We start from the raw sequence: 114920 nt of genomic DNA on the forward strand, positions 1-114920 counted from the left end.
CCCCGCCGCACAGGTTGATGGCCTGTTCGAACCCCTCGACCGGGCGGTCATGACGCAGGGCTTTGGTCAAGGCGGCGACTGCGTCGGCCCAGACCTCGGGACTGACGCAGGAATGGATGCCTTCGTCGGCCACCACCTCGACCTGATGATCAGCCAGGGCGGCGAAGATCAGGACGCCGGTGCGCGCCTCGGTGACGTGCAGGCCGTGGGCCAGGAATTGCTGCATGGCGGCGCGGCGGACGCGCGTGCGGCGCAGGGCGGCGGGCGTCAGCAGCCGCCGCACGGCTGGGATCAGCGACAGCAGGAAGACGGCGAGGAAGACGCCCGCCTGCACCAGCCCATAAGCCGCCAGCGCGCGCCCGATCTCGGCCGAAGCGGCAGGCGCATGGGCGATCTCCCAGCCGTGGCCGAAAGCCAGCCAGTCGCCGTTGAAGCCGAACGGGATCAACCCCAGCGGCAGCAGCAGGGCCGCAGCGGCCGCCCACCCAAGGCTGACGTCGCGATAGGAGGATACCTGCCGAGCCACGACGCAGAAGATTTCGCCCGACGTGTGCGCTTCGGCCTGAGCGATGGCCCTGGCGACGCGCGCGTGGTCGTCTGTCGTGAACTGCATCACCATCCCCCCGAGGCGCCGCCGCCGCCGAAGCCGCCGCCTCCACCGCCAAATCCGCCGCCGCCGCCGCCGAAACCGCCGCCGCCCCAGCCGCCGCCGCGCCCGCCGCGATTGCGGTCTTTCAAGGCTTCGCTGGCGGCCCAGATCAGGATCGGGGACAGGCCGTCGCCGCGTCCGCCGCGCCGTTTGCGACCGCCCGCAGCTGCGCCGACCATGCTGAAGAAGATGAAGGCGAACACCAGCAGGATGATGATCGCCGGCAGCACCGGCTTGGTCGCCTCTGTCGCCGCGCTCTTGGCTGCTTCCGCCCGCGCCTGGGCCTCGGCCGGATCGGCGGTCAGTTGCGCGATGATGGAGTCGGTCCCGGCGATGATGCCTGCCGCATAGTCGCCCTGACGAAAGGCCGGCAGGATGTCGTTGCGGATGATGAGCGAGGAATAGGCGTCGGTCAGCACGCCCTCCAGCCCATAGCCGACTTCGATCCGCACCTTGCGCTCGTTCGGCGCGACGATCAGCAGGGCGCCGCCGTCATTCTCCTTCTGGCCGATGCCCCAGTGACGGCCGAGCTGGTAGCCGAAGTCCTCGATCTCCTGATCCTGGAGCGAGGGCAGGGTGACGACGACCAACTGGTCGCCGGTCTGCTGGTCCAGCGTCGCCAGCTTGCCGATCAGGGTCTGTTCCTGAGCGGGGGTCAGCAACTGGGCGTCATCGACCACGCGGCCGGTCAGGGCTGGGAAACGGATTTCGGCGGCCAGGCTGGCGCCGGGCAGGGCGGCCAGCCACAGGATGAGGGCCAGAATCAGCGCGGGGAGGAAGCCCCGCGCCGCGCCTTCCCTCAGGGCGAGGGCGGAAGGGTTCATTTCAGGCTTACTGCGCCGCCGGGGCGGGCGGCGTCGAACCGGGCGCGGCGCCGGGCGTCGTCGCAGGTGCGCCGCCGCCGGGCTGGACGCCCAGGTCGAAGTTCACGCTGGGCGCCGACTGGGCCTCGGCCGTGGCGGTGAACAGCTGCATCGGCTTGGAGCCGCCGTGCAGGGTCTTGGCCCAGATCACGCTCGGGAAGGTGCGCAGGGTGGTGTTGTAGTCGCGCACGGCCTCATTGTAGTCGCGGCGCGCCACGGAGATGCGGTTCTCGGTGCCTTCCAGCTGCGATTGCAGGGTCAGAAAGTTCTGGTTGGCCTGAAGCTGGGGATAAGCCTCGACCGTCACCAGCAGCCGCGACAGGGCGCTGGAAAGCTCGCCCTGCGCCTGTTGATACTGCTGGAAGGCGGCGGCGTTATCGAGGTTGGAGGCGTCGATGTTGACGCTGGTGGCCTTGGCCCGGGCCTCGATCACCTGGGTCAGGGTGGTGCGTTCCTGAATGGCCGCGCCCTGAACGGTGGCGACCAGATTGGGCACCAGATCGGCGCGGCGCTGATACTGGCTCTGAACGTCGGCCCAGGCGGCTTCGGCGCGCTCCTGCTTGGTCGGAATGGTGTTGTAGCCGCAGGCGCCTACGGCCGGGGCCAGGACGACGACGGCGGCGACGGCCGCGATGCGAGGCGAAAATCCAGCCATGAAGAAGCTCCTGCGGGGCGGTCCTCATGACCGCTGATCGCTAAAGACTATCGGGGCCGAAAGGCTCCGCTTCAAGGCTGGATTATTGACGCAGGCCTCAGTCGTTCAGGTCTTCCGGCTCGACGCCAGCCGCGCGGCAGGCGGCGGTGTAGGTGTTGGCCAGCAGGCAGGCGATGGTCATGGGGCCGACGCCGCCGGGAACGGGGGTGATGCGTCCGGCGACCTCGACCGCCTCGTTGAAGTCCACGTCGCCGACCACGCGGGTCTTGCCCTCGGCGGCCTTGACCGGATCGCGCGAGGGGACGCGGTTGATGCCGACGTCGATGACGGCGGCGCCCGGCTTGATCCAGTCGCCCTTGATCATTTCGGGGCGGCCGACGGCGGCCACCAGAATGTCGGCGGTGCGGCACAGGGCGGGCAGGTCGCGGGTGCGCGAGTGGGCGATGGTGACAGTGCAGCTTTCGCCCAGCAGCAGTTGCGCCATCGGCTTGCCGACGATGTTGGAGCGGCCGACGATGACAGCGTTCAGGCCCGACAGGTCGCCCAACTGGTCCTTCAGCAGCATCAGGCTGCCCAGCGGGGTGCAGGGGATCATGCCGGGCAGGCCGACGGCCAGACGTCCGGCGTTGACGACGTGGAAGCCGTCCACGTCCTTGTCCGGCGAGATGGCGTCCAGAACGGCGGACGAATCGATATGTTTGGGCAGGGGCAACTGCACGAGGATGCCGTGGATGCCCGCATCGGCGTTCAGCGACGCGATCAGGGCCAACAGTTCGTCCTGGGTCGTTTCGACCGGCAGGCGGTGGGTGTCGGACCGCATCCCGGCCTTCAGCGTCGTCTCGCCCTTATTGCGGACATAAAGCTGGCTGGCGGGGTCTTCGCCGACGATGACGACGGCCAGACCGGGCTTGACGCCGTGGGCGGATTCCAGCCGGGCGGCGGCCGCTGCGACGCGCTCCACCAGGGTCTGTGAGAAGGCCTTGCCGTCGATCAGAGAGGCGCGGGCGGGTTCGACAGCCATATTTGGCTCCATCTGCCGGGAACTGGAAAGCGTGGCCGCGATTTACAGGCGCTGCGGTTCGGCGTCTATGATGACGCCAGCAAAGAGGTTTTTATGCGTTATTCCCTGTTCGCTGCGGCCAGCGCTGTCGCCCTCCTGTCCACCGGCGCGGCCTGGGCCCAGACGGCGGCTGACGCCCGACTGGGAGACGACATCCGGGGGCGGCTGGAAGAGGGCGACGCCCGCACGCGGGGCGGGGACGCCTATCGCTATGACGACTATCGGCTGAACCTGCGCGCTGGCCAGCGGCTGGAAGCCGAGATGACGGCGGATGATTTCGACGCCTATCTGGAAGTCTACGCCGAAGGCTCGATGCGACAGTCGCTGGCCAGCGACGACGACAGCGCGGGCAGCTTGAATGCGCGCCTGCGTTTCACTGCGCCGGAATCCGGGGTCTATATCGTGCGTGCGCGTACCTTCTCGGGGATGGAGACCGGCGATTATCGGCTGTCGCTGAAGGAGCGCGCCGCGCCGCGCTTGCCGCGTCCCGGCCGCGTCGCCATCGGTCGTGACGCCTCTGGCCGCCTGGGGGCCAACAGCGCCGAGGATGATGACGGCAATCGCTATGACGCCTACGCCTTCCGGGCTTCGGCGGGCGAGCGGGTGAGGATCGATCTGGAATCGGACGACTTCGACGCCTTTCTGCGCGTTGGCCGCATCGTCAACGGCGCCTTCGTGCAGATGGCCGAGAATGACGACGGCGGGGCCAGCCTGAACGCGCGACTGGTGTTCACGGCGCCTCAGGACGGAGAGTATCTGGTCCGCGCCACCTCCTATGACGGCTCGGCGCAGGGGACGTATCGACTGGCGCTGGAGCAGGGACCGCCCGCGCCGATCGCCACGCCGGTCTCGGTCGGCGATGAAGCGCGTGGGCGCCTGACGCCGGATAGCGCCAGCAGCGATTCCGGCGCTCCGGCGGATCTGTACCGCTTCAGCGGCCGGGCCGGACAGCGTTTGGCCATCACCATGAAGGCCGATGGGTTCGACACCTTCCTTGAACTGTTCGACGCCAATCACAACAGTCTGGCCAGCGACGACGACAGCGCCGGGGACCTGAACTCGCGGCTGACGCACATCCTGACTGAGGACGGCGACTATCTGATCGAGGCGCGCGCCTTCTCCAGCGGCGAGGGGCCCTATACGCTCAAGATCGAAGAGATCGCGCCGCCCCCGCCGCCGTCCGCCATCGCCTTCGGCCAGACCGTCGAGGGCGAGTTGGCGACCAGCGACGCCACCGATGATGACGGACGCCTGTATGACGCCTTCGTCTTCAGCGGGACCGAGGGCCAGCGCATTCAGGCCGTCATGCGGTCGGGCGACTTCGACGCCTATCTGCAACTGGGTCAGGACGAAGACGATTTCAGCGAGATCGCCAGCGACGACGACGGTCTGGGTCAGGGGACCGATGCGCGCCTGATCTTCACCCTGCCTGAGACCGGCGACTATGTGCTGCGGGCGCGTTCCTGGTCGCGCGACGCCAAGGGGCTCTATTCGCTGGAGCTCACGGATCTGGGCGGAGAGCCTTCGCCGGGCAGTCTGTTGATCGGCTCGACCGTGCGCGGCCGCCTGACCGAACGCGCGAGCATCACCGACGACGGCGTCTTCTATGATGCCTATCACTTCAAGGCCAAGGCCGACGAAAAGCTGCGATTCACCCTGATCGCCAGCAGTTTCGACGCAGTCGTCGAGGTCGGCGAGGAGAAGGACGGCGACTATTTCGAACTGGACACGGATGACGACAGCCTGTCCGACACCCACGCTCGCCTGAGCTGGACCGCCCCGCGCGACGGGACCTATGTGCTGCGCGCTCGCAGCTTCAGCGCCAACTCGACCGGCGACTATGTGCTGATCACGGAGCGGCAGCCCTGAACGACGCCAGCGACACCGCCGCCTCGGCCCTGATCCTGGGTCGTAAGGATCAGCATCTGGACGTGGTGCTGGCGGGCGGAGGGCGTCACGCTGTCTCGGCAGGGTTCGACGACTGGCGCTTCGTGCACGAAGCCCTGCCGGACGTGGACCATGCCCGGATCGACCTGGGCGTCGACTTTCTGGGACGGCGGCTGAAGGCGCCCCTGCTGATCAGCGCCATGACCGGCGGGCCTGCCAGGGCCGAGGCGATCAACGCTCGTCTGGCCGAAGCGGCCCAGCATCTGGGCATCGCCCTGGCCGTCGGTTCGCAACGGGCGGCGCTGGAAGGCGGGGCGGCGGGCGGGCTGGACTTCGCGCTCAGGCTCAAGGCGCCGGACACGCCGATCCTGGCCAATATCGGCGCGGCCCAGCTGACGCGCGGCTTTGGTCGGGACGAGGCGCGCCGGGCGCTGGACATGATCGGCGCCGACGCCCTGGTCGTTCACCTGAACCCCCTTCAGGAGGCTTGCCAGCCTGAGGGAGATCGCGACTGGTGGGGCGTGGGCGCGGCGCTTCAGGCCCTGATCCGCGATCTGGACGCGCCGGTCATCGTCAAGGAGACGGGGGCGGGGATTTCCGCCGTCACGGCCCAGCGTCTGATGGCGATGGGGGCGGCGGGCGTGGATGTGGCCGGCGCCGGGGGCGCCAACTGGGGCCTGATCGAAGGCGAACGGGCGACCGACCCCGCAGACAAGGCCCATGCCCTGGCCTTCGCCGGATGGGGCATACCGACGGCCCGCGCCCTGGCCGAGGCGCGCAACGCCCTGCCGGACGCCCTTCTGATCGGGTCGGGCGGCGTCCGGGATGGGGTGGATGCGGCCAAGGCGATCCGGCTGGGCGCCGACATGGTGGGCATGGCCTCGGGCGTGATTCAGGCCGCTACCGTCTCGACCGAGGCCGTCATTGAACAGTTTCAACTGGTCATAAGGCAGCTGCGTACCGTGTGTTTCTGCGTAAACGCTTCAAATTTAGCGGCGTTGAAACGAGTTCCGTTGCTTCCTGTCACATAAGCGGGGCATTTCCGCCCCTAGATTTTTGCGTCGCACCCAAGGAGATTCCCATGCGCGCTGTGTTGATGACGTCGGTTCTGGCGTCCTCGCTCCTTCTGGCCGGCGCTGCGGCTGCCCAGAGCTCCATCCGACCGGGGCAGACCGTCAACGGCAGCTTCAGCGCCAAGGACGCGCGCATGGACGACGGCTCGCACTATCGTTGCTACGTCGTCCAGACCGAGGCCGGTCAGGCCTATACGGTGACCATGCGGTCGTCGGATTTCGACACCTATCTGATGGCCGGCGCCGGGACGGACTGCGACGAGACCTCGGTGACGAACGACGACGGGCCGGACATGGGCACCGACTCGCAGCTACGCTTCATCTCGAACGGCGGCAACTGGATCATCCGCGCCAATACGCTGAGCGAAGGCGAGACCGGGTCGTTCCGCCTGACCGTTTCGGAAGGCCAGCGCCTGCGGCCGACCACCCAGATCGTGCCGATCTCGGTCGGTGAAAGCCGTCAGGGCCGTCTGGAGTTCAGCGACCGCCAGGCCGACGACGGCTCCTTCTACGACTGCTATGCCCTGAACATCGGCAACCGAGGCAATGTGTCGATCCGGATGGATTCGGCGCAGTTCGACGCCTACCTCTCGCTGCACGAAGGGCCGCAGTGCGATGGCGAGAGCCTGGCCGCCGACGACGACAGCGGCGGCGGGACCAGCGCCATGATCACCGAGACCTTGCGTCCCGGCTCCTATTCTTTCCGCGCCAACAGCCTCAGTTCGGCGCAGGAAGGCGACTACACCGTTTCGGTCACCACCATGCGGTGATGCAGAAAGGCCCCGGCGAAACCGGGGCCTTTTTCAATAGAACGTCTCTTCGGCCGCCGGCCTGTTTTGATGTTGGGGCCGTTCCTGCAGCGCCGACTGACGCGCGGCGCGCTCGGCGGCGTAGTCCGGCTGAGGCGCATCGAAGCCGAAGCCGTAGTCGTCGCGTTCCAGCTCCAGCGCCGGTCGGGACGAGCGAGGCGGGCCGGGATCGGACGGCGTGTCGTAATAGGGCGGCTGTGACGGTTCCGGCGTCAGTTCCAGCCACGCGCTTTCGACATAGGGTTCGTCGTCGCGGGGAGGGGCGGCGACGCGCTCCGCATCGTGTTCATAACCGTCGCGCAGCTCGCCCACGGTCATGATGGAGCCGGGCGGCAGATCCGGCTCGACCGGTGGTACGACCTCGACGGTCACGCCGTACCCAGGGGGCCGCCCGCCGTGCGCGGCCGAGGTGGAGTTCCAGACGGCCCAGCCCGCCGCCCCCAGTCCGGTCAGAACCAGGGCGGCGGAGGCCAGAATGACGGCGCTTCTGCTCATGATCGGCGGCATCCTGCGTTCGTTTTGATTACGAAAGCGCTCAACCGCCGTCCAGTTCAAGCCGAAGGCAGCAGATCGCCGGCGAAGGCGCGATAGCGGCCAGCACGGACGCCCTCGGTCGCACGGGCGATATCCGGCGCGAAATAGCGATCTTCCGTATAGGCGCCGCAGGCTTCGCGCACGATGGCGTAGGTCTGCTCCAGCTCCGGCGAGGAGGTCAGTGGACGGCGGAACTCGATGCCTTGCGCCGCGGCCAGCAGTTCGATGCCCACGACGGTCGCCGTATTGGCGGCCATGTCCAGCAGTCGGCGCGCGCCGTGCGTGGCCATCGACACGTGGTCTTCCTGATTGGCGCTGGTCGGCACCGTGTCGATGACGCAGGGGTGAGCCACCATGCGGTTCTCGGCCACCAGGGCCGCCGCCGTCACCTGGGCGATCATGAAGCCCGAGTTCACGCCGCTGTCCTTGACCAGGAAGGCGGGCAGGTCGGTCATCTTGGGATCGACGAGGATGGAGGTGCGGCGTTCGGAGATATTGCCGATCTCGCACAGGACCATGGCGATCTGATCGGCTGCATAAGCAACGGGTTCAGCGTGGAAGTTGCCGCCCGAGATGACATCGCCGTCCTCGATGAAGACCAGCGGATTGTCGGTCACGGCGTTGGCTTCGCGCTCAAGCATGGCGGCGGCGTTGCGCAGCACGTCCAGCGTCGCGCCCATCACCTGCGGCTGACAGCGCAGGGAGTAGGGGTCCTGCACCTTGGCGCAGTCGTGACGATGGCTGTCGCGGATGGCGCTGCCGCTCAGCAGTTCGCGCAGACGACGGGCCACGTCGATCTGACCCGGCTGGCCGCGCAGGGCGTGGATGCGGTGGTCGAACGGCGCATCCGAACCCAGAAGCGCATCGACCGACAGGCCGCCGGCGGCGATGGCGGCGGCGAACACGTCTTCGGCCGCGAAAAGGCCATTCAGGGCCAGGGCCGTCGAACACTGGGTGCCGTTCAGCAGGGCCAGACCTTCCTTGGGGCCCAGTACGACCGGCTTCAGTCCAGCCTTGGCCAGAGCAGAAACAGCGTCCAGCACCTGACCCCGATAGCGGGCCTCGCTGACGCCGATCAGGACGCACGACATATGGGCCAGCGGCGCCAGATCGCCCGAGGCGCCGACCGAGCCCTTGGACGGGATCAGCGGCAGGACCTCGGCGTTGACCATGCCGATCAGGGTCTCCAGCGTGTGACGACGTACGCCCGAGGCGCCCTTCGACAGGCTGGCGATCTTCAGCACCATCAGCAGGCGGGTGGTGTCTTCGCTCAGCGGCTCGCCGACGCCGCAGGCGTGGCTGAGCACCAGGTTCTTCTGAAGGGTTTCAAGGTCTTCCGCCGCGATGCTGGTGTTGGCCAGCAGGCCGAAACCGGTGTTGATGCCGTAGACGGTGCGGCCCTCAGCCAGAATGGCGGCGACGACCGCCGCGCCCTTTTCGACATTGGCCCAGGCGGCGTCGGTCAGGCTGACCGTGACCGGACCGTTCAGGACGGCGCGAAGCTGGGCGAGGGTGAGCGGCGCGGCGCCGATTTCAATGGTGGCGGTCATAAGCTTACAGGTCCAGCGAGGGCAGGTTCAGGCCATGTTCGCGCGCGGCGTCCTTGGCGATGTCGTATCCGGCGTCGGCGTGGCGCATGACGCCGGTGGCCGGGTCGTTCCACAGCACGCGCTCCAGGCGCCTGGCGGCTTCCTCGGTGCCGTCGGCGACGATGACGACGCCCGAGTGCTGGCTGTAACCCATGCCGACCCCGCCGCCGTGGTGCAGCGACACCCACGAAGCGCCCGAGGCCGTGTTCAGCAGGGCGTTCAGCAGAGGCCAGTCGGACACGGCGTCCGAGCCGTCCATCATGGCCTCGGTCTCGCGGTTCGGGCTGGCGACGGAGCCGCTGTCCAGGTGATCGCGGCCGATGACGATGGGGGCGCTCAGTTCGCCCGAAGCGACCATCTCGTTGAACATCAGGCCCGCGCGGTGACGGTCGCCCAGACCGATCCAGCAGATGCGCGCCGGCAGACCCTGGAAGGCGATGCGCTCCCCCGCCATGTCCAGCCAGCGGTGCAGGCCCGCGTTGTCGGGGAACAGCTTCTTCATCGCCTCATCCGTCTTGCGGATGTCCTCGGGATCACCCGACAAAGCGGCCCAGCGGAACGGCCCGATGCCGCGGCAGAACAGCGGGCGGATATAGGCGGGCACGAAGCCGGGGAAGTCGAAGGCGTTCTCGACGCCTTCGTCAAAGGCGACCTGACGGATGTTGTTGCCGTAGTCGGTCGTGGGGACGCCCATCTTCTGGAAGTCCAGCATGGCCTTGACGTGCGTCGCCATCGACGCGCGGGCGGCGGTCTCGACGGCGGCGGGGTCGCTGACGCGCTTTTCCTCCCACTCGGCGACGGTCCAGCCCGAGGGCAGGTAGCCGTTGACCGGGTCGTGCGCGCTGGTCTGATCGGTCACCAGATCGGGGCGAACGCCGCGCTTGACCATTTCAGGCAGAAGATCAGCTGCATTGCCCAACAGACCGATCGACAAGGGTTTCTTGTCCTTGAACGACTGCTCCAGCAGGGCCAGCGCCTCGTCCAGCGTCTCGGCCATGACGTCGACGTAGCGGGTGCGCAGGCGGAACTCGATGCGGCTGCGCTGGCACTCGATGGTGATGCAGGAGGCGCCGGCCATGGTCGCGGCCAGCGGCTGGGCGCCGCCCATACCGCCCAGGCCCGCCGTCAGAATCCACTTGCCGGACCAGTCGCCGTTATAGTGCTGGCGACCCGCCTCCATGAAGGTCTCATAGGTGCCCTGAACGATGCCCTGGGTGCCGATGTAGATCCACGATCCGGCGGTCATCTGGCCGTACATGGCCAGACCCTTCTTATCGAGTTCGTTGAATTGGTCCCACGTCGCCCATTTGGGCACCAGGTTGGAGTTGGCGATCAGCACGCGCGGCGCATCGACATGAGTGCGGAACACGCCGACCGGCTTGCCCGACTGGACCATCAGCGTCTCGTCGGCTTCCAATTTCTTGAGTTGGTCGACGATGGTGTCGAACGCCTGCCAGTTGCGGGCCGCCTTGCCGATGCCGCCATAGACGACCAGGTCTTCAGGGCGCTCGGCCACATCGGGGTCGAGGTTGTTCATCAGCATCCGCATGGCGGCCTCGGCGGCCCAGGTTTTTGCGGTCTTTTCCGGCCCGCGCGGGCTGCGGATCACTCTGGTATTCTGGCGAGTGTTGGGCGTGGACATCGAATCCTCCATGCGGCTTCGGCCGTCGAATGTTGGGCTCAGTGTTATGTCTAGACATTAATGCGCGCAAGGGGCAGTTTCGCATGATGGATCAGGAGCCGCTTCATCGTCGCATCGCGAGCGACATCGAGCGCCGCATCGCCTCGGGCGAGTGGCGGCCGGGCTTCCGCATTCCGACCGAGGCTGAACTGACGACGGAGTACGGTTGCGCCCGCATGACGGTGTCGCGCGCCATGTCCGATCTGGCGTCTCGCGGGCTGGTGGTGCGCCGCCGCCGCGCCGGGACCGTAGTGGCCCATCCGCCGGTGCATTCCTCGGCTCTGGTCGCCATTCCCGACATTCAGTCCGAGGTCGAGGGGCGGGGGCTGGCCTATTCCCACCGCCTGCTGGGCCGGATCGTGCGCCCGGCCGGTGAGGACGAAGAGGGGCTGGGCGAGCGGGTGATTGAGCTGCAGACGCTGCATCTGGCGGATGATCTGCCGTTCGTGTTCGAGCGGCGTCTGATTTCACTGACGGCGGCGCCGGAGGCGGAGACCGCCGACTTCACGATGCAGCCGCCGGGCGGCTGGCTGTTGGCTCACATGCCCTGGACCGAGGCCGAGCATCGCATCTCGGCGGTCGGCGCCGATCATGAGACGGCGGCGGGTCTGGGGCTGGCCGACGGCGCGCCCTGTCTGCGGCTTGAGCGTCGCACCTGGCGCGACGGTCAGGGCGTGACCTGGGCCTCACAGATTTTCCCCGGCGCGGCCTATGATCTGGTCGCGCGCTTTTCCCCCACTAAAAGTTAATTGGCTAAAGGATGATCCCCATGAGCGAACCGTCTGAAGCCCTGGGGTGGCGATCTGTCGGCGATCTGGTGGGCCATCATCCCGACGCGCGCGTCGCCCTGATCGGTGCGCCGCTGAACGAGCGGTCGCTGACGCCGGGCCGTTGCGATCTGGGACCGAAGGCCCTGCGAGGCGTGCTGCCGCGTTTGTCGACCTATGATGTCGAGACGGGCATGGAACTCGAGATCAAGGTCCACGACGCGGGCGATGTGGCGCTGAAAGCCGTCTCGCCGTTTGATGCCTTTGAGCCGGTGCGCGACGCGGTGGCGGCGCAGGCCCATCGCGACCTCACGATTCTGGTCGGCGGCAACAACGCCATCACCCGGCCGGGCGTCCACGCGCTGGGGCTCGCCAAGGGGCTTTCGAGCGTCGGCGTCCTGACGCTGGACGCCCACTTCGACCTACGCGACACGGATCAGGGCCTGACCAACGGCAATCCGATCCAGGCTTTGCTGGACGACGGCATGGATGGTCATCGCATCAGCCAGGTCGGCCTCGCCCCCTTCGCCAACACCCGCCGCGCCCATGAAAAGGCGGAAGGCTCAGGCATCAGCGTCCGCACCGCGCGAGAGTGCCGCCAGCGGGGTCTGGCCAATGTCGTGGTCGAGGAACTGGAGCGGCTGTCGTCCCTGTGCGAAGTCATCTACGTCGACTTCGATATCGACGTCATCGACCGCAGCCAGTGGCCCGCCAGCCCCGGCGCGCGGCCGGGCGGGGTGTCGGTCCACGACTTCTTCGACGCCGCCCGCGCCATCGGCGCCTGCTCCAAGGTGCGCGCCGTCGACCTGACCGAATACGACCCGTCGCTGGAAGTCGGCGACCTCGGCTCCCTGACGGCGGGTCGCTGGTTCTGTGAAATTCTGGCTGGGGTCGCTGCACGATGATCGACGCCGATCTGCTGATCACCGACTGCCGCGTCGCGACCATGACCGAGGGCGGCGAGCCCTACGGCGCCATCGAGGACGCCGCCATCCTGATCAAGGATGGGCGCGTCGTCTGGGTCGGGCCACGCGCGGACCTGCCTGTGCACAAGGCTGTGGAAACTGATCGTCTGGGCGGGCGCTGGGTCACGCCGGGGTTGGTGGACTGCCACACCCATCTGGTCTTCGGCGGCGACCGCTCGGGCGAGTTCGAGCGGCGGCTGGAAGGCGCGACCTATGAAGAGATCGCGCGTGCCGGGGGCGGCATCGTCTCGTCCGTGCGGGCCACGCGCGAAGAGAGCGAGGATCAGCTCTACGTCTCGGCTCTGGCGCGGCTGGAGGGGCTGAAGGCCACCGGCGTCACCACGGTCGAGATCAAGTCGGGCTATGGCCTGGATCACGACAGCGAACTGAAGATGCTGCGCGTAGCCCGTCGCATAGGGCGCGGGGCCGGGGTGCGGGTGCGCACCTCCTATCTCGGCCTTCATGCCGTCCCACCGGAGCATAAGGCCGACCGCGCCGCCTATGTGGACAAGGCTGTGGATGAAATCCTGCCCGCCGCCCACGCCGAAGGACTGGTCGACGCGGTGGACGCCTATTGCGAGCCCATCGCCTTCTCGGTCGAGGAGGTCAGCCGCCTGTTCGACAAGGCCGAGGAACTGGGCCTGCCGGTCAAGCTGCACGCCGACCAGTTGTCGGACGGCGGCGGTGCGGCGCTGGCCGCCCGCTATCAGGCCCTGTCGGCCGACCATATCGAGCACACGACCGAGGCGGGCGTGAAGGCGATGGCTGAGGCGGGCGTGACAGCAGTGCTGCTGCCAGGCGCCTTCCTGATGCTGCGCGAGACGCAGGCGCCGCCGATCGACCTGTTGCGCCAGCACGGCGCGCGCATGGCGGTGGCGACGGACTGCAATCCCGGCACCTCGCCGGTCGCCTCGATGACGGCGGCGATCAATCTGGCTTGCGTCCAGTTCCGTCTGACGCCGGAAGAGGCTCTGGCGGGCGCCACGCGCAATGCGGCCCGCGCGCTAGGGTTGCATGATGAGATCGGCACGGTGGAGGCGGGCAAGGCCGCCGATCTGGCCGTGTGGGACATCAGCCGCCCGGCCGAACTGGCCTATTGGTTGGGCAAGCCGCTGCTGCACTGCCGCTATGTGGCGGGTCGCGCAGCCGGACTCTGACGCAAGCGGTCCGCGAGAGCGCGGCCTCGTGCCGTTACTCGATACATTTGTTTCTCTCTCGGTTAGGGCGGCCGCGTTCAGGCGGTCGGCGTGGGCGTTGTCCTGATTGCTCGAATAAGTTGTAGTTATATATTTATTCGCGGTAAGGTTAGGTTCTTCGGGGGAGGAACCAGCTTATGGACGTCGAACAATTCATCGCGCGCTGGAGCGAGGCGACGATCAGCGAAAGGGCGAACGGCCAGAGCTTCATCATCGAACTCTGCGCCGTCCTGGGCGTCGCGGCGCCGGGGCAGCAGGCGGTTGGGGACCGTGATTACTGTTTCGAGCGCACGGTGAAATTCCCTCTCGGCGAGGGGCGCATCAGCAACAAATCCATCGACTGCTTCAAGCACGGCTCTTTCGTGATGGAGCTCAAGCTGTCGCCCCAACAGGCTACGGGCGAGGATATGGACCTGCGTCAGTTGGCGGCGCTGTTGAATGGCCCTGGACGAAAGGCGCCGAAGGGCGGCGTGGAGGCCTTGAATCGCTTGATGGGAAAGGCGCACGCTCAAGCTGAAAACTATGCGGCGGCCCTGCCGGAATGTCCGCCGTTCTTGATGATGGTCGATGTCGGCGCGGCCATTCACCTGTGGGCTGACTTCGAGCGGGCGGGGAGGGGCTATGCGCCGTTTCCAGATGTGAAGAGCAGCCGCATCGATCTGACGGATTTGCGTGATCCGGCGATCAGGGAACGTCTGCGAAAGGTGTGGGACGCCCCCCGCAGCCTTGACCCGCAACGTCCGGTGAATGCGGCGACGCAGGAGATTTCGGGCGTGTTGGGGCGCCTGGTGCGTTCGATGCGGGCTCGGGCGCTGCATGATCCATCGCAAGCGTTTCAGCCGATCACGGATCGTCGCATCTTCATGTTCGTGATGCAGTGCATCCTGGCGATGTACGCCGACAGCGTTGGTCTGATCCGCCAAAAGGGCTTTCTGACGCTGCTGGAAAGCTATCGCGGTCATGCAGCCCGCTTTCACCTGAGCGCGGCGACCGTATTTCGCAGTCTGGCGCGCGGAGGCCACTGCGCCGCCTTGCGTCAGGATGTGCCGGCGTTCGGCAGCGGTCTGTTCCGCGAGGAGGTGGCGCTGCCGCTTAGCGAGGCTGATCTGGAGGTTTTGATACGCGCCGCCGGCTGCGACTGGTCCGCCGTCGAGCCTGCTGTCTTCGGAAGCTTTCTGGAGCGCGCGCTGGAACCCGGAGACCGCACCGAACTGGGCGCGCATTACACGCCGAGAGCCTATGTGCAGCGCCTGGTGGATGCGACGATCATAGACCCGCTGCGCACGGAGTGGGAGGCGGTGCGAGCCTGTGCTTTCAGCGATTACGCCCGGGGCGAAGCCGTGGCTGCACGAGCGGCGGTCCGGCGGTTCCAGCGACGACTATGCACGATCCGGGTGCTGGACCCCGCCTGCGGAACGGGCAACTTCCTCTATGTCGCCATGACCATGATGAAGGACCTGGAGAGGGACGTCCTCAGCGCCTTGCAGCAACTGGGAGGCGAGGCGACCGACGCGGCTGTGCGCCGCAAGATCAACCCGACCCAGTTCTGGGGCATTGAGAAATCCGACCACGCCGCCTCGATCGCCGAGGTCGTCATGTGGATCGGGTACCTGCAATGGCGCATCCGCAACGGAGAGGCGCTGTCCCAGCTGGCCGCCGCCGGCCAATTGGCCCCAAGACGGGGGCGCGACCGCATCATCCGGGCCGACGCCCTGCTCGTGTCGGCGGGTGAAGATCTGCATCGCGATGCGCGCGGCCGCCCGATCAGTCTGTGGCGGTTCAACCGGGAAACGGAGGTCGTGCATTATCGTCGGCCCCAGCCCACCCAATGGCCTGTCGCCCACTTCATCATCGGCAACCCGCCCTTCATTGCGGGCAAGAACCTTCGTCGCGAGCTAGGCGATGGCTATGTCGACGCCCTGTGGCATGTGCGGCAGGGGCGATTCCGCTCCGCCGACCTGGTCATGGCATGGTGGGATCGCGCCGCTGAAATCCTGACGGCGCCCAGGAGTCAACTGAGGCGGTTCGGCTTCATCACCACCAACTCCATCACTCAGAATTTCTCGCGCCGCGTGCTGGAGCATCACCTGACCGGAGAGCCGCCCATGCGGCTGACCTTCGCCATTCCTGACCATCCCTGGAGCAAGGGCGAGGAACGCGGCGCTGAGGTGCGTATCGCCATGACTGTAGCCGAGCGCGGCGCCCCGAACGGACAGGGACGTTTGCTGACGATCCGCGAGGAGCGCCCGGATGCAGGCCGGGAGATCGTCCTTCAGTTCGATGAAAAACGGGGCGATATCGGCGCCGATCTGACCATAGGCGGCGGGGTGTCCTCCGCGCAGCCGTTGAGGGCGAACGCACTCCTGTGTTCGCCGGGCGTCAAGCTGCACGGCGCGGGCTTTATCGTTTCGGAGAGCGAGGCCGATGAACTGGCGCGCGATGGCGTGGATGCGCCGCCGATCCGGGCCTATCGAAACGGGCGCGATCTGGCGGCCCGCCCTCGCGGCGTGAAAGTGATCGACCTGTACGGGCTGGAGGAGGACGATGTCCGGCGCTTTTGGCCACAGCTCTTTGGGCGCCTGACAGACACGGTGAAGGTCGAGCGTGACCGGAACAGTCGGGCCGCCTATCGCGACAAATGGTGGGTGTTCGGTGAGCCGCGAGGCGCCTTTCGCGACGCCTTGCGCGGGCTGCCCCGCTACATCGCTACGGTCGAGAAATCCAAACACCGCTGGTTCCGCTTTCTGGATGCGGATGTTCTGCCTGACAACACGGTGGTGGCGGTCGCGTCGGATGATCCACGTGTTCTGGGCGTGCTGTCGTCCCGTGCGCATGGGCTGTGGGCGTTGGCGCAGGGCGGGCGCCTCGAGGACCGGCCCGTCTATAACAAGACTGCCTGTTTCGACGCCTTTCCGTTCCCGTGTCTCGATGGAATGGCGGGTCTGGAGATCGGCGTCGCTGCCGAAGCCATCGAGGCCCAACGTCAGGAGTTGATGGCTTTGGACGGCACCCTGACGATGACGGTGCTCTATAATGAGCGATGCTCAGGTCGGTTTGATGAACTGGATCATCTGCACCGGGAGTTGGATGCGGCGGTTCATCGAGCCTATGGCTGGCCTTCGGCTATGACGGATCAGGCTATTCTGGCGGCCCTGCTGGCGTTGAACCAGGAGCGTGCGTGTCAGGAGGCGAGAGGCGATATCCGTTTCTTGCGACCCGCTTATCAGCAGGACCGGGTGAAGCCGGGGGGCCGAGCTCGGGCGGTCGAGAAATTGCGCCCCCAGATAAGGGATATCCGTCCCTTGCCGGAGGCTCCGGAAGAGCTGGCCGCAGAAGTCCTGGATGTTTTGCGGCTTGAGGGCGGGCCGCTGTCGCTTGGTGAACTGTCAAGCCGTTTCGCCGGGCCGAACGGCCGCCGCAAGACGGATCGCGTTGAGCAGATGCTGGCGATCCTGGCCGCGGTGGGGTCGATTCAGCGCACGGGGCAGGAGTGGTTCTCGCCGCGACGGCACTGATTTGACCTAGCCGTGGGCTGCGGCGATCATTAAGTCACTTAAGGGCGGTTCCGGCGGGGCCGCCCTTTGCTTTACCGAAGAATTCCAGCCCCGATCAGCGGCGCATTCGCGCGACGCCGCGGGGAAACGAGATGACCATGCTTGAGAAGACGTTCGACCCCAAGGCCGCCGAGCCGCGCATCTACGCCCAGTGGGAGGACAGCGGCCTGTTCGCTCCGCGCGCGGCCAAGCCCACCGACGGCGCCGCCGACGCCTATTCGATCGTCATTCCGCCGCCGAACGTAACGGGCAGCCTGCACATCGGCCACGCCCTGAACAACACGCTTCAGGACATCCTGGCGCGCTATCACCGCATGAAGGGCAAGGCTGTCCTGTGGCTGCCCGGCACCGACCACGCGGGCATCGCCACCCAGATGGTGGTCGAGCGCAAGCTGGCGGCTGAGGGCAACATCGGCCGCCGCGACCTGGGCCGCGACGCCTTCATCGAAAAGGTGTGGGAGTGGAAGGCCGAGTCCGGCGGGACCATCGTGCGCCAGCTGCGCCGTCTGGGCTCGTCCTGCGACTGGTCGCGTGAACGTTTCACGCTGGACGAGGGCCTGAACGCCGCTGTCCGCAAGGTCTTCGTCCAGTTGCACAAGGACGGCCTGATCTATCGCGACAAGCGTCTGGTGAACTGGGATCCGCATTTCCAGACCGCCATCTCGGACCTTGAGGTCGAGCAGAAAGAGGTCGACGGCGCCTATTGGCACTTCGCCTATCGCCTGTCGGACGGCGTGACCTATCAGCACCCGGTCGCCTTCGACGAAGACGGCAAGGCGACCGAGTTCGAGACGCGCCATTTCATCGTCGTCGCCACGACCCGGCCGGAGACCATGCTGGGCGACACCGGCGTGGCCGTTCATCCTGAGGACGAGCGCTACAAGGGTCTGGTCGGCAGGTTCGTGACCCTGCCGATCACCGGCCGTCGCATTCCGATCGTCGCCGACGACTACGCCGATCCGACTAAGGGTTCGGGCGCGGTGAAGATCACGCCTGCTCACGATTTCAACGACTTCGGAGTCGGAAAGCGTGCAGGACTTGAAGCCCTGAACGTCATGGACGCCTTCGGTCGCATCACCGCCGCCGACACGCCGGACGTGCCCGCAGAATACGAGGGCATGGACCGCTTTGCCGCCCGCAAGGCCATCGTCGCCCGCGCCGAGGAAGAGGGTTGGCTGCGCGAGATCGAGAAGACCAGGCACATGGTCCCGCACGGCGACCGCTCTGGCGTCGTCATCGAGCCGTGGATGACGGACCAGTGGTACGTCGACGCCAAGGTCATGGCCCAGCCTGCCCTGAAGGCGGTCGAGGACGGCGCGACCGTCTTCGAGCCGAAGTCCTATGAGAAGATCTACTTCGAATGGCTGCGCAACATCGAGCCGTGGTGCATTTCGCGCCAGTTGTGGTGGGGGCACCGCATTCCGGCCTGGTACGGCCCGAATGGCGAAATCTACGTCGCCGAAACGGAAGAGGACGCCCGCGAACAGGCTCTGTCGGACTATGATTCCGAGGTCGTGTTGACCCAGGACGAGGACGTTCTGGATACCTGGTTCAGTTCCGCCCTGTGGCCCTTCTCGACCATGGGCTGGCCGGAAAAGACCGAGGATCTGGAGCGCTTCTATCCGACCAGCGATCTGGTCACGGCGGCGGATATCATCTTCTTCTGGGTCGCCCGGATGATGATGATGGGCATCCACTTCATGGACGGCGAAGTCCCGTTCAAGCGCGTCATCATCAACGGTCTGGTCCGCGACGAGAAGGGCCAGAAGATGTCGAAGTCCAAGGGCAACGTCATCGACCCGCTGAACATCATCGACGAACTGGGCGCCGACCCCCTGCGCTTCACCATGGCGATCCTGTCGGGCACACGCGACATCAAGTTGTCGAAGCAGCGCATTGAAGGTTATCGGAATTTCGGCACCAAGCTGTGGAACGCCGCCCGCTTCAGCCAGATGAACGAGGCGCGTCGGGTGGAGGGGTTCGACCCTGCGACCGTGCAGCAGACGATCAACCGCTGGATCCGCGGCGAACTGACCAAGGCCGAGCGTCAGGTGTCGGACGCCATTGAAGGCGGCCGCTTCGACGATGCGGCGGGCGCCCTGTATCGCTTCATCTGGAACGTCTTCTGTGACTGGTATCTGGAACTGGCCAAGCCGGTATTCAACGGCGCCGATGAAGCGGCCAAGGCCGAGACACGCGCCATGACCGCCTGGACCATCGACCAGACGCTGAAGCTGCTGCATCCGGTCATGCCCTACATCACCGAGGAACTGTGGGCCGAACTGGGCAAGGAAGGCCCGGCTCGTAATGGCCTGCTGATGGGCGAGACCTGGCCGGTGCTGCCGGACGCCTTTGTCGATGCTTCTGCCGAGGCAGAGATCGGCTGGCTGGTCGATCTGATCGGTGAAATCCGCGCCCTGCGAGCCGAAATGAACGTGCCGCCGTCGGCCAAGCCGCCGCTGGCCTTCGTCGCCCCGGACGCAGCCACGGGCGAGCGCATCGCGCGCCACCGCGACCTGATCCTGACCCTGGGCCGCGTGTCCGAGTTGGCCGTGGCCGAGGCCGCGCCGGCCGGGGCCGTGACCTTCGTTTCGGGCGGGGCGACGGTCGCCCTGTCGTTGGCGGGCATCATCGACCTCGCCGCCGAGCGCGCGCGCCTCGAGAAAGAAATCGCCGCCTTCGACAGCGACATCGGCCATGTGAACAAGAAGCTGGGCAACCCCAACTTCGTGTCGCGTGCGGCGCCGGAAGTCGTCGATGAACAGCGCGCCAAATTGGCCGAAGCGGAGGAGGGCAAGGCCCGCCTGCAGGCTGCGTTGAAGCGGCTGGAATCCCTGTAAGGGCGTGAGGATCGACCAGCTTCTTGTCGCGCGGGGCGTCTTCGACAGCCGCGCTCGCGCCCGCGCCGCCATCGAGGCGGGGTTGGTGAAAGCCGACGGCCGCGCGATCGCCAAGCCGTCGGAAAAGGTCGCCGAGGACGCCGTCATCGAGGCCGAGGCCGCCCATCGCTGGGTCGGACGCGGCGCGCTGAAGCTGGAGCGAGCGCTGGACCTGTGGCCGGTTTCGGTTGAGGGGCGGGTCGTGCTCGACGTCGGCGCCTCGACCGGCGGCTTCACCGAGGTCTGTCTGGATCGCGGCGCGGCCCGAATCTTCGCCGTCGATGTCGGCACGGGACAGCTTCACCCGACAGTCGCCGCCGATCCGCGCGTTGTGAATCTGGAAAAGACAGACGCCCGCGATCTGACGCCCGCCATCATCACCGACGCGCCGTCTCTGATCGTCTGCGACGCCAGCTTCATCAGCCTGTTGAAGGTGCTGCCAGTCGCCCTCGAACTGGCGGCGTCGGGGGCGGACCTGATCACGCTTGTGAAGCCTCAGTTCGAGGCGGAGGGCCCCAAGGCCGTCGGCAAGAAAGGCGTGGTCAAGGACCCCGAGGCGCATGCCGCAGCCGTGGCCCGCGTGCGCGACTGGCTGGAATCTGGCGGCTGGAGCGTGCGTGAGGTCGCCGACAGTCCGATCACCGGCGGCGAGGGCAATGTCGAGTTCCTGCTCTGGGCGCAAAAACCCTGAGCTGAAACGATTTGAGGGCCGCCGGATCGCCGGCGGCCCTCTTCACATCGTCGATTGACAGGGGGGCTGAAACTTAATCGACGACGCGATAACGGCCCGATTGATCCATGCAGGTGCGCACGTAGCGCGTCTCCATACGACCGTCGGGAAGACGGATGTTGCTCTCGGCCAGGCGGCACTGATCGGCGTCGCGGGGCGCAGAGGCGTAGGTGTCGGGATACTCCCGATAGTAGTCATAGCTGTCGCGGCGGTCGTCATAACGACGGTCATAGGCGCGATTGTCATAGCTGCGGCTGTCGTAACCCCGGTTGTCATAACCATAGGCCGGCGGGACATACGTCCCTTGATAGCCGTAGTCGGCGTCGCGGCGGTAGCGGCTGTCGCAGGCGGCCGAGCTGTTGCCCACGCCCGCGCCGATCGCGGCGCCCAGAACCCCGCCCAGGGCGCTGCCCTCGGTGCGACGGCCGCGCGCCGCCATCTGGGACCCGGCGATGGCGCCGATGGCGGCGCCCAGAACACCGCCGGTCGTGGCGCGCTGACGTTGATCGCGGACGCAGGGGTCGTAATAGGTTCCCTGGCTGTAGCCGTTGGCGCCGTAACTATAGGCAGGCGGATAGTCGTAGCCGTAGCTCTGGGCCGAGGCGACGCCGGGCAGGGCGACGGCCGAGGCGCAGGCCAGGGCGGCGATGGCGGCGGCCGAGGCTTTTTTCGAGATGAGAGCGATCATCGTTTCTGTTCCTTCGACGGATGCCGCACCTGAACGGATCAGGCCGCCGTCTGTTGCAGCCATTGATAGGACGGCGAAGCTGAACGGCTTTTGAGCGCCTCGTTCATCTTCGTTCATGTTTCGATTTCTGCGCAGATGTCGCTAGAAGGCGCGCATGATGCAGACGCTGACCATCGCCCGCATGGGCCATCAGGGCGACGGGATCGCCGACACCGCCGACGGCCCGGTCTTCGTGACGGGCGCCCTGCCGGGCGAGGTGGTCGCCGCCGAGGTCAAGGACGGCCGGGCCGAGCGCTTCGACCTGATCGAGGCCAGCCCTGATCGGCGCCCGATCCACTCGCAGACCTATGCCGAATGCGGCGTGGCGCCGCTGCAGCACTGGGCCGAGGAACCCTATCTGGCTTGGAAGCGCGAGGTGGTCATCCAGACGCTGGCGCGTGAGGGATTGGAGACTGAAGTCGAGGCGGCCGTGGCCACGCCGCTGGGCAGTCGTCGGCGCCTGGCGTTGCACGCGCGCAAGGCGCCGGACGGGCGGGTCATCCTCGGGTTCAAGGCGCGCAAGTCGTGGCGCGTGGTCGAACTGACCGACTGTCCATTGTCGGATCCGCAGCTGACGGCGGCTCTGCCCGCCCTGGAGAAAGTCGCCGCGCCCTTGCTGGGGCATCCGAAATCGGCGCCGACCCTGCATGTCACCCTGACCGATAGCGGTCTGGATGTTGACGTGACCGGCGTTGAGAAGCGGTCAGGCGGCCTGAACGGAGATCAACTGGCGCTGGCCATCGGGGCGGCGGCCGAAGCGGATCTGGCGCGGCTCAGTCTGGATGGCGACACGCTGGTCATGGCGCGCCAGCCGCGCGTGCGGTTCGGGCGCGCCTCCGTACCCCTGCCGCCGGGCGCCTTCCTGCAGGCGTCGCCCGCTGCGGAAGCTGCGATGGTCGCGCGCGCGGTCGCGGCGGTGAAGGGGGCCAAGAAGGTCGCCGATCTGTTCTGTGGGGCCGGCACATTCACCTTCCCGCTGGCCGAGGTCGCCAGCGTGACCGCTGCCGATTCTGCTGCTTCTTCCATCGCCGCTCTGAAGGCGGGCATGAGCACGGCTCAGGGTCTGAAGGGAATCGAAGCTCAGGCGCGCGATCTGTTCCGCCGTCCGTTGTCGCCCTATGACCTCAAGGGCTGCGAGGCTATCGTGCTGGACCCGCCGCGCGCGGGCGCTCTGGAGCAGACGCAGCAGTTGCCGGGGACCAAGGCCTCGGTCGTCGTCGGGGTGTCCTGCAATCCCCAGACCTTCGCCCGCGATGCGCGGGTGCTGGTCGACGCCGGTTTCCGGCTGGAGAAGGTCACACCGATCGATCAGTTCATCTGGTCGACCCACATCGAACTGGTCGGCGTCTTCCGGCGCTGATCAGGACGCCAGATCGAACAGGTCCAGTTGAGGTCGGGCGTCGGCCGGGACGCGGAACTGGGTCACGTCCAGAGACTGCCGCGGGGCGTCCAGTCCATAGCGTTTGATCGCCGCCTTGAAGCGCGTAGCGATCAGTTCGGCGACGGGGCCGGTTCCCTTCATCCGTTGCGACCAGTCGGGATCATAGTCCTTGCCGCCGCGCGTCTGGCGGATCAGGGACATGACGCGCGCCGCGCGATCAGGGCGGGCGTCGGCCAGCCATTCGCGGAACAGGTCTTTGATCTCCAGCGGCAGGCGCAGGGTCACGTACATGGCCGAGGTCGCACCGGCCTTCTGAGCCGCCTCCAGCACCGCTTCCAGCTCATGATCATTCAGACCGGGGATGACGGGAGCGAAGCCGACGCCGACCGGGCAGCCCGCGTCGGCCAGACGGCTGATCGCCTCCAGCCGTTTGGCAGGGGTTGACGCGCGCGGCTCCATCGCCCGCGCCAGCTTGCGGTCCAATGTGGTGATGGAGACGAAGGCGGAGGCCAGGCCCGTCCGTCCCATATCGCCCAGGATGTCGGCGTCGCGCGCGATCAGCACCGATTTGGTGATGATGCTGAAGGGATGGTTGAACCGTTGCATCACCTCAAGGATCGAGCGGGTAGAACATGTTTCGCGCTCGACCGGCTGATAGGGGTCGGTGTTGCCCCCTATGTGGATGCGCCGACAGACGTACCGGGGCTTTAAGAGTTCCTGTTCCAACAGACGCGCGGCGTCCGTCTTGAAGAAGATCCGGCTCTCGAAATCCAGGCCCGGGGATAGGCCCATCCAGGCATGGGACGGACGGGCGTAGCAGTAGATGCAGCCATGTTCGCAGCCCTTATAGGGGTTGATGGAGCGATCGAAGCCGACGTCGGGACTCGTATTTTTGGCGATGATGGTGCGGGCGCGTTCCGGGGACAGAGTCGTGCGAAGCGGAGGAACCGCCTCGTCCTGATCCGTCCAGCCGTCGTCATAGGCCTCGCGCCGATCGGCTTCATACCGACCCGAGGCGTTGGAGCGTGCGCCGCGTCCGTTGATCGCCTTACTCATGGCCGCAGGATGCGGGATCGATGAGAACAAATCAAGAACAAAAATAGCGCCGAGAGGCAGGCGCTTGGGTCGCGCTCTTGCTCAGATCAGCGCCGTGCTGAGGCGTTAGGCCTGCGGTCGCGCCGGTCGCCGCCAGGGCGTGGGCCTTCGCGACGCCAGCGCACGGACAGGGAGGTGTCGCCTTCGCCGCCGAACTTGGAAGTTACGGCTAGGTTGCGGCGGACCTGCCACTCGACGCTGACCGCCGCCCCGCGTTCGGCGCCGCCGATGACCTCTAGATAGATGTCGTCGGTGATGTAGCGGCCGCCCGCGACGGTCAGGCTGGACGCTTCGCCGCTGAAGGACAGACGATCCAGCCCGGCCAGTTCGCGCAGGTTGCCGATCACGTCGAAGCCGCCGCCGCCCGCGAGTGAAGCGACCGCTGAAGCGAGTTGGGCCGCCTCGAACGGGGACAGTTGGGCTGCGGATCGCCCGAACAGCACCTGCGACAGGATTTCGTCCTGGGGCAGGGCGGGGGTGGAGGTCAGCTCGATCTTGGGCGCTGCGGCCGTGCCGGTGACCTTGATCACGGCGGTCAGGGCAGGGTCCTCGCGGACGGCTTCAAGGTTGAGGCGGATCCGCGACGGGTCCGTCGACAGGGTGACGGAGCCGCGATCGTCAAAGACGAAACGCTTGCCCGCGAACTCATAGTCGCCGCGCACTACATTGGCCGTGCCGGACAACTGAGGATCGGCGATCGTGCCGCGCACCCGCGCATTGGCGGCCAGTTCGACGTTCAGGCCGCGACCGCGCACATAGATTTCCCGTCCGGTCAGGTTCAGGTTCAGGCCGATCCTGGGACCGCCTCGCGCCTTCTGCTCGGTCTGAACGGGGTCGCCGCCGGGACGGTTGATCTCGACCACGTCCATTTTGACGATGCCGGTGGAGCCGGGCAGGTTCGGCGAGATCTCGGCGTCGTCGATGTTCAGGTCGCCGGTCAGTTGAATGTCGCCGTTCGCGCCGCGCACTGCTGTCAGGCGGCCGTTGGCGCGGGCCTTGGCGATGTCGTTGTCGATGATGCGGAAGCGCGTCAGTTCCAGCCGCAACGTCGAGGGCGATCCCTGACGCAGGCCGATATCGCCATTGCCGGACACCTCGCCCTTCAGTCCGTCGGTGGCCTGAAACTGCTCGATCACGGCCTGGCTGTCGTTGAAACGGCTGGCGAGGGTCACATTCTCCAGGCGCAGACCCGAAGCGCTGTCGCGGAAGGCGCCCTGCGTCATGTCCAGTCGGCCGTTCAGTCGGGGCGCGTTCAGCGTGCCCGCCAGCGTGGCCTGACCGTTCACCTGACCGGACAGCGATTGGGCGCCGCCCAGGAACAGGTCCCAGATCGGCTGGATCTGACCGCGAATAGCCACCTGACCCGACATGTCCCGGGTCCGGGCGATGGCCAGACGCAGCGGAGCGGCCGAGGTTTCGACCGGCAGGCTGACGTCGGCTGTCGCCTGAACGGCGGTTCCGTCATGGGCCTGAGCGCGCAGGCGCAGCACGTCGCCGGTCAGGTCGGCGTTCAGCGTGCCGTCGACCGCCAGACCCCGCGGCGCGTCGATGCTGCGTAGTTGCTTCAGGTCTACATTGGCCGAGCCGCGCAGGGTGTCGCCCTGTCCCTGCATCGAGATGCGGCCGGTCACCTGACCGCGCAGATCGGGAAGCAGCGAACCCATTTCGACATTGGTCAGGTCAGCCTGGATGGCCGCGCCCTGCTTGTCCTGCTTCAGTTCGCCGGTCAGGACGCCGCCGCCGACGCCCAGGTCCAGCCGCGCTACGCGGCCGTCGCCGTTGATGGCGAAGACGGCGGGCGCACGGGTGGTGAAGGCGATCTCGCGCACACGGCCGCCGCCGCGCAGGGTCAGGCTCTGCGCCGGGCCCTGGCGGGAGTATTCGCCGGAACCGTTGAACTGGACCGGATTGGCGCCGCCCACATCGGCAGCCACGGTGAAGGGCAGGCGTTCCAGCGTGCCCTGGCCTTTCAGCGACAGATTTCGCAGGGTCCAGTCCTGACCCGTCAGGCGTACGTTGCGGCCGGTGATGTCCAGCACGGCGGTCTGATCGCCCGCGCCCTCGGTCAGGCGCACCCGGCCGTTGGCCTCGCCCGAGGCCAGGAAGGCGCCCTGGCGCGCGGTGAAGGTCAGATCGGCGCTGGAGGGGAAGTTGTTCGACAAAGCCACGTCGCCCTGAGCCGTGACGCCGCCTGCGTTCACATCGACATCCGACAGACGCAGACGCGGACCGCCCAGATAGAAGTTCCCCGAGGCGCGCGCCGGTCCGTAGTTCGAGCCGGAGGTCAGCACCACGCGGCCGTCCGAGGCGTCAGCGCCCTTGCGGAAGCTGAGGATCAGATCAGCCTTGGTCAGGATCAGCCCGCCCGCAGCCACCTTGTCGAAGGCGGCGCGCAGGTCGGCGCGCGGCTGGGCCAGGGTGCCGGTCAGGGCGCCATCGCCCGACATGGCGCCGTCGATGGCGACCGGGCCGACGCCGAAGGGACCGCGTGCGTCCCAGTCCAGGGCAAGGCGCAGTTTGGAGCCCTCGATACGCCCCTTGGCGCCTGCGCGTCCGGCGGCGCCGGTCAGTTCGCCGGTGTTGATGGAGACGACGCCGTCGTTCAGCGACCCGGCCAGTTGCAGGCGCGGCGTCGCGCCCAGAAGACGATCCAGCTCTTCCATGCCGATGGCCATGCGAGAGCCGCGCCCGTCGAAGCTGAGGACCCAGGGCGCGCCGGTCCGAGCGGACGAAGCGCGGATCGGTCCGCCAAAGGCCCCGCGTGCGCCGGGCTGAATGCGCGACAGGTCGGTCAGTTCGGCGCGACCCGTAAAGTTGAGGCCGCCGTTCAGGCTGCGTCCGCCCGAGCCGGTCAGGGTCAGGCCCTGGCCACGCGCATCGACCTTCTTCAGCAGCATGGCGCCATCGGCCATGCGGGCGCCTTCCATTTGTATGTGCGGCGTCGCGCCCAACAGGGCGCCGATGATACCGGCCGAGGAACCGCCGACCGCCCGCACGTCGGTCGTCACGTCGATACGACCCTTGTTGGCGGCGATGTTGACCGGACCCGAGATGCGCGTGGCGCGATAGGAGGCGATGTCGGCGTTCAGCAGACTGGCCGAACCTTGCAGGCTCCATACCTGAGCGTCGCCCTTGAACACGCCGGTATAGGCGGCCGGACCGGCGACCGGACTGCCGACCAGACGGCTGAGCGACGGCGTGGTCAGTTCCAGGTTGATGCCTTCCGGCGCGGTGTTGTCCGTCGTGCGGATCAGGCCGCGCGCGCTGGATTCAATGTTGTCGGCGTACAGGCGCCAGGCCACGCCCTGATAGCCCTCGCGTTTGGCGTCCGGCGTCATGGCGAAGCCGAAGCGGGCGGTGCGGCCGATGCGCTCGACGAACGGCTCCAGCAGGTCGGAGCCCGAGAAGTCGGCATAGCCCGAGACCTTGGCGCCGTTGTCGCCATAGGTCCCTTTGACCAGCAGGGGGCGGAATTGGCCGGTCTGCACGGCCACGTCGATGACCTCGCCGTTCACCACGGCGACAGCCGAGAAGGGCTGGTCAGGCGAATAGCCCAGCGAACCGGCGATCGGTCCGCCCTGGGCCTCATTGGCGCGCAGGTTGACGCGCAGGTCTTCGGGCTTGTCGCCGAAGGCGGCGGCCAGGCGCAGATAGTCGCCCTTGCGGTTCAGGCTGTAGGCGTTGACGTTGGCGGTCTTGACGCCCTTGCGCGGAATGGCGGCGTCGCCGCTCAGCGTCCAGCGGCCGTATTCCTTGGAGAAATCCTCCATCAATTCGACATTGGCGCTGAAGCGGTCGATGTCGATGGAGATGGCTTGCGGGCCGCCCGGCTCGGTGGGCGCCTCCAGTTCCGGGCGGCGCAGCAGACGGATCTGACCCGCGCTGATTTCGGTGGCGTGAAAACGCCGCGCCAGAAGGGGCCAATAGGACCAGTCGACGCGCACATCGGTCGCTTCGAGCCAGACGCCCTTTTCGTCGGTCACGGTGACGCGTTTCAGGCGGAAATCGTTGAACAGGTCGCCCTGCAGACCTTCGACGTTGATGCGACCGTAGCGGCTGATCTTCTTGCCGGCGACGAAGCTGGTGATCAGTTCACGGCCCGGATCGGAAACCAGATACATCCGCCCGCCGACCAGGGCGACGATGACCAGCGCCAGCAGGCCCGCAGAGACGACCCCGGCGATGAAGGCGGCCAGTTGAAGCCGGGTGCGTTTGCGCTTCGCCTTTTCGGCGGGCGTGTCGGCGACGTCTGCGCCCGTTTCGTGAGGCGGAGGAGTGTCGGTCAAAACGCCTGGCCGATGCTGATGTAGAGCTGGAATCCGGAATCGCCTTCGCGCTTGTTCAGCGGGAAGGCGACGTCGGCGCGGACGGGACCGAACGGCAGCTTGTAGCGGACGCCGACCCCTGCGCCGTAACGCATGTTGCTCAAGTTCGGCGTTTCCTGAAAGCCGACGGCGCCGCCGTCGACAAAGGCGACGGCCTGGAATTTCTCGCCGATGTCGCGCCGCACCTCCAGCGAGGTTTCAAACAGCGACAGGCCGCCGCGCGGACGGTTGTCCGGCAGGCGCGGGTTGATGCTCTGATAGGAATAGCCGCGCACCGAGCCGCCCCCGCCGGAATAGAACAGGCGGTCAGAGGGAACCGTCAGCTCTTCGCCGCCGATGATCGAGCCGATACGGGCGCGCCCGGCCAGAACCGTCTTCGCGCCGTCCTGCAGCGGCAGATAGGCGCTGGCCTGTCCCTCGGTGCGCAGGAACATGACCGTGTCCTCGCCCGTCACTGCGGTCGGCTGGGCTGAAACGGACAGGCGGTAGCCGGTCGTCGGGTTCAGCGGATCGTTGGAGCGATCCATAAAGGCGCTGCCCCGCAGGGTGACGATCGCCAGGTCCCGGTCCAGGGTGATCGGCGTCTGCGTCAGGGGATCGAAGCGGTATTCCGTATATCGCCCGGCGTCCACGCCCAGGCCGTAGCTGAACCAGGACGTCTTGCCGAGACGCTGGGACAGGTCCGCCGCAACCGTCAGGGCGCTGCGGTCATAGGCGTCGGTCTGTTCGTTGACGATGAAGGACGACAGTTTCAGCGTCCGACCCGCGCGCCGCCAGTGGGGCTGCGACCACTCGCCGCCGATGCGACTGTCGATGCTGGCGATCCGCGCCCCGTACCGCAGCGTGTCGGCGCGGCCGAAGCGGTTGTAGCGGGTGCGGAAGACATCGACGCCGACGCCCTCGTAGGTCGAATAGCTGGCGCCTGCCTCAAGCAGGCTGACCGGCCGATCCGCCAGGGTGACGACAACCGGCCTCAAGCCGTCCGGGCGCGTATCGTCCAGCGACGACAGGGCGACGCCCACGCCGTCATAGACGCCGGTGTCCAGCAGGCGGCGCTCCAACTCGGCGACGTCTTCTGGATCGTAACGGTCGCCTTCCTGCCAGGGGACAAGGCTCTGGATCCAATCCGGCTTGGTCGGGCCGCGTGTCCGCAGTTGGATGCCGTCCAGCCGCACCAGTTCGCCGGACGCCACATTGAAGCCGGGCTCCACCAGAAAAGTCGCATGATCCACGACGACCCGGCGGGGCTGGGCGACGGCGTCTGCATAGCCGCGACGGGTCAGGTCGGCGATCAAGCGTCCCTCAGCCGCCAGCACGTCGGCCGCTCGGCCGGGCTCGCCGGGCTTCAGCTGGATGTTCTCGATAACCGCGGCGCTGGTGTCTGCGTCCGGGGCAGGCGCGCTCCAGTTGACCTTGGCGTCTCCCAGAACGAACCGGCGGCCGGGCGTGACCTCGACGATGGCGACAGGCGTTTCCTCGCCTTCGACCTGATCCTGGACCGTGGCCTGATAATAGCCTTCAGACCGCAACAGGGCCTGCGCCGATTCCAGCGCCGCCCGCGCGCGACGACGGGCTTCAAAGCGATTGGCCGGCGCGCCGTCGACCTGACCCACCGCCTGTTCCAGCTGTCGCTTCAAATCGGCGTCGATCTCGCCGCGAATCTGGGCCCTCGGCTCGGCAGTCGCCTGTGTGGCGAAGGCGCACACGGCCGCGGTGGCTAGAAGGAGGGGGAGCCTCGACGTCAAATCTGAACCCTGTGTGTGGTTAACACGCCGCACTTAGCCGTCTGCGCCGATGGAATCAGTAAAACAGCGTATCGCTTTCAGGCTGCACCGTCTCCTCGGAGGAGCGATGGTCGGGCGGCAGGGCTTCGACAGGCGCGGTCGGCGGCGTGTCGGGGGCTTCTGCTGCTGTCGGCGCGGCGGCGTCCTCGGCGGCTGGGGTTTCGGGTTCAACGACCGGCGCCGGAGCAGGGGCCGGTTCGTGGCGAGGCTCCTCACAGGCCGCCAGCGCAGCCACGGCGCCCAGGGCGATGGCGCCGAGCAGCAGACGCTTCGGAATGAATTGGCTCATGGAGATTCCCCCTTTCAGGGGCTGGAAACGTGAAAAAGGGGACGGAGGTTCCCGCACGCCACGGTGTTGCGCGGAATCTCTGAACGCAATCTGAACCCGAACGAGTGCTGCGCCGCCTCTCCAGACCCTTTCCAGCCTGGCATATCCGGGGTGTTTGTTTTCCAACAAATTTTCCGAAATATCGGCTTGCCGGATCAGAAACTCGACCGTATGTTCCGCGCCTCTTCGCAGACGCGATGTGCGCCCCTAGCTCAGTTGGTTAGAGCATCTGACTTTTAATCAGAGGGTCCCCGGTTCGAGCCCGGGGGGGCGTACCATTTTCTACTCAAAAATCAGTAGATGTTCAGGCTGGCCTGTCGGCCTCGTGACCTGAAACGGCGCCTTGGCGAGACGCCGGTCCATATGTCACGCGCTGAGCGGCAAACGCACCGTGAAGCAACTGCCCAGACCAGAGCCTTCGCTGACGAGATCGATCGTGCCGTCGTGCAACTCGACCAGCTGTTTGACCAGCGCCAGGCCGATGCCCAGGCCGTCACGGGAGCGGTCGTCGGGGCCCTTCGACTGAGCGAACAAATCAAAGATCCGGTCTTTCAGATCAGCTGAGACGCCGATGCCATTGTCGGCGACATCAATCCGGATCTGATCCTGCTCGATGTCGACGGATAGGAGTATGCGGCCCTCGCGCGGAGTGTATTTGGCGGCGTTGGCGAGCAGGTTGCTGATCACCTGGGACAGACGGGTGAAGTCGCCCTTCAGCCACACCGGCTCGGGCGGCAGGGAGATCGTCAGTTCGTGCGATGCAGCCTCGATCCTTGGGCGGCTGGTGTCGATGGCGGAGTCGATGATGCTCTGAAGGCTCACACGTTCTTGTTTGAGGGAAATCTTGCCCTGATCGATTCTGGCGACGTCCAGAAGGTCTTCAATCAGACGCGAAAGGTGGAGAGCCTGCACCTCCATGCGGGCGTGAATCACAGCCTTGCGTTCTTCGTCCGACTGGCGTTGCAGCAACTGAAGTCCGGCGTGAATCGCCATGATGGGATTGCGCAGTTCATGGCCCAGCATGGCGATGAAGTCGTTCTTGCGCCGATCAGCCTCGCGCAGGGCGTTGGCGTAGGCCTCCAGTTCATTGCGCTGGGCTAGGCTTTCCATGCGCTGGCGATACAGGTCGATGAAGACCTTGGCCTTGCTGCGCAGAATGTCCGCCTCAATCGGCTTTTGGATGAAGTCCACCGCGCCCGCTTCATAGCCCCTGAAGCGGCGCTGAAGATCGGCGCTTCCGGCGGTGACAAAGATGATGGGGATGTGGCGGGCATTGACGTTGCCGCGCATGAATTCGGCCAGTTGAAAACCGTCCATGCCGGGCATCTGAACGTCGAGCAGCGCCAGGGCGACATCATGAACCAGCAACAACTCCAGCGCCTCGTCGCCCGAACGGGCCTTGAGGCAGACCACGCCTTCGCTTTTCAGCAGAGCTTCCAGCGCCAGCAGGTTCTCCTCAAGATCGTCGACCAGCAGGAGATGAATCGGCTGTTCCGTGCTGGTCATTCTCTTTCGAGACCTTTCAGATAGTCGGCGATGCGTTCGAGCGGCAGCACGAGCGCGGCGTGGCAGGCCTGACGAGCGGCCTGAGGCATGGTCCGGGCATAGGCGGCGGTCGGGTCCTGCACCAGGGCGACGCCGCCGGCGGCGTGCACCGCCTTGAGGCCGGCTGCTCCATCATTGTTGGCGCCGGTCAGGATGACGCCGATCAAACCTTCGCCATAGGCGTCCGCGGCGCTCTCGAACAGAACGTCGATGGAGGGACGTGAGTAGTTGATCGCTTCGTCGGATGACAGGGCCAGGTCGCCGTTTTCTTCAACCAGGAGATGATAATCGGAGGGGGCGAAGTAGACCACGCCGGGCCGGACAGGCTCCTTGTCCTCGGCTTCCTTCACCTCAAGTCCGCATTGGGCCTCGAAAAGAGGCGCCAGAACATTGCTGCGGTCGGCCGGGACGTGAAGGACGATGAAGATCGGCCAGGGGAAATCGGCAGGCAGAGCGGGCAGGAGGGCGAGCAGAGCCTGAACGCCCCCGGCGGAGGCGCCGATCACCACGGCCCGGTCCGGCGCCGAACTCATGCCTCGCGTTTCCTGTATATTTTTTCCTCGGGAACAAACTCGGAAAAGGCCGCCGCGTGGCGGGAAAAACGCAGGCTTTCCTTCGACCCCACGCCGAGAAAGCCGTGTCGCGCCAGGGATTCCCTGAAAAGGCCGACGGCGCGGTCCTGAAGTCCTCGGTCGAAATAAATCATCACATTGCGGCAGGAGATCAGCTGCATTTCCGCAAAGACGGCGTCCGTGACCAGGCTGTGATCAGAGAAGACGACGTTGGCGCGCAGTGATTTGTCGAAGACGGCTCGCCCATAGTCCGCAGTGTAGTAGTCGGAGAGGGACGATCTCCCTCCTGATTTTTGATGGTTCTCGGTGAATTTGCGAATCCTATCCAGCGGATAGATCCCAGCCTCAGCAGCCCTTAGGGCGTCAGGGTTGATGTCCGTGGCGTAGAACAGCGTACGGTCGAACAGGCCTTCTTCGCGAAACAGGATAGCCATGGAATAGAGCTCTTCGCCGGCGCTGCAGCCCGCAATCCAGACCTTCAGCGACGGATAGGTGCGCAAGTGAGGCAGGACCTGTTCTCGCAGGGCACGAAAATAGCCGGGGTCGCGGAACATTTCGCTGACCTGAACGGTCAGGAATCCGAGCAGGCGGGGAAGCATTTCGGGATCGTGCAGCACCCGTTCCTGAAGGGCCGTCAGGCTGGGCATGTTGAAATGGCTGCGCGCCTGCAGCAGACGGCGTTTGATCGACGCCCGCGCATAGTGGCGGAAGTCGTAATGGTAGCGTTGGTACAACGCCTCCAACAGCAGGCCGATCTCAATGTCTTCCGTCTGGTGGGGCATTTCGGGGCTCAGCGGGGCATCCAGACGCGCACCAGGGACAGCAGCTTGTCTACGTCCAGCGGCTTGGCCATATAGTCATTGGCCCCGGCCGCCATACAGCGTTCCTGATCGTCCGGCATGGCCTTGGCCGTCAGCATCAGCACCGGCAAGGTCTTCCAGCGCGGGTCTTTTCTCAGCTCGCGGGTCGCCGTCAGACCGTCCATGACCGGCATCATCACATCCATCAGCACCAGATCGACCGCCTTGGACGGATCGGTAGAAGACCGATCCAACGCCTCCAGCGCCTCCTTGCCGTTGCGGGCGATCTCGACCAGGGCGCCGCGCGGTTCGAGCACATTGGTCAGCGAATAGACGTTCCGTACGTCGTCCTCGACGATCAGAATGCGGCGGCCTTCCAGCACGGCGTCGCGGTTGCGGGCCTTGCGGATCATCTTCTGCTGCTCGGGCGGCAGTTCCGCCACGACCTGGTGCAGGAACAGGGAGACCTCGTCCAGAAGCCGTTCCGGCGATTTGGCGCCCTTGATGATGATAGAGCTGGAGTAGCGGCGCAGTTGTTGCTCATGATCGGGCGACAGGTCCCGGCCCGTATAGACGATGACCGGCGGGAAGCTGTGGCCGGTGTCGCGGCTGAGGGTCTCCAGAAGGGAGAAGCCCGAGGCGTCCGGCAGCGTCAGGTCCAGCACCATGCAGTCGAAAGTCTGGCTCTTGAGTTGCTCCAGACACTCTGCGGCGGTGCCGACGCCCACCGTTTCGACGTCGCCGGAGCTCAGCAGGCGGCTGACCGCATCGCGCTGAACCAGGTCGTCTTCGACGATAAGGACGCGCCGGACGGTGCGGGTCAGCTTTTCCTCAAGGTTGCGCAGGACCTCGGCGAGGTCCTCCCGCTTCACCGGCTTGATCAGATAGCCGATCGCGCCCAGCGAAAGGGCGGTCTGGCTGTGGTCCTCGCCCGAGACGACGTGAATGGGGATGTGGCGGGTGTCATCGTCGCGCTTCAGTTCGTCCAGAACGGTCAGGCCGGACTGGTCGGGCAGGCCGATGTCCAGCACGACGGCGCTGGGGCGATGGCGTTTGGCCAGTTTCAGGGCTTCTTCAGCGGTGCCGGCCACAATGCACTGGAAGCCGAGTTCGCGCGACAGGTCGCGCACGATGGCGGCGAACCGGCCGTCGTCTTCGACCACGAGCAGCAGCCGCCTGTTTCCACCGAGGTTGTCCCGGTCGTCTTCAACGCTGGCGGATAAAGGACGAGGTTCAGTCGGCCTGGGGTTCGGCCTCGCCGGAGAAGGCGCGAGGGGCGAGGCCGCGACCGCAGCCTCACGCGAGGCCACGCGTGCGGCGTCATAGGTCCGCGGCAGGAAAAGGGTGAAGACGCTGCCTTCGCCGACACGGCTTTCCAGTTCGATCCGACCGCCCAGAAGCCGCGCCAGTTCGCGTGAGATCGACAGTCCCAGGCCTGTTCCCCCGTATTTGCGGCTGATGGTCCCGTCAGCCTGCTGGAAGGCCTCGAAGACGCCCTTCTGCTGGTCGGGGGCAATGCCGATGCCGGTGTCCGAGACCGCGAAGGCGATCTCATCGTCGGGCAGGGCGGATATGCCCAGTTTGACCAGGCCGCTTTCGGTGAATTTGAAGGCGTTGGACAGCAGGTTCTTGAGAATCTGCTCAAGCCGTTGACGGTCCGTCTCCATCAGGTCGACACCCGGATCCACCTCGATCTCGAACGGCAGGCTGCGATCATCGGCGATGGGCTGGAAGGTCTGGCGGATGTCTCCAGTCAGCCGCTGCATCGAGACGGCCTCCGGGCGCGCCTGGATGTGGCCGGCCTCGATCTTGGACAGATCCAGGATATCGTTGATCAGGGTCAGAAGGTCGTTCCCCGATGACTGGATGGTCCGGGCGTAGTTGACCTGTTCCTCTGACAAGCTCCCCTCGGGATTGTCCGCCAGCAGCTTGGACAGGATCAGCAGAGAGTTCAGCGGCGTCCGCAGTTCGTGGGACATATTGGCCAGGAAGTCGGACTTGTACTGGCTGGCCTGTTCCAGTTCGCGGGCCTTCAGCGTCAGGGCGGCGGCGCCGCGTTCCAGGTCATCGCGCTGTGTCTCCAGCATCTGCGCCTGTTCTTCCAGCTGGCTGTTGGTCTGTTCCAACTCGGCCTGCTGCTGTTCGAGGCGGAACTGGGATTCCTTGAGCGCCCGACCCTGTTCCTCCAACTCTTCGTTGGAGACGCGCAGTTCCTCGCTCTGGACCTGAAGCTCTTCGGCCTGACGCTGGGTTTCCTCCAGCATATTTTGCAACTGGGCGCGATAGCGGGCCGAGCGCAGGGCGGCGCCGATGGCGGGGCCTACCTCTTCGAGCAGGGTGGTCAACTGCTCGTCCGGAGCGTGCAGGAAGCCCAGTTCCAGCACCGCGTTGACGGCGCCGTCCGCCTGGGCCGGAGAGATGATCAGATGCCTGGGTTTATCGCGGCCCAGGGCCGATCCTATGGTCAGATAGCCGTCCGGCACGTCGGATACGCGCAGAGCCTGGCCATCAGCCGCGACCTGACCCAGCAGGCCTTCACGCAGGCCGAAACGATCCGGAATGGCCGCGTCGGACGGAACGCCCAGCGCGGCGATGCGGCGATACTGGCCGCCTTCGCCCTTGAACAGAGCGGCCGCCTGCACCCCGGCGTAGCGGCCGAGATAGGCAAGGATGCTGTCGCCCAACTGTTCAAGGGACTGATCGCCCATCATGGCTTCCGCCAGGCCCACCTGTCCCTTGTTCAGCCATTCCTGGCGCGCACGAGCGCGCGCGCTGTGTCGGATCAGGTTGAAGATCACGATCGTCAGAATGGCGCCCAGCAGTCCTGACAAGAGGCCGCTTCCCAGCGCCGTCCGATAGGCGGCGTCCATTGAGGTTATGCGTTGTGCGCGTACACGCTGCTCTTCGACGCGCATCAGACCGATCCGGGCGCGAATAGAGTCCATGACGCGCTTACCCTCGTCAGTGCCCATCCGCGCCAAAGCGGCCTGCATCCCCTCGGCTTGACGGGTCTGGAGGGTCGCGTCCAGTTCGGTCATCTTGGCGTCGAGAAGGCGACGCAACTCTTCAAGATGCGCTTGCTGGCTCGGGTTGTCGCGCGTCAGATGCGCCAGGTCGCCCAGTCGCCGGTTCAGATCACCCGTCGCGGCCTCATAGGGCTGAAGATATCGGATGTCGCCGGTCAACAGATAGCCGCGCTGGCCCGTTTCGGCATCCTGCGCGGCGGACAGGATGTCTTCGACCGCGACGATCACCTCATGCGTATGGATGATCTGCTGATTATTGGTTCGCAACACCTCGACGTTGCGCCAGGCCAGTATCCCGGTGGCGAGAAAAAAGGCGAGAACCAGCGCCAGTCCTACCGTCGCAACGCTTTCCATCTTCGAGCCCGCTGACGGACGGCTTGGCGGCTTCATCGTGTTGTAACCCCTGTGAACTCAGGCGCGCCCGCTCTCGGCGCGACTGATCATCACTACTATCCTACGATGGATTCGCCGCACAGGTTTTCCGCCATGTGACCCGGATGAAGGGTGGCTTCATTCCATCGACTTGGCTTGCGGTTGCATGTCGTGATTTAACACCGGCTATGCGCTCTTTGATTTTACCTGCTGTCGCGGTTTCCCTTGTCCTTTCCGGCTGTAACGCGGGCGCCTCCGCGCGCGGAGGCGCCGAGCAGGTCGGAGCCGGACTGGGCGACGCCGTCACCGCGCCGCTGGAAGACCTGAACCTGCGACGCGATGAAATCCCGACCATTCTGCTGCAGGCGGAAGCCAATCCCTATGACCTGCGCAACCTGAATAACTGCCGCACGATCGGGGCCGAGATCGCCCGTCTGGACGAGGCCCTGGGGCCTGACACGGACGCGCCGCCGTCGCAGGACGGTTCCTACATGAGCGAGCGGGCCGCCGATGCGGCGGCGGGGGCGACGCTTGATGCTGTTCGCGGGACGGTGACCGACTTCATCCCCGCCCGCAGTTGGGTGCGACGCCTGACCGGCGCCGATGCGCACAGCAAGCACGTCCAGTCGGCGATTCAGGCTGGCCTGCGTCGCCGCTCCTTCCTGAAGGGCGTGGGAATGCAGCGAAACTGTGCGCCTCCGGCGGCCCCGGCCGGCTTCGTTCCGCGTCGAGGCTAGGCTTTCAGGTGCCGCGCGCGGAAGTCGCGGCGGAACTGTTCGAACCTGCCCTCGGCGATGGCCGCGCGCATGGCGGCCGTCAGCGCCTGGAAGAAGGCGATGTTGTGCCAACTCAGCAGAATCTTGCCGAGGATCTCGTCGGCGCGGATCAGGTGATGCAGGTAAGCCTTTGAATAGTCTTGCGACGCGGGGCAGGGGACCTCTGCATCCAGCGGGTCCTGATCCTCGGCGAAGCGGGCGTTCTTGAGGTTCAGCGGGCCGTCCCAGGTCCAGGCCTGGCCGTGACGCCCGGCGCGCGTGGGCAGGACGCAGTCGAACATGTCCACGCCGCGATAGACCGCCTCGACCAGATCGATCGGCTTGCCGACGCCCATCAGATAGCGCGGCCGGTCCTTGGGTAGAAACTCGGGCGCATAATCCAGCACCTCGCACATGGCGTCATGGCCTTCGCCGACGGCCAGACCGCCGATGGCGTAGCCGTCGAAGCCGATCTCCTGCAGGCGTTCCGAGGACTCGCGGCGCAGGTTTTCAAACGTCGAGCCCTGCTGGATGCCGAACAGGGCTTGAGCATCCCGCGTCCCGAAGGCGGTCTTGGAGCGCTGGGCCCAGCGCGCCGACAGCTCCATGCCCTCTCGGGCGCGCTTTTCCTCGGCGGGCCAGGCGACGCATTCGTCCAACTGCATGACGATGTCGGCGCCGAGACGGTCGGCCTGAATCTGAATCGAGCGTTCGGGCGTCAGGACGTGTTTGGAGCCGTCGATGTGGCTGGAGAAGGTGACGGCCTCCTCGGTCAGCTTGGAAATGCCCGACAGGCTCATGACCTGGAAGCCGCCGGAGTCCGTCAGGATCGGCTTGTCCCAGCGCATGAAGTTATGCAGCCCGCCCAGACGCTCCATCCGCTCCGGCCCCGGCCGCAGCATCAGGTGATAGGTGTTGCCCAGAATGATGTCCGCGCCAGTCTGTTTGACCTGATCCAGGGTCATGGCTTTGACCGTGGCGGCGGTGCCGACGGGCATGAAGGCGGGAGTACGGATGTCGCCGCGCGTGGTCTTCAGCACGCCGGTGCGGGCCCGACCTTCGGTGGCGGCAATTTTAAACGGGAAAGGCATAGGCGTTCCTTGCAGCGGAGCCGCGTCTTAGGCCCTCTGTTTCTGAACCGCCAGTCAGCGCAGCAGCGTCGCCAGCCGCTCTGCCCGTTGTAGATCCTTGGGGCGGCCGAACAGGCGGCATTTCTCGATCTGTTCGGCGACGGTGGGAACATAGAGCGTCCCCCCATCCAGGGTGATCGGCTGGCGCGTGGTGAAGATGACCGGCGTCCAGTCGGCGCCTGCGCGCACATCCATCTGCGCCATGACTTCGACCGGGACGGGCGTGGTCAGGATCTGACCGAAGACCTGAGACCGGAACAGGCCCTCTCCGGGGTCTTCGACCGCTTCGCCGTGCAGGGTCTCGATCAGGCGTCGGGCGTCGCGCGGGCTGGTCATGACATCGACGTCCGGCACATGCCATTCCGACAGGCCCGACAGCGCCATGCCTGCGCCCCCGAACACCCACCAGGGATCCTGAAGCTCACTGGCCGCCGAGGCCAGAATGTCAAAGGTGGCGGCCAGATTTTCGGGCAGGTCGTCGCTCATAGCTGTCTTTTAGGCTGATTTCGCCTTCGGCAGGAAGTGCCTGACCCCCATGACCACCAAGGCGCCGAGCGCTGACATGGCGGCGTTGATGCACAGGCCGAAGACCAACAGGAAGATGAGCACGCCGATGGCGCCAAGCGCCGACGTCGCTGGGGCGCCGTTCATGTGAAAGAGGCCGGGCGATAGAAACGCCAGCAGGACGCCAAGGATGGAGAAAGCGATCTGAAAGGCTGCGGCGACGCCGAACGTCACGGTGAACAGGCCCCCGAACGAGGCTGTCTTCAGATAGTGCATGGTCGTCCCCCTGTTGCGCTACTGTCTGAACAGCAGGCTCCCGTCACCATAGGAATAGAAACGATAGCCATTGTCGATGGCGTGGGCGTATGCGGCCTTCATCGTCTCCAGTCCGGCGAAGGCGCTGACCAGCATGAACAGCGTCGATTTCGGCAGGTGGAAGTTGGTCATCAGCACGTCGCAGGCGCGGAAGCGATAGCCCGGCGTGATGAAGATGGCCGTGTCGCCGTGGAAAGGCTGGACCACGCCGTCCTTGGTCGTGGCGCTCTCCAGCAGGCGAAGCGAGGTGGTGCCGACGCAGACGATGCGCCCGCCCGACGCGTGCACGGCGTTCAGGGCGGCGGCGGTTTCGGCTGAGACCTCGCCCCACTCGGAGTGCATCCTGTGATCGGCGGTGTCGTCTGCCTTGACCGGCAGGAAGGTGCCCGCCCCGACGTGCAGGGTCACGGCATGGGTCGTCACGCCGCGCGCCCGGATGGCGTCCAACAGGGCGGGGGTGAAGTGCAGGCCCGCTGTCGGCGCCGCGACCGAGCCGTCATGCTCGGCGAAGACGGTCTGATAATCCTTCAGATCCTGGTCGTCCTCGGCTCGCTTGGCCGCGATATAGGGGGGCAGGGGCATGACCCCGACCTCGCGGATGGCGTCGTCCAACACAGGACCGGCCAGATCGAAGCGCAGGGTGATGAGGCCGTCCTCGCCCTTGTCGGTGATCTCGGCGTCGACCTGACCCACGAAGCAGGCATTGTCTTCCTCGCGCCCGAAACGCACCCGGTCGCCAACCTTCAGCCGCTTGCCGGGCTTCATGAAGGCGCTCCACACATCGGGTGCGTCGCGGTGGTGCAGGGTGGCCTCAACCGGCACGGACAGGAGCTCGCCTTCCGGTCCGGTGCGATGGCGCACGCCCGACAGACGGGCCGGGATCACGCGGGTGTCGTTGAAGACCAGGGCGTCGCCAGGTTGCAGGAAATCGGGCAGATCACGGATCATCCGGTCCTGAAGCTCATCGCCCTTTACGATCAGCAGGCGCGCCGAGTCGCGCGGGTCGGCGGGGCGCAGGGCGATGCACGCCTCGGGCAGATCGAAGTCGAAATCGGATGTCCGCATGGGGCGGGGAATGCTCACGCCCCGCCTTTGCGGTCAAGCGAGGCGCAGCCGAAAGTCGACTGGCGAAAACCGTCCCAGCCGCTATGTCAGGCGCAGCCAATGGGAGTTTGAGTGCATGACCAACCGCTATCTGGACGACCTGACCGTCGGCGAAAGCTGGGACAGCGAACCCTTCACGATCACGGAGGATGAGATCATCGCATTCGCGACCGAGTTCGACCCCCAGCCCATGCATGTCGACAAGGCGGCGGCCGAGGCGGGACGGTTCGGCGGCCTGATCGCCAGCGGCTGGCACGTCTGCTCGCGCGTCATGCGCCAGTTCGTGGACGAAGCCTATTTCGGCAAGACGCCCCTGCTGGGCATGAATGTCGACGCCCTGTGGTGGGTGCGGCCGGTGCGCCCCGGCGACACCCTGACGGTGCGCCGCGAGATCATCGATATCCGCCCGTCGAAGAGCCAGCCCGATCGCGGCGTCGTGCGCACCAAGACGACGGTGATCAATCAGGACGGCGATCTGGCCATGAGCTTCGAGAACCAGATGCAACTGCCGAGGAACGCCGAAGCGCGGCTGTAAAACGCCGCCGCTGTTGACCCCGGGCCTCCAAGGCGTCAAAGCCCGGTACATGCTACAGAACCTCGAAACCCTGTCCCGTGAGGCCCGTTCGTGGCCGTTTGAGCAAGCGCGCAACCTGCTGGCCCACGTGCTCAAAAAACGGCTGTCTGACGCGGAGCGCGACGCCGCGAAACTGCTGATCGACGCGGGCAAGACGGACGAGGCCCTGGCCACCTTCGAGGCGCTGAACAAGCCGGTGATCCTGGAGACGGGTTATGGCCCGTCGGGCCTGCCGCACATGGGCACCTTCGGCGAGGTGGCGCGCACGACCATGGTGCGCAACGCGTTCCGCGCCCTGACCGGCGATCACTGGGCTACGCGCCTGATCGCCTTCAGCGACGACATGGACGGCCTGCGCAAGGTGCCGGAGGGCATCCCCAATCCGGAGATGCTGCGCGAAGACCTGCATCTGCCGCTGACCAAGGTGCGCGATCCGTTCGGCACGCACGACAGCTTCGGCGCGCACAACAACGCTCGCCTGCGCGCCTTCCTCGACAGCTTCGGCTTCGATTATGAGTTCATGTCCTCGACCGAGACCTATCGGTCGGGCCGGTTCGACGCGGCCCTGCTGACCTTGCTGGAGCGTTTCGACAAGGTCATGGGCATCATGTTGCCGACCCTGGGCGAAGAGCGTCGGGCGACCTATTCGCCCTTCCTGCCGATCAGTCCGATCACCGGCCATGTGCTGCAGGTGCCGACGCTGGAACGCAACGTCGAGAAGGGCACGATCGTCTTCGTCGATCCCGCCAAGGGCGAGGATGGCGGCCGCACCGAGGTTCCCGTCACCGGCGGCCATGTGAAGCTGCAGTGGAAGCCCGACTGGGCGATGCGCTGGACCGCGCTGGACGTCGACTATGAGATGTCGGGCAAGGACCTGATCGAGAGCGTGCGCGAGTCGTCCAAGCTGTGCCGCGCCATCGGCGGCGTCCCGCCTGAGGGCTTCAACTACGAGCTCTTCCTCGACATCGAAGGGAAGAAGATCTCCAAGTCCAAGGGCAACGGCCTGACCATGGAGGACTGGCTGCGCTACGGCACGCCCGAGAGCCTGAGCTGGTACATGTTCCAGTCGCCGAAGTCGGCCAAGAGCCTGCACTTCAACGTCATTCCGCGCGCGACGGATGACTATCTGTCCTTCATCGAGCAGTACAAGACGCAGGAACCGGCCAAACGGATGGATAACGCCGTGTGGCACATCCACTCGGGCCAGCCGCCTGAGAGCGCATCGCCGGTGTCGTTCGCCCTGTTGCTGAATCTGGTGGGCGTGGCCCACGCCTCGACCAAGGAGCAGCTGTGGGCCTATTTCGCCAAATATCTGCCTGACGCCACGCCGGATAACGAGCCCGTGCTGGATCGGCTGATGGGCTATGCGCTGAACTACTATGAGGACTTCGTGAAGCCCTCGAAGACCTATCGCCTGCCAGACGACAAGGAGAAGGCTGCGTTGCTGGATCTGGCGGAGCGTCTCAAGGCTCTGCCCGCCGACACCACTGACGGCGAGATCATCCAGGGCGAGGTCTACGCCGTGGGCAAGGCGCATGAGTTCGAGCCGCTGCGGGCCTGGTTCCAGGCGCTGTACGAGGTGCTGCTGGGCGCTTCGCAGGGGCCGCGCTTCGGGTCGTTCGCGGCCATCTATGGCCTGCCGCAGACGATCGCCCTGCTTGAAGCTGGTGCAAACGGCGAACTGGCCGCCTGACCCTGACCGTTATCCCGGCCGAAGCCGCAAGGCGTAGAGCCGGGGCTGTTCAGAGCTCGACGGCCGGTGTTTCCTGCAGTCCCGGATAACGGCTTCGCCGTTTCCGGGATGACGGCGGCATGGCCTCAAGCAGCGCTATGCGCGGTAGGCCCGCTCAACATGGCCTCAAGTAGCCCGAAGGGCGGTAGGCCCGCTCAACACGGCCTCAAGTAGCCCGAAGGGCGGTAGGCCCACTAAACATGAACACAACATAACGGCGAGGCGGGGGGAGCCTTCAGCTTCGCCGGTGCATTCTCTCTTCATCGACAACTCGATGACAGGAGAGACAGATGTCGAAGATGTTCAAGGCGGGTCTGGCCGCCACCGCCATGTTCGCCGCCCTGGGTTCCGCTGCCGTGCCGATGAGCGCCGCCGCCATGCCGCAGGCCAACGGCGTCACCAACTGCGACGCCCCCGGCGGTCGCCAGCAGGCGGGCGCCGCGATCGGCGCCGTTCTGGGCGGTCTTGCCGGCAGCCAGGTTTCCAAGAATGAGCGCGCGCTTGGCGCGGTGGTCGGCGCTGGCGCCGGCGCTGCGGCGGGCTCCTATATCGGCTGTAATCAGCAACGTGCGCGGTCGGCCAATCAGGCGGGCGCCAACTCCTACCGCGCGACCTCCAATCTGCGCATTCGCACGGGTCCGGGCGCCAACTATCGCCAGACCGGCAGCCTATCGGCCGGTCAGCCCTTCACCGCCATCGGCTCGCAGGGCGAGTGGGTCCAGATCGCCGGCGGCGGTTGGGTGAACGCCCACTACGTCGCGCCGAACTGATCGATTTTCTCCCCCGCATCGATCAGAGAGAAGGCCGTCCCGAAAGGGGCGGCCTTTGTGCTTTATTGGCTGACCCAAAGGATACGCGCCATCCACAGAAGCTGATCACGCGCAATGGTGCGCGGCGGATACTCGGGGTTGATGGAGGCCAGGACGATGTCTCGCACGCCGAGCGCGGCGGCCTCTTTCGCCAGCGTTTCGCCGCTTCGGGTGCGCAAGGCCACGCGATCGCCCCGCCGAATGTCCGTGGCGTCCAGATCGACAATCACCCGGTCGCCGGGGCGATACAGGGGCGCCATCGAGTCGCCCTCGATCCGCAGACTGAACAGGCTGTCCTTCCGCGTCGGCAGATCCGTCTGCTCCCAGCCTTCAGCCAAGGGCAGGCCCGCGTCGTCGAAGAAGCCTTGGTCGCCTGCGCGCGCCAGGCCGAGCAGGGGGATGGGCAGGACGCGCGGCCCGGCGTCGTCTGCCAGATCCGCGAACTCGCCCAGGCTGAGGCCCGTCGATTGCAATACGCGCATTAGGCTTTCGGTGGAGGGCCATCTCGGCCGCGTAGGCGCGCCGGGGCCAAACCGCTTTGACGGATTGAAGCTGGTGGGGTCCAGTCCTGCACGGCGCGCCAGTCCGGAGGCCGACAGGCCCTCACGGCGCGCCAGCGCATCAATCGCGTTCCATATCTGCGTGTGTGACAGGGGCATGTGCAACCCTATCATGCCAGGCTGAGTATAGGAATATTAGCCTATTCTGTATCCTGACCGACGGCTCGACGCTCCTGCCAGGCCAAAAAGGCGCCGACGGCGATGGCGATCATGATGCCATAGGCTGTCATGTTCAGCACGGTGTAGAAGGCGGAAACCGTCGGCTTCATCTTCATGAAAACCATGACATGGCTGGCGACGGTCAACAATTGAAGCGCACTGGCCCATACGGGCCAGGAACGAGGCGACTTCCACACCAGTGCGACGAAAACGCCCAGAACAACCAGGTCAATCACGAACATCGGCCACTGGACGCCAGCATAGCCGATGTAGTTCTGGGTCAGGATCGATAAAAACCACGCCAGAAGCATCGTCGCAGCGCCGATCCTCTCGGGTTTTCCGCCCTTGGCGAGCGCGAACAGCCCTATGGCGAGCATGATCGTCATGCCGATGTACTCGGACATGAAGCTGAACATGAAAAACCCCCTCCGCCGTGAGCGAAGGGGGTATCATGTCACCGAAGCGCGGAAAACGCATCCAACACTATGGCTTGGTTAGATTAAATTCACGCAACCCGCAGGTGGCCCATCGGGCGGTCGTCCCACTCGTCGGGCTTGGCCACCGGGCCGGCGGCGTAGACGCCGTAGCCCATGCGGCGATGGTCTTTGGCCATTTCGTTGTGGCTGGCGACGATGGCTTCGCGCGCGGCGCTGAGGGCGGCGATGGCTTCCATCGCCTTGGCTTGCGAAACCGTTCCCGCAACAGCGGACACGTTGAGCGCGGAACGGGCGCCGATCATCGACTGCACGAGGGCGGTCGCTTGCACGATCGCGTCGTCGATCGCCTTTTCAGCAGAGTGCAGATCGCCGGCGACGGCGGCGATGACTTCGTTGCGTTGCATAGCTTACCCCTCATCTAATGAACGATGGGCAATAGTTAACACGCGTTAACGACCTTCGGTAGTGTTTTGTTTACCATTTTTTACGTTGCAGGAGAGGCGCCGCCGAGATTCGGCTTCAGCCTGAGGTGGCTTCATCCAGCAGGAAGTGAGCGGTTAGACTGGCGATCGGCTGGGCATGGTTTTCCTGCCAGGCTTCGGCGATGACATAGGCCACCCGGCGTCCAGCGCGGTTGATGCGGGCGCGGGCGTATACGTCCACCGGCTTGCCGGACCGAAGATAGGCCACAGTCACATTGATCGGGCGCGGCAGGCGCAGGCCGGGATAGGTGAGGGCGACCTGAGCCATAGCCGTCATCTCCAGCAGGGCGGCCGTAGAACCGCCATGTAGGGCGGGCAGTAGCGGGTTGCCGATCAGCCTGTCGTCAAACGGCATGGTGACGGTGATTTCATCACCGTTCACCTGTGTCTGGAGGCCGAGAAAGCGGGCGTAGGGCAGGGTGTCCAGCAGGGCGGCGGTCATGCGGCGTCCTTGGCTCTACGGGGTTTCAGATTGGCGCCGGTGCGGCTGTCGCCTTCGGCGCTGACCATATAGGCGGACTGGGCGGCCGCGACGGGGTCGGCAGGATCATCCTCGAACGCCCAGGCCCGCACGAAAGCCAGATTGCGCGTCAGGCGATAGCATCGAGCCTCGGCCAGCAGGTCGCGCCCCGGCTGGGCGGCGCGCATGTAGTCGACCCTCAGGTCCAGCGTCGCAATGGGGCGGAACGCATCCAAGGCCACCCAGACCGCCAGGCCGCCCGCATGATCCAGCAGGGTGGTGACCAGCCCGCCCGCCAGCACGCCCGTCTCGGGGTCGCCGACGAGATCGTCGCGATAGGGCACGCGCATCCGCACCCGATCACCCTCCAGCCCTTCGTAGGCAAAGCCCAGGGCATGGGTATGGGCGGCGCCCGAGGCCAGTTGCGGCAGCAGGGTGGTAAGGAACGATTCCGTCATCAAGGCGTCCTTTGTGAGCGTCGCCTTTGGTCGCCCGCCCGAGGTTGTCTTGTCCAGCCACACTGTGAACCGATGATGCGTCCTCAGGATCTTTTGCGGCCTACGCCGGCAGGTCTCTATTGCCCGCCCGGAGATTTCTATGTCGATCCGGTGCGTCCGGTGGACCGGGCGGTGATCACGCATGGGCATTCGGACCATGCGCGCGCCGGACATGGGTCGGTGCTGGCGACGCCTGAGACCCTGGCGATCATGGCGGTGCGGTACGGCGTGGATTTCGCCGGGCGGACGCAGGCGGCGGGCTATGGCGAAACGACAACCATCGGAGGCGTCGAGGTGCGACTGATCCCGGCCGGACATGTTCTGGGTTCGGCGCAGGCGGTCGTCAGTCACAGCGGCCTGATCATGACGGTATCAGGCGACTATAAACGCCGCCGCGATCCGACCTGCGCTCCGTTTGAGGCGGCGCCTTGCCATGTCTTCATTTCAGAGGCGACGTTTGGCCTGCCGGTCTTCGTTCACCCGCCGGACACAGAAGAGATTCAGCGGCTTGTGTCGTCTCTGGCGCAGTTTCCCGAGCGGGCGCACCTGGTCGGCGCCTATGCGCTGGGCAAGGCGCAGCGCATCATACGACTGTTGCGTGAAGCGGGTTGGGAACGGCCCATCTATGTCCACGGCGCGCTGGAGCGCCTGAACGACCTTTATCAGGCGTCAGGCGTCCCGCTAGGCCCGCTGGCGCTTGCAACGGGGCTGAAGGCCGGAGCCTTGGGCGGCGAGGTGGCCCTTGCGCCGCCGTCGGCCATTCAGGATCGCTGGGCGCGCAGGTTCGCCGAGCCGATCGCGGCGTTTGCATCGGGCTGGATGGGAGTTCGCGCCCGCGCCCGCCAGCGCGGCGTCGAACTGCCGCTGGTGATTTCCGACCATGCCGACTGGCCAGAGCTGACGCGGACGTTCGAAGAGATCGCGCCGGAAGAAGTCTGGATCACGCACGGCAGGGAGGAGGGCCTGCTGCGCTGGTGCGAACTGAAGGAGATGCGCGCGCGCGCCTTGCGTCTTGTCGGCTATGACGAAGAAGGCGAAGGCGAGCAGAACGTGCTGGAGGACGCCGGCTGAACCGGCATCAGGCGGCGCCGCGATCCTTGCGGGCGACGTTCTGCTCAGCGGGATCAAGGGCCGTGTTCATCGCCAGGCGCAGTCGTTCAGGCTTGATGGGTTTTTCGACCACGGCCGCCATTCCTGCCGCCAGATAGCCCTTGGCGTCGTCCGGATCGGCGTTGGCGGTGAGGGCGATGATGGGGATCTGGCTGGCGGGCCCTGCCAGGGCGCGGATTGCGCGCGTGGCGCCGACGCCGTCCAGGCGGGGCATCTTGATGTCCATCAGGATCAGATCGAACGGCCGTGTCTGCACGGCTTCGACAGCTTCCTGGCCGTCCTCGACAGTTTCCGAGGTGCAGCCGAACATCTCGCACAGGGCCTGGGCCACGACGCGGTTGGTCGCATTGTCGTCGGCGATGAGGATGTGCGGCTGGGCCTGCAGGTGCAGATGCTCCAGGTCCGCGATGTTGGATGGCGTTTCCTGCTCCATCAAGGCGATGGGAGCTTCGATTTCAAAGGCGAAGGTCGCGCCCCGACCGGCGTTGTGCTCCGCGCGCAGCTTGCCAGCCATGTATTGAACCAGACGGCGGCTGACCATCAGCCCCAGGTCGCCGTCCTGTTCGGCCGCGTCGTCGAACCGGGCCGGGTCGGCCGCGCCATCGTCGCGGACGCGGGCCTCGATCACCACCTGATCGCCTCGAGCCTGAGCCTTCAGGCTGGCTTCGACCATGCCGTGACGCGCATTGCCCAGGGCGGCGCCGATCAGGTTGTTGAACACCTGCTTAAGGCGCTCGGCGTCCAGCATGGCCGCCAGTTCGGTGTCGCCCTCATACCCGACCATCAGGGTCACGCCATCCTGGGCGGCGCGCGGAGACCAATGGGTCTGAAGCTGGTCCATCAGGGTGCGTAGCGGCGTAGGCGCCGGAGACAACTGCAGCTCTCCCGCCTCGGCACGAGCCAGATCCAGCGCGTCGTGCAGGTCGCCCAAGAGGTCTTCGGCCGATTCCATGATGGTGCGAGCGTGCGCCTTGGCCGCTTCATTCAGCGGCTGTCGATACAGGAGTTCGGCGACAGCCAGCACGCCGTTCATGGAGGTGCTCAGCTCGCGATTGAGCAGGCCCATGAAGCGGCTCTTCTCACGGGCGGCGGTCTGCATGGCGTGATCGGCGTCAACGGCGGCGCGGGCCTGTTCTGCCAGACGCTGGTTTTCATGCCTCTGCTGTTCGTTGACGGCGCGCAGCAGGGCCACGGCCGTACCGACGCCGCGATAGGCGCCGTTGCGGGTGACGATGAAGCCGCGCATCAGCGCGCCGGGACCGCTTTTCAGGATGATGTCGGCGAAGGCGTCGATGCGAACGCCCGCCTCGACCACCGCCGGTTCCGGGTCCATCAGGTGAGAGACTTCGCGCCCGCCGTACAGGCTGACGCCCAGCGGACCGGCCAGCTTCATCAGGAAGTCGCTGCGCTCGATCAGGCCGACCGGGCGGTCGCCGTCCACGACAGCAATCGCCAGGGTATCCGGCTCCCGCTCGAAACGCGCAAAGACCTCTCCTGTCTTGGCAGAAGGGGGGACGGGCTCCGCCCTGTCGGTCAGCACTTCGATGGTCGGCATTCGGCCGGACTCCTACTAAGGCGATTTTACATTCGCTTATGATTGTTTGCTGAACCGTTAAGCCGGGTCTGCAAAATTACGGCGGCTGGTTTGTTTTGCGGCGCGGGCGGGTCTGGTCTATGGTTCTTGACCACCCATCTTCCTGATCCTGGAACTTCTTCTGGATGCGCGCGGCCGACCGGCCGACCGCAGGTTTGTCATGAGCGAAATCGACCCCCACCCCACAACCTCCGCCCTGGTTCTCTTTTCCGGAGGGCAGGACAGCGCCACCTGTCTGGCCTGGGCGCTGGAGCGGTTTGATCGGGTGGAGACCGTCGGTTTCGACTATGGCCAGCGCCATGCGGTTGAGATGCAGGCGCGCCAGGCGGTGCGACGCGAGGTGATCAAGGCTCTGCCGCAATGGGCGGACAGACTGGGCGATGATCATGTGGTCGATCTGACGGGCTTCGGCGCCATCGGCGAGACGGCCATGACCACCGAGCGCGCCATTGAGGCCGACGCGCGCGGCCTGCCCAACACCTTCGTTCCGGGACGCAATCTGATCTTTCTGGTCGCGGCGGCGGCGCTGGCCGACCGACGGGGGCTGGAAGTATTGATCGGCGGCATGTGCGAGACGGACTATTCGGGCTATCCGGACTGTCGCAACAACACCATTCAGGCCACGGCCCGCGCCCTGTCCCTGGGGCTGGACAAGTCGGTGCCGGTTGAGACGCCGCTGATGTTCCTGACCAAGGCGCAGACGTGGGAACTGGCCGAGCGGATCGGCGGCCGCGTTCTGGTCGAGGCGATCATCGAGTTCAGCCACACCTGCTATCTGGGCGACCGGACGCAGCGTCACGCCTGGGGCTATGGCTGCGGAGCCTGCCCGGCCTGCGAACTGCGCGCGGCGGGCTATGCCGAATGGGCGGCTGCATGACCTATTCGGCCAAGGAAGTCTTCTTGACAGTGCAGGGCGAGGGCGGGCAGGCGGGCCGCCCGGCGGTCTTCCTGCGCTTCGCCGGATGCAATCTGTGGAGCGGGCAGGAGCGGGATCGCGCTGCCGCCGTCTGCACCTTCTGCGACACCGATTTCGTCGGCGTGGACGGCGATGGCGGCGGCAAGTTCAAGACCGCTGACCTGATGGCCGATCATGTCGCGAGGATGTGGCGCGGTCGCGAGGGCGACCCCAAGCTGGTGGTCTGCACCGGCGGCGAGCCTTTGATGCAGTTGGACGCGCCACTGATCGACGCCCTGCACGCGCGGGGGTTCCAGATCGCCATCGAAAGCAACGGCACGCTGGCGGCGCCGGAGGGGATCGACTGGATCTGCATCAGCCCCAAGGCCGACGCCTCCGTGGTTCAGACCGCGGGGCAGGAACTGAAGCTGGTCTTTCCTCAGCCTCTGGCCATGCCCGACCGTTTCGAGCACCTCGATTTCGAGCATTTCTGGCTTCAGCCGATGGATGGACCAGACCAGGCCGCCAACACGGCGGCCGCCATTGAATACTGCCTCACCCATCCGAAATGGCGTCTCAGCGTTCAGACACACAAATATATCGGGGTGCGGTAGGCCCTCAACAGTCCTTGCCGCGCTTCTGCCTCTGTTCGCAGCGGCGTTGTTCACGCTCCCATGCGCGCTGTTCGCGTTCGCGCTTGGCCCTGGTTTCCTCATCCGATGTGGTGACGGCGTCGAAGCCCGCGCCCACGGCGGCTCCCGTCACCTTGGCCGCGCCGCCGACCACAGCGGCCCCTGCGCCGACGACGGCGCCCGCGACGCAGCCCTGAAGCATCAGAGCTGTGGTCAGGCAGAGGGCGAGAATGGGCAGGGGCTTGATCATCATGGGAGCAGTCTGCCTACGCGGGCCGCGCATGTCAGCGTGTAAAAAAGAGAGACCCCGGAGATCGCTCTCCGGGGTCTCTTGCCAGGAGCCTGTCGCTTACCAGCTCCAGGCGTCGCGGACGACTTCGATGATGTAGCCGTCGTATTCGTCGATCAGATAGATCGCATTGTCGACATAGACCCACCGCGTCCCCGGAGGCGGATAGCCCAGGCCATAGGTGCGCCAGTCATTCACCTGATAGCGCCAGAAGATATCCGGCAGGTATTGGCCGACGTAGTATTGTCGGTTCCAATAGGTGCGCGGCACGCTGTAGTAGCCGTAGCCCGGTGCGAAATAGAAGCCGACGCGCACGCCGCTCCAGCCTCGGAAGCGAGAGTCGTTTCGCCACCAGTCGCTGCGATGACGACGGTCCCAGTCACGGCGCCACTGGTCCCGGTTCCAGCGATTGTGGAACTCGCGATAGTCCCGGTCCCTGTTCCAGCCGGGACGATCCGGCCGGTGTGGACGGTTGGCGTCGGGGCGGCCGGGCCGGTTCCAATCCGGACGGTCCGGACGATTTGCGCCGGGACGATCGGGACGATCGGGGCGATCTGGTCTGTCCGGGCGTTGAGGGCGATCGGGGCGCCCAGGCTGGTTCGGTTGATTCCAGCCGGGACGGTTAGGCCGGTCTGGGCGATCGGGACGCTGTCCTTCTGGACGATCCGGGCGGTTGGGTCGTTGCTGATCGGGGCGCTCGCCGCCAGGGCGCTGCGGACGCTGGACGTCCGGCCGTGCTTCAGGCCGAGATTGGTTCGGACGCGGCTGATCGGGACGAGACTGATTGGGACGAGGCTGGGCGTTCTGGCGCGGCGCTTCCTGGCGCTCTCGCGGCCTTATGGCCATGTCGCCGCGATCACGTTGCGGCGCAGCGCGCCGTTCAGAGCGGCGTGGGCCGTCCTCGCGGGTCTGGGCGCGTTGAGGCCGTTCCTGGGCCAGGGCCGACAGAGGTGCTGCGGCGGGCACGAGGAAGGCGGAAACCGCCGCGAACATGAGAAGAGAACGTTTCATGGTCAGAATCCTCGCACGCCCAGATTGGGCGGCTTGATTGGAAAATAGACGCCGGGGCATGAACTGCGGCTGAACGAGGATCGCAGAGTGTTGTCATGAAAAAGCCCCGCAAGACAGACGCTTGCGGGGCCAGTCGACTGCACGAGCGCAGGTTTAATAGACGTTGTTCATCACGCTGGCGATCAGGCCGGTGGCGACCGCGATCATCAGGATGTCATTGCCGGCGTGGACGTAGCGGTAACCGCGCGGCGCTGGACGCAGGCCATAGAAATAGGGGTCGCTGACATAGTAGCTGCGATACGCTGGCGGCAGGTATCCGCCCGTGCGCCAGCGATAACCGTAATAACGCGGCTCGACCCGATAATAGCCGTGGCCCGGCGCATACCAATAACCGTTGCGCGCGCCGCGATAATCGCGGAATTCGGGGCGTCCGCGCCACCAGTTGCGGTTGTCGCGGCTCCAGCGGTCCTGGCGGCGCTGATCCTGACGCCAGTCGCGGTGATCCGAGCGGCGATCTTGGCGCCAGTCCCGGCGATCGTCGCGGCGATCCTGACGCCAGTCGCGACGGTCGTCACGACGGTCCTGCCGCCACTCACGGCGATCATGACGATCCTGGGCCTGCGCCATCATGGGAGCGGCCGTGGTCGCCAGCGCCAGGGCGATGACGGCGGCCTTGGTCAGGCGGTTCATGTTAAACTCCATGCAAAGCGGCGAAACCCTGTCTGGGGCTAACTTCGGCGGCGGCGAATGAACGGCGTCTGAACCGGCCTGTCAGCCTCGCGTCTGCAGGGGCTGGCGCGTTAACGCTAATTTCAAACCGCGGGTATTTGAATGCGTGTCCGAGAGCGGCGCAGAACGTGCTTCTCAGGAGGAACCTAGCGATGAACGCCCATGATACGGCGCGCGAACAGACCGACTACGCGCCCTTGCCCCTGCCCACGCCGGATATGGACGGCGATGCGCTGTTCCGGTTGGGCCTGGCCTATTCGTCCGGCCTGGACGGATGTCCGATCGATCGGGTGTCGGCCCATATGATCTTCAACCTGGCGGCCATGAAGGGTTCGCTCGAGGCGAAAGGGTATCGCCGCGATCTCAGCCAGGAGATGGAGCACGACGAGATCGCTGAGGCCCAGCGCGCCGCGCGTCGCTGGATCGACGCCGGTTCATCGTCTCTGGCGGCCTGATTTCAAGCGGACCGAGACGGCTTCGGCGTCTGGACCGGGCGGCGACGGCGGGGTATGCACCCGGCAAGTTCTCCGTCCGAAGGATTCCGTCCATGCTCGCTCGCATCTATCGCCCGGCCAAGACCGCGATGCAGTCCGGCAAGGCCAAGACGCGCGACTGGCGCCTGGAGTTCGAGCCCGCCTCGGCTCGCACGATCGACCCGCTGATGGGCTGGACCAGCTCGACCGACATGAACGGCCAGGTCCGCCTGAGCTTCGACACCAAGGAAGAGGCGATCGAATACGCCGAACGCCACGGCATCGCCTTCCGCCTGCATGAGCCGAACGAGGCGCCGGTCATCATCAAGGCCTACGCCGACAACTTCGCGACCGATCGCAAGCAGTCCTGGACCCACTAAGGTCTGCCGCGGCCCCTGGCGCCCATAGCTCAACCGGATAGAGCACCCGCCTTCTAAGCGGACGGTTGCAGGTTCGAGTCCTGCTGGGCGCGCCACGCCGCCAATCCACGCGTCAGATCGGCGATCAGATCGGCGGGATCCTCCAACCCTATATGCAGGCGCAACAACTGGCCGGGCAGGTCGGGCGCGTGCTGCCGATACGCCAGCTGTGGGGTTTCGTGGGTGATAAGGCTCTCGAAGCCGCCCCAGGAATAGCCCATGCCGAACAGGCTGAGGGCGCGCATGAAGGCGTGGGCCGCCGCCTTTTCGCCGCCCTTCATGACCACGCCCATCAGGGAAGCCGCGCCGTCGAAATCCCGGCGCCAAAGCGCGTGCCCGACTGAGCCGGGCAGGGGCGGGTACAGGACGCGGGCCACCTCGGGCTGGTCCTGAAGCCATTCGGCGACGCGCAGGGCGGCGCGCGCCTGAGCCTCATAGCGCAGCGGCAGGGTGCGCAGCCCGCGCAGCGCCAGCCAGGCGTCGTCTGGCGAGACGTGCCAGCCCATGTCCTCGATGACGTTGTTGATGGCCCGGATGATCTCAGGCGCCTGCGCCGCCACGCCGCCCATCAGCAGGTCGGAATGGCCTCCCGCATACTTCGTCAGGGCCTGAACGCTGACGTCCACGCCGTGGGCCAGCGGGCGGAAGGCCAGACCGGCCGCCCAGGTGTTGTCCATCACCGTCAGCACGCCGCGCGCCCTGCAGGCCGCCGCTACGGCTGGCACGTCCATCATGTCGAAGGTGAGAGAGCCGGGCGCTTCGATCAGCAACACCCGCGTGCGCTCATGCACCTGATCCATCACTTCCTCGACAGACGCCCCGGCCGGGTGAAAGCGCGCGGCGACGCCTCTGTCGGCCATGTGGCGCGTCAGAAACCGCCGTGTGGGGCCATAGACGGCTTCGGTCGTCAGCACTTCGTCGCCGGGGCGAAGAAGGGCTGTGAGAGGCACGGTGACGGCCGCCAGACCGGACGGAACCAGAAAGACCTCGCTCGCCCCCTCCAGATCGGCCAGGGCCGCCCGCAGTTCACGCGCCGCGCTGGTCCCGTCCAGCCCATAGACGGGCCCGTCGCTGGGATCCTGCATCGCCGCCGGGTCGTCGCTCAGCATGGTGGAGGCGCGTTCAATCGGCGGATTGACGGGGCGGCGGCCCAGACCGCGTCGCGTGGCGCCGGCGATCAGTCGCGTGCGGTCCGATAGCTTCGGCATATGACCTCCGGCGGATTGTGCTCCAGGCGTCAGAGTGGCGGTCGCCGACGCGTCGGGCAAGATTTCACCAGCCAGGAAAATGCTCTTTGGGCCCGGGCGAGGTCGCTCAGAAGTCTCAAGCCCGCTTTCGTTGTCGTTCGCGCGACAGTTGACCTTAGGCGGATGCAGGCGGGGGGCAGCAGTTTAAGATTGATTCTGATAATCGTTCGCACTAAAGGCGAGGACTCTTTCAAACAGGGTGCCGCCTATGCGTTCGCTATTGATGTTTTCCGCCGGACTCGCCGCCCTCGGGGCCGCCCTGCCGGCCAGCGCCGAGGGCGCGTTTGAGATCGACCTGAATCAACCGGTGCGGGTGGCTCCGGTCACGGTTGTCGGCACTCGCACCGAACGGCGCATCGACGAAGTCCCTGCCAGCATCAGCGTGATCACCGCCAAGGATATTGAGAACAACCTCGTAACGGACATCAAGGACCTGATCCGGTTTGAGCCGGGCGTCAGCGTTCCGACCAGTCCGGCCCGCTTTTCGGCCGCGCTGTCTGGCTCCGGTCGTGACGGCAATTCAGGCTTCACCATCCGCGGCATGGGCGGCAACCGCGTCTTGATCGTCCAGGACGGCGTGCGGGTGCCGGACGGCTTCGCCTTCGGCGCCCAGGCGGTCGGGCGGGGCGGCTATAATGACCTGGATCTGGTCAAGTCGGTCGAGATCCTGCGCGGTCCGGCTTCGGCTCTGTATGGCTCGGATGGCATCGCCGGGGCGGTCAGCTTCACCTCGAAGGACCCGACCGACTTTATCGAGGCGGGCCGCAACTTCGGCGCCCGTGGGCGGGTCGGCTACAACTCCGCCGACGAGGGCTGGACCGAGGGCCTGGCCCTGGCCGGGCGCAGCGGTGCGTTGTCCGGCCTGCTGGCCTACACCCGCCGCGATGCTCATGAGACGGAAAACATGGCCGAGACGGGCGGCATGGGCGCCGACCGCACCAAGCCGAATCCGCAGGAATTCGCCTCCAACGCCGTGCTGGCCAAGCTGGTCTGGGACGCCGCGCCCAACCACACCGTGCGACTGACGTATGACCACTTCGATCAGGACATGGAGGGCGAGGCGCTCAGCAGCTATTCCGCTTCCGTCACCGGCCTGAGCGCCCAGGACGAGACGCAGCGAGACCGCGTCAGCCTTGACTGGCGTTTCGACGACTTCCTGGGCCTCGATTCCGGCTCCGCCGCCGTCTTCTGGCAGGATGCCACGACGCGCCAGTTCACCTATGAGCAGCGTCCGACGCTGGGCGATCGCACCCGCGACGTGACCTTCGACAACGCCGTCTGGGGTCTGGCGGCGCAGGGTTCCAAGAGCTTCGGCGGCGAGGCTGTTCGTCACCGGGTCACCTTCGGCGCCGACTGGTCGCGCACCACCCAGGAAGGAATCCGCGACGGCACGGTCCCGCCGGTGGGCGAGCCTTTCCCCGCCCGGCCTTTCCCCAAGACCGAGTTCGACCTGGCGGGCCTGTTCATCCAGGACGAGATCGATCTGCTGGGCGGCCGCCTCAGCATCATCCCGGCCCTGCGCTACGACTGGTATGAGCTGACGCCGCAGGCCGACGCCCTGTTCCCGGCCCCGGCCGAGGGGCAGAGCGACAGCCATCTGTCGCCCAAGATCGGCGCTATCTATTGGGCCGACGATCATTTCGGCGTCTTCGCCAACTACGCCCAGGGCTTCAAGGCGCCCTCGCCGATGCAGGTGAACAACTTCTTCGCCAACCCGGTGTACGGCTATGAGTCCATTCCGAACCCGGACCTGAAGCCCGAAACCAGCGAAAGTATTGAGGGCGGCTTCCGCTTCCGCAATCTGGACCTGTTCGGCGGAAACCTGTCGTTGCAGGCCACGGCCTTCCGCACCGAATACGACGACTTCATCGATCAGGCGGTGGTGGGCGGGAGCGGCAAACCCTACGAAGACCCGCTGATCTATCAATACGTCAACCTGACCAAGGTCGAGATCTGGGGCCTGGAAGCGCGCGGCGACATTCATTGGGACAACGGCTTCTCGACCATCGTCGCCGCCTCTTTCGCCGATGGCGAACAGGAGACGGAAGGCAAGCGCGGCGCCCTGATCAGCGTGGATCCGATCAAGCTGGTCGGCGGGCTGAACTACGCTGCTCCCTCGGGCGTCTGGGGCGGCAGCGCCACGGTCACCTGGTCGGACCGCAAGTCGAACCATGAATGCGGCGGCGGTCTGTGCTGGCCGGGCGAGCGCTTCACCCTGCTGGACGTCACCGCCTTTTGGAACGTGACCGAACGGGCCACTCTGCGCGCCGGCGCCTTCAACGTCTTTGACGAGAAATACGCCTGGTGGAGCGACGTGCGCGGCCTGAACAGCCCGGCCGTCGGCGCCCGACCGGCGACGCTGGACGCCTTTACCCAGCCCGGCCGCAACTTCGGCGTGTCTCTGAGCGTGCGCCTGTGAGCTCGACCATGCCCCGGAAGCGCCAGCTGAAACCCCGTCCTTCGCAAACCAATGGAGCCCCCATGCGCGCAATCTTGATCGCGGCCGCCCTTCTGACCGGCGCCCCGGCTGTGCAGGCGTTGCCCGCCTCGACGGCGACAGGCCAGACCCAGGCGCCTGCCAGCGCCTTTGAACAGGATCGTCAGGCCATCCTGGCCCAGGTCGGCGATTATCGCGTGCGTTTCGACATGCGCGAGACGGTCGGCCTGCAGGCGGACTATCAGCCGCTCGAGCCCAAGCGGTCCGGCGGCACCGAGATCGTGCGTGTCGTCTACGACACCGGCGATCGCATCAGCCTTCAGCACATCCTGGTCATGTATCACGAGGGCCAGACCATACTGGTCAAACACTGGCGTCAGGACTGGGCCTATCAGCCCGAGACCGTGCTGACCTACGCCGGACCGGACCAGTGGACCCTGACTCCTGTGTCGGCCGAAGAGCGTCGCGGCGCCTGGTCCCAGACTGTCTGGCAAACGGACGATTCGCCTCGCTACGGGGGCGTAGGGCGTTGGAGCTACGACAATGGTATGACCGTGTGGACGTCCGGCCCGACCTGGCGGCCGCTGGCCCGTCGCGACGCCGTGCGCAACCCGGTCTATGACCGTTATCTTGGGACCAATCGCCACGTCATCCGTCCGGGCGGCTGGGTCCACATCCAGGACAACGTCAAGATGACCGGGCGTAACGGCGGTGTTCCTCAGGCCGTGGTTCAGGAAGACGTGGTCAACACCTACGACGCATCGACGGCCTTCGAGCCCAAGCCCGGCGACGACTATTGGGCCGCGACCAAAGACTACTGGGCTGAGGTCCGCGCCGCATGGGACGCCGTGATCGCACGTGAGGGAGGCGTCCATGTTCAGGAGGTCGCCGAAACCGGCGCCGTCACCAGCGTCCCTCTGATGGACCTGGCGGACCAGATCAACGCCGGGACATTGACCACCCCGGCTGCTGTAGAGCGCGCCCGCGCCCTGATCGCTGACGCAACCCGGCGCTGAACGGTCAGACGCCCCTCGCCATCGCTGTGAATGGCGAGGGGCGTCTTCTTATATCCGAGACGCCCCTCGTAAGGGCCTGTCGATGTCGAAGGACTGTCTGGCCGTGCGTCGATGCAAGGGTGATCTGCAAGCCCTTGGCCAGCTTCTGCCGCGTCCAGCGGTCTTTGCTCCATAATCATGCCAGGTTTTGCCTGACAGCCAGTTGCTCAGATCGAGCCTCCCCACGCTTTGAGACGGGAAGGGCCCTGGCAGTGATTGCAAGGGCCCTTCTTTTTAGTTCTCGCTTCGCGTCAGAGTTTCTTCATCAGCGTGCGGGGCGGATGCGCAGCACGGAGTCGTTTCCGTCCGTGGTCCAGCCGGACTTGACCGCGACGTAGACGTTGCCGCGACCGTCGGTCGAGACGTGGTTGGCCACCGGCGGGGCCGGCAGGTTGGCGACGATGCGGCCGTCGACGTCGGTGACTGTCACCGTGCCGGCGCCGAAGGTGCTGACGAAGGCGCGGCGCGACTTCGGCTCGAACACCACGTTCAGGGCGCCCGCGCCGACCGGGGTGTCGGCCACGACCGAACCGTCCGAACCGTTCAGCACCACCAGGTTGTCGGTGCCCTGGGCCGCGACGAAGATGCGGTCGGTCTGCGGATCGTGCGAAACGCCGATCACGCTGCGCGCGCCAGGCACGCGGAAGACGTTCAGCACGGTGTCGGCGGCGGCGTCGATGACGGCGACCTCATTGGTCGAGTTGGAGGCGACGTACAGGCGGCGCGCTTCGCGGTCATAGGAGACGCTGGCGGCTGAGAAAGTCTCGCCGCGCACGGTCGAGTCGATCTTGATGCGCTTGGCCACCGTCAGGGCGCCGGTGTCGAACACCACGACCTCGGGCTCGAAGGTGGCGCTGGCGTAGGCCTTGCCGTGCTCTTCGTCGATGACGACGTCGCGGGCGTGGTTGACCGTGCCCGGCTCGAACTGGCGCACCAGCGACAGGTCTGACTGGCGATAGACGGCCACCGTGTTCTGGCGGCTGTTCGAGACCCAGACGGTGTCGTTGGAGTCATCGACCCCGACGCCGTAGACGGCGAAGACTCCGCCGTCCTGGGGCTGCCCGTCGCGACCGGCGCGGCCCGGCGCGGCGGCCGGGGTGATGCGGGCTTCGACCGCCAGGGTGTCGGCGTTCAGGCGCAGCAGCTCCGACTGGCGCACCGGCGGACGGCCGACCGCCGAGGTGGCGAAGACGGCGTTGCGTTTGGCGCTGTAGGCGGTCTGGTACAGGCCGCGCGTCGGCTGGATGCTGGTGATCCGGTAGGCCGCCTCGTTCGACAGCGGCACGTTCGGCGAAATCTTCAGATTGGTCAGGACGGCGTTGTAGGGCGCCTGCGACACCGCCACGATCGGATGATTGCCCGGCTGGGCGTCGGCGGGCAGCGTCAGCCGCGCCTCGAAGCCGCCCTCGGCGTCAGCCGTGATCGGGCCGGTCGACAGCGGCGTCTGGCCGTACATCAGAGTGATGCTCTGACCCGGATGGAAGCCGCGGCCAGCAGCGACCACGGGGCCGCCCGGCAGGACGGGCTTGCCGCGCTCGCCCGAGGCGAAGCTGACCTGGCCGCCGTCCAGGCGCTCGGGCGCCGAGAACAGGGCCTGGGCCGAGGCCGTCGCCGGAACTGCGACGGCCGATGCCGCCAGAAGGGCGCCGAGGGCGGCGCCGCGAAGGGATTTGCGTAGGTTAGTCATGATCGCAGTTTCTCCGGATCAGAAGCGGGTGGTCAGGCCAACGAAGAAGCGGCGGCCGGGCGAATAGTAGCCATCGCCGGCGGTGCCGCTGACCTTCTCGTTGAAGAGGTTGGAGACGCCGGCGCGCAGCGTCACCGTGTCGGACGCCTCATAGGCGGTCGTCAGGTCGAACTCGGTGCGGGCGTTGGTCAGGGTCGAGCCGCCGCTCAGCTGCTCGCCGGTGTACTGGGCCGACAGCATGACCCCCAGGCGATCCGTCGCCCGCCAGTCCAGCGAGGCGTAGCCCGACCATTCCGGCGTGGTGATCAGGCTGGCCCCGGTGTCGAGGTTCTTGGCCTCGATCATCCAGGTGGCGTTGCCGCGCAGGGTCAGATCATAGGGCAGATTGGCCTGGCCGGTCAGTTCAAGACCTTTGGTGCGGGCGCGCTGGACGTTCTCGTTCTTGGTCCACCAGCGGCCTTCGAAATAGCCCAGCGGCGCGTACTGGATCTTGTTCTCGAAATCGGTGTGGAAATAGGTGGCGGCGAAGCTGTAGGCGGCGCCGTCATAGGCGAAGCCGAACTCATAGCTGGTGCTTTCCTCGGGCTTGAGGTTGGGGTTGCCCGCCATCCAGCAGCCGCCCGAGGTGTAGATCAGCGGGTTGCCGTTCCCGTCCAGGATCGGGTTTCCGTTCTTGTCCCTGGCGACCATGCCGATCAGGCCCCGGCAGCCGTTGCCGCCGGAGTTTGTCGCCGCGCCGGCGCTGTTCTCCTTCAGGGACGGCGCGCGGAAGCCCTTGGAGACGCCCCCACGCAGCGTCCAGGCCTCGGCCGGATGCCAGACCAGATAGGCGCGCGGACTGAAGTGCTCGCCGTACTTGTCATGACTGTCCAGACGACCGCCCAGCGTCAGCAGTAGATTCTCGCGCAGGGTGATCTGGTCCTCGGCGAAGATGGCCGCCGTGTCGCCCTTCAGCGTAGCGCCGGTGATGACGTTGCCGTCATAGTCGATCGGCACCGTACCGATGGTGTCGGTGTTGGTCAGCTCTTCCTGACGATACTGGGCGCCGAGGGCGAACTTGTGCAGCCAGACGAAATTCTTTTCGAAGTTCCACAGGCCGTCGACGATCCATTCCTCGAACTCGCCGGAGCCGCCGTACTCGCCCATCGCCTTGTTCTCGAAGGCGTTGCGATAGACGTCCAGACGTGTCTTGCCGAAGGACCATTCGCCCTCGTGGCTGGCGCGGAAATTGGTGCGCTCTGTCTCGGAGCCGAAAGCGCCCTGCGGCGTCAGCACGCCACTGCTGTTCGGCACCAACAGCTTGGGCGCCAGGGGCTCCTCCACCCCATAGTTCGCCTCGAACGAGAAGTTTTGGTTCTCGAACGGCGCCCAGTTCAGCACGCCGTTCAGGCTCTTGTTTACGACGCCGCCCGCGCCGTTGTTGCTCGAGATGTTCACCTCGTCCGGGTTGGTTCGGGCGTAGGTCGCGCCCAGGCGCAGGCCCAGGTTCTCGGCCAGCGGACCGGCCACGTTGACGCCCAGTTGATAGGCGTCGCCGCGTTCGGAATCCTCGGACCAAGTGTAGCTGGTGTTGGCCGATCCGCGCCACGTCGGGGCGATCTTGCGGGTGATGATATTGATGACCCCTCCCATGGCGTCGGAGCCATAGAGGGATGACATCGGCCCGCGCACGACCTCGATGCGCTCGATCATGTCGGGCGAAATCCAGTTCAGGTCCTGTCGGCCCAGGTCGGGGCGATAGCTGATGTCGCGCGAGTTGCCGACGCGGCGGCCGTCGACCAGCACCAGGGTGTAGTTGTCCGGCAGGCCGCGGATGGTGATCTTGGACATGGCTCCGGTGGGGCTGACGCCCCCGGTCACGCCAGGCAGACGTCCCAACAGTTCGCCCAGGCTCTGCACAGGCTGGCGCTCGATCTCGTCGCGGGTGATGACGCTGACCGAGGCAGGGGCGTTGCGGACGTCCACAGCCGTGCCTGACGCCGTGACGATGACGTCGCTGACCGTGGTGGCCTGGGGATCGACGCCGGAGACGTCCGGCATGACGGTCTCGGCCAGAACCGGCGAGGCGGCGAGTAGGGTGGAGGTCATCAGGCCCAGCCCGATGCGGCGTTTTGATAGGTGCATCATGCGCCCCCAGAGGCGTGCGTTAGGCGGGCGCCAGGCGCCCGGGGAGGGGAGGAAAGCTCGACCGTGCGAGCGGCCCGCTCCTAATAATCATTCGCAATATTGTCTCAATGTCGGATTCGGCATGGGGCCTATTCGCCTCGTCGCATGAGGGGGCGGCCATCGGCAGGTGGCGAAAACGGGTCGCGGACTGGGGTGCGTATGTGTTGCAATTAAGAGGCGTTCTTAATACAGCCGGGGGCGACGCGCGGGGCGTCATGCAGCGAGGCCATATGTCGGGGCGACTTCCCCACCGCGTCGATTTCACCCTGCTTCCGCACCTTCAGGTGCTGATAGAGCAGCGCAGCGTCTCGCGTGCGGCTGAGCGTCTGGGCATCGGCCAGCCGGCGATGAGCCGCATCCTGGCCCGGCTGCGCGATCAGTTCGACGATCCCCTGCTGGTGCGCGGTCCGCGCGGCATGATGCCGACGCCGCGCGCCGAGGCCCTGTCCGGCCCGCTGCGCGCCTGGCTGGAGGCGGGCGAGAGCCTGCTGCGCGACCCCAGCCTGGATCTCGGGCGGATGAAGCGGGTGTTCCGTCTAGCCTCCACCGATTTCGGGCTGCTCAGCGTCTTGACGCCCGCTATCGCCCGGATAGCGCAGGAGGCGACGGGGGTGGAACTGGACGTCGAGCCTCTGTCGGACACCAGTCTGCGGCGGCTGGAGGATGGTCGGCTGGATCTGGTGCTGACCGGCTGGAATCCCGAGGGCGCGGGGCTGAAGTCGCGCTGGCTGTTTCGTGAGACGCATCTGGGCCTGGCGCGCCGCGACCATCCCGTCTGCCAGACGAAGCCGACGCACGCCGAACTGCTGCGCTGGCCCCATGTCGTCCCTTCGGCGGGGGACGGCTTCGGCGACTGGGTGTCGGACGATCTGCCCGATATGGCCGAGCGTCGCGTCCTGGTGCGGGCCGAGAGCTTCGCCCTGGTTCCCTATCTGCTGCAGGCTAGCGAGGCGGTGGCCCTCCTGCCGCGCCGGGCAGCCGAGCGTTTCGCGGCGGCGCACGGCCTTGGCGTCTTCCCGGCGCCGCAGGAAATCCAGCCTTTCGACTACCACTTGGTGTGGCATGAACGCTCTGACGGCGACATGGGAACCCGATGGTTGGTCGAAGCCCTGTCAGCCGTGTTTTCAAAGTCCGATTGAGTCGGGGGAGAGAGACGCTCGGCACAACCGCAGCGTTGCGACGCGGGCGTAGCCTACCGATAGGCCGCAGGGTCGATGTTGAGGCGTTTGAACTTGCCGTAAAGGGTCTTTCTGGGCGTCCCCAATCTGGCGATGACCTCGGAGACGTTGCCTCCGGCCGCCTGTAAAGCTTCGCGGATCAGAGCCGCTTCGAAAGCATCCATGCGGTGGGTGAGGCTTTGAGGCGAGGACGCCGCGGCGGTTTCGATCTCCGGGGCGTTAACCAGGGTGCTGAGTGCGAAGTTGCGCAACTCCCGTACATTGCCGGGCCAGCTATGCTCCAGTAGGTGTTGGCGAATGGGGTCGGATATGGCGTAGGCGTCCGTCTCCTGAGCCTGTTTCCGGTCCGCCAGGAAATGCGCAAACAGTGGCAGGATATCCTCGCGTCTTTCACGCAGAGGGGGCATCCGAAGGCGCACCACATTTAGTCGGTAGAACAGGTCGGAGCGGAAAGCGCCGTCACGCGCGGCGCTCTCCAGATCTCGCTTTGATGCGGCGATGACGCGAATGTCGACAGGGTAGGGCTCGCCTCCCGACATTAGCGTGCGTTCCTCGAGAACGCGCAGCAGCTTGACCTGGACGCCCGGGCTCATGCTGTCGATCTCGTCGAGGAACAGCGTGCCCTTGTCGGCGGCCTCGATGCGGCCCACCTGGGCGGTTCGCCGATAGCCTGAGCCGTCCAGCGTCTGGCCGAACAACTCCACCTCGGCGAAGTGATCGGGGATGGCGCCGCAGTTGACCGGCACGAAGCTCTTGCCGCGTCGCTTGCTGAGTCGGTGCAACGTCAGAGCCGCCAACTCCTTGCCCGTGCCGGTTTCGCCTTCGACCAGAACGTCCAGATCTGATGCGGCGATGCGGGCGATGGCCTCGCGCAGCGCGACCATCGCGGGGCTCTCTCCGATCAGCAGCGTGTTGGCGTGAGCGGCGGCTTCCGTCGCCGCCCGCAACGAGCGATGCGCCAGTGCGCGGGTCCGATAGTCCTGCGCCTGGTTCACGGCGGTGATCAGCCGCTCCATGGCGAATGGTTTCGTCAGGAAATCGAAGGCGCCGTCCTGCAGCGCCTGGACCGCCATCGGCACATCGGCATGTCCGCTGATCAGGATGACCGGAATCTGGGAGTCGAGCGCGCGAATGCGTGAGAACAGCTCCAGCCCGTCCATGCCCGGCATGCGGATGTCGGAAACCACCACCCCGCGGAACTGGGGCGTTAGAGCGGCCAGCGCCTGGACGGCGTCAGGCAGGGCCTGAACAGTGATGGATTCAAGATCCAGCGCATCGACGATCGCGCGCCGCAGCTCGGCGTCATCTTCGATGAACAGGACCGAGGGAGGAGTTTCCGAAGTCGTCATGCGCGTCTCAATCGAACACGAAACGCAGCGCCGCCCAAGGGAGAAGCCGCAAGAGAAAGGGAGCCGCCGAACTCGCGGGCTATGTCTCGGGCGATGCCGAGGCCGAGACCCAATCCGGCGGGCTTGCTGGTGACAAAAGGCGTGAAGAGGGATCCTTCCAGGTCAGGAGACACGCCTGGACCGTTGTCGGCGATAACAATCGAAACATCCTCGTCGCCGACCTCTATGACAATGGCGATGTTCGGGTCGGGGCGATCCTGCAAGGCGTCGGTCGCATTCTGGATCAGGTTGATGAAGATCTGTTCCAGCCGCATCTTGTCGGCGCTGACTCGCAGGGTCTTCACGGGCGGTGTCCAGTCCAGGCGCACGCCGGCCGTGCGTAAACGGTCTCCGATCAACAGCAGGGCGCCGTCCAGCGCCTCGTTCAGGCTGACCTCGTCCATCAGCGGGGTTCGCTTGCGTGAAAAGGAACGGAGTTCCGTCGTGATCCGCGCGACGCGGTCAGTCAGGTCGACAATGGACGCCAGATCGTCCTGAACCTTGGCGATGCTGCCGCGCTGAAGATAGCGCGCGCCGTTTTCGGCGAAGGCGCGGATCGCGGCGATGGGCTGGTTGATCTCGTGGGCGACGCCGGCCGTGACCTGTCCAATCAGGCCGAGGCGGTTGGCCTGCGCCAATTCTTCGCTGGCGGCGCGCCACCGGCGATCGGCCGCCAGGCGCCCTTGTGACTCTTCGCGCAGACGGCGATTGGCGTCCCGCAACTCGCTGGTGCGCGCATCGACTTCTTCTTCCAGAGCCTGACGGGCGCGAACCTGGGCCAGGCGGCCCATGTGTATGCGCCAATAGGCGGCGAAGGCCATGAGGGCGGCGGCCAGGACGGCGAAGATGACCAGGCGAGCCTGGAGGTTGGCGCTTCTGTAGGCCGGCTCCAGCGAAGCGACGTGCAGCAGGGATGCGCCTTCGATGGCGGCAGCTGTTCGCGACGTGCGGAAGCGACCTTCGGCGTCCGCCATGCTCAGGTCTCCGTCCCTGTTCTGCATGAACCGGAGGGGCGACAGCGGCAGGGAGGCGAACTGAAGGGCGCTGCGGATGCCCTGATGATCCTCAGGCGTCAGCGGGCGTGTGGCGCGAAATCGCCAGGGGGCGTGGTCGGTGATGATGACGACGCCGCGAGGATCGACGACCAGGGTGTGCTCGGCCGTGCCGCTCCATTGCGCTTCCAGGTCGGCGAAATCTATTTTGACGACGATGACGCCCAGGGTTCGAGCGCCTTCGTCGATCCTGCGAGCGATGAAGAAGCCTGGTCGTCCGGTGACCGAGCCCACAGCGAACAGTTCGGCCTCCCCATTAGCCATGGCGTTGAGGAAGTAGGGCCGGTAGCTGAAATTCTGTCCTACGAAGCTGCCGGGCTGGTTCCAGTTGTTCGCCGCCAAAGTCAGGCCGTTCGGCGCGATGACATAGATGGCGGCCGCGTCGGTCCGTTCCGCCAGCAGCTCCAGTTTGCCGTTCAGGCGCGCCACGGCATCGGGGCGGGCGTCGCTGAGCACGGCGTGGACATCAGGGTATTCGCTCAGCACCAGGGGAAGCAGGCGGAACTTCTGCAGCGTGCCTGCTAACTGACGCGCGCGTTTGTCCGCCTGTTCGGCTGCTGCGGCGTCCGTCGCCAGCCGGGCCTGACGCGCCGCCCAATAAGCTCCGCCCCAGACGGCAAGTCCGCAGCCCAGGATGAGGCTGATCGCCACAAGCGTCAGCATGCGGTGTCGCGGCTGAAAAGCTTTTCGCACGGGACTGTGTGGTTTGCGGGACAAAGGCGGTCTCACATGGGTGCTTTTCGACACGCCTGAGCGGCGCCAGGTCGGAATAAAACAGGCATTAAAGTGAAGAAAAACATCGTGTTGTGAAGTTTTTGCGTGGCTGCGTTGCCGCCATGATCATCCCCATGACTATCATTATTCACCGAGCCGTCGCAGAGCGGTTGAAGGGTTTGGGGGCAGACATGTCAGGTTTGATGAGCCGGGATCACTTTGATTGCAAGAATAGATTCTCCCGGAGTTGGTGATATGTCTTCAATGACTAACGCGCGCCGCCTCAAGAACATCATAGGCGGCTCAACAGGTAATCTAGTCGAGTGGTTTGACTGGTACGCCTATGCGGCGTTCGCGCTCTATTTTGCGCCGATATTTTTCCCGAGTGATGATGGAACGGCCCAACTTCTAGGCGCTGCGGCTGTTTTTGCGGTCGGTTTCCTGATGCGGCCTATCGGCGCCTGGATCATGGGCGTCTACGCCGACCGGCGAGGTCGCAAGGCCGGCCTGACCCTGTCGGTCACCTTGATGTGCGCCGGTTCCTTGTTGATCGGCTGCACGCCGGGGTACGCGCAGATCGGCATCGCCGCGCCGGCGCTGCTGCTGGTCGCCCGGCTGTTGCAGGGCATCAGCGTTGGTGGAGAATACGGCTCTTCGGCCACCTATCTGTCCGAGATGGCGACGGCCAAGAACCGCGGCTTCTGGTCCAGTTTCCAGTATGTGACTCTGATCTCGGGCCAACTTCTGGCTCTGCTGTTGCTCATCGTCCTGCAGGCGGTGATGACGGATGAGGCGCTGGGCGCCTGGGGCTGGCGCATCCCCTTCTTCGTCGGGGCGGCTCTGGCCGTGGTCGTGTTCTGGCTGCGCCGGGGTCTGGATGAGACCAACGCCTTCAAGGCGGAAGACACCCGATCTGCGCCGAAATCCAGCGCCATGCTGCTGATCCTCAAGCACCCGAAGGAAGCCCTTCTGGTGATGGGACTGACGGCCGGCGGCACGCTCGCCTTCTATACGTACACCACCTATCTGCAGAAGTTCTTGGTCAACACCTCTGGCTTTTCCAAGGATGCGGCCACCCAGATCAGCGCTGCGGCCCTTCTGGTCTTCATGTTGCTGCAGCCCGTCGTCGGGGCCCTGTCGGACCGGATTGGACGGCGGCCGGTGATGATCGCCTTCGGCGTGTTGGGCGTGCTTTTCACCGTGCCGATCATGTCGGCCCTGGCCACGGTGAACAGCGCGCCGGCGGCTTTCGCCCTGGCTCTTGCGGCCCTCGTGATCGTGTCCGGTTACACCGCCATCAACGCCGTGGTGAAGGCGGAACTGTTCCCGGCGCATGTGCGGGCCCTGGGCGTGGCCCTGCCTTACGCCATCGCCAACGCCCTGTTCGGCGGCACGGCCGAGTACGCCGCTCTGTGGTTCAAGTCGCAGAATAACGAGGTCGCATACTTCTGGTACGTGACGATCATGATCGGAATATCGCTCATCGTCTTCATATTCATGAGGGATACTAAACATAAGAGCATGATTACTCACGATTGAAATCAGTATCACCCAGCGTAATCACAAAAACCGGCTCGCGCAGCGAGGGGCTGTAACGCGATCCAGAGGGGGAGGGACTTAGCGATGACTAGAGATTTCAAAGGGGTTGGCCTGAAAGCGGCGAGCCTGGCGTCAGCCAGTCTGCTTAGCCTGACGGCGGGAGCGGCGCTGGCTCAGGAGCGCGCTCAGCCTGAAGCCGCCGAGGCGGCTCGGGTGGACGACATCATCGTCACCGGCGTGCGCGGAGCGCCGCGCACAGCGATCGAGAGCCCGACGCCCATCGACGTGTTCAACGCCGAGCAGTTGCAGCAGGGGGCCCAGACCGGCGTGTTCGAGTCGGTGCGTTACCTGGTGCCGTCCTTCAACCTGCCGGCGCGGTCGGGCGGCGGCAGCTCCACCGTCATCGCTACCGGAGCGCTGCGGGGCCTGAATCCGGATCAGACGCTGGTGCTGGTCAATGGGAAGCGTCGTCACCGCACGGCGCTGATCAACTCGGTTTCGACGCTCTACAACGGCTCGGTCGGGGTCGACCTGAACATGATCCCGTCCAGCGCCATTGCCCGGGTCGAGGTGCTGCGCGACGGGGCCGCCGCCCAGTATGGCTCGGACGCCGTGGCCGGCGTCATCAACGTCATGCTGAATTCCAGCGCCCAGGGCGGCAGCATTTCCGTCGCCCATGGTCGAAATTTCGACCGCAATGACGGCCGCTATGTGAACCTGGACGCCAATCTCGGTCTGGCGCTGGGCGAGGACGGCTTCCTGAACCTGTCGTACAGCTTCATGGATCGCGGCGCATCGAACCGAGCGGAGCGCATCGCAGATTCCGTGCGCCTGTATCCGCTGTTGCCCGACGGCTCGCGCGACCCGCGCGAAGCGATCATCGACCGGATGGTGACGACCAACTACGGCACCATGCCCCAGGTCTCCAACGTCTTCGGGGCGAACGCGGCCTATACGGTCAGCAACGAACTCGAGCTCTACGCCTTCGGCACCTATGGTCAGCGCAAGTCCGACCTGAGCTGGACGTGGCGGCCGCCGACCGACATCACTGTCCTGCCCGAGATCGCGCCGGACGGCCTGCGCACCCTGACCGTCATCAAGGACAAGGACTATGAAGCGGTCGCCGGTGCGCGGGGCGCGCTGGGCGGCTGGGATTGGGACCTGTCGACGGGCTACGGCTCGAATGTTTCGGACTGGGAGAACTACAGTCTGAACGCCAGTCTGGGGCCGAGCAGTCCGCGTCATTTCTACGTCGGACAACTGGCTTCGGCCGAGTGGGTCAATGCGCTGGATGTGACGCGCGGCTTCACGCTCGAGAACGCGGGCGAGTTGCAGGTGTCCTTCGGTCTGCAGCACCGCTGGGAGAACTACACGATCAAGCAGGGGGACGAGGCGAGCTGGATCCAGGGCGATTACGTCCGCCCGCCGGGCCAGCCCTTCGCGGGCCAGCCCCTGCCTCCGGGCACGCAGTCCACGCCGGGCTTCCGTCCCGAGGACGAGGCTGACGTCAGCCGCAACAACTACAGCGTCTATGGCGAACTGGGCTGGAATCCGACCGAGCGGTTCTATCTCGGCGGGGCTGTGCGCTACGAGAATTTCGACGACTCGGCCGGCGACACCACCATCTACAAGATCAGCAGCCGGTATGAGTTGAACGACTGGGCCGCTCTGCGCGCTTCGTTCAACACGGGCTTCCGCGCTCCCAGCCTGGCGCAGCAGGCCTATTCGGCGACGACTAGCCAGTTGCGCGACATCCGGGGCACCGGGGTGGCCGAATCCCTGCGGTTGAAGAACTTCCAGGTCAACTCGCCGGAGGCCATCGCCTTGGGCGCCAAGCCCCTGACGCCGGAAATGTCGGAGAACCTGAGCGTGGGCTTCACGCTGACGCCCTTCTCGAACTTCGCTTTGACGTTTGACGCCTATCAGATCGACGTGAGTGACCGCATCGCCGTCACTACGACCTTCTCGCCGATCGATACGCGTCTGTCGGCGGACGGGGTGACGACAATCGGCGAGCAGCTTCAGGCCATCATGGTCGCCAATGGTCTGTCGCCGGATGTCAGCGGTCAGTACTATACCAACGCCATCGACACACGAACGCGCGGCTTCGATATCGTGGCGACCTACAAGTACGGCACAGTCGACTTCGGCGATTTCGATTTCAGCTTCGGCTATAATCAGAACGAAACCGAGATCACCGGCATCATCGACAATCCGCCGGAGCTGGCGGCGCTGGGCGATATCGTCATCTTCGACCGCAGCAAGCAGGCGGCGCTGACGGAATCACTGCCGAAATCCAAGATCTCGCTCAACAGCGGCTGGGCGCTGGATCGGCTTAGCGCCAACCTGCGTCTGACGCGGTTCGGCGAATACACCACGCGGCACTCGTCCAATCCTGCATTGGACAACGACATTGACGCGGCGTGGATCACCGATCTGCAGGTCAACTATGATGTGACGGACGCCGTTCGCGTGACGCTCGGCGCCAACAACATCTTCAACGTCTACCCGACCAAGATTCAGGAGCCTTCGGCCAACCTGGGCAACGGGATGTACAGCGGGCTTGCGCCGTTCGGCTTCACCGGCGGATCCTGGTTCGTGCGCGCCGCTTACAAATGGTGATCAAGGGGAACGTCCGGAGGCGTCGCGTAGCGGCGTCTCTAGGTCGGGGTGAGAGGGGAAATCCATGCTGAGAGTTCTGCACCGGGCGACATCGGCCCTGGTTATGGCGACGGCGATCGGCCTTGCGCCCGGCGTCGCCTTTGCGCTGGCTGAGTCGACCTCGACGCCGCAGGCGCCGATTACGGCCTATAAGCCCAGGGCCAATGAGATTCTGTGGGACGGCTACGGCGTCCCCCATGTCTATGGAGTCGACGCGCCGTCGGTCTTCTACGGCTACGGCTGGGCCCAGGCGCGCAGCCACGGCGACAACATCCTGCGCCTGTATGGAGAAGCGCGGGGCAAGGGGGCTGAATACTGGGGCCCGGATTATGAACAGACGACCGTCTGGCTGCTGACCAACGGCGTGCCGGAGCGCGCCCAGCAGTGGTATGCGCAGCAGTCGCCTGATTTCCGCGCCAACCTCGACGCCTTCGCGGCGGGCATCAACGCCTATGCGCAGCAGAACCCAGACGACATCTCGCCCGAGGTGCGGCAGGTGCTGCCGGTCTCCGGCGCCGACGTGGTGGCCCACGCCCATCGCCTGATGAACTTCCTCTATGTCGCGTCGCCCGGCCGCACCCTGGGCGAGGGGGACCCGCCGGACCTGGCCGATCAGGGGTCCAACTCCTGGGCTGTGGCGCCGGGCAAGACGGCGAACGGGAACGCCCTGCTGCTGCAGAACCCGCACCTGTCCTGGACGACGGACTACTTCACCTACTACGAGGCGCATCTCGTCACGCCGGACTTCGAAATCTATGGCGCGACCCAGATCGGCCTGCCGGTCATCCGCTTCGCCTTCAATCAGCGGATGGGCATCACCAATACCGTCAACGGTATGTTGGGGGCCACCAACTATCGGCTGACGCTGCAGGACGGCGGCTATCTGTATGACGGTCAGGTGCGACCGTTCGAGCGGCGTCAGGCCTCGTATCGCCTGCGTCAGGCGGACGGATCGACGGTCGACAAGCCGCTGGAGATCCGTTCCAGCGTCCATGGCCCGGTCTTCGAGCGCGCGGACGGCACGGCCGTCGCCGTTCGGGTCGCCGGCCTGGATCGGCCGGGGATGCTCGAGCAGTATTTCGACATGATCACGGCGGACAGCTTCGATGACTACGAAGCCGCCATGGCGCGGATGCAGGTGCCGACCTTCAACATCGTCTACGCCGACCGCGAAGGGACCATCAACTACAGCTTCAACGGCGTGGCGCCCAAACGGGCCGAGGGCGACATCGCCTTCTGGCAGGGGCTCGTGCCGGGCGATTCCTCGCGTTACCTGTGGACCGAGACACACCCGCTGGACGATCTGCCGCGCGTCACCAATCCGCCGGGCGGCTTCGTGCAGAACTCCAATGACCCGCCGTGGACGCCGACCTGGCCCGTCACCTACACGCCCAAGGACTTCCCCTCCTATCTGGCGCCCCAGACGCCGCACTCCCTGCGCGCTCAGCAAAGCGTGCGCCTGATGTCCGAGAACGACGACCTGACGCTGGAGCGCTTCATGGCGCTGCAGTTGAGCCATCGCGCCGTCATGGCCGACCGCACCTTGCCGGACCTGATCCCGGCCGCCCTGATCGACCCCGATCCCGAGGTCCAGGCGGCAGCGCGCCTGCTGGCGGCGTGGGATCGCGAGTTCACCAGCGACAGCCGCGCCGCCCTGCTGTTTGAGGAATGGGCGCGTCTGTTCGCCGGTCAGAGCTTCGCCGGTCAGGCGGGTTTCGCCACGCCCTGGTCGCTGGATAAGCCGGTCAGCACGCCCTACGGCGTCCGCGATCCCAAGGCCGCCGTCGATCAACTGCGGACCGCCATCGCCAACACCAAGCGCAAATACGGCGCGATCGATCGGCCGTTCGGCGACGCCTCACGCATGATCCTGAACGACGTGAATGTTCCGGGCGCCGCCGGCTACGGCAACCTGGGTTCCTTCCGGGTCTTCACCTGGTCCGATCCTGACGAAAACGGGATTCGCACGCCCAACCACGGCGAGACATGGGTGGCGATGATCGAGTTCTCCACACCGGTGCGGGCCTATGGCCTCATGAGCTACGGCAACTCGCGCCAGCCCGGCACGCCCCACTATAGCGATCAGATCGAGCGTGTGTCGAAGGCCGATTTCCGCGAGCTGTTGCTGCGCCGAGAGCAGGTCGAGGCCGCGGTTCAGGAACGCACGCCCTTCAACTTCAAGCCATGAAAGGCCTGACCATGACACGACGGATCGGATATTCGGCGAGCGCGGCGTCATTGGCGCTGATGGTCGCCGCCTCTGGCGCGGTTGCAGGCGAGCCAGCCTTCACTGCGGTTCAGGTCGAGGGCTTTTCGGTCGCGGGCGCTCTGTCGAACGCCTGGGCCGACTTCGACAACGATGGCGACCTGGACCTGGCCGTCTCCTGGAAGAGCGGCGAAGTCCGTCTCTATCGCAACGACGGCGGAAACTTCGTCAACGTCGGCCCGGAGATGGGCCTGCCTACCTCGGGCATCGAAATCCGGGGGCTGAGCTGGGGCGATTTCGATGGCGACGGCTTTGTCGACCTGATGGGCGGATCGAACGTCATGGGCGATCGGGCGGCCAACCGCTCCTTTGTCTGGCGCAACGAAGAAGGACTGCGTTTCGAGGAGCAGGCCGAGTCGCTGGGTCTTCTCGTTCCGGGGCGGATGAGCCGTCAGGCCAACTGGATCGACTATGACAACGACGGCGCGCTGGACTTCTATGCGGCGGACCGCGCAGGGCCGAACCAGCTCTTCCGCAATCAGAACGGCCGTTTCGTTCCGGTGATGGGGGAGGGCGGCGTCAACGACGTTCGCGCCACCGTCGGCGCCTGTTGGCTGGACTATGACCGCGACGGCGATCTGGACCTGTTCCTGGCCAACCAGTCCGGCTCAACCGACGCCTTGTGGCGCAATGACGGGGGAAGCTTCGTCGATGTGGCGCCGGCCCTCGGCATGGATCAGGCCGGGCGGGATCGCAGCACGGGCGGCGTCGGTTGCGCGGTCGGCGACTATGACAACGACGGGAACCTCGACATCTTTGTCGCTGTCTATGGGGCGGACCTGCTGTACCGCAATAACGGCGACGGGACGTTTTCCGAAGTCGCGGCCCAGGCTGGGCTGGATCATGGCGGGCACGCTGTGGCGGCGGCCTGGGGCGACTACGACAATGATGGCTGGCTGGACCTCTTCGTCACCCATTATGAAGGCGAGCCGGGAAAGCAGATTCCGGTCAATCTGCTGTATCGCAATCTCGGGAACGGGCGGTTTGAGCAGGTTCTGACCCGCGAGAGCCTGTTGAATGCGGGCGATCACGGCGTCGAATGGATCGATTACGATAACGACGGCGCCTTGGACCTGTCCCTCACCAAGGGATATGGCGAAGAAGGCGGTCACTTCCTGTTCCATAACGAGCTGGCTGAGCCGGCGCGCTCCCGCAGCCTCAGCATTCTGGTCCTGGACGAAGGCGGGAAACGCATTCCGCCCGGCGCAGAAGTGCGACTGTTCGATAGAGAGGGTAAAATCCTCGGCGCCCGTCAGGTGTCGACTGGCGGCGGCTACAACGCTCAAAGCGCTGTGCCTGTCCATTTCGGGCTGGCGCACATGCAGCCGGTCCGTGTCGAGGTCACCTACATGGGCAACCGGCAGGTGGTGATCGAGAATGTCGACCCCCGGTCATATGCCGGACGGCGACTGATCGTGACGCCGGACGGCGCTCAGGAGAAACCGTAAGGCGTCGGCCCATTCACGTCACAGTCGCCTTGAACCCGAGCAGGTGAACCGTCGCAGCGCGCAGGCGTTGGCCCAAAATGGTCGATGCCGTCTGGACACCCTATTGCGGGCCTGCACCCGATCCGGCCGAGGCGCTGGGGCGCTGGAACGGCGACCCGGTTCTCTGGGTCCTTCTGATGGCTGCGACGGTCGCGGGGCTGCTTCTGCTACGCGGGCCCCAGAAGGGACGATACACGGCCGCGATGGCTGTCCTGGCGATCGGCTTCATTTCGCCGCTGTGCGCGCTGAGTTCCGCGCTGTTCACGGCACGGACGCTGCATCATCTTCTGCTGGTGCTGGCGGCGGCGCCCTTGCTGGCCCTGTGCCTGCCCCGGTTGAAACGACCGCGTCTGGCGGCGGCCGTGGCGGTCCAGGCGGTGGTCTTCTGGGCCTGGCACGCGCCCGGACTCTACGCTCAGGCTCTATCGCATGATGGAGTTTATTGGCTGATGCAGGTCAGCATCCTGGGGAGCGCGGTCTGGTTCTGGGCGACGGTGCGCAGCGCCAAAGGCCATGCGGCCGTGGCGGCGCTGCTGGCGGCCATGCTGCTGATGGGGCTGCTGGGCGCCTTGATCGTGTTCGCGGCCCAACCGCTTTATACTCCGCATTTCGCCAGCACCCTAGCCTGGAACATGACGCCGTTGGAGGATCAGCAGGCGGCGGGCCTGATCATGTGGGCGCCGGCGGCGGCGGCCTATCTTCTCGTCGCCCTATGGCGTCTTAATGGCCTGCTGAAGCCGACGGGCGAGACGACGCCATGATCGACCGGTTGATCGCCCAGGCGCTGGAATGGGCCGCTGGTCATCATGATGAGGGACGCTATTCCCCCGTGGCCATCGGGTTTCACTGGGGCATGGCGGGTTTGGTGGCGTTCCAACTGGGCTGGGGCTGGTGGATGGGGCGGCTGCCGGTTGGCGGAGAGAAGGTCGCGGCCTATGAGGTTCACTTCGCCGTCGGCATCCTGATGCTGCTGCTGGTGATCGGTCGCCTGACCTGGCGGCTGGTCGCGCCGGATCTGATCAATGACGCGGACAAGCCGGGATGGGAGAGCACGGCGGCCCATATCACCCACTATGTGTTTTACCTCTGCCTGTTTGGATTGCCGCTGTCGGGATGGGCGATGGTTTCCGCGACGGCGCGGGACACCCCGCTGGCGGCGGCAGGCTTCATCCCTTGGCCTTTGTTGCCGATGCAGGATTTGTCGAACCGTCAACTATGGGCGATTGAGGCAGCGGCTGAGTGGATGCACTGGGGTCTGGTCCTGACCCTTCTGCTGATGATCCCGATCCATGCCGGGGCGGCGCTCAAGCACCATCTGATCGATCGGGACGACGTGTTTCACGCGATGCTGCCGGTCGTGCCGCAGCCGAAGCCGAAACGGACGCGCTGGCAGAGGCGTTGGCGTGCGCTTGAGCGGCGGGTCGGGTCGACAGCCACTCGGCTATGGCGCGGGCTTCTTCTTCCGACAGATGCTGGACGGCGGCGGCCATGACGCCGCGGGGGTCGTTGCGCCTCTTGCCGGACTTCCAGTGGTCAATCTGCTCCAGCGTATAGGGGGCGGGCTGCCCGGCGATGATCGGTTGGCCTGCGCCCGCGCCTTGCCCTTCCGCTCCATGGCAGGCGGCGCAGGCGGTGATCCCGCGCGCCGCGTCGCCGCTAAGCCAGATCGGGGGCGGGGGACCGGCTGAGGCGTGCACAGCGGGCGCAGGCAGTTCAGCGTACCACGCCGCCACGACGCGGCGGGCGTCGGGCGTGAGCCCGCGCGCAACTCGGGTCATGACGTCATCGGGACGCAGGCCGCTGGCGTAGTCCTCCATCTGCTTCTGGAGGTAACCCTGTTCCAGACCCGCCAGGCGTGGCGTGGAAACGCCGTCGCCCTCACCCTTCAGCCCGTGACAGGCGAAGCAGGCGTTGGCTGGCCCGCCCGCCCCGCCGCCCATGGCGATGATCTCGCCCGAGGCCTGAAACGCGCGGTCAGTCGCGCCCGGACTCGTGTCGCAGGCGGCGAGGGTCAGTCCCAAAAGAGCGAGGGGCAGGGCGCGCACCTCGATCCAACACCGGCCTTGCGGCGCCGGTTCCGCCTCGGAACCCCTGGCCGTTCGATGGATTGGTTCTGGTGAAGCTGAAAGGGGCCGGATGCCGTCATGTCGCGACGATGGGGAAGATAGGGGCGGCGGTCTTGGCCGTCGGCCTGCTGGGCCTGGCCGCCTGCGCGGACAAGGGCGGGGCGTCGCGCGACCTGGCGGGCGCCGATGCGGCCGAGGGACTTCGCCTTGTCCGGACGCATGGGTGCGGCGCCTGCCACGCCATTCCCGGCGTGGCCTGGCCCCGTGGGCGGACCGGCGGATCGCTGGCGGGCGTGGCGGCGCGGCCGATGATTGCAGGGCGCCTGCCGAACCAGCCTGCGGTCATGGCCGCCTTCGTGCGCGACGCGCCGTCGCTGCTGCCCGACACCGGCATGCCGCCCATGCGGCTGAGCGAAGCCGAAGCCCGCGACATAGCGGCCTATCTTTATACGCTCGATGACGACTGAGACGCCGGACATGCTGGGCGGCTGGCCACCGCCGGTGCTGGACCCCGCCGGGCCGTTCGCCGGGCCGGTGACGGTGGTCGCCTGGGTGCTGTTCGTCATGGGGGCGGTGGTGCTGGCTGTCGTCCTGATCGCGCTGGGCGTCGCCCTGTTCGGGCCGAGGAAGTGGAAACGTCGTGTGGGTGGCGAACGCCTGGTCTGGATCGGCGGTCTGGCTTTTCCGGTGGTCGTGCTGACGGGCCTGCTGATCTACGGCCTCAGCGTGACGGCGCGCGTGTCGGATGCGCCCCGCGACGGCGAGATGCGCGTGCGCGTCACCGGCGAGATGTGGTGGTGGCGCGTGGCCTATCTGGACGGCCAGGGCCGCGAAACGGTGCAGGACGCCAATGAGGTCCACATCCCCGTCGGCCGTCCGGTGGTGATCGAACTGGAGAGCGCCGACGTCATCCATAGCCTGTGGGTCCCGCGCCTGGGCGGCAAGACGGACATGATCCCCGGCCGCCGCAACTTCATGCGGCTGCAGGCTGACAGGCCGGGAGTCTACGCGGGACAGTGCGCTGAATATTGCGGCGGACCTCACGCCCTGATGGGCTTCGTCGTCGTCGCCCATGCCGAGGCTGACTTCGAGGCCTGGCGGGCCCGTCAGGCCGCATCGGCCGCGCTGTCCGCCCTGCCGGGGGCGGGGGTGTTCAGCGCCTCGGGCTGCGGCGCCTGCCACACCATACGCGGAACCGAGGCCAACGGTCTTGCCGGGCCGGACCTGACCCATGTCGGCTCGCGCCAGACGCTGGGCGCGGGCATCCTGCCCAACAATCAGGGGACGATGGCGGGGTGGATCGCCGACAGCCAGGGCATCAAGCCGGGCAACCGCATGCCGTCCTATCCGGTGCTGACCGGACGCGAACTGCGCGATCTGGCCGCCTATCTGGACAGTCTGAAATGACGTCGGAAACCGGCTTCGACGTCCGCAAATACGATCGCTTTCCCACCGAGGGGTCGCGTCCGGACGGCGAGCTGGAGCAACTGGAGGCCGCCTGGTGCGGTCCACGCCGTCCCGGCGAGTGGATCACGGCGATCAACAACAACATCATCGGCGTCTACTACGTCGGTGCGGCCATGCTGTTCTTCGTGCTGGCGGGGGTGCTGGCGCTGCTGATGCGCACGCAGCTGGCCCTGCCGATGACCGGCTTCCTGCCGCAGGAAACCTATAACCAGATCTTCACCATGCACGGCACGGTGATGATGTTCCTGTTCGCCGTGCCGGCGGTCGAGGCGCTGGGCGTGCTGCTGCTGCCGCAGATGCTGGGGGCGCGCGACCTGCCGTTTCCGCGTCTGGGGGCCTATGCCTTCTGGGCCTATCTGATCGGCGGCCTGGCTTTCTTCTGCTCCCTGTTTTTCGGCCTGGCGCCGGATGGGGGATGGTTCATGTATCCGCCGCTGACCGGGATGACCTATTCGCCGGGGATCAATGCCGACTTCTGGCTGCTCGGCATCGGCTTCATCGAGATATCAGCCATCGCCGGGGCGATCGAGATCATCGTCGGGGTGCTGAAGACGCGCGCGCCCGGCATGACGCTGGACAAACTGCCGGTCTTCGCCTGGGCCATGCTGATCTTCGCCTGCATGATCATCATCGCCTTTCCGTCGGTGATCCTGGCGACCTTGCTGCTGGAACTGGAGAGGGCGCTGGGCTGGCCCTTCTTCGACCCGCTGAAGGGCGGCGATCCCATGCTGTGGCAGCACCTGTTCTGGTTCTTCGGCCACCCGGAAGTCTACATCATCTTTCTACCGGCGGCAGGCGCCATGTCGACCATCATCCCGGCCATGGCGCGGACCAGGCTGGTCGGCCAACCTCTAGTGGTCATGGCCATGCTGGCGACCGGCTTCATCAGTTTCGGCGTGTGGGCGCACCATATGTTCACCACCGGCATGCCGCAGATCAGCATCAACTATTTCAGCGCCGCCTCCATGGCGGTCAGCGTGCCCGCTGGGGTGCAGGTCTTCGCCTGGATCGCCACCATAGCGGCCGGAAAGATGCGCTTCTCCACGCCCGGTCTGTTCGCCGTCGGCGGCCTGATCATCTTCGTCATGGGGGGGCTGACCGGGGTCATGGTCGCCATGGTGCCCTTCGACTGGCAGGCCCATGACAGCTATTTCATCGTCGCCCACCTGCACTATGTTCTGATCGGCGGCATGGTGTTTCCCATGTTCGCGGCCATCTACTACTGGCTGCCCATGTCCAGCGTACGGCCGCTGAGCGAGCGCATGGGCAAATGGATCTTCTGGCTGATGTTCGCGGGCCACAACATCGCTTTCATGCCGATGCACCTGACGGGGCTGATGGGAATGCCGCGCCGGGTCTACACCTATCTGCCGGGACGCGGCTGGGACCTGCCCAACTTCATCTCGACCATAGGGGCCTTCCTGTTCGGTCTGGCGGTCCTGCTATGGGTCATTGATATGATCCGCAACTTCCGCCCCTTCGGCCCGCGCGAGGCGGGCAACATCCACGACGGCCCCGGCTTGGAATGGCTGCCCAGCGGCTATTATTCCGTGCGATCCGTCCCGGTGGTGAAAAGCCTCTATCCGCTGTGGGAGCAGAAGGGGTTGGCGAAGGAGGTGGAGGAAGGGCGCTGGTTCCTGCCCGGCGCGGCTGGAGGCGAGCGTCAGACCCTCGTCACCAGCCCCCTGAACGCCGAGCCGCAGTATGTCTTGCGTCTTCCGCGCCCGTCGCCCTGGCACGTCTTCGGCGCCGTGTTTACGGCGGGCTTTTTCCTCATTTTGACGATCCAGGCCTATGCTGTCGCCGTAGTCAGCGGGGTGCTGGCGATCTACTGCATCATGCGCTGGTGCTGGTTCTTGGACGCGCCGCACAATCGCAAGACGACCGATATCGGGGCGGGCATTCGCATGCCTAACTATGTCTCGGGCCCGTCCAGCCACGGCTGGTGGGCCATGGTGATCGTGTTGATCGTCGGCGGGATGGTCTGCCTGCTGGCGGGCTTCTCCTATGTCTTCCTGTGGAGCCGACGACCGGATCTGTGGCAGGCGTCGCCGGCGATGGCGTCCCTGATGCTGCATCTTGGAGTTCTGGCGTTGGCAGGCCTGTGCGCCGCAGTCGCGCCGCGCGTGTTGCGCCGGGCGAGAACCGGAGCTGAGACGCTCGCGACGGCTCTTCTGGTCGTCAGCGCAGTCGGAGCCGCGACGGCGGTCGGGTTGGAGCTTCGGGCCTGGTGGTCCGCTGGTTTGAAGCCCGACGCTACCAGTCAGGGCGCCGCTGTCTTCGCTCTTCTGGGCTGGGCAGGCGCTTTTGCGGGGATCGGGGCCTTGATGGGCCTCTACATCCTGTTGCGTCGAGCGTTCGGACGGCTGTCGGTCGACCGACCCTCCACGGTCGACCTGATCGGCCTCTTCCTGGCTTATACGGCGGGGCAGGCGGCGATGGTCTTGCTGCTGATCCGGCTGTTTCCGGGCGCCGTGTCGTGAGGCGCTGGCTGGCCATGACGGCGGGTCTGCTGATCTGGGCCGCGCACTTCCTGGGGCTCTATCTGCTGGCCAGCGCCGCAGATGTCTGGTCCTCTACCGAGGCGGCCGCCGGTCGCTGGGTCGGGCTGGGTTTCAGTCTTCTGTGTCTGGCGCTGATCGCCGTGGCGGCTATCGTCATAGCGCGGCGTCCTGTCCCGGATGGACCGGGCCGGTGGGAGCGGCGCGTGGCCCTGACTGGCGCTTTCGTCGCTGCCGTCGGGGTGACGTGGCAGACGACGCCGCTGGCGTTCTGAAAAGTCTAATCTGCGGCCCATCGTTAACCTGCGTCATATCGCTCGGGCTCGGAACCGCATGGCTCCACGCCGATTGGATCAGACGGAGGAGGAGCCATGAACCAGACCCATGTCATCGAACGCGCTTTTGAAATCGCCGAGCGAGATCATGCCTGTCTCAAGGTCAGCGACGTGCGTGAAGCGCTTGCCCGGGAAGGCTATACGATCAGCGACCTGATGCATCTGGAAGGCTGGAGCATCCGCGAGCAACTGAGACGGCGGATGAGGGCGCGTGGATCCCGCGCGGTCGGTCGCATCGAATTCGCCGAGAGCCGGCCGTGACCGGGACGGCTGGCCTGGGCCGGGCCGTGCAGGGGCTGATTCTGAGCTTTCCGGTGGCCCTGTTCAGTCTCGGGACGGCGACGGATGCGGCCTATCTTCGGACCGCGGAGATGCAGTGGAGCAACTTCTCTTCCTGGGCGATTGTCGGCGGCCTGATGTTTGGCGGAGCCGCTTTCGTGTGGAGCCTGATCGACCTGGCCTGGGGCCGTCGCGGCGTCTTGCGTCTTCTGTACAGCGGCGCTCTAGGGGCCCTGTGTCTTGTCGGCTTGGCGAACGCCTTCAAGCACAGCCAGGACGGTGGGAGTTCCGTCGGCGCCCTTGGCTTCATCCTGTCCGCTCTATGCTGCGGGCTGGCCCTGATCGCGGGATGGCTGCGCTATTCCGGAATGCTGGACGAGGAGGCGAGCCGATGATCCGCAGAAACGTCCTTCTGTACGGCGTCTTGGGAGGCGTCGTGGCTCTGGCCGCCTGCGGTCAAAGCGAAAAAGGCATCAATGAAGTCGGGCCGAAGCCTGACTTGCCGGAGATTCGGGAAACCCTGCTGCCGCCGATGCGTATCGCCAAGCCTGTCGGGTGGGGCGATGAAGCGCCGCGCGCGCCCGAGGGCTTCGTGGTGACGGCCCTGGCTACGGACCTGCGTATTCCACGTCAGATGCTCGTCCTGCCTAACGGGGACATCCTCGTGGCCGAGGGACGGGGCGGCGGCGCGCCGGCCTTGAGGCCCAAGGACGTCATCGCCGGGGTCATCAAGAAGCAGGGCAACACCAAGGTGAACGGCGGCGACCGCATCACCTTGCTGCGCGACGCCGATAACGACGGCCGCGCCGAAGTCCGCACAGTCTTCATAGACGGTCTTAACGCCCCTTATGGCCTGGCCTATGTCGATGGCCGCATCTACGTGGCCGAGCAGGATGCTCTGGTCAGCTTCCCCTATGTCGAAGGGCAGACCCGGATCACGGCGCCGCCTGAAGAGGTGACGCGTCTACCGTCCGCGCTCAACCATCACTGGACCAAGGCTCTGACCGCCAGCGCAGACGGTTCGACACTCTATGTCGGCATCGGCTCCAACAGCAACGCCGGCGAGCGGGGCATGGCCGTGGAGGAGGAGCGGGCGGTCGTTTGGGCTGTCGACCGCTCCACAGGCGCGCGCCGAACCATCGCCCGCGGCATTCGCAATCCCACCGCTCTGGCGATTGAGCCGTCGAGCGCCGCCCTTTGGGCCGTGGTGAACGAAAGGGATGAAATCGGGCCGCAACTCGTTCCAGACTATCTGACCTCGGTTCGCGACGGCGCCTTCTACGGCTGGCCATACAGCTACTGGGGACAAAATCTCGACCCGCGCGTGCGGCCCCAGAAGCCCGAACTGGTCGCGACGGCGGTAAAGCCGGATTACGCTCTGGGAGCCCATGTGGCCGCCCTGGGACTGTCCTTCGCCCGGGACGGCGGCTTCGGCGGGGTCTTCACCGAAGGGGCCTTCATCGGACAGCACGGGAGTTGGAACCGCCAGGATCTGGCGGGGTACAAGGTTGCGTGGGTTCCGTTCTCGGGAGGCCGACCAGCCGGCGAGCCCGTCGATTTTCTGACCGGGTTTCTGACGGACAATGGCGAGGCCCGCGGCCGTCCCGTGGGCGTTTGGTTTGATCCCCAGCGCCGGATTCTGCTGGTGGCCGACGATCTGTCCAACACGGTGTGGCGTGTCGCTCCGGCCGGAATCTCTCCAGCGCGATAGATTCCAGTCAGAAGATAAAGGTCGGCCAGATCACGACCCTGCAACTTGAGCCCGGCATCGCGACGGGCCGGTTCGCCGGAGAATCGTCGCGGCGCCGCCTGAAAGTCCCGGGCCTCCACACAGAGGTTCCAACGCCCGCACCTTTTCCTCTTTCGACATTTGCTTTGGTTTGGGGCTCCAAGCGTCAGAGAGGGTCGTGATCTTTGGGGTCATGTCGCCTGCGTCCGTGATGCTCCGACGGTCTGTGGGTCTTTCCCCTGATTGCGCGCGCCACGGCGCGGCCTCTCGAAAAGGCGGATCTGACCGGAAGCCGGTCGGCTGAGCGCAACCTCGCGCTCGACTTTCTTCCCCGGCCTGACGGCCTCCTCGCGCGACAAGAAACTCTCGCTTCCGGTCCTCCGCTTCGCTGCGGGGGTTCGCCTGCGCTCGCCCTGCGCGCCGACCGGCCTCCGGTCTCCCGATCGCCATCGAGGCCGCGACAGGCGTGGCCCGATAGCAAGGAGAGACTGACATGGCCGCCATCGGAACCTTCACCGCCCAGGGCGATGGCTACACCGGGTCGATCAAGACCCTGACCCTCAACCGTCAGGAGCGCGACCCTGAGCCCTAACGAGAAGTCGGAAGACAAGGCCCTGGACTACCGCATACAGGTCCACCGACCGTCCTGAGAGGGCTCGACGACCGCCAGTTCGCCCGAAATGTATTGGGCTGCTTCGTTCGAGGCGAACAGCCGTAGACGGCTCCAGTCCCGAGCAAGCGACTTGAAGCCATGAGACGGATCGGCACTGACGAGATTTCCGTCCAGGTGGAACTCTACCTGTTCGCGCCAAACGCTCCCTTGAGCCAAGAGAAAACGGCGAGCGAGGATTCCTCCCGCTCCGCCCTTACGGCGCTCGAGGCTTATCAGCCCGTCGACCAGCTGGCGGGCGCCCGCGTCATCGACCGCCAGAGGCAGGTTCCGGCGCCAGTCGGGATGCGTCTTGTCCAGCCATGCTGAGATCAAGACACCTTCCGTCACGCCGCCTGCTTCGGCCTCACGACGCAGTTCAACGATGGCGATGGCGAGCTCTGCGGAGACCGCAAAGATCTCTTCGTGCCGCCATAGCCCAGGGATCGCGAGCTCGTGCTCTCGGGCGAGCTCCTCCGCCACTGCAGTCGTCGGCGCCGGATGCTCCAGAAGCTGCACGATGAGTTTCTGCAGAAAGTTTGCGGCCCATCCGCCCTGAGCTCCGCCGATCGCCGCGACCGGAAATCCTCCCTGGCGAGCGATCGCGGCGAGTCGGCGATGCATGCCGTTCAGTCGGAGTTCGGGTAAACGCCAGTATCTCAGGCCGCGATCCGCCAGCTTCCGCCAGGAGGACTGTTCCAAGCTTACATTGATCGTATGGCCGACATCCGCCCAACGCTGCAGCCCGCCGGCATAGTTGCGGCGAACCATTCGGCTGCCCAGAGGACGAAGAGGGCCGCATCGTGGTCGCTGGAGTGTTTTGCATTGATACAGGCCGCCCTGGCCCTCAGATCCACCTCGATCTGCGCGAACGCCGCGTCACTCAGGGCATAACGGTGGAGAGGGCGACCATTCGGTCGCGGCAGGCCGTATCGGCTCAGCCAGTGCGATCGATCCGGAATAGTCGGGTGGTTGTCCGCCCGCTTGGGCAGCCTCGAGAGCACGACCGGCTGTGATCGCCTTGATCTTGGCCAAGGTGACCCAACTTTCGGTGCGGCCATCAAAGCCCGCTGCAATGGCTCTCAAGCGAGCAGCGTCGCCCGAGTGCTTTGCTGCAGCGATTCTGCCGTAATTTCAGATTCGTCCACAACGCCTCCCCAGGGCAGGTAAGCGCACGCAGCCGACTTCGTAAAGCGACCGATGATATATATCCTATTCATTAGGCCGCGTTGTCGCCGCAGCCCGCGCCCTGGTCGGGGACGGCTCAATCCCAGCCGGCAGGAAATTGCGCGTGAGCATTTAGGGACCGAGGCCTTCCAGGGCGTCTCCGGCCTGCAATGCAGGTAGGTCATTTGGCCGCTCAGTTGCGGTCCGCTGCTGCGCCCGCCGGGATTGTCGATTGCGAAGATCGGTGTTGCGGCGGACACGGGTGCTCAAACCTCGTGGCAGAACCATTCTGTACGCCACAGTGCGCTTCGAACCTTCGTCGTCGTGAACCGCGCGTAGCCGAGGCTCAGCGGTTGATGTTCGACCGAATATGGACTATGTCCAGATCTGTTGGGAGATGGTTATGGCAATAGGCATCGTTTCCGATCGCGATCCGCAAGTGGAACTGCCGCGCCTCGATGTGGCGCGCTTCGCCCCGGCGAACCGGCGCCGTCTGAGCGCGCCCGCGCTCCGCACATTCACCGCCATCGCCGATCTCTGGGGTCTGAACGAGGAGCAGCGCCGCCTGATCCTCGGTTACCCGTCGCGCTCGACCTATCAGGGCTGGTGCAAACAGGCCCGCGAGCATGGCGAGATCACGCTCGACGTCGATGTACTGACGCGCATTTCGGCGCTGCTGGGCATCCATCAGGCCCTGGGCGTCCTGTTCGCCGATGAGCATGAAGGCGTCCACTGGCTGCTCCGACCGCACGATGCGGCGGTGTTCGGCGGGCATCCGCCCATCAATCTCGTGACCAACGGGACCCAGGATGGATTGATGACGGTGCGTCGCTTCCTCGACGCCGCGCGCGGCGGGGCCTACATGGCCCCCAACGCCCTCGATGCGGCGTTCGAAGCCTATGACGACAGCGAGATCGTCTTCAGCTGATGGAGAAGCTCGTCGCTGCGCCCCGTCCGGCCCACCGGCTCGTGCCGTCGCGCTTTCCGCCGATCGGCCTGTTCGACACCGTCGCCACGGCGGCCGACGCCGCGGCGGTGATGGAGCTGGCCGGATGGACCAACGACCGTCTGGTCGCCGAACGGATCGACCGCCTGCCGCGCGATCAGTGGGTCTATGGCCGTGCCAACGCCAGCATCGTCATGGCGTCCTTCCTCCATGTCGCGCCGGGCGGCATGCGGTTCAACGGTCCGGACCTCGGCGCCTGGTATGCGGCGGCGTCGGTCGTCACCGCAGCCGCCGAAGTCGGCCATCATCTGCGCCGCGAAGCCGTGGCGCGATCAGTGAACGGAATGCGGCGGACCTATCGCAACTATACCGCCGTCTTGATCGGCGACTATCGCGACATTCGCGGCCGACAGGCCGCCTTGCCCGACGCCTACGCCTCAAACAGCTACGGGGCCGCGCAGGTGCTAGGTGAAGGCGTACGAGCGTCCCAGGCGTCCGGGCTTCTTTACGACAGCCTGCGCCATCGAGGCGGATGCAACATCGTCGCCTATCGGCCTGTCGACATCACCGAGGTCGTGCAGGCGGAGCATTTCGAAATCAGCGTCGAGGCGGCGTCTCGCCGGATCGAGGTTCACAAGCTGAGCGCATAATAGCGGCAAGGCCGCCGTTGGTCGGAGCCGCACGCGCTTCGCGCATGGCGTCGCGCCGCGAATGCACGGCGACGGCGACTGAGGGGCTGCTGTTCCGTCAGAACTCAGTCTGACCATTTAGGGCTTGAGGCTCGCACATACGTCTCTCCACGGGTCGCCTTTAGGGCGTTGTTTCCAGTGGAGCTTTTGTGCGCAGTCCAAAGTCTGTACCCGCCTCTACGTGCTATATCACTCAATGGAAGTCCCGCGATCCCGGCAGGATGCGGACGTCACGCGGATGCCGGTGCGGCGGGTGTCGCGGCGGTTGCGGGTTGGCGATGACATCGGCGCGGGCGAGCTGGATGTCGGTCTCATGGTCTTCTGACAGGCGGGACAGTTCGGCGCTGCGGTCGATGACGTGGCGGGCGACGACATGGATGACGCCTTCGGGGCTCTTCTCGACCAGGCCTTCGACCTGCATCAGGCGGGCGCCCATGATCTCGCGTCGGTACTGGTCGAGCATCCGCGCCCAGAGGACCACGTTGGTGATGCCGGTCTCGTCCTCCAGGGTGACGAAGACGGCGTTACCCTTGCCCGGCCGCTGACGCACCAGGACCACGCCGGCGACCTGCACCAGGGAGCCGCCGCGCTTGGCCTCGGTTTCGGCGCAGGTCAGCACGCGGTCGGCGGCGAAGACGGGGCGCAGGATGGCCATGGGGTGGGCCTTCAGCGACAGGCGCGCGTTCTGGTAGTCGGCGGCGACGTGTTCGCCCAACGGCATAAGGGGCAGATGGGCATCGGGCTCGTTCCCTAGTTCCCGGGCGCCGCGTTCGCGCGCCTCGGCGGCGGCGAACAGGGGCAGGGGATCGTCGTCGGGCAGGCGGCGCACCGCCCACAGGGCCTCGCGCCGGTCCTGGCCCAGTGAGCGGAAGGCGTCGGCGTCGGCCAGCTTGCGCATGGCGGCGGCGGGCAGTTCGGCGCGCCGGGCCAGTGTTTCGACATCGGCGAAGGGCGCCTCGGCCCGCGCCGCCGACAGGGCCTTGGCCCAGTCCTCCTTGAAGCCGTCGATCTGGCGCAGGCCCAGACGCAGGACGGGCGTGCTCGCCGGCCCCTCCAGACTGTTGTCCCAGTCGCTGTGCGAGACGTCGATGGGGCGCACCTCGACCCCGCCGACTTCCTGCGCCTCGCGCACGATCTGGGCGGGTGCGTAGAAGCCCATGGGCTGGCTGTTCAGCAGGGCGCAGGCGAAGGCCGCCGGGTGGCGGTGCTTGATCCAGGAAGAGACATAGACCAGCCGGGCGAAACTGGCGGCGTGGCTCTCGGGGAAGCCGTAGGAGCCGAAGCCCTTGATCTGTTCGAAGCAGCGCCGCGCGAAGTCTGGATCATAGCCGCGCGCGATCATCATGCCGACCATGCGGTCTTCGTAAGTGTGCAAGGTGCCGTCGCCCCGGAACGTGCCCATGGCCTTGCGCAGGCCGTTGGCCTCGGCGTCGGAGAACCGGGCGGCGACCATGGCGACCTTCATGGCCTGTTCCTGGAACAGGGGGACGCCCAGGGTCCGGTGCAGCACCTGCCTCAACTCGTCAGGCGGACCATAGAGGCGGCCGGGGGGCGGATAGTGAACCTCTTCCACGCCGTTGCGGCGGCGCAGATAGGGATGGACCATGTCGCCCTGGATCGGACCGGGACGCACGATGGCGACCTGAATTACCAGATCGTAGAAGGCCCTCGGCTTCAGCCGGGGCAGCATGTTGATCTGGGCGCGGCTCTCGACCTGGAAGACGCCGATGGACTGGCCCCGGCACAGCATGTCGTAGACCTCGGCCTCCTCCGGCGGGACGGAGGCGAGGTCGTGCTCGACGCCTGAATGGGCTTTCATCAGGTCGAAGGCCTTGCGGATGCAGGTCAGCATCCCCAGGGCCAGGACATCGACCTTCATCAGGCCCAGGGCGTCGATGTCGTCCTTGTCCCATTCGATGAAGGTGCGGTCCGGCATGGCGGCGTTGCCGATGGGCACGGTCTCGTCCAGCCGTCCCTGGGTCAGGACGAAGCCCCCGACATGCTGGGACAGGTGGCGCGGAAAACCCAGCAGGCGCGTCGCCATGCGCACGGCGCGATCAACCATGGGATTGGCGGCGTCCAGACCGGCCTGCTCGATCTGGCGGCCGCTGATCTCGGAGCCCCAGCTGCCCCACTGGGTCGAGGCCAAGCGGGCAGTGACGTCTTCGGTCAGGCCCAGGACCTTGCCGACTTCGCGGATGGCGCTGCGGGGGCGATAGCGGATGACGGTGGCGGCGATGCCGGCGCGATGACGGCCATAGCGCTCATAGACGTACTGGATGACCTCCTCGCGCCGCTCATGCTCGAAGTCCACGTCGATGTCGGGCGGCTCGTCGCGGTTGGAGGACAGGAAACGCTCGAACAACAGGTCGTGGCAGGCCGGATCGACGCTGGTGATGCCCAGGACGTAGCAGACAGCCGAGTTGGCGGCTGATCCGCGCCCCTGGCACAGGATGCCCTTGTCCTCGGCCGTGCGGATGATGTCGTGGATGGTTAGGAAATAGGGGGCCAGGCTGCGATCGGCGATGAAGGCCAACTCCTTCGCAAGCAGGGCCGTGACCTTGGGCGACGCGCCGTCCGGATAACGGAGGAGGGTGCGGCGACGCACTAGTTCTTCCAGCCAGCCCTGAGGTGTTTCGCCCGGCGGTACGGGCTCCTCGGGGTATTCATACTTCAGGTCGCTCAGATCGAAGGTCGCCCGCGACAGGAAGGCGGTCGCCTCGGTCACCGCCTCGGGCGCGTCCTTGAACAGCCGCGCCATTTCGTCTGCGGGCTTCAGCCAGCGTTCGGCGTTGGCCTCCAGTCGGCGGCCGGCGGTTTCGATGGTCGCGCCTTCGCGGATGCAGGTCAGGACGTCCTGCAGGTCGCGGTCTTCGGGGCCGGCGTAGAGGACGTCGTTGAGCGCCAGCAGGGGAACCTGGGCCCGCTCCGCCATGGCCTTGAGGCGGGCCAGCCGGCGCCGGTCGTCGCCGCGCTTGTGCAGGGCGGCGCCCAGCCAGACTGCGCCCGGCGCCGCCGCGTTCATGCGTGCCAGCACCTCTTCCAGCCCAGTCAGCCGGTCCGGCGGGACGAGGATCAGCAGCAGGTCCTCCGGATCGGCCAGCAGGTCGCGCAGGCCGATCTCGCATTCGCCCTTCTTCGCGCGGCGATTGCCCAGGGTCAGCAGACGCGTCAGCCGACCCCAACCCGCCCGCGTCTCCGGATAGGCGATGACGTCCGGCGTCCCGTCGTTGAAGATCAGCCGCGTCCCGGTCAGCAGGCGGAAGTTCGCCGCACGGCGCTTCACCTCTTCGGACAGGGCCGGATCGTTCAACGGGTTCTCGATGAAGGCGACCTCGCCGGGACTGCCGCCGTCGCGCATCCTGTCCGGCGGGGCCAAGCCCTCGATGCGTATCTCCTTCAGCGCGCTCCAGGCCCGCACCACGCCCGCCACGGTGTTGCGATCGGCCAGCCCCAGTCCGGCGTGGCCGCGCAGGATCGCCGTCAGCACCAGGTCCTTGGGATGCGAGGCGCCGCGCAGGAAGGAGAAGTTGCTGGCCGTCGCCAGTTCGGCGTAGTCGCCGCAAGGGTCGAGCCTCCTCATGCGAACAGGCCGTGGATGAACCAGCGCGGTTCGGGCGTCTCGCCATAGAGGCCCTGGCGGAACAGCCAGAAGCGACGGCCGTCCCGGTCCTCGACCCGGTAGTAGTCACGGGTGCGCTGGCCCGGCGCGCGCCACCATTCGCCGCTGATCCGCTCAGGACCTTCGGCGCGCGTCACCTCGTGCAGGACGCGGCGCCAGCGGAACTTCAGCGGATAGCCGTCAGGGACCTCGGCCAGGGTTTCGACCGGCTGGGGCGGGTCGAACATCTGCAGCGGCCGCAAGGGCGGATCGTCGGGATCAAGGTCGGGCCAGGTCTCGTCGCCATGACGGGCGGCGGCCGGGACCAGTCGCGCCGCGCGTTCGGGAATGTGCGAGGCGAAGGGCTCGAAGCGCAGCACCGCCTCCGGCCCCAGACGCGCGGTCAGCCGATCGATCAGGCGGCTGAAGGCCTCCTCGCCGGGCGTCTCGCGCTCCAGCCCCTGCTGGGTCGGCGCCAAAACCTGGGTCCAAGGCACGGACATCCGCATCTGGTCGAATCCGAATCCGGGGTCTAGTGGGGCGGCAAGGGCCGCCATCCGTTCGCGGAACAGCCGCAGGGTCGCGGGGGCGTCGCGGGTCGGACGGCCGGTGCGGACGACGATGCGGCGCGTCTCGCCGTCCACGCGATAGAAGCCGGCCTCGAAGGCGCGGCCGCCCAGGCCGGTCTGATCCAACTGGTCCATGGTCTCGACCAGCAGGTCGGACAGAACCCGCTCCACGTCCTCGGGCGCAGAGATCGGCTCGAAGAAGACGCGGTCGACCACCACGGGGGCGGGCGGACGATGCGGGGTGATGCGCATGTCCTCGTCGCCCAGAACCCGCGCCAGCCGGGCCGGAAAATCGGCGCCGAAGCGGGCGGCCAGGGGCGCGCGGGGCCGGTCGTCCAGATCGCCCAGCCGCTTCAGGCCCAGACGGCGCAGGGCCTCGTCCTCCTTGTCCGATAGCTCCAGCGCGGCGACCGGCAGGCGGCGCGCGGCGGCGCGGTCCTGGCCGGGCTCGAACCGACCGCCGGGTCCGAAACGGGCTAGGGCGCGCGCGACCTGGGGCGTGGCGGCCAGGGCGCATCGTGTCTGAAGTCCGGCGCGTTCGGCCCGCACCTGGACCGTCCGCATCAGACCCGTCTCTCCACCGAACATGTGGGTGCAGCCGGTCACGTCCAGCATCAGGCCATGGGGCGGGTCCAGCGCGATCATGGGGGTGAAGCGGCCGAAATCCTCCAGCACCCGCGCCAGCAGGGCGTCGTCGAGGTCCGGTCGATGGGCGACGACGCGCAAGGCAAGGGTCCGCGCCCGCGCGTCGGCCAGGGCCAGGCCGGGGGTCAGCCCCGCCCGCGCCGCCTCCGGATCGACGGCCGCCAGCCGCAGCGCGCCCTTGATCTTCTCGGCCAGGACGACGGGCGGCGCATCCTCAGGCGGCGCGTCGTCCTGCTGCTCCTGACGCCGCAGTCGGTCGCTGGGCAGCCAGGGGAACCAGACCGCCAGATAGCGGCGCGGGCGGGCGGAAGGTTCGCTGTTCACGATCCCACTCCATGATCCAGGTTCCGGTCGCCCCGCCGCCGCGCCGCCGCAGCAGGGTCGCCGAAAAAGACGGTCGTCCGGGCGCTCCGCCTTCCAGAGGTTCTGAAGCGTAAGAACCCACCGACCAGCGGGTCTCGGCCGCACTGGGGCAGGGCAAGGCGCCCGCCCGCGCCAGGAACAGGGTCGCGCCCCCCGTCTCTGCCGCCAGCGTCAGTCGGCGACTGGCCGTCAGGCTGAAGGCCTTGGCCTCGCCCCAGGCGCTCAGCAGCACCGCGCCCACGGCAGGACTCCGCAGGGCCTCTTCGCCGACGGCCAGCAGGGTCTGCACGTCGCGCGTCCGCACCAGCAGCAGGTCGCGCGGCGGCAAGCCCATCTCATGCAGGCCCGGCCCATGCGGCCGCCCCGCCTCCTGGGCCATCATCTCATGTAGGCCCCAGACGATGGGCCGCCCCTCCGCCGCCCGCAACGCCATTCCCAGCCCGAAGGTGTTGACGGCTACTGCGTCGGCCGGCGCGGAGGCGTAGAGGTCGTGGATCACGCCTGTGGCTAAGGGCGCGAAGGCATCGTCGCCCGCATTACGCGCAGCCGCGCGGACCCAACGTCCGCCTGACCTCTCCAGGGCCTCAAGACGGGTCTTCAGCGTGGTCAGCGTGTCAGATCGCGAACAAATGTTCTTCATTTGTTCTATATGCGCTCGGTGCCCCGGGGGGAGTCAAGCGGGGCTGTCGGGAAGGCCTGTTGTCCTCATATCCGCTCGCATGATCGCATCGACATTTAGGGGGAAGCCACTTCTGAAACGTCTCTCCACCGTCGTCCGAAGACGATGTTTCCAGTGGAGTTTTTGTGCTCGATCCAAAGTTTGTAGACGGTTCGTCAGTTGATGCGTCCGTTCAGAGAAAAAGGGGCAGGCCGCCGCTGCCCATCGTCACCCATCCCGTCAGCTTGTGGGAAGTCCATGAAGACCCCAGGGACTTCCATGCCGCCCTGGATCTCCAGATCCGTCGGCACGGCGAGAACTCCCATCGACTGCATCGGGCTGCTTCCTCATGGACCGCACAATGTGAGGGATGTCCTGGCCAACACATGTGCTGAAGCAGACCGGCTCCTACGAACAGGCCAGCTACGCCATTCAGGATACGCCGGCCACGGTGGCCGCCCACTACGGACGCTTTCTCCCGCAGGATAAGGCGGCGCTGGCGGCCCAGGTCTTGAACCGCGTCTGGGACGAGGCCGCATGACGCCGTAAAGGCGTTTCGGGCGGAATGCGTTCATATGACAGACAGAAATGTTCCCATTTTGTTCGCGTTTTGCTAGGCGAGGTCCATGGACGTCGCTGCCCCCCGTAAGATCATCCATGTGGACATGGACGCCTTCTTCGCCTCGGTGGAGCAGAGGGACGACCCCGCCCTGCGTGGTCGTCCCGTCGCCGTCGGCCATGCCGCCCCGCGCGGCGTGGTCGCCGCCGCCAGCTATGAGGCGCGCCGCTTCGGGGTGCGCTCGGCCATGCCTTCAAGCACGGCCTTACGCAAATGCCCCGAGTTGATCTTCACGCCGCCGCGCTTCGAGGTTTATCGAGCCGTTTCGGCGCAGATCCACGCCATCTTCGCCGACTATACGCGCCTGATGGAACCGCTCTCCCTGGATGAGGCCTATCTCGACGTCACGGCCAACATCCGGGGACTGCCGACGGCGTCCGCGACGGCCGAGGAGATCCGGTCAAGAATTCTCCGGGAGACCGGCCTGACGGCGTCTGCCGGCGTGTCCTACAACAAATTCCTGGCCAAGCTGGCTTCGGACCAGCGCAAGCCCAACGGCCAGTTCGTGGTCGCGCCGGGGCGGGGAGAAGCCTTCGTGGAGGCTCTGCCGGTCAAGCGTTTCCATGGCGTAGGGCCGGTGACGGCGGCGAAGATGAACCGCCTGGGCATCGAAACCGGCGCAGACCTGAGACATCAGTCCCTGGCCTTTCTCCAGCATCATTTCGGCAAGTCGGGCGCCTGGTATTACGGCGTAGCGCGGGGAGAGGATCATCGTCCCGTCAATCCGAACCGCGAACGTAAGTCCAGCGGATCGGAAACCACCTTCGCCGGCGACCTGGTCGATCCCGCAGCGATCGAGGCCGGGGTGAATCAGATGGCCGATGATGTCTGGGCCTGGTGCGAAAAGGCAGGGTCGCTCGGCCGGACCGTTACGGTGAAGGTCAAATGGGCGGACTTCCAGCAGTCGACCCGCAGCCGGTCCTTCAAGGAGCCGGTCACCTCGAAAGCGCGGTTGCGTGAGATCGCGCGCCTTCTGGTGCGATCCCTCTATCCGCCGACAAGAGGCGTGCGGCTTGTCGGCGTGACCTTGTCCAATCTGGAGAAGGCCTCGCCTAAGGCGGCTCCGGGCGAGCTGGCGTTGTGACGGCGATGTTCCAGGCCGACCTGTTCGGTCAAGCCCCCGGGCCCGTCGTTCCGTTCGGCTTCGACTACTGGCCGGATACCCTGTCGGCACCCGAGCAGGCGGCGGTGGTAGAGCAACTGCAGCGGCTGAACTTCAGGCCCTATGAGCACATTGGCTATCAGGGCTTCCGGCGGATCGCCGCCTTCGGGCGCCGCCATGATCCGGAGCGGCGCGAGCTGGAGACGGCCGAGCCCTGGCCGGACTTCCTGCAGCATCTGTTACGGCGTCTGGCCGGACGGCTGGGTCTTGATGACGGGCCTTTCGTCCAAGCCCTCGTCAACGAATATGTCCCTGGTGCGGGGATCGGCTGGCATCGCGACCGGCCGGTCTATGGGGAGATCCTCGGCATCTCCCTTATCGCGCCCTGCGTCATGCGCTTTCGCCGGAAGGAGACGGCTCAGTGGCGTCGCGCCGGCGCGACGCTGGGTCCGGGCTCTGTCTATCGACTTTCCGGCGAGGCGCGGCGGGATTGGCAGCATTCGATCTCGCCGATGACAGCCCTGCGCTACTCCATTACTTTCAGAACACTATCCTGAAACGTGCACCTAATTTGTGAGGATTTCGGCGGCTTCGGGATAGCGCTGGGCCAAGCGTGACGTCCAGTCATCCGCCTGGAGGCGGAGTTGCCGGGCTTCACGGGGGCGCGCCAGGACGAGCGCCGCCGCCTCCCTGTGGGCGGGCCAGTCCATCAGCAGCCGCATGGCCGCCTCAAAGTCCGGATGGGTCGCGGCGTGGGCGAACGCCTGGTCCAGGGCCTCGACATCATCGAAGTCGGGCAGTCGTGAGAGGTAATCCCGAAGAACGGGCGCCGACAGGTCGCGCTCGAACAGGCTCCAGCGCAGATCCTGGGCCTCCTGGCGGTGTCCTTCGGCGTCGAGCACTTCGATGGAGGCGGCTTCCCAGGCGGGGGACAGGCGCGGGGCGCCGTCCGTCGGGTTGTGGCCGAAGGTCCAGCGACGATTGAGCGCCGAAGGGTGTAGGGCGCCTTCAAGGGCGGCGCGGGCTTCCGCGACGCGTCCCGCGGCAAGGAGACGGCGGGCGATGTCGGCGGCGATGTCGGGCGACTCGGCCTGCTCGGGCGTGACGAGCGAGAGCCAGAGGTCGAGGTCCTCCGCCTTGTCCGCCAGGCGGCGCAGCAGGTTGCGGCCCGACGGGGTCTTTCCGGCCGAGGCGTCCAGGCTGTCAAGCAGCCGGCGCGCCGCACGAGGACGGAGGGCGTCGCCGCCGGCGGAGATCCAGCGCGCGTAATCCTGCGGACATCGGCCCAGAGCGTCGATCAGGTCGCGCAACGCCTGATCGTCGACGGTCTCGGCGAGAGCGAAGAGATCCGGCGCGGCGGCCTCGAAGGCGGCGGGCAGTTCCCCCTTGGTGTCCTTCACGCGGGCGGCCAGGCCAGGATAGAGGTCGAACCAGCGAATGAGGACGGCGAGCGCCTCGCCGGGGGCCTCGGGCGCCAGGCGCTCCACGATCATGTTGCGGTGCGTGTTCAGATCATCGATCAGTTCGCCGCGCTTGCGCCAGGATACACGTGTGCGGGCGACGGAGACGGCGGTGATGCGCTTGTCGATCTCAAGGGCGAGGAGGTCTGGGCCTGCGTCAGCCGCCAGTTCAAGACGAAGGCGGCGCTTGAGATTGGCGTTCCCGGCGCCGGCCTCGATCAGCAGGTCCGCCAGGCGGGGCGCCCCGAGATGGACGAGGTTGGCTGCGGAAAGCCTGGTCGAAATCTTGGGTTGTCGCGCCATGAGGTCCTTTGGGAGGAGTGGGGTCGTTCGAGGGTCTGTAGCACGGGCACCAAGGGCGATTTCGTCACCTCCCTTCTATCCTGCAGTCTCTCAGTGTCGGGCGAGAGGCGCGCCTTCCCCACGCGGAGCTGCGGGGTGAGGACCCAGGTGGGATTCGCTGGTCGATCGATGGAGGCCGCGATCGGCCCACGCGGCAAGGTCTTCCATATCGTAGACGACCCTGCCGCCAAGCTTCCGATAGACGGGGCCTGTGCCATAGGTGCGATGCTTTTCGAGCGTGCGGCCGGATAGTCCGAGATACCGACCCGCCTCAGGCGTGCGCAGAAATCGCTTCACCGGAAACTGTCCCATGATGCCTCCCTGAAAGGAGATCGATCATGCCTTGGAAGCGCCGGGGATCCGCCCCGCTACTTCATCACCGTAACGACGCGGTTGGGCTTCGCGCTCAAGACAATGTGAAGCGAGCGGGAACCTGGGACGATTTCGTCCAAAAGTACCGTTCTAAACGCCGTTCTAAACGGCCAAGCTAGAACGGAGGGCTCCGATCTCTTGGTCAGATTGTCTAGGGAATTCAATCCCCCGAGTGGCTCCGCGGGTAGGATTCGAACCTACGACCAGCCGATTAACAGTCGGCTGCTCTACCACTGAGCTACCGCGGAACATCCCCTCGGGGGAGGCCGGCGTATAGCAGCGCCTTTTCGATTCATGCAACGGGTAAAACGCAGAAATCGCCAAATTTTTTCGCAAAGCCCTGCGCTACAAGGGGCGGCATGACTCCGATCACTGTTTTCGATCCTGATGATCCCCACGTCGCCGCCTTTCGCGATGTGAAGGAACGCGACCTGACCGGGCGGCAGGGGCTGTTCGTCGCCGAGGGAGAGGTGGTTCTGCGCGTCCTGGCGTCCGGGGCCTCTCTTTGTGCGCCGGTATCGGTTCTGATCGCCGAGAAGCGGCTGGAGGGGGTGAGAGACGTGCTGGAGCGTCTTCCAGCGGACGTGCCCGTCCATGTGGCGCCCCAAGCGGTTCTGAACGCTGTGGCGGGGTTTGACCTGCACCGGGGCATCCTCGCCCTGGGGCGCAAGCCGAATCCGGTCGACCCGGACGCTCTGCTGGACAGCCTGCCGGATCGAGCCGTCGTCGTGATGGCCTGCGGGATCGGCAATCACGACAACATGGGCGGCCTGTTTCGCAACGCCGCCGCCTTTGGCGCAGGGGCGGTGCTGCTGGATCGGACCTGCTGCGATCCGTTTTACCGCAAGGCGATCCGGGTGTCGGTCGGCGCGGTCCTGCGTACGCCTATGGCGACGGGGCTGGAGGCAGGGAGCATGATCGACCTGCTGCAGGGCAGGGGATTCGAAGTGCTGGCGCTGACGCCGTCGGCGGATCAAACGCTGGCCGAACTGAAACCGGCGCCGCGCACTGCGATTCTGTTGGGCAGCGAGGGGCCGGGTCTGCCGGGGGAGATCATCGCGCGCTGCCGCCCCGTCGGCATCCGCATGGCGGGCGGATTCGATTCGCTGAACGTGGCGGCGACCAGCGCCGTGGCCCTGCATCACGTGACGACGGCGAGGCTGGCGCACGGCTGAAAGCAAGAAAGCCGCCCCGAAGGACGGCTTTCTCGATGTTTCATCGCGATGGAGGCCTGACCGGGAATCGAACCCGGGTGCAAGGATTTGCAGTCCTCTGCGTCACCACTCCGCCATCAGGCCGCGGCCTCCGTTTCCAGAGGCCCCGCCATCGCGAGGGCCGTCAGCTATCAGATCGGATTGTCCGCTGCAACGCACGGACCTATAAGCGCGTCACATTTCTTCGCCTAAGCCGACCTGAAGGACTTCGGATTATGGATTTCGCCGCCGCCCGCAAGGTGATGCTGGACTCGCAGGTCCGCGTGAACGACGTCACCGACCGCCAACTGCACGCCGCCATCGGCGCTGTGCAGCGCGAGCGATTCTGCGCCCCTGACCGCGCCTTCTCGGCCTATGCCGATGTCGAGCCTGAGATCGCGAACGGTCGCCGTCTGATGTTGCCGCGCGATGTGGCCAAGCTGTTGCAGGGGCTGGACGCCCGTGCGGGCGAGAAGGCGCTGGCGATTGCGGCGCCCTACGCTGCCGCCGTGCTGGCGGACATGGGCCTGAAGGTGACGGCGCAGGAATCAGATGCGGCCGTGCTCGAGGTGGTCGGCGCCGCTCTGGCCGAGGCTGGAGTCGAGACGGCGGTCGCGCCGATGAACCAGCCGCAAGGCGAAGGCTATGACCTGATCGTCAGCGAAGGCGCGGTGATCGAGCGTCCCGAATCCTGGATCGCGGCCCTGCGTCCCGGCGGCCGCTTGGCCGTGGTGGAGCGCGACGGCGCCAGCGGCGCGGCGGTTCTTTATGTGCGCGGCCGTGAAGGCGTGTCGCGCCGCGAACTGTTCGATGCGGCGCCTGACCTGCTGCCGGAAATGACGCCGGCGCCTGCTTTTGCGCTCTAGCGCCTCTTGTGCGACGGAACAGACGTTGCACTGCGTGAAAAAAACTTAACTGGCGTCGGGCGAGGCTAGCCGCCAACTACGCCGTTAGAAGGCACTACAGGCGCGCCGAACGGGGGCGTCAGGCAGGGACAGGTTCATGTTGAAACGCTCGCGCGCGCTCGCTTCGGTCGCACTGGTCGCATTGACGATGGGGGCGACGCCGGTTCTGGCCGAGTCGCTTCAGGAAGCGATCGGTCTGGCCTATCGGACCAATCCGTCCCTGCTGGCCCAGCGCGCCAATCAACGCGCCCTGGACGAATCCATTGTTCAGGCGCGCGCCGGGCTGCGGCCGACCATCAACGCCTCTGCGGGCGTTGATTACAGCCGCACGCGCACGGATCGCGTGACCACGACCATTCCCGGCCAGACCATCCCGATCGATACGAACGGGGACGGCGTGCCGGACGCCACGGGCACGCTGCCGGGCAGCACCGCCACCAGCGGCGGCACGATCGAAAGCGACGGCGCCAGCGCCAGCGTCAGCCTGAGCCAGAACATCTGGACGGCAGGCCGGGTGTCGCACGGCATTTCGGCTGCTGAGGCCAACGTCATGGCGGGCCGTGAAAACCTGCGTCAGGTCGAGCAGCAGGTGATGACTTCGGTCGTCCAGGCCTACGCCGATGTGGTGCGCGATCTGGAGATCCTGCGTATCCGCCAGGAGATCCTGCGTATCCGCCAGGAGAACCTGCAGGTCCTGCGCCGCCAGCTGGACGAATCGAACGCCCGTTTTGAAGTGGGCGAGATCACCCGCACCGACGTGGCCCAGTCAGAAGCCCGTCTGGCGCAATCCGAATCCGACCTGGCCGGGGCTCAGGCGCAGTTGTCGGTCTCGCGCGCGGCCTACGCCGCCGTGGTGGGGCAGGCGCCGTCCAACCTTCAGGCCTTGCCGGTCCTGCCCGGGCTGCCCTCGGACTTCGATGCGGCGATGGATGTCGGCCTGGCTGAAAACCCCGGTGTTCTGGCCGCCCTCTACGCCCAGCAGGCGGCCGAGGCGAACGTGGCGGCCGCGCGCTCGGAGTATCTGCCTTCGGCGCGGCTGACGGCCTCTTACGGCGGGACTGCCAACGACCTGTCCGGCTTTGACCTGTCGGATCGCACCAGCTTCACCGCAGGGGCTTCGGTCTCGGTGCCCCTGTTCACGGGCGGGCTGAACCGGTCGCGCGTCGCACAGGCTCTGGAGCGCGCCAACGCCGCCCAGATCAACGTCGAGGGCCAGCGCCGCACCGTGCTGCAATCGGTCAGCTCAGCCTACGCTCAGAGCGCTTCGGCCAAGTCCAGCGTCGCCGCTGGCCAGGAAGGCGTACGCGCCGCCTCGGTCGCCGCCGAGGGCGTCCGCCAGGAAGCGCAGGTCGGCCTGCGCACCACGCTGGACGTGCTGAACGCCGAACTGGAACTGCGTAGCGCAGAGGTCGCCCTGGCCAGCGCGCGCCGCAATGAATACGTGGCTCAGGCTCAGTTGCTGGCGGCGATGGGGCGGTTGGGCGGCCCCAATCTGGATCCGGCCATCGACGCCTATGATCCGGCTGACAACTACAACGCCATCCGCAATCGCGGCGCCCTGCCGTGGGACGGCCTGCTGGAGACGCTGGATCGCGTCGCCGCGCCGGCTGTGACGCCCGCTGCGGACGCCGAAGACGCCCCGGTGGACCGCCAGTTGAAGGGCGAAGTCGTCCGCACAGCGCCGCAAGGCTGACGCTTCGTCGAAGCGGGCGCGTGAAAACGTCCGTTGATTCCGGCCGAGGTTGATGCGACGACAGGGCAGGGGCGAGGCGAGTCTGTACCGGCCGCGCCCGTTCGCCCTGCGCCGTTTCCGGCTCAACGGGTGATGACCGAGATCGAGCACCGAGGTTGAAGGCTCCGACATGACCGACCAGTCCGCTCAGGAACCCACGATGGAAGAAATCCTGGCGTCGATTCGCCGGATTATTTCTGAAGACGACGCCCCGGCTGAAACCGCCGCAGCGCCCGAGCCGGAACCTGCGCCCGAACCCGAACCTGAAGCGCCCCCGGCTATCGCCGCCGCTGAGGAAGATGTGCTTGAGCTGACCGAGCCTTATGAGGCCCCGGCCGCCGAGGCCATTGGCGATCTGGACGTCGCCGACGCAGCACCCTTCCCGGTCGAGGCGCCCGCTGTCGCACCCGAGCCTGCGCCGGTCGCCGTCGCGCCTGAGACGGACGCCCTGGTCGGCGAAACCGCCGCCGCCAGCGCCGCTTCGGCCTTCGCCGGTCTGGCCGCCAGCTTCCAGAAGCCCGAGCCTGCGCCGGTCGCCTCGGCCGCTGACATGAACTTCATGAGCGGCAATACGGTCGAGGCCATGGTCCGCGAGATGCTGCGCCCGATGCTGAAGGACTGGCTGGACGCCAACCTGCCTGCCATCGTCGAGGCGCAGGTCCGCAAGGAAGTCGAACGCATCGCCCGCAACGCAGGCTGATCGCTTTAAAGTCTCGCTGAGTTTTACGACGCCCCTCAGTCCGCTGAGGGGCGTTCGTTTTTCCAGTCGAACAGGGCTTCCAGCAGACGCACGACCTGACCGCGCTCGCTGGTCAGGTCGGGATCTCGGCCCAGCAGCAGGCGCGCATCGTCCGCCGCCGCCAGCAGCAGCGACCGATGCCGGATCGGATCGGCGAAACGATAGGCCGGGAAACCGCTCTGTTTCAGGCCCAGCGGGTCGCCGCCGCCGCGCAGGCGGAAGTCTTCCTCGGCGATGACAAAGCCGTCCTCGGTGCGGCGCAGGGTCTCCAGCCGCTCCTTCGCCGTTTCGCCCAGGGCGCCGTCCTCGCCGCCGTACAGCAGGATGCAGGAACTGGCCTTGGCGCCGCGTCCCACGCGCCCGCGCAACTGGTGAAGCTGGGCCAGACCGAAGCGGTCGGCGTGTTCGATCACCATGATGGAGGCGTTGGGCACGTCGACGCCGACCTCGACCACGGTCGTGGCGACCAGAACGGGCAGACGCCCCGCCGCGAACTGCGCCATCACGGCCTCGCGCTCGACGCCCGGCATCTGGCCGTGGGCGAGGCCGACCTCGGTTCCCAGCAGTTTGCGCAGGTCTTCGGCCCGATCCTCGGCCGCGGCCAGGTCGATGGCTTCGGATTCGGCCACCAAAGGGCATATCCAGTAGGCCTGGGCGCCGGCTTCGACGGCCGCCTTCAGCCGCTTCGCCACCTCGCCGATGCGCGCCAGCGGCAGGACGGCCGTGGTCACGGGCGTGCGGCCCGGCGGCTTCTCCATCAGGCGGCTGACTTCCAGTTCGCCGTATTGCGTCAGCTCCAGCGTGCGCGGGATCGGCGTGGCCGACATGGTCAGCAGATGGACGCCGCCCAGAGCCGGATCGCCCTTGGCCTGCAAACGCTGGCGCTCGCGCACCCCGAAGCGGTGCTGCTCGTCGATGACAGCCAGCGCCAGCCGGTGAAACTGCACCGCGTCCTGGAACAGGGCGTGGGTGCCAATGGCGACCTGTGCCTCGCCGGAGGCGAGCGCGGCCAGCTTGACGCGCCGTTCGGCCGGGGTGTCGCGGCCGGTCAGCAACAGGCTGGACACGCCCGCCTGATCCAGCAGGGGCGACAGCTTGTCGTAATGCTGGCGCGCCAGAATCTCGGTCGGCGCCATCAGGGCGGCCTGAAAGCCGCTGCTGGCGGCATCGGCCAGAGCCAGCGCCGCGACGGCCGTCTTGCCGGAACCGACGTCGCCCTGCAGCAGCCGCCCCATCTGCTCGCCGGAACTCAGATCTGCGCGGATTTCGGCGACGGCCTGTTCCTGCGCGCCGGTCAGGCTAAAGGGCAGGGCGGCCAGCAGGCGAGCGGAAGCTTCGCCCGGCGTGATGCGGGCGGCGGACGTGATCTGGCGGGCGCGACGGCGGCGCGCCAAGGCCAACTGGTGCGCGAACAGTTCGTCATAGGCCAGACGCTGGCGCACCGGGGCGTCCGGCGTCAGATCGGCCTCGTTCGACGGGGCGTGCAGGGCCTCCAGCGCCGGGCGCCAGCCGGCCCAGCGCCGCGCCGCCAGCCAGTTCGGTTCCTGCCACTCGGGAAGCTCGGGCGCGAGGGCCAGCGCGCCCTGCGCCAGTTTGCGGATCTGGCGTGAGGTCAGCCCCTGCGTCGCCGGATAGACGGGCTCGGACAGCGGAATCTCGTCCGCCTTCTCGACCGGCAGGATGTAGTCGGGGTGGGCGATCTGGACTTCGCTGTTGAAGCGCTCGACCTTGCCGGTCACCAGACGACGCGAGCCGCGCGGGGCCAGGCTCTCGATATGGCGCGGCGAACCCGCGAACCAGATCAGATGGATGAAGCCGGTATCGTCGATGGCGCGCACCTTGATCGGCGCGCCGTGTTTGTGCGGCGGGATGAGACGGTCGATCGTCACCTCGAAGACGCCGATCTCGCCATCGGCGGCCTCCATCGCCGTGGTGCGGCGCCGCTGGATCACGCCGCTGGGCGACAGGAACAGCACGTCGCGCACCAGTGGACCCGCCACCTTCTGCACCAGGGGCGCGCTGCGCGGCCCCACGCCTTTCAGCGTGGTGATGTCCGCGAACAGGGGAAAGAGAATCTCGGGCCTCATGATGATGCAGCATAGCTGGCGCAGCGGCGTCTGGAACGCTATCTGATCCGCCTCTTACCGAAGTGAACGGACAGGCAAGGAAACAGCGTGGCCGATATCGACGCACGTCCTGAGGACGCCCAGAACACCGACGACCGCAAGACGCGCCTGGGGCGCCTGTCCTTCCGCGCTTGGCGCCGGGGCTTTCGCGAGGCCGACATGGTGCTGGGGCCGTTCACCGATCAGGTCGCGCCGACTCTGAACGACGACGAACTGACCGAACTCGAGACCCTGCTGGATGAAGAGGATCAATACCTCTACGCCTGGATCATCGAGCGCGAGCCGACCCCGCCTGAGTTCGACGGGCCGATGATCGCCCGCATCCGCGCCTTCATGCGCGAGCACGTTGCGGCCGAAGTCGCCAAGGGCATCGGCTGATGGACGGCGCGCCGGCGCGGGCCGACATGGAGCTGGGCGGCGCGCCTGAGGGACTGGACGCCCTGATCGTCGCTGATCGCATCAAAGCGCAGGGCGGGACCGCCCTGTTCGTGGCGCGCGATTATCAACGTACGGGAAACTTCATTCAGGCGTTTCGTTTCTTCGCCAAGGATGTTGAAGTCCTTGAATATCCTTCATGGGACTGCCTGCCCTATGACCGGCTGAGCCCGACGGCGTCGGTTGCGGCCCAGCGCATGGCGACGCTGACGCGGCTGGCAGCGCGCGATCCGGCGGACAGGACGCCGCTGCTGGTGGTCGCCACTGTCGCCGCCGCCGCCCAGCGCACGCCGCCGCGCAGCGCAGTGACTGGCGCGGGGTTCGCCGCCAAGGTCGGCGCCGATCTCGATACGGCGGCTCTGGAACGCTATGTCGCCACGAACGGCTATATGCGGGCCTCGACCGTGTCTGAGCGTGGCGAATACGCCATTCGAGGCGGGGTGATCGACGTCTTCCCGCCGGGCTTCGAGGAGCCTGTGCGCCTCGACATGTTCGGTTCCGAGCTGGAATCGATCCGCGCCTTCGATCCCGAGACCCAGCGCTCGACGCGCCAGTTGAAGGCGGTTTCGCTGTCGCCGGTGTCGGAGGTGCTGCTGGACGCCGACGCCATCTCGCGTTTCCGCAGCGGCTATCTGAACCTGTTCGGCGCCCCCGGCGACGAGCCGATGTACGCCGCCGTCAGCGAAGGCGCGCGTCGCCAAGGCGTCGAGCACTGGCTGCCGCTGTTCTACGACCGACTGGATACGCTGTTCGACTATCTGCCGGACGCGTCGCCGGTCTTCCTCGACAGCCAGACGGAGCAGGCGCGGGGCGAGCGCTGGAATCTGACTGTCGACGCGTATGAGGCGCGCAAGGAGGCGGCGCGCGGCAAGGGCGGGGCCGCCTACCGCGCCCTGCCGCCCGCCCGGCTCTATCTGGACGACAGCGACTGGAATAGCGCGCTGGCCGGCCGCGCGGTGCGCCGCCTGTCGCCGCTGGCCGCCGGTTCGAGCGAGGACGCCGGCGGCCGTCTGGGCCGCAGCTTCGCCGCCGAACGGTCGCAGGACAGCGTGAACCTGTTCGCCGCCGTGGCCCAGCACGCCGAGGCGCTGAAGGGGCAGGGCAAGCGTGTGCTGTTCGCCTCATGGTCCGAAGGCTCGGCCGAGCGTCTGGCCGCCATGCTTGGCGACCATGGCCTGACGCACGTCGTGGCGGTGCGCGACTGGGACGATGTGCGGGCCGCGCCCGAGGGCGTCTATCTGCGCGCGGTGCTGCCGGTCGAGCATGGTTTCGTCACCGACGATCTGGCCGTTATCTCCGAGACCGACATTCTGGGCGACCGGCTGGCGCGGCCACGGCGCAAGCGGCGGGCGTCGAACTTCCTGGCCGAGGCCTCGGCCCTGACGGCAGGCGATCTGGTCGTCCACCTGGATCACGGCATCGGCCGCTATGAGGGCCTGCGGACGTTGGAGATTCAGGAGGCCCCGCACGACTGCCTCGAACTCCTCTATGCAGGTGAGAGCAAGCTCTACCTTCCAGTTGAAAACATTGACCTTCTGACGCGCTACGGCACGGACGCCGAAGGGGTTCAACTGGACCGTCTGGGCGGCGCGGGCTGGCAGGCTCGCAAGGCCAAGGCCAAGGAGCGCCTGCGCGCCATGGCTGAGGGGCTGATCGCCCTGGCCGCCAAGCGGGCGCTGCGGGTGTCCGACGCCATCGTGCCGCCCGCAGGCCTGTTCGACGAGTTCTGCGCCCGCTTCCCCTATGAGGAGACGGACGATCAGCTGAACGCCATCGGCGACGTGCTGGAGGACCTGGGCAAGGGCACGCCGATGGATCGTCTGATCTGCGGCGATGTCGGCTTCGGCAAGACGGAAGTCGCCCTGCGCGCCGCCTTCGTCGTGGCCATGACGGGTCAGCAGGTCGCCATCGTCTGTCCGACGACTCTGCTGGCCCGCCAGCACTTCAAGACCTTCAGCGAACGCTTCGCCGGCTGGCCGATCAAGGTGCGCCACCTGTCGCGCATGGTCACGGCCAAGGACGCAAACGAAACCCGCGCGGGTCTGAAGGACGGCAGTTTCGAGATCGTCGTCGGCACCCACGCCGTGCTGGCCGATCAGGTCGGCTTCAAGGATCTGGGCCTCGTCATCGTCGACGAGGAGCAGCACTTCGGCGTCAAGCACAAGGAGAAGTTGAAGTCCCTGCGGGCCGATGTTCACCTGCTGACGCTGACGGCGACGCCGATCCCGCGCACGCTGCAGATGGCGCTGTCAGGCATCCGCGAGATGTCGATCATCGCCACCCCGCCGGTCGATCGTCTGGCGGTGCGGACCTATGTGACGCCGTGGGATCCGGTGCTGGTGCGCGAGGCCCTGCTGCGCGAGAAATATCGCGGCGGTCAGGCCTATTACGTCGCGCCGCGCCTGAAGGACCTGCCCGACATCGAGCGGTTCCTGCGCGAACAGGTTCCAGAGGTGAAGTTCGTCGTCGGCCACGGCCAGATGAGCCCGACCCAGCTGGAAGCGGTCATGAGCGCCTTCTATGACGGCGAATATGACGTTCTGGTCTCGACCACCATTGTCGAGAGCGGCATCGACATTCCGACGGCCAACACCCTGGTCGTGCATCGCGCTGATATGTTCGGTCTGGCCCAGCTTCACCAGATCAGGGGCCGCATCGGTCGCTCCAAGGCGCGGGCCTTCGCCTATCTGACGACCGATCCGACCAAACCGCTGAGCCTGTCGGCCGAGCGGCGGCTGCAGGTGCTGCAGTCTCTGGACAATCTGGGCGCAGGCTTCCAACTGGCCAGCCACGATCTGGACCAGCGCGGCGGCGGCAATCTGCTGGGCGACGAACAGTCGGGCCACATCCGCGAGGTCGGCGTCGAACTGTATCAGCAGATGCTGGAAGACGCTGTCGCCGAACTGCGGGAACAGGGCGAGGCCGCCCCGGATCGCGGCTGGTCGCCGTCGATCAACGTCGGCGCGGCCGTATTGATTCCAGAGGATTACGTCCCGGACCTGAACGTACGCCTGAGCCTGTATCGCCGTCTGTCGGACGCCGAGAAGATGGAGGATCGCGAGGCCATGGCCGCCGAGCTGATCGATCGGTTCGGCCCGCTGCCGGACGAGGCGCAGCAGCTTCTGCGGATCGTCGGCGTCAAGGCAAACTGCCGCACGGCCTGCATCGAGAAGATCGACATCGGGCCCAAGGGGGCGGTGCTGACCCTGCGCAACAACACCTTCCCCAATCCTATGGGTCTGGTGGGCCTGATCCAGAAGAACCACGCCTTCTGGAAGATCCGCCCCGATCAGAAGATCGTGGTGAAGGGCGACTGGCCCACGCCCGACGATCGCCTGAAGGTCGCAGAGCGTATCACCGCCGATCTGGCGCGGGTTGCGGGCGCGGCCTAGCCCGCACGCGCCTTCATGCTGCGGACCAGGGCGCCGAACAGGTTGACGTAGTCGTCGGTCCAGGGGCGGACCTCGGTCGGCTCCAGCTTGCGCCAGCGGCCGTCGGCCTTGAAGTCGGCCAGACCTTCGGGCGTGGGCGAGATGGCCAGGGCTTCGGTCGAGGCCTCGGCCATCAGGGCGGCGTCGGGGTGCTCGATGTAGATCTGGTGCAGTTCGGCTGCGCCGAGTTCGCGCGCGGCGGCGACGGCGGGCAGGGTGATCTCCAGATTGCGGTTCGATAGATGCAGCACCACGACGCCTTTCGGTTTCAGCAGCCTGAGGTAGCCCTCGATCGCCTCGCGGGTCAGCAGATGGGTCGGCACCGCGTCGGATGAAAAGGCGTCGATCACCAGCAGGTCGTAGGATCGGGGAGCTTCCTTGTTCAGCGTCAACCGCGCATCTCCCAGGACCGTGCGGATCGGACCATCGGCGCAGTTCGAGATGAAGGTGAACCACTTCGGATCGCGCGACAGCCGGTCGACCATCGGGTCGATCTCGAAGAAGGACATCTGATCCGAGGCGCGCTTATAGGCCGCCATTGCGCCCGAACCCTGACCCACCACGCCGATAACGGCGCCGGGGCCGCGCGCCTGGATCAGTTCGGCCGCCTGCCCGAGAGGCGTGGTCTCGGCATAGTACATGGTCGGGGCGCAGGCGAAGTCGGGGTTGCGCGCCTGGGCGCCGTGCAGGGTCGTGCCATGCATCAGCACATGCACGTCGCCGCCCATCTTGTGATCGGGGGTGACAGCTACCCGCATGACCCCAAAGAAGCTGCGCTCGGACAGGCTCCAGTCGTAACCGCGGCCGATGTAGTGGGCCGACACCGTCATGGCGGCGACGACAGCGGTGAACATCAGCACGCGATCGCGGATCATAAAGGCGCAGATGGCGGCCGCGCCGAGGATGATCTGCGCCGTCGCGGTCAGGCCGAAGTCGCTGAACACCGTGCGCAGCGATGCGTCATAGCGCATCATCTCGAACAGCAGCGGTACCGACACGGCGATCGTCAGGCCCGCTGTCATCAGCCAGACTTCATGCCTGGCGGGCCGCGCGCCCAACCACGGCCGCGCCAGACAGACGAGCACCATGACCAGCGGATATTCGAGCACGGTCTCGAACAGGGTCGGCGCCAGCAAGGCTGTGAAGGCCCCGCCCAGCACGCCGCCCAGCGACATCAGCAGGTAGAACTCGGTCAGCCGGTCCGGCGCCGGGCGTCGGGCGGCCAACTGCTGGTGGCACATCAGGGTCGTGAAGAAGAAGGCGGCCAGGTGCACGCCCAGCAGCATCAGCCAATGCCCGGTCGTCATGCCGACCAGGGCGGCGATCATGACGGTGAAGGTCGCCTGCAGGACCAGGGTGACGGGCAGCGATATCCACGGCCGGGTCTGGAAGGCGATGACGAAGGTCAGCAGATAGAGGGCCAGCGGCGCGACCCACAGAAAGGGGGCCGAGGCCACGTCTGTCGAAAGATGTGCAGTCACCCCCAGCATCAGGCTGGACGGCGCGGCGGCCAGCAGGATCAAGATGATCTTGCGCGACCACGGGATCGGCGGACTGCGATGGTCAGAAGCGGCGGTGCGGGCGGCGCCGAGACCGCGCGGCAGGATGATCGTCAGCAGGACGATCATGGCGGCGAAGGCGCCGTACCCGACTGTCCAGCCAAGTCTCTGCCCCGACAGGGACGCCAGCGGCTCGATCAGGACCGGATAGGCCAAAAGCGCCAGGAAGCTGCCCAGGTTGGAGGCTGCATAAAGCACATAGGGGTTGGCTCCATCGGGCCGGCCGGCGCGGGCGCGCGCATACCAGGCCTGAAGCAGGGGCGCCGTGGCTGAAAGAACGGCGAAAGGCGCGCCGACGGATAGAAACAGAGCCCCCAGAAGCCAGCCGACCGGCGCGGCCGGATCGGGATCCCCCAACGCCTCAGTAATGCTCAGCGGCAGGAAGACCGCCGCCGCCGCCAACAGAGTCAGATGCGTCACGGCCTGCCACCGCACCGACGGAATCCGTTGCAGCAGGTGGGCGTAGAGATAGCCCGCCAGCAGCGCCGCCTGGAAGAAGACCATGGCGGTGTTCCACACCGATGGCGATCCGCCCAGCAGCGGCAGCACCAGCTTGGTCGCCATCGGCTGAACCAGGAAAACCAGACTAGCCGAGGTGAAGATGGCGACGGCGAAGGCGGCAGGTGTTATCGCGTCGATCCTGCGATGCGCCGGGGACAGGACGTGTTCGGTCATGCGCTGCTTTCGACCTGAAACGGGTGATTCCGCAGGTCGAGGCTAGGACGACTCGAGGATGGAGCGAATTCCCATGTTGCCGCAGGATATCGAGGCGACCGCTGAAAACGTGATCGGCCATGCGATCAGGGCCGGTCTGATGATCGCAACGGCCGAAAGCTGCACCGGCGGACTGGTGGCGAGCGCCCTGACGGCGATCGCAGGGTCTTCGGCCGTCGTGGATCGGGGCTTCGTCACCTACAGCAACGAGGCCAAGATGGAGATGCTGGGCGTGCAGCAGGACGTGCTGGCGCGTTTCGGGGCGGTGTCGGAACCGACGGCGCGGGCCATGGCCGAGGGAGCGAAGGCGCATTCGCGGGCCCAGGTCGCGGTGTCCGTCACCGGGATCGCCGGGCCGGGCGGTGGATCGGACGACAAGCCGGTCGGCTTGGTTCACTTCGCCATCGCAGGGCCTGAAGGAACCGTGGCCCATGTCGAAAAGCGATTCGGCGCCATCGGGCGCGATCAGGTGCGTCTGGAAAGCGTGCGCGTCGCCCTGGGCCTGTTGCTGGACGCGGCGACGCAATGAGCGAGCCTGTCGTCATCGACGCGCGGGGTCACAGATGTCCGGTTCCCAGCCTGCGACTGCGCAAGGCGATGGAGGGCGCGTGTGCGGGCGCGCAGTGGACGTTGCTGGCCACCGATCCGATGGCGCGTATCGACGTGCCCTTCCTGATGCAGGAAATGGGCGGCCGAGTCATTGGGATCGATGAGTCGGACGGCGTGCTTCAGATCACTGTCGAGAGCGGCGACGCTCGGACAGGCTGACGACCGTATCGGGATAGGCCTCGGGCGGGGGCAAGGCGGCGCGCTTTTCCCAGTCGATCTCCAGTTCCGTGGCGAAGGCGCCGCCATAGAAGACGGCGTTGACGTTCCACGACAGCCAGATCAGCAATACCACCACGGCGCCGACCGAGCCGTAGGTCGCGCCCAGATGCACGATCTGCTCGACGTAGATTGTGCATAGCCACGAGAAGAAGCTGGACATGACCGTCGCGACCAGACCGCCGATGACCGCCGCCTTCCACGCGACGCGCTTGGCGTGCGCCATGGCGTAGCGATAGAGCATGGTCAGCCCCAGCCACAGGCCGAGCGCAGGCCACAAACCATCGAGCGGCATCGTCATCCAGCCGCCCGGTTGGTCGACATAGGCGTGCTCCATCAGGCGCGAGGTGACGACGGCGCCCGACACGACGGTGAACAACACGAAAGCTGCAAGCGCGACCAGGAAGGCCAGCAGGTTGAATTTGAAAAAGCCGAGCGGCTTGGTTTCGTCGTGGATCAGATTCAGCCCCGCCAGCAAGGCCTTGAAGCCCCGATGCGCGGCATAGGCGCCGATGACCAAGGCGATTGCGCTCTGCAGCGATACGGTCCGCGCCGAAGCGTTCGCCAGCCGGTCGATCTCGTTCAGAAACAGGGTGCGCGCAGCCGAGGGAATGACGTCCGCCAGGGCGGCCGCCTGTTCGCTGACCTGTCCTATCGTCAGGACGGCCTTGTAGAAGCCGATCAGGATGGCGATGGCCGGGAACAGGGCCAGCAGGGCGAAAAAGGAAACCCCGCCGGTATAGAGCATGACGTCCCGGCCCCAGCTTCTGGCGAAGGCGCGGCCTGCGAGGCGCGCCGTGTGCATGGGCAGGTCCGCGAGCGGTAAGGGCTGGGTCAATCCAAGGCCTCGTCGTCGAACAAGCGGGGGGATTAACCCCATTCGGCGTGAAGTGGGAACCCCTGATCGGCGGTCCGGCGGTACGCGATCTTGCCCATTGCGGGTCGCGGCTGCGCCGGTATCATGTCCCAAGGCTCGGAAAAGGCAGCGGGGGCGGCCGGCCGAAGCCAGGAGATTCTGCTTGCATCCGAACCCGCGCGTGCTGGTTGTCGCCGACGCTGACGACTCCCTGGATTCCCTGTGCGAGGGGCTGGATCGGCTGGGATGGCGAACCCTGACCGCGCGCGATCTGGATGCGGCCATCCTCGCGTTGGACGACCTGACGATCGACGCCGCCGTCGTGGATACGGCCCTGTTGGACGCTTCGGCGATTGCGCGGCTGCGATCGTCGACGGATGCGCGTTACCTGACGATACTGGGCGTCGGGGCGCCGATGGGCGCCGGTCTCAATGGCTGCGATCTGACGCTTTCCAGTGCGCCGCATCCGGCGCAGGCCGCCATGCGGCTGGAACAGATGACCCGCGCGGCGGTGGCGGAGGAAGAGTTCGTTCTGCGTCAGGCCACGTTCGGCCAGCATGACGTGGCCCTGGCGGCGCCAGACATGGAAGCGTCGCCGCTGAACATCCTGACCGCCGGGGCGGCAGACCGTCGATTCCTTGCGCTTTCGAACGCCCTGGTGGAACTGGGGGCCGAGGTGGTGGCGGCGCCGACGCCCTATACGGCCTTTGACTATCTGCATGAGCGTGCGTTCGACGGCGCCGTCCTCTGGGGCGATCGATCGCATGCGCCTGCCCTGGCGATCGCGGCGGGAATGCGCCGCAACACGCGCCTGTACCATATTCCGCTGACCCTCTATCTGCGGGACGAGGAGGCGGGCGAGGCCTTGGGCGACCTGTACCGGCGAGGGTTCGCCGACGTCGCCGACCCGACGACGCCGGAAGAGGACGCCGCCGCCCGGGTGGTGGCTCTGGCGCGCAATCACCGCCGTCAGCAGGGGCTTCGCCGTGCGCTCGATGCGGTGCGGGGCAGCGACCTGATGGATGAGGCGACAGGGCTGTTCAGCCGCGACCTGTTCGCCTCGCATTTGAGCCGGCTGGTGGACGGGGCTCGAGTTCGCTCGCGGCCCTTGTCTGTCGGCGTGCTGCGCGTGGCGGGGCGCGAGGCTCTGGAAGCGTTGAGAGCGGGAGGCTGGCTGGAGAAGGCCATGCCTCAGGTCGGGGCCATGGTGTCCCGCCTGGTGCGGGTCGAAGACACCGCCGCGCGCCTGTCCAGCGAGACCTTCGCCCTTGCCTTGCCCGCTACCGACGAAGCCTCGGCCCGCCTCACGGCCGAGCGGATCGCGGCCGTCATCGCCTGCACGGCCTTTGACGCGGGCAAGGATCGCTCCCCGTTCGTGGTGGAGCTGGACGTCGGGGTGGCGCAGTTGAGCGCCGAAGATACGGCGTTGACCTTGTTGGAAAGGGCCGCCGCCGGACTGACCCGGGCCTGACCTCGATCAGCCGGGCAGTTCGACCGAGACGGCGGCCTGGGCGGCCAGGCCTTCGCCGCGCCCCGTGAAGCCGAGGCCTTCACTGGTGGTCGCCTTTACGCTGACCGCGTCCAGCGGCAGGTTCAACAGTTCCGCCAGACGCTCGCGCATCGCCTGTCGATGAGGCTTCACCTTGGGCTGTTCGCAGATCAGGGTGACGTCCACGTTGACGATGCGCCCCCCGCGCGCCGCCACCCGCTCGGCCGCATAGACCAGGAAACGGTCCGAGGCGGCGCCCTTCCATTGCGGATCGCTGGGCGGGAAATGGTCGCCGATGTCGCCGTCGGCGATCGCGCCCAGAATGGCGTCGGTCAGGGCGTGCAGGCCCGCATCGGCGTCCGAATGGCCGATCAGGGTCTGGTCATGCGGTATCTCGACCCCGCACAGCCAGACCGACGAACCGGGGCCCCAGCGATGGACATCGAATCCCTGTCCGATGCGAACGACAGTGCGGGGGGCGGCGAGCGCCTCGGCCATGGCGAAATCCTCAGGATAGGTCAGTTTCAGAAGGCGTGGATCGCCGGGGATCAACCGGACGCGGCCGCCGGCGCGTTCGACGACGGCGGCTTCGTCGGTCGCCGTCTCATCGTTCGGCCATGCGGCATAGGCGTCGCGAATGGTCTTCAGGCGGAAGGCCTGAGGCGTCTGGGCGCGCCAGAGGTGGTCGCGATCGACGCCCCCGACAATGAAATCGCCCTCGGCGCGACGCAGGCTGTCGGCGACGGCGAGCGCGGGCAGGGCGCCGTCAGCGTCCTTAAGGCCCTGCAGCAGGGCCTCTATGATGTCAGCGCTCAGGAACGGCCGCGCAGCGTCGTGGATCAGCACAGGCTTTGCGTCATCCGCCGTCAGCGCCGCCAGACCGGCCTGAACCGAGGCGGCACGGGTCGCGCCGCCGGGCACGGCGCGCCAGCCGGACAGCCCGGCCAGAGCCGCCTGCGCCGTCGCTTCGGCGTCGGCGGCGATCACCACTACGACCTCACGCGCGCCAGCCTTCAGCAAAGCCTCGACCGACCAGGCAATGACCGGGCGTCCGGCGACGATGCGCCACTGCTTGGCGCCCCCGGCCCGCGAGCCCGAACCGGCGGCGACGACAATCGCTGAGAATCCCATGACGGCCTTCTAGGCGTCCCGGTTCCGCTTGACGAGAGGGGGCGCCTTCGGTGCTAAGGGGGCGTATGAAGACTGGCCTGCAAATTGGGGACGTAAGGATCGACGGACGGGTGCTGATGGCGCCCATGACCGGGATCACCGATCTGCCGTTCCGGGTGCTGGCCTCGCAGTTGGGCGCCTCTTACGTGGCGACCGAAATGGTGGCGGCGGCCGAGTTGGCGCGCGCGCGGCCGGACGTGGTGCGCCGCGCCGCAGTGGGCGCGGGCTTGCCGCTGACGGTGATCCAACTGGTCGGCGGCGACGCCGAGGCCATGGCCGAGGGCGCGCGTATGGCGCAGAAGGCCGGCGCCGATATCATCGACCTGAACTTCGGCTGTCCCGCCAAGGAAGTCACCGGCGCCGCCTGCGGCTCGGCCCTGATGCGGACGCCGGATCAGGCAGCGCGGATCATGGAGGCGGTCGTTCAGGCCGTCAGTCGGCCGGTGACGGTCAAGATGCGGCTGGGATGGGACGACAACAGTCTCAACGCCGCCGATCTGGCGCGCCGGGCCGAGGCGCTGGGCGTGGCGGCTGTGACGGTGCACGGCCGCACCCGCAAGCAGTTCTACACTGGGATCGCCGACTGGGAAGCGGTGGCCGAGGTGAAGCAGGCGGTGGCCATTCCCGTCATCGTCAACGGCGACATCATCACCGCCGAACAGGCGCGCGAGGCCCTGGAACGATCCGGCGCCGACGCCCTGATGCTGGGGCGAGGCGTCTATGGCCGGCCGTGGCTGGCCGCACATCTGGAGCGCGCCCTGATCGACGGGACGCAACTGCGCGAGCCGGATCGGGAAGAGCGGCTCGCGATCGTCATCCGGCATCTGCGGGCGTCGGCTGACTTCTACGGCCTGCCGCTGGGGCTGAAGATGTTCCGCAAACATCTGGGCTGGTACATCGAACAGGCGCCCTGGCCGGCCGATCCGACCGAGCGACGGGCCGCCAAGGCGCGCCTGTGTAGGCTGGAGACGCCAGAGGAGGTCGAGGAGGCGCTGACGGCGTTGTGGCTCGATGTGAAGCATTCTCGCAACTTCGATGTTGAAAATAAGCCACAGGTGGTTGAAGCTATCGCTTGATGTCGAACCCCGCCGCCCCGGCTGATCACCATAACTCGGAGCTTTCGCTCTGGGGGCGATTGGCTGGCGGTCGGGCGCGCGCCCTGTTCGGCACAGCCTATGCGGTCGCCTTCATCGTCACGGCGGCGGCGATCTGGCTTGTCGCCATCGCGCCCGGCGCGACCGGCGGCGGCGATGCACGCTCAGCGGCCAGTCAGGCCGTGCTGTTCATCCTGCTGGCCAATCTGGTCCTGATTTTTGGACTGGCCTTTGTGATCGGCGTTCGCGTGTTGCGCCTGTTCCGCAACCGCTACGACCCTGGGGCGCGGCTGCATCTGCGCTTTGTGACCCTGTTCTCGCTGGTTTCGGTCGTGCCCGCCGTGCTGATTGCTCTGGTGTTCGGCGTTCTGGTCAACCGCGGCGTCGATCAGTGGTTCAGCGCGAATGTGCAATCGGCTGTCAGGAACGGCGCCGAGATCGGTCGGGCCTATGTCGCCGATGTCGGCAGCGGGCTTGAGGCCGACATGGAGACCATGTCCACTGAACTGGGCGGGGTGCGCGGCCTGTTCGACAACCGGATCCAGTTTTCCCGCGCCCTGGCTCAGATCGGCGACTTCTTCGGCTATCCGGCGCTTTATATCCTCGATGAGAACGGCCGGGTGCTGGCCAGCGGCGAGCGGCCCGGCGCGCCGCCCTATGTCGCGCCGCCCCGCGAAGCCCTGGAGACGGTTGCGGGCGG

Annotated in this window: 96 protein-coding genes, 4 tRNA genes and 2 pseudogenes (2 of these 102 only partly in view); 54 read left to right on the forward strand and 48 right to left on the reverse strand. The window is 66.4% G+C overall.

Annotated features, from left to right (window positions below; translation table 11 throughout):
- The 4 genes from D1604_RS01295 to folD form a co-directional block, all read right to left on the reverse strand.
- Positions 1 to 613, reverse strand: the 5' portion of a protein-coding gene (locus D1604_RS01295) for a TPM domain-containing protein (RefSeq protein WP_373561196.1). The gene continues 71 nt to the left of window position 1, outside the view; 613 of the gene's 684 nt are visible here — the first part of the coding sequence; the start codon lies at positions 611 to 613; the stop codon falls past the left edge of the window.
- Complete coding sequence (locus D1604_RS01300; RefSeq protein ID WP_119411881.1) at positions 613 to 1473, reverse strand: TPM domain-containing protein; 861 nt, start codon at positions 1471 to 1473, stop codon at positions 613 to 615. The genes D1604_RS01295 and D1604_RS01300 overlap by 1 nt, the downstream gene beginning before the upstream one ends.
- A gap of 7 nt (positions 1474 to 1480) precedes the next feature.
- Positions 1481 to 2167 (reverse strand): LemA family protein, encoded by a 687-nt coding sequence (locus D1604_RS01305; RefSeq protein WP_119411882.1) that lies wholly within the window; start codon positions 2165 to 2167, stop codon positions 1481 to 1483.
- Positions 2168 to 2264: 97 nt separating this feature from the next.
- Positions 2265 to 3188, reverse strand: coding sequence for a bifunctional methylenetetrahydrofolate dehydrogenase/methenyltetrahydrofolate cyclohydrolase FolD (folD, locus tag D1604_RS01310; protein ID WP_119411883.1), 924 nt, complete (start codon positions 3186 to 3188; stop codon positions 2265 to 2267).
- 93 nt (positions 3189 to 3281) lie between these two features.
- Between folD and D1604_RS01315 the strand changes: the two genes are divergently transcribed.
- From D1604_RS01315 to D1604_RS01325, 3 genes are read left to right on the forward strand one after another with little or no spacing between them, the layout of a single operon-like run.
- Positions 3282 to 5096, forward strand: coding sequence for a PPC domain-containing protein (locus D1604_RS01315; RefSeq protein ID WP_119411884.1), 1815 nt, complete (start codon positions 3282 to 3284; stop codon positions 5094 to 5096).
- Positions 5097 to 5131: 35 nt separating this feature from the next.
- Complete coding sequence (fni, locus tag D1604_RS01320) at positions 5132 to 6145, forward strand: type 2 isopentenyl-diphosphate Delta-isomerase (RefSeq protein WP_199683673.1); 1014 nt, start codon at positions 5132 to 5134, stop codon at positions 6143 to 6145.
- A 50-nt stretch (positions 6146 to 6195) separates the two neighbouring features.
- A complete protein-coding gene (locus D1604_RS01325) occupies positions 6196 to 6957 on the forward strand; it encodes a peptidase (RefSeq protein WP_119411885.1) in 762 nt (253 codons plus the stop codon).
- 33 nt (positions 6958 to 6990) lie between these two features.
- Here D1604_RS01325 and D1604_RS01330 read toward each other — a convergent pair whose 3' ends face one another.
- From D1604_RS01330 to hutU, 3 genes are read right to left on the reverse strand one after another with little or no spacing between them, the layout of a single operon-like run.
- Entirely contained in the window at positions 6991 to 7491 is a 501-nt protein-coding gene (locus tag D1604_RS01330; RefSeq protein WP_233551800.1) for a hypothetical protein, read from the reverse strand.
- Between the two features lie 56 nt (positions 7492 to 7547).
- Positions 7548 to 9080: a histidine ammonia-lyase gene (gene hutH / locus D1604_RS01335; protein ID WP_119411887.1), complete on the reverse strand. Its 1533-nt coding sequence runs from the start codon at positions 9078 to 9080 to the stop codon at positions 7548 to 7550.
- 4 nt (positions 9081 to 9084) lie between these two features.
- Positions 9085 to 10761: a urocanate hydratase gene (hutU, locus tag D1604_RS01340; protein WP_119412401.1), complete on the reverse strand. Its 1677-nt coding sequence runs from the start codon at positions 10759 to 10761 to the stop codon at positions 9085 to 9087.
- A gap of 86 nt (positions 10762 to 10847) precedes the next feature.
- Here hutU and D1604_RS01345 point away from each other — a divergent pair, with 86 nt between their 5' ends.
- From D1604_RS01345 to D1604_RS01370, 6 genes are all read left to right on the forward strand, one after another.
- Positions 10848 to 11549, forward strand: coding sequence for a UTRA domain-containing protein (locus D1604_RS01345; RefSeq protein ID WP_233551870.1), 702 nt, complete (start codon positions 10848 to 10850; stop codon positions 11547 to 11549).
- Positions 11550 to 11569: 20 nt separating this feature from the next.
- Positions 11570 to 12472, forward strand: a complete 903-nt coding sequence (locus D1604_RS01350) for an agmatinase family protein (RefSeq protein WP_233551801.1) — start codon at positions 11570 to 11572, stop codon at positions 12470 to 12472.
- The gene (gene hutI / locus D1604_RS01355) at positions 12472 to 13689 is read left to right on the forward strand and encodes an imidazolonepropionase (protein ID WP_373561205.1); all 1218 of its coding nucleotides are present in this window, start codon (positions 12472 to 12474) and stop codon (positions 13687 to 13689) included. The genes D1604_RS01350 and hutI overlap by 1 nt, the downstream gene beginning before the upstream one ends.
- Positions 13690 to 13865: 176 nt before the next feature.
- Entirely contained in the window at positions 13866 to 17243 is a 3378-nt protein-coding gene (locus D1604_RS01360; RefSeq protein WP_119411891.1) for a class I SAM-dependent DNA methyltransferase, read from the forward strand.
- A gap of 137 nt (positions 17244 to 17380) precedes the next feature.
- Positions 17381 to 20122, forward strand: a complete 2742-nt coding sequence (locus D1604_RS01365; protein WP_119412402.1) for a valine--tRNA ligase — start codon at positions 17381 to 17383, stop codon at positions 20120 to 20122.
- A 4-nt stretch (positions 20123 to 20126) separates the two neighbouring features.
- Positions 20127 to 20852, forward strand: a complete 726-nt coding sequence (locus D1604_RS01370) for a TlyA family RNA methyltransferase (protein ID WP_119411892.1) — start codon at positions 20127 to 20129, stop codon at positions 20850 to 20852.
- Positions 20853 to 20925: 73 nt separating this feature from the next.
- Here the strand turns inward: D1604_RS01370 and D1604_RS01375 are convergent, their stop codons facing one another.
- A complete protein-coding gene (locus D1604_RS01375; protein ID WP_119411893.1) occupies positions 20926 to 21579 on the reverse strand; it encodes a glycine zipper 2TM domain-containing protein in 654 nt (217 codons plus the stop codon).
- 157 nt (positions 21580 to 21736) lie between these two features.
- On the opposite strand from D1604_RS01375, the gene D1604_RS01380 reads away from it, so the two are divergent.
- A complete protein-coding gene (locus D1604_RS01380) occupies positions 21737 to 22978 on the forward strand; it encodes a class I SAM-dependent RNA methyltransferase (protein ID WP_233551871.1) in 1242 nt (413 codons plus the stop codon).
- Here the strand turns inward: D1604_RS01380 and D1604_RS01385 are convergent, their stop codons facing one another.
- The 4 genes from D1604_RS01385 to D1604_RS01400 form a co-directional block, all read right to left on the reverse strand.
- Positions 22979 to 24055, reverse strand: a complete 1077-nt coding sequence (locus tag D1604_RS01385) for a PA0069 family radical SAM protein (protein WP_119411895.1) — start codon at positions 24053 to 24055, stop codon at positions 22979 to 22981.
- Between the two features lie 86 nt (positions 24056 to 24141).
- Complete coding sequence (locus D1604_RS01390; RefSeq protein WP_119411896.1) at positions 24142 to 28380, reverse strand: translocation/assembly module TamB domain-containing protein; 4239 nt, start codon at positions 28378 to 28380, stop codon at positions 24142 to 24144.
- Positions 28377 to 30125: an autotransporter assembly complex protein TamA gene (locus tag D1604_RS01395; protein ID WP_233551802.1), complete on the reverse strand. Its 1749-nt coding sequence runs from the start codon at positions 30123 to 30125 to the stop codon at positions 28377 to 28379. The genes D1604_RS01390 and D1604_RS01395 overlap by 4 nt, the downstream gene beginning before the upstream one ends.
- Positions 30126 to 30219: 94 nt before the next feature.
- Entirely contained in the window at positions 30220 to 30492 is a 273-nt protein-coding gene (locus D1604_RS01400) for a hypothetical protein (RefSeq protein ID WP_119411898.1), read from the reverse strand.
- A 240-nt stretch (positions 30493 to 30732) separates the two neighbouring features.
- Between D1604_RS01400 and D1604_RS01405 the strand changes: the two genes are divergently transcribed.
- Positions 30733 to 30809: transfer RNA gene (locus D1604_RS01405), tRNA-Lys, on the forward strand.
- Between the two features lie 88 nt (positions 30810 to 30897).
- Here D1604_RS01405 and D1604_RS01410 read toward each other — a convergent pair.
- Genes D1604_RS01410 through D1604_RS01425 form a run of 4 tightly spaced genes read right to left on the reverse strand, consistent with a single transcriptional unit; the run spans position 30898 to position 36828 of the window.
- Positions 30898 to 32037: a hybrid sensor histidine kinase/response regulator gene (locus D1604_RS01410; RefSeq protein ID WP_119411899.1), complete on the reverse strand. Its 1140-nt coding sequence runs from the start codon at positions 32035 to 32037 to the stop codon at positions 30898 to 30900.
- A complete protein-coding gene (locus tag D1604_RS01415) occupies positions 32034 to 32609 on the reverse strand; it encodes a chemotaxis protein CheB (RefSeq protein ID WP_119411900.1) in 576 nt (191 codons plus the stop codon). Before D1604_RS01415 ends, D1604_RS01410 begins: the two co-directional genes overlap by 4 nt.
- On the reverse strand, positions 32606 to 33430 hold the full coding sequence (locus tag D1604_RS01420) for a CheR family methyltransferase (protein ID WP_024352911.1): 825 nt from the start codon (positions 33428 to 33430) through the stop codon (positions 32606 to 32608). Before D1604_RS01420 ends, D1604_RS01415 begins: the two co-directional genes overlap by 4 nt.
- A gap of 8 nt (positions 33431 to 33438) precedes the next feature.
- Positions 33439 to 36828: a response regulator gene (locus tag D1604_RS01425; RefSeq protein ID WP_119411901.1), complete on the reverse strand. Its 3390-nt coding sequence runs from the start codon at positions 36826 to 36828 to the stop codon at positions 33439 to 33441.
- A gap of 206 nt (positions 36829 to 37034) precedes the next feature.
- Here D1604_RS01425 and D1604_RS01430 point away from each other — a divergent pair, with 206 nt between their 5' ends.
- Entirely contained in the window at positions 37035 to 37583 is a 549-nt protein-coding gene (locus tag D1604_RS01430; RefSeq protein ID WP_024352909.1) for a hypothetical protein, read from the forward strand.
- On the opposite strand, the gene tgt is transcribed toward D1604_RS01430, so the two are convergent.
- Genes tgt through queA form a run of 4 tightly spaced genes read right to left on the reverse strand, consistent with a single transcriptional unit; the run spans position 37580 to position 40615 of the window.
- Positions 37580 to 38692 carry a tRNA guanosine(34) transglycosylase Tgt gene (gene tgt, locus D1604_RS01435; protein WP_119411902.1) on the reverse strand — a complete coding sequence of 371 codons (1113 nt, stop codon included), beginning with the start codon at positions 38690 to 38692 and terminating at the stop codon, positions 37580 to 37582. The two genes, D1604_RS01430 and tgt, sit on opposite strands and share 4 nt — an antisense overlap.
- A 54-nt stretch (positions 38693 to 38746) precedes the next feature.
- Positions 38747 to 39217, reverse strand: coding sequence for a hypothetical protein (locus tag D1604_RS01440; RefSeq protein ID WP_119411903.1), 471 nt, complete (start codon positions 39215 to 39217; stop codon positions 38747 to 38749).
- Positions 39218 to 39226: 9 nt separating this feature from the next.
- Positions 39227 to 39511: a hypothetical protein gene (locus D1604_RS01445; RefSeq protein ID WP_119411904.1), complete on the reverse strand. Its 285-nt coding sequence runs from the start codon at positions 39509 to 39511 to the stop codon at positions 39227 to 39229.
- Between the two features lie 18 nt (positions 39512 to 39529).
- Complete coding sequence (gene queA / locus D1604_RS01450) at positions 39530 to 40615, reverse strand: tRNA preQ1(34) S-adenosylmethionine ribosyltransferase-isomerase QueA (protein WP_119411905.1); 1086 nt, start codon at positions 40613 to 40615, stop codon at positions 39530 to 39532.
- 115 nt (positions 40616 to 40730) lie between these two features.
- Between queA and D1604_RS01455 the strand changes: the two genes are divergently transcribed.
- The 3 genes from D1604_RS01455 (at position 40731) to D1604_RS01465 (ending at position 43730) form a co-directional block, all read left to right on the forward strand.
- Positions 40731 to 41189 (forward strand): MaoC family dehydratase, encoded by a 459-nt coding sequence (locus tag D1604_RS01455; RefSeq protein ID WP_119411906.1) that lies wholly within the window; start codon positions 40731 to 40733, stop codon positions 41187 to 41189.
- Between the two features lie 49 nt (positions 41190 to 41238).
- Positions 41239 to 42921 (forward strand): lysine--tRNA ligase, encoded by a 1683-nt coding sequence (locus D1604_RS01460; protein ID WP_119411907.1) that lies wholly within the window; start codon positions 41239 to 41241, stop codon positions 42919 to 42921.
- Positions 42922 to 43250: 329 nt separating this feature from the next.
- Positions 43251 to 43730, forward strand: a complete 480-nt coding sequence (locus tag D1604_RS01465) for an SH3 domain-containing protein (protein WP_003168192.1) — start codon at positions 43251 to 43253, stop codon at positions 43728 to 43730.
- Positions 43731 to 43792: 62 nt separating this feature from the next.
- Here the strand turns inward: D1604_RS01465 and D1604_RS01470 are convergent, their stop codons facing one another.
- The 5 genes from D1604_RS01470 to D1604_RS01490 form a co-directional block, all read right to left on the reverse strand.
- Complete coding sequence (locus D1604_RS01470; RefSeq protein WP_119411908.1) at positions 43793 to 44428, reverse strand: S24 family peptidase; 636 nt, start codon at positions 44426 to 44428, stop codon at positions 43793 to 43795.
- 41 nt (positions 44429 to 44469) lie between these two features.
- Complete coding sequence (locus tag D1604_RS01475) at positions 44470 to 44904, reverse strand: hypothetical protein (RefSeq protein ID WP_024352901.1); 435 nt, start codon at positions 44902 to 44904, stop codon at positions 44470 to 44472.
- An 89-nt stretch (positions 44905 to 44993) separates the two neighbouring features.
- On the reverse strand, positions 44994 to 45329 hold the full coding sequence (locus D1604_RS01480; protein ID WP_003168195.1) for a hypothetical protein: 336 nt from the start codon (positions 45327 to 45329) through the stop codon (positions 44994 to 44996).
- Between the two features lie 115 nt (positions 45330 to 45444).
- A complete protein-coding gene (locus D1604_RS01485) occupies positions 45445 to 45849 on the reverse strand; it encodes a PaaI family thioesterase (RefSeq protein WP_024352900.1) in 405 nt (134 codons plus the stop codon).
- The gene (locus D1604_RS01490; protein WP_024352899.1) at positions 45846 to 46325 is read right to left on the reverse strand and encodes a PaaI family thioesterase; all 480 of its coding nucleotides are present in this window, start codon (positions 46323 to 46325) and stop codon (positions 45846 to 45848) included. The genes D1604_RS01485 and D1604_RS01490 overlap by 4 nt, the downstream gene beginning before the upstream one ends.
- Positions 46326 to 46397: 72 nt before the next feature.
- Between D1604_RS01490 and D1604_RS01495 the strand changes: the two genes are divergently transcribed.
- Positions 46398 to 47435 carry a ligase-associated DNA damage response exonuclease gene (locus D1604_RS01495; RefSeq protein WP_119411909.1) on the forward strand — a complete coding sequence of 346 codons (1038 nt, stop codon included), beginning with the start codon at positions 46398 to 46400 and terminating at the stop codon, positions 47433 to 47435.
- A 7-nt stretch (positions 47436 to 47442) separates the two neighbouring features.
- Here the strand turns inward: D1604_RS01495 and D1604_RS01500 are convergent, their stop codons facing one another.
- Positions 47443 to 49029, reverse strand: coding sequence for a response regulator (locus D1604_RS01500; protein ID WP_024352897.1), 1587 nt, complete (start codon positions 49027 to 49029; stop codon positions 47443 to 47445).
- A 199-nt stretch (positions 49030 to 49228) separates the two neighbouring features.
- On the opposite strand from D1604_RS01500, the gene queC reads away from it, so the two are divergent.
- Both queC and queE read left to right on the forward strand, forming a co-directional pair.
- Positions 49229 to 49945: a 7-cyano-7-deazaguanine synthase QueC gene (gene queC, locus D1604_RS01505; RefSeq protein ID WP_119411910.1), complete on the forward strand. Its 717-nt coding sequence runs from the start codon at positions 49229 to 49231 to the stop codon at positions 49943 to 49945.
- Positions 49942 to 50577 (forward strand): 7-carboxy-7-deazaguanine synthase, encoded by a 636-nt coding sequence (gene queE / locus D1604_RS01510; RefSeq protein ID WP_119412403.1) that lies wholly within the window; start codon positions 49942 to 49944, stop codon positions 50575 to 50577. Before queC ends, queE begins: the two co-directional genes overlap by 4 nt.
- A 4-nt stretch (positions 50578 to 50581) precedes the next feature.
- Here queE and D1604_RS01515 read toward each other — a convergent pair whose 3' ends face one another.
- The 3 genes from D1604_RS01515 to D1604_RS01530 form a co-directional block, all read right to left on the reverse strand.
- Complete coding sequence (locus D1604_RS01515) at positions 50582 to 50848, reverse strand: hypothetical protein (RefSeq protein WP_119411911.1); 267 nt, start codon at positions 50846 to 50848, stop codon at positions 50582 to 50584.
- A gap of 96 nt (positions 50849 to 50944) precedes the next feature.
- Entirely contained in the window at positions 50945 to 51895 is a 951-nt protein-coding gene (locus D1604_RS15855) for an RcnB family protein (protein ID WP_233551803.1), read from the reverse strand.
- Positions 51896 to 52048: 153 nt separating this feature from the next.
- A complete protein-coding gene (locus D1604_RS01530) occupies positions 52049 to 52585 on the reverse strand; it encodes an RcnB family protein (RefSeq protein WP_024352891.1) in 537 nt (178 codons plus the stop codon).
- A 191-nt stretch (positions 52586 to 52776) separates the two neighbouring features.
- Here D1604_RS01530 and D1604_RS01535 point away from each other — a divergent pair, with 191 nt between their 5' ends.
- From D1604_RS01535 to D1604_RS01545, 3 genes are all read left to right on the forward strand, one after another.
- Complete coding sequence (locus D1604_RS01535; RefSeq protein ID WP_003168207.1) at positions 52777 to 53079, forward strand: hypothetical protein; 303 nt, start codon at positions 52777 to 52779, stop codon at positions 53077 to 53079.
- Positions 53080 to 53171: 92 nt separating this feature from the next.
- Positions 53172 to 53477 carry an ETC complex I subunit gene (locus tag D1604_RS01540; RefSeq protein ID WP_024352890.1) on the forward strand — a complete coding sequence of 102 codons (306 nt, stop codon included), beginning with the start codon at positions 53172 to 53174 and terminating at the stop codon, positions 53475 to 53477.
- 18 nt (positions 53478 to 53495) lie between these two features.
- A tRNA-Arg gene (locus D1604_RS01545) sits at positions 53496 to 53572 on the forward strand.
- Here the strand turns inward: D1604_RS01545 and metC are convergent.
- A complete protein-coding gene (metC, locus tag D1604_RS01550; RefSeq protein WP_119412404.1) occupies positions 53531 to 54724 on the reverse strand; it encodes a cystathionine beta-lyase in 1194 nt (397 codons plus the stop codon). The two genes, D1604_RS01545 and metC, sit on opposite strands and share 42 nt — an antisense overlap.
- Before the next feature lie 247 nt (positions 54725 to 54971).
- Between metC and D1604_RS01555 the strand changes: the two genes are divergently transcribed.
- Entirely contained in the window at positions 54972 to 57182 is a 2211-nt protein-coding gene (locus D1604_RS01555; protein WP_119411914.1) for a TonB-dependent hemoglobin/transferrin/lactoferrin family receptor, read from the forward strand.
- 62 nt (positions 57183 to 57244) lie between these two features.
- On the forward strand, positions 57245 to 58216 hold the full coding sequence (locus D1604_RS01560) for a DUF6607 family protein (protein ID WP_119411915.1): 972 nt from the start codon (positions 57245 to 57247) through the stop codon (positions 58214 to 58216).
- Between the two features lie 304 nt (positions 58217 to 58520).
- Here D1604_RS01560 and D1604_RS01565 read toward each other — a convergent pair whose 3' ends face one another.
- Together D1604_RS01565 and D1604_RS01570 are read right to left on the reverse strand one after the other, a co-directional pair.
- Complete coding sequence (locus D1604_RS01565) at positions 58521 to 59942, reverse strand: YncE family protein (RefSeq protein WP_119411916.1); 1422 nt, start codon at positions 59940 to 59942, stop codon at positions 58521 to 58523.
- An 18-nt stretch (positions 59943 to 59960) separates the two neighbouring features.
- A complete protein-coding gene (locus D1604_RS01570) occupies positions 59961 to 62069 on the reverse strand; it encodes a TonB-dependent receptor domain-containing protein (RefSeq protein WP_233551804.1) in 2109 nt (702 codons plus the stop codon).
- Positions 62070 to 62338: 269 nt separating this feature from the next.
- Here D1604_RS01570 and D1604_RS01575 point away from each other — a divergent pair, with 269 nt between their 5' ends.
- A complete protein-coding gene (locus D1604_RS01575) occupies positions 62339 to 63247 on the forward strand; it encodes a LysR family transcriptional regulator (RefSeq protein ID WP_024352884.1) in 909 nt (302 codons plus the stop codon).
- A 53-nt stretch (positions 63248 to 63300) separates the two neighbouring features.
- On the opposite strand, the gene D1604_RS01580 is transcribed toward D1604_RS01575, so the two are convergent.
- Together D1604_RS01580 and D1604_RS01585 are read right to left on the reverse strand one after the other, a co-directional pair.
- Entirely contained in the window at positions 63301 to 64635 is a 1335-nt protein-coding gene (locus D1604_RS01580) for a sigma-54-dependent transcriptional regulator (protein WP_119411917.1), read from the reverse strand.
- A complete protein-coding gene (locus D1604_RS01585) occupies positions 64632 to 66389 on the reverse strand; it encodes a sensor histidine kinase (RefSeq protein ID WP_119411918.1) in 1758 nt (585 codons plus the stop codon). The genes D1604_RS01580 and D1604_RS01585 overlap by 4 nt, the downstream gene beginning before the upstream one ends.
- 306 nt (positions 66390 to 66695) lie before the next feature.
- On the opposite strand from D1604_RS01585, the gene D1604_RS01590 reads away from it, so the two are divergent.
- The 6 genes from D1604_RS01590 to D1604_RS15860 all read left to right on the forward strand — a co-directional run bounded on the left by D1604_RS01590 (position 66696) and on the right by D1604_RS15860 (position 75885).
- On the forward strand, positions 66696 to 67979 hold the full coding sequence (locus D1604_RS01590) for an MFS transporter (protein WP_119411919.1): 1284 nt from the start codon (positions 66696 to 66698) through the stop codon (positions 67977 to 67979).
- An 84-nt stretch (positions 67980 to 68063) separates the two neighbouring features.
- Positions 68064 to 70601 (forward strand): TonB-dependent receptor plug domain-containing protein, encoded by a 2538-nt coding sequence (locus D1604_RS01595; protein WP_119411920.1) that lies wholly within the window; start codon positions 68064 to 68066, stop codon positions 70599 to 70601.
- A gap of 64 nt (positions 70602 to 70665) precedes the next feature.
- A complete protein-coding gene (locus D1604_RS01600) occupies positions 70666 to 72828 on the forward strand; it encodes an acylase (protein WP_199683615.1) in 2163 nt (720 codons plus the stop codon).
- Positions 72829 to 72839: 11 nt separating this feature from the next.
- Positions 72840 to 74354, forward strand: a complete 1515-nt coding sequence (locus D1604_RS01605; protein ID WP_119412406.1) for a CRTAC1 family protein — start codon at positions 72840 to 72842, stop codon at positions 74352 to 74354.
- Positions 74355 to 74431: 77 nt separating this feature from the next.
- The gene (locus tag D1604_RS01610; protein WP_119411922.1) at positions 74432 to 75154 is read left to right on the forward strand and encodes a cytochrome c oxidase assembly protein; all 723 of its coding nucleotides are present in this window, start codon (positions 74432 to 74434) and stop codon (positions 75152 to 75154) included.
- Positions 75151 to 75885, forward strand: a complete 735-nt coding sequence (locus tag D1604_RS15860; RefSeq protein WP_119411923.1) for a cytochrome b — start codon at positions 75151 to 75153, stop codon at positions 75883 to 75885. The genes D1604_RS01610 and D1604_RS15860 overlap by 4 nt, the downstream gene beginning before the upstream one ends.
- Here the strand turns inward: D1604_RS15860 and D1604_RS16065 are convergent.
- Positions 75878 to 76333, reverse strand: a pseudogene (locus tag D1604_RS16065) (c-type cytochrome); the annotation flags it as partial. The gene D1604_RS15860 and the pseudogene D1604_RS16065 overlap by 8 nt on opposite strands.
- A gap of 239 nt (positions 76334 to 76572) precedes the next feature.
- On the opposite strand from D1604_RS16065, the gene D1604_RS01625 reads away from it, so the two are divergent.
- The 8 genes from D1604_RS01625 to D1604_RS01660 all read left to right on the forward strand — a co-directional run bounded on the left by D1604_RS01625 (position 76573) and on the right by D1604_RS01660 (position 83362).
- The gene (locus D1604_RS01625; RefSeq protein WP_233551805.1) at positions 76573 to 76926 is read left to right on the forward strand and encodes a c-type cytochrome; all 354 of its coding nucleotides are present in this window, start codon (positions 76573 to 76575) and stop codon (positions 76924 to 76926) included.
- The gene (gene coxB, locus D1604_RS01630) at positions 76916 to 77866 is read left to right on the forward strand and encodes a cytochrome c oxidase subunit II (RefSeq protein WP_119411925.1); all 951 of its coding nucleotides are present in this window, start codon (positions 76916 to 76918) and stop codon (positions 77864 to 77866) included. The genes D1604_RS01625 and coxB overlap by 11 nt, the downstream gene beginning before the upstream one ends.
- Entirely contained in the window at positions 77863 to 80409 is a 2547-nt protein-coding gene (locus tag D1604_RS01635) for a cbb3-type cytochrome c oxidase subunit I (protein ID WP_119411926.1), read from the forward strand. Before coxB ends, D1604_RS01635 begins: the two co-directional genes overlap by 4 nt.
- Positions 80406 to 80702 (forward strand): hypothetical protein, encoded by a 297-nt coding sequence (locus tag D1604_RS01640; protein ID WP_233551807.1) that lies wholly within the window; start codon positions 80406 to 80408, stop codon positions 80700 to 80702. Before D1604_RS01635 ends, D1604_RS01640 begins: the two co-directional genes overlap by 4 nt.
- A gap of 96 nt (positions 80703 to 80798) precedes the next feature.
- Complete coding sequence (locus D1604_RS01645; RefSeq protein ID WP_119411928.1) at positions 80799 to 81023, forward strand: hypothetical protein; 225 nt, start codon at positions 80799 to 80801, stop codon at positions 81021 to 81023.
- Positions 81020 to 81436 (forward strand): DUF2231 domain-containing protein, encoded by a 417-nt coding sequence (locus tag D1604_RS01650; protein WP_119411929.1) that lies wholly within the window; start codon positions 81020 to 81022, stop codon positions 81434 to 81436. Before D1604_RS01645 ends, D1604_RS01650 begins: the two co-directional genes overlap by 4 nt.
- Positions 81433 to 82752, forward strand: a complete 1320-nt coding sequence (locus tag D1604_RS01655; RefSeq protein ID WP_119411930.1) for a PQQ-dependent sugar dehydrogenase — start codon at positions 81433 to 81435, stop codon at positions 82750 to 82752. The genes D1604_RS01650 and D1604_RS01655 overlap by 4 nt, the downstream gene beginning before the upstream one ends.
- A 511-nt stretch (positions 82753 to 83263) precedes the next feature.
- Positions 83264 to 83362, forward strand: a complete 99-nt coding sequence (locus D1604_RS01660) for a DUF736 family protein (RefSeq protein ID WP_119411931.1) — start codon at positions 83264 to 83266, stop codon at positions 83360 to 83362.
- Between the two features lie 27 nt (positions 83363 to 83389).
- Here D1604_RS01660 and D1604_RS15545 read toward each other — a convergent pair whose 3' ends face one another.
- Entirely contained in the window at positions 83390 to 84190 is an 801-nt protein-coding gene (locus D1604_RS15545; protein WP_147399859.1) for a hypothetical protein, read from the reverse strand.
- Positions 84191 to 84989: 799 nt separating this feature from the next.
- Here D1604_RS15545 and D1604_RS01670 point away from each other — a divergent pair.
- Together D1604_RS01670 and D1604_RS01675 are read left to right on the forward strand one after the other, a co-directional pair.
- Positions 84990 to 85514: an MbcA/ParS/Xre antitoxin family protein gene (locus D1604_RS01670; RefSeq protein WP_119412408.1), complete on the forward strand. Its 525-nt coding sequence runs from the start codon at positions 84990 to 84992 to the stop codon at positions 85512 to 85514.
- Entirely contained in the window at positions 85514 to 86182 is a 669-nt protein-coding gene (locus D1604_RS01675) for an RES family NAD+ phosphorylase (RefSeq protein ID WP_119411933.1), read from the forward strand. Before D1604_RS01670 ends, D1604_RS01675 begins: the two co-directional genes overlap by 1 nt.
- A 232-nt stretch (positions 86183 to 86414) precedes the next feature.
- Here D1604_RS01675 and D1604_RS01680 read toward each other — a convergent pair whose 3' ends face one another.
- From D1604_RS01680 to D1604_RS15780, 4 genes are all read right to left on the reverse strand, one after another.
- Positions 86415 to 89804 (reverse strand): error-prone DNA polymerase, encoded by a 3390-nt coding sequence (locus tag D1604_RS01680; RefSeq protein ID WP_119411934.1) that lies wholly within the window; start codon positions 89802 to 89804, stop codon positions 86415 to 86417.
- On the reverse strand, positions 89801 to 91360 hold the full coding sequence (locus D1604_RS01685) for a Y-family DNA polymerase (RefSeq protein WP_119411935.1): 1560 nt from the start codon (positions 91358 to 91360) through the stop codon (positions 89801 to 89803). Before D1604_RS01685 ends, D1604_RS01680 begins: the two co-directional genes overlap by 4 nt.
- Positions 91251 to 92039, reverse strand: coding sequence for an ImuA family protein (locus tag D1604_RS01690; RefSeq protein WP_119411936.1), 789 nt, complete (start codon positions 92037 to 92039; stop codon positions 91251 to 91253). The genes D1604_RS01685 and D1604_RS01690 overlap by 110 nt, the downstream gene beginning before the upstream one ends.
- A 194-nt stretch (positions 92040 to 92233) precedes the next feature.
- Entirely contained in the window at positions 92234 to 92392 is a 159-nt protein-coding gene (locus tag D1604_RS15780) for a hypothetical protein (RefSeq protein WP_199683685.1), read from the reverse strand.
- Position 92393: 1 nt separating this feature from the next.
- Here D1604_RS15780 and D1604_RS01695 point away from each other — a divergent pair.
- From D1604_RS01695 to D1604_RS01705, 3 genes and pseudogenes are all read left to right on the forward strand, one after another.
- Positions 92394 to 92598: pseudogene (locus D1604_RS01695) on the forward strand (hypothetical protein); the annotation flags it as partial.
- Positions 92599 to 92683: 85 nt separating this feature from the next.
- Entirely contained in the window at positions 92684 to 93760 is a 1077-nt protein-coding gene (gene dinB / locus D1604_RS01700; RefSeq protein WP_119411937.1) for a DNA polymerase IV, read from the forward strand.
- A 5-nt stretch (positions 93761 to 93765) separates the two neighbouring features.
- A complete protein-coding gene (locus D1604_RS01705; RefSeq protein WP_119411938.1) occupies positions 93766 to 94335 on the forward strand; it encodes an alpha-ketoglutarate-dependent dioxygenase AlkB in 570 nt (189 codons plus the stop codon).
- Positions 94336 to 94344: 9 nt separating this feature from the next.
- On the opposite strand, the gene D1604_RS01710 is transcribed toward D1604_RS01705, so the two are convergent.
- The 3 genes from D1604_RS01710 to D1604_RS01720 all read right to left on the reverse strand — a co-directional run bounded on the left by D1604_RS01710 (position 94345) and on the right by D1604_RS01720 (position 96200).
- Positions 94345 to 95541 (reverse strand): DUF6880 family protein, encoded by a 1197-nt coding sequence (locus D1604_RS01710; protein WP_119411939.1) that lies wholly within the window; start codon positions 95539 to 95541, stop codon positions 94345 to 94347.
- A 90-nt stretch (positions 95542 to 95631) separates the two neighbouring features.
- Positions 95632 to 95892: a helix-turn-helix transcriptional regulator gene (locus D1604_RS01715; protein WP_119411940.1), complete on the reverse strand. Its 261-nt coding sequence runs from the start codon at positions 95890 to 95892 to the stop codon at positions 95632 to 95634.
- Positions 95893 to 96125: 233 nt separating this feature from the next.
- Positions 96126 to 96200, reverse strand: a tRNA-Asn gene (locus tag D1604_RS01720).
- A gap of 111 nt (positions 96201 to 96311) precedes the next feature.
- Here D1604_RS01720 and D1604_RS01725 point away from each other — a divergent pair.
- The gene (locus D1604_RS01725; protein WP_119411941.1) at positions 96312 to 97127 is read left to right on the forward strand and encodes a TrmH family RNA methyltransferase; all 816 of its coding nucleotides are present in this window, start codon (positions 96312 to 96314) and stop codon (positions 97125 to 97127) included.
- Between the two features lie 49 nt (positions 97128 to 97176).
- Here the strand turns inward: D1604_RS01725 and D1604_RS01730 are convergent.
- Positions 97177 to 97250 (reverse strand) — tRNA-Cys (locus D1604_RS01730).
- Positions 97251 to 97381: 131 nt separating this feature from the next.
- Between D1604_RS01730 and D1604_RS01735 the strand changes: the two genes are divergently transcribed.
- From D1604_RS01735 to D1604_RS01745, 3 genes are all read left to right on the forward strand, one after another.
- Positions 97382 to 98011, forward strand: a complete 630-nt coding sequence (locus D1604_RS01735) for a protein-L-isoaspartate O-methyltransferase family protein (protein WP_119411942.1) — start codon at positions 97382 to 97384, stop codon at positions 98009 to 98011.
- Positions 98012 to 98147: 136 nt separating this feature from the next.
- A complete protein-coding gene (locus tag D1604_RS01740; RefSeq protein ID WP_119411943.1) occupies positions 98148 to 99743 on the forward strand; it encodes a TolC family outer membrane protein in 1596 nt (531 codons plus the stop codon).
- Between the two features lie 169 nt (positions 99744 to 99912).
- Complete coding sequence (locus D1604_RS01745) at positions 99913 to 100482, forward strand: DUF2497 domain-containing protein (protein WP_024352866.1); 570 nt, start codon at positions 99913 to 99915, stop codon at positions 100480 to 100482.
- A gap of 35 nt (positions 100483 to 100517) precedes the next feature.
- Here D1604_RS01745 and recG read toward each other — a convergent pair whose 3' ends face one another.
- Positions 100518 to 102608 carry an ATP-dependent DNA helicase RecG gene (recG, locus tag D1604_RS01750; protein ID WP_119411944.1) on the reverse strand — a complete coding sequence of 697 codons (2091 nt, stop codon included), beginning with the start codon at positions 102606 to 102608 and terminating at the stop codon, positions 100518 to 100520.
- 87 nt (positions 102609 to 102695) lie between these two features.
- Between recG and D1604_RS01755 the strand changes: the two genes are divergently transcribed.
- A complete protein-coding gene (locus D1604_RS01755) occupies positions 102696 to 103025 on the forward strand; it encodes an FAD assembly factor SdhE (RefSeq protein ID WP_024352864.1) in 330 nt (109 codons plus the stop codon).
- Positions 103025 to 106474, forward strand: a complete 3450-nt coding sequence (gene mfd, locus D1604_RS01760) for a transcription-repair coupling factor (RefSeq protein WP_119411945.1) — start codon at positions 103025 to 103027, stop codon at positions 106472 to 106474. The genes D1604_RS01755 and mfd overlap by 1 nt, the downstream gene beginning before the upstream one ends.
- On the opposite strand, the gene D1604_RS01765 is transcribed toward mfd, so the two are convergent.
- Positions 106471 to 108747, reverse strand: a complete 2277-nt coding sequence (locus D1604_RS01765; RefSeq protein WP_119411946.1) for a fused MFS/spermidine synthase — start codon at positions 108745 to 108747, stop codon at positions 106471 to 106473. The genes mfd and D1604_RS01765 overlap by 4 nt on opposite strands.
- Before the next feature lie 73 nt (positions 108748 to 108820).
- Here D1604_RS01765 and D1604_RS01770 point away from each other — a divergent pair, with 73 nt between their 5' ends.
- Positions 108821 to 109315 (forward strand): CinA family protein, encoded by a 495-nt coding sequence (locus D1604_RS01770; protein WP_199683617.1) that lies wholly within the window; start codon positions 108821 to 108823, stop codon positions 109313 to 109315.
- On the forward strand, positions 109312 to 109554 hold the full coding sequence (locus D1604_RS01775; RefSeq protein ID WP_119411947.1) for a sulfurtransferase TusA family protein: 243 nt from the start codon (positions 109312 to 109314) through the stop codon (positions 109552 to 109554). The genes D1604_RS01770 and D1604_RS01775 overlap by 4 nt, the downstream gene beginning before the upstream one ends.
- Here D1604_RS01775 and D1604_RS01780 read toward each other — a convergent pair.
- The gene (locus D1604_RS01780) at positions 109520 to 110416 is read right to left on the reverse strand and encodes a YihY/virulence factor BrkB family protein (protein ID WP_119411948.1); all 897 of its coding nucleotides are present in this window, start codon (positions 110414 to 110416) and stop codon (positions 109520 to 109522) included. The two genes, D1604_RS01775 and D1604_RS01780, sit on opposite strands and share 35 nt — an antisense overlap.
- 214 nt (positions 110417 to 110630) lie before the next feature.
- Between D1604_RS01780 and D1604_RS01785 the strand changes: the two genes are divergently transcribed.
- On the forward strand, positions 110631 to 111938 hold the full coding sequence (locus tag D1604_RS01785) for a diguanylate cyclase domain-containing protein (RefSeq protein WP_199683626.1): 1308 nt from the start codon (positions 110631 to 110633) through the stop codon (positions 111936 to 111938).
- Positions 111939 to 111944: 6 nt separating this feature from the next.
- Here the strand turns inward: D1604_RS01785 and D1604_RS01790 are convergent, their stop codons facing one another.
- A complete protein-coding gene (locus D1604_RS01790; RefSeq protein WP_119411949.1) occupies positions 111945 to 113087 on the reverse strand; it encodes a bifunctional 2-C-methyl-D-erythritol 4-phosphate cytidylyltransferase/2-C-methyl-D-erythritol 2,4-cyclodiphosphate synthase in 1143 nt (380 codons plus the stop codon).
- 65 nt (positions 113088 to 113152) lie between these two features.
- On the opposite strand from D1604_RS01790, the gene dusB reads away from it, so the two are divergent.
- Both dusB and D1604_RS01800 read left to right on the forward strand, forming a co-directional pair.
- Positions 113153 to 114202: a tRNA dihydrouridine synthase DusB gene (gene dusB, locus D1604_RS01795; RefSeq protein ID WP_119411950.1), complete on the forward strand. Its 1050-nt coding sequence runs from the start codon at positions 113153 to 113155 to the stop codon at positions 114200 to 114202.
- A protein-coding gene (locus D1604_RS01800) for a sensor histidine kinase NtrY-like (RefSeq protein WP_119411951.1) crosses the window boundary here: on the forward strand, positions 114202 to 114920 show its 5' end (the start). It continues 1531 nt past the right edge of the window; the window shows 719 of its 2250 coding nt (coding positions 1-719); it begins with the start codon at positions 114202 to 114204; its stop codon lies beyond the right edge, outside the window. The genes dusB and D1604_RS01800 overlap by 1 nt, the downstream gene beginning before the upstream one ends.

The sequence above is a fragment of the Brevundimonas sp. LPMIX5 genome, from assembly GCF_003576505.1.
Lineage (GTDB): Bacteria > Pseudomonadota > Alphaproteobacteria > Caulobacterales > Caulobacteraceae > Brevundimonas > Brevundimonas naejangsanensis.

Coding starts and splice junctions, on each gene's coding strand:
- D1604_RS01300 (WP_119411881.1), bottom strand. CDS start 1,473: ATGAACCCTTCCGCCCTCGCCCTGAGGGAAGGCGCGGCGCGGGGCTTC.
- D1604_RS01305 (WP_119411882.1), bottom strand. CDS start 2,167: ATGGCTGGATTTTCGCCTCGCATCGCGGCCGTCGCCGCCGTCGTCGTC.
- folD (WP_119411883.1), bottom strand. CDS start 3,188: ATGGCTGTCGAACCCGCCCGCGCCTCTCTGATCGACGGCAAGGCCTTC.
- D1604_RS01315 (WP_119411884.1), top strand. CDS start 3,282: ATGCGTTATTCCCTGTTCGCTGCGGCCAGCGCTGTCGCCCTCCTGTCC.
- D1604_RS01325 (WP_119411885.1), top strand. CDS start 6,196: ATGCGCGCTGTGTTGATGACGTCGGTTCTGGCGTCCTCGCTCCTTCTG.
- D1604_RS01330 (WP_233551800.1), bottom strand. CDS start 7,491: ATGAGCAGAAGCGCCGTCATTCTGGCCTCCGCCGCCCTGGTTCTGACC.
- hutH (WP_119411887.1), bottom strand. CDS start 9,080: ATGACCGCCACCATTGAAATCGGCGCCGCGCCGCTCACCCTCGCCCAG.
- hutU (WP_119412401.1), bottom strand. CDS start 10,761: ATGTCCACGCCCAACACTCGCCAGAATACCAGAGTGATCCGCAGCCCG.
- D1604_RS01345 (WP_233551870.1), top strand. CDS start 10,848: ATGGATCAGGAGCCGCTTCATCGTCGCATCGCGAGCGACATCGAGCGC.
- D1604_RS01350 (WP_233551801.1), top strand. CDS start 11,570: ATGAGCGAACCGTCTGAAGCCCTGGGGTGGCGATCTGTCGGCGATCTG.
- D1604_RS01360 (WP_119411891.1), top strand. CDS start 13,866: ATGGACGTCGAACAATTCATCGCGCGCTGGAGCGAGGCGACGATCAGC.
- D1604_RS01365 (WP_119412402.1), top strand. CDS start 17,381: ATGCTTGAGAAGACGTTCGACCCCAAGGCCGCCGAGCCGCGCATCTAC.
- D1604_RS01375 (WP_119411893.1), bottom strand. CDS start 21,579: ATGATCGCTCTCATCTCGAAAAAAGCCTCGGCCGCCGCCATCGCCGCC.
- D1604_RS01380 (WP_233551871.1), top strand. CDS start 21,737: ATGCAGACGCTGACCATCGCCCGCATGGGCCATCAGGGCGACGGGATC.
- D1604_RS01385 (WP_119411895.1), bottom strand. CDS start 24,055: ATGAGTAAGGCGATCAACGGACGCGGCGCACGCTCCAACGCCTCGGGT.
- D1604_RS01400 (WP_119411898.1), bottom strand. CDS start 30,492: ATGAGCCAATTCATTCCGAAGCGTCTGCTGCTCGGCGCCATCGCCCTG.
- D1604_RS01410 (WP_119411899.1), bottom strand. CDS start 32,037: ATGACCAGCACGGAACAGCCGATTCATCTCCTGCTGGTCGACGATCTT.
- D1604_RS01415 (WP_119411900.1), bottom strand. CDS start 32,609: ATGAGTTCGGCGCCGGACCGGGCCGTGGTGATCGGCGCCTCCGCCGGG.
- D1604_RS01420 (WP_024352911.1), bottom strand. CDS start 33,430: ATGCCCCACCAGACGGAAGACATTGAGATCGGCCTGCTGTTGGAGGCG.
- D1604_RS01425 (WP_119411901.1), bottom strand. CDS start 36,828: ATGGAAAGCGTTGCGACGGTAGGACTGGCGCTGGTTCTCGCCTTTTTT.
- D1604_RS01430 (WP_024352909.1), top strand. CDS start 37,035: ATGCGCTCTTTGATTTTACCTGCTGTCGCGGTTTCCCTTGTCCTTTCC.
- tgt (WP_119411902.1), bottom strand. CDS start 38,692: ATGCCTTTCCCGTTTAAAATTGCCGCCACCGAAGGTCGGGCCCGCACC.
- D1604_RS01440 (WP_119411903.1), bottom strand. CDS start 39,217: ATGAGCGACGACCTGCCCGAAAATCTGGCCGCCACCTTTGACATTCTG.
- D1604_RS01445 (WP_119411904.1), bottom strand. CDS start 39,511: ATGCACTATCTGAAGACAGCCTCGTTCGGGGGCCTGTTCACCGTGACG.
- queA (WP_119411905.1), bottom strand. CDS start 40,615: ATGCGGACATCCGATTTCGACTTCGATCTGCCCGAGGCGTGCATCGCC.
- D1604_RS01455 (WP_119411906.1), top strand. CDS start 40,731: ATGACCAACCGCTATCTGGACGACCTGACCGTCGGCGAAAGCTGGGAC.
- D1604_RS01460 (WP_119411907.1), top strand. CDS start 41,239: ATGCTACAGAACCTCGAAACCCTGTCCCGTGAGGCCCGTTCGTGGCCG.
- D1604_RS01465 (WP_003168192.1), top strand. CDS start 43,251: ATGTCGAAGATGTTCAAGGCGGGTCTGGCCGCCACCGCCATGTTCGCC.
- D1604_RS01470 (WP_119411908.1), bottom strand. CDS start 44,428: ATGCCCCTGTCACACACGCAGATATGGAACGCGATTGATGCGCTGGCG.
- D1604_RS01475 (WP_024352901.1), bottom strand. CDS start 44,904: ATGTTCAGCTTCATGTCCGAGTACATCGGCATGACGATCATGCTCGCC.
- D1604_RS01480 (WP_003168195.1), bottom strand. CDS start 45,329: ATGCAACGCAACGAAGTCATCGCCGCCGTCGCCGGCGATCTGCACTCT.
- D1604_RS01485 (WP_024352900.1), bottom strand. CDS start 45,849: ATGACCGCCGCCCTGCTGGACACCCTGCCCTACGCCCGCTTTCTCGGC.
- D1604_RS01490 (WP_024352899.1), bottom strand. CDS start 46,325: ATGACGGAATCGTTCCTTACCACCCTGCTGCCGCAACTGGCCTCGGGC.
- D1604_RS01495 (WP_119411909.1), top strand. CDS start 46,398: ATGATGCGTCCTCAGGATCTTTTGCGGCCTACGCCGGCAGGTCTCTAT.
- D1604_RS01500 (WP_024352897.1), bottom strand. CDS start 49,029: ATGCCGACCATCGAAGTGCTGACCGACAGGGCGGAGCCCGTCCCCCCT.
- queC (WP_119411910.1), top strand. CDS start 49,229: ATGAGCGAAATCGACCCCCACCCCACAACCTCCGCCCTGGTTCTCTTT.
- queE (WP_119412403.1), top strand. CDS start 49,942: ATGACCTATTCGGCCAAGGAAGTCTTCTTGACAGTGCAGGGCGAGGGC.
- D1604_RS01515 (WP_119411911.1), bottom strand. CDS start 50,848: ATGATGATCAAGCCCCTGCCCATTCTCGCCCTCTGCCTGACCACAGCT.
- D1604_RS15855 (WP_233551803.1), bottom strand. CDS start 51,895: ATGAAACGTTCTCTTCTCATGTTCGCGGCGGTTTCCGCCTTCCTCGTG.
- D1604_RS01530 (WP_024352891.1), bottom strand. CDS start 52,585: ATGAACCGCCTGACCAAGGCCGCCGTCATCGCCCTGGCGCTGGCGACC.
- D1604_RS01535 (WP_003168207.1), top strand. CDS start 52,777: ATGAACGCCCATGATACGGCGCGCGAACAGACCGACTACGCGCCCTTG.
- D1604_RS01540 (WP_024352890.1), top strand. CDS start 53,172: ATGCTCGCTCGCATCTATCGCCCGGCCAAGACCGCGATGCAGTCCGGC.
- metC (WP_119412404.1), bottom strand. CDS start 54,724: ATGCCGAAGCTATCGGACCGCACGCGACTGATCGCCGGCGCCACGCGA.
- D1604_RS01555 (WP_119411914.1), top strand. CDS start 54,972: ATGCGTTCGCTATTGATGTTTTCCGCCGGACTCGCCGCCCTCGGGGCC.
- D1604_RS01560 (WP_119411915.1), top strand. CDS start 57,245: ATGCGCGCAATCTTGATCGCGGCCGCCCTTCTGACCGGCGCCCCGGCT.
- D1604_RS01565 (WP_119411916.1), bottom strand. CDS start 59,942: ATGACTAACCTACGCAAATCCCTTCGCGGCGCCGCCCTCGGCGCCCTT.
- D1604_RS01570 (WP_233551804.1), bottom strand. CDS start 62,069: ATGATGCACCTATCAAAACGCCGCATCGGGCTGGGCCTGATGACCTCC.
- D1604_RS01575 (WP_024352884.1), top strand. CDS start 62,339: ATGTCGGGGCGACTTCCCCACCGCGTCGATTTCACCCTGCTTCCGCAC.
- D1604_RS01580 (WP_119411917.1), bottom strand. CDS start 64,635: ATGACGACTTCGGAAACTCCTCCCTCGGTCCTGTTCATCGAAGATGAC.
- D1604_RS01585 (WP_119411918.1), bottom strand. CDS start 66,389: ATGCTGACGCTTGTGGCGATCAGCCTCATCCTGGGCTGCGGACTTGCC.
- D1604_RS01590 (WP_119411919.1), top strand. CDS start 66,696: ATGTCTTCAATGACTAACGCGCGCCGCCTCAAGAACATCATAGGCGGC.
- D1604_RS01595 (WP_119411920.1), top strand. CDS start 68,064: ATGACTAGAGATTTCAAAGGGGTTGGCCTGAAAGCGGCGAGCCTGGCG.
- D1604_RS01600 (WP_199683615.1), top strand. CDS start 70,666: ATGCTGAGAGTTCTGCACCGGGCGACATCGGCCCTGGTTATGGCGACG.
- D1604_RS01605 (WP_119412406.1), top strand. CDS start 72,840: ATGACACGACGGATCGGATATTCGGCGAGCGCGGCGTCATTGGCGCTG.
- D1604_RS01610 (WP_119411922.1), top strand. CDS start 74,432: ATGGTCGATGCCGTCTGGACACCCTATTGCGGGCCTGCACCCGATCCG.
- D1604_RS15860 (WP_119411923.1), top strand. CDS start 75,151: ATGATCGACCGGTTGATCGCCCAGGCGCTGGAATGGGCCGCTGGTCAT.
- coxB (WP_119411925.1), top strand. CDS start 76,916: ATGACGACTGAGACGCCGGACATGCTGGGCGGCTGGCCACCGCCGGTG.
- D1604_RS01635 (WP_119411926.1), top strand. CDS start 77,863: ATGACGTCGGAAACCGGCTTCGACGTCCGCAAATACGATCGCTTTCCC.
- D1604_RS01645 (WP_119411928.1), top strand. CDS start 80,799: ATGAACCAGACCCATGTCATCGAACGCGCTTTTGAAATCGCCGAGCGA.
- D1604_RS01655 (WP_119411930.1), top strand. CDS start 81,433: ATGATCCGCAGAAACGTCCTTCTGTACGGCGTCTTGGGAGGCGTCGTG.
- D1604_RS01660 (WP_119411931.1), top strand. CDS start 83,264: ATGGCCGCCATCGGAACCTTCACCGCCCAGGGCGATGGCTACACCGGG.
- D1604_RS15545 (WP_147399859.1), bottom strand. CDS start 84,190: ATGGTTCGCCGCAACTATGCCGGCGGGCTGCAGCGTTGGGCGGATGTC.
- D1604_RS01670 (WP_119412408.1), top strand. CDS start 84,990: ATGGCAATAGGCATCGTTTCCGATCGCGATCCGCAAGTGGAACTGCCG.
- D1604_RS01675 (WP_119411933.1), top strand. CDS start 85,514: ATGGAGAAGCTCGTCGCTGCGCCCCGTCCGGCCCACCGGCTCGTGCCG.
- D1604_RS01680 (WP_119411934.1), bottom strand. CDS start 89,804: ATGAGGAGGCTCGACCCTTGCGGCGACTACGCCGAACTGGCGACGGCC.
- D1604_RS01690 (WP_119411936.1), bottom strand. CDS start 92,039: ATGAAGAACATTTGTTCGCGATCTGACACGCTGACCACGCTGAAGACC.
- D1604_RS15780 (WP_199683685.1), bottom strand. CDS start 92,392: ATGCAGTCGATGGGAGTTCTCGCCGTGCCGACGGATCTGGAGATCCAG.
- dinB (WP_119411937.1), top strand. CDS start 92,684: ATGGACGTCGCTGCCCCCCGTAAGATCATCCATGTGGACATGGACGCC.
- D1604_RS01705 (WP_119411938.1), top strand. CDS start 93,766: ATGTTCCAGGCCGACCTGTTCGGTCAAGCCCCCGGGCCCGTCGTTCCG.
- D1604_RS01710 (WP_119411939.1), bottom strand. CDS start 95,541: ATGGCGCGACAACCCAAGATTTCGACCAGGCTTTCCGCAGCCAACCTC.
- D1604_RS01715 (WP_119411940.1), bottom strand. CDS start 95,892: ATGGGACAGTTTCCGGTGAAGCGATTTCTGCGCACGCCTGAGGCGGGT.
- D1604_RS01725 (WP_119411941.1), top strand. CDS start 96,312: ATGACTCCGATCACTGTTTTCGATCCTGATGATCCCCACGTCGCCGCC.
- D1604_RS01735 (WP_119411942.1), top strand. CDS start 97,382: ATGGATTTCGCCGCCGCCCGCAAGGTGATGCTGGACTCGCAGGTCCGC.
- D1604_RS01740 (WP_119411943.1), top strand. CDS start 98,148: ATGTTGAAACGCTCGCGCGCGCTCGCTTCGGTCGCACTGGTCGCATTG.
- D1604_RS01745 (WP_024352866.1), top strand. CDS start 99,913: ATGACCGACCAGTCCGCTCAGGAACCCACGATGGAAGAAATCCTGGCG.
- recG (WP_119411944.1), bottom strand. CDS start 102,608: ATGAGGCCCGAGATTCTCTTTCCCCTGTTCGCGGACATCACCACGCTG.
- mfd (WP_119411945.1), top strand. CDS start 103,025: ATGGACGGCGCGCCGGCGCGGGCCGACATGGAGCTGGGCGGCGCGCCT.
- D1604_RS01765 (WP_119411946.1), bottom strand. CDS start 108,747: ATGACCGAACACGTCCTGTCCCCGGCGCATCGCAGGATCGACGCGATA.
- D1604_RS01770 (WP_199683617.1), top strand. CDS start 108,821: ATGTTGCCGCAGGATATCGAGGCGACCGCTGAAAACGTGATCGGCCAT.
- D1604_RS01775 (WP_119411947.1), top strand. CDS start 109,312: ATGAGCGAGCCTGTCGTCATCGACGCGCGGGGTCACAGATGTCCGGTT.
- D1604_RS01780 (WP_119411948.1), bottom strand. CDS start 110,416: ATGCACACGGCGCGCCTCGCAGGCCGCGCCTTCGCCAGAAGCTGGGGC.
- D1604_RS01790 (WP_119411949.1), bottom strand. CDS start 113,087: ATGGGATTCTCAGCGATTGTCGTCGCCGCCGGTTCGGGCTCGCGGGCC.
- dusB (WP_119411950.1), top strand. CDS start 113,153: ATGAAGACTGGCCTGCAAATTGGGGACGTAAGGATCGACGGACGGGTG.